At 34.6% G+C, this 115,343-nt stretch carries 100 protein-coding genes and 10 pseudogenes (2 of these 110 cut by a window edge); 68 read left to right on the forward strand and 42 right to left on the reverse strand.

Annotated features, from left to right (window positions below):
• Window positions 1-1,425: the 3' portion of a hypothetical protein gene (locus tag OOK97_RS05485; protein ID WP_264705122.1), read on the forward strand. 396 nt of this gene lie to the left of the window's left edge; only the last 1,425 of its 1,821 coding nucleotides appear in the window; the start codon falls outside the window, past its left edge; it ends in the stop codon at window positions 1,423-1,425.
• Here OOK97_RS05485 and plsY read toward each other — a convergent pair.
• From plsY to recA, 6 genes are all read right to left on the reverse strand, one after another.
• Complete coding sequence (plsY, locus tag OOK97_RS05490; RefSeq protein ID WP_007548744.1) at window positions 1,420-1,992, reverse strand: glycerol-3-phosphate 1-O-acyltransferase PlsY; 573 nt, start codon at window positions 1,990-1,992, stop codon at window positions 1,420-1,422. The genes OOK97_RS05485 and plsY overlap by 6 nt on opposite strands.
• 147 nt (window positions 1,993-2,139) lie before the next feature.
• The gene (locus tag OOK97_RS05495) at window positions 2,140-3,606 is read right to left on the reverse strand and encodes an alanine/glycine:cation symporter family protein (protein WP_077188354.1); all 1,467 of its coding nucleotides are present in this window, start codon (window positions 3,604-3,606) and stop codon (window positions 2,140-2,142) included.
• A 1-nt stretch (window position 3,607) separates the two neighbouring features.
• Window positions 3,608-4,951, reverse strand: a complete 1,344-nt coding sequence (locus OOK97_RS05500) for an alanine/glycine:cation symporter family protein (RefSeq protein ID WP_264705123.1) — start codon at window positions 4,949-4,951, stop codon at window positions 3,608-3,610.
• Window positions 4,952-4,973: 22 nt separating this feature from the next.
• Window positions 4,974-5,744 (reverse strand): CDP-alcohol phosphatidyltransferase family protein, encoded by a 771-nt coding sequence (locus OOK97_RS05505; protein WP_015589351.1) that lies wholly within the window; start codon window positions 5,742-5,744, stop codon window positions 4,974-4,976.
• Window positions 5,741-6,433 (reverse strand): phosphatidylserine decarboxylase, encoded by a 693-nt coding sequence (locus OOK97_RS05510; RefSeq protein ID WP_007548750.1) that lies wholly within the window; start codon window positions 6,431-6,433, stop codon window positions 5,741-5,743. Before OOK97_RS05510 ends, OOK97_RS05505 begins: the two co-directional genes overlap by 4 nt.
• A gap of 187 nt (window positions 6,434-6,620) precedes the next feature.
• A complete protein-coding gene (gene recA, locus OOK97_RS05515) occupies window positions 6,621-7,688 on the reverse strand; it encodes a recombinase RecA (protein ID WP_010963008.1) in 1,068 nt (355 codons plus the stop codon).
• A 624-nt stretch (window positions 7,689-8,312) separates the two neighbouring features.
• On the opposite strand from recA, the pseudogene OOK97_RS05520 reads away from it, so the two are divergent.
• A pseudogene (locus tag OOK97_RS05520) lies at window positions 8,313-8,441 on the forward strand (DnaJ domain-containing protein); the annotation flags it as partial.
• A gap of 511 nt (window positions 8,442-8,952) precedes the next feature.
• Here OOK97_RS05520 and OOK97_RS05525 read toward each other — a convergent pair.
• Window positions 8,953-9,897 carry an IS110 family RNA-guided transposase gene (locus tag OOK97_RS05525; RefSeq protein ID WP_264336326.1) on the reverse strand — a complete coding sequence of 315 codons (945 nt, stop codon included), beginning with the start codon at window positions 9,895-9,897 and terminating at the stop codon, window positions 8,953-8,955.
• Between the two features lie 221 nt (window positions 9,898-10,118).
• Here OOK97_RS05525 and OOK97_RS05530 point away from each other — a divergent pair.
• The 10 genes and pseudogenes from OOK97_RS05530 to OOK97_RS05575 all read left to right on the forward strand — a co-directional run.
• A pseudogene (locus tag OOK97_RS05530) lies at window positions 10,119-10,634 on the forward strand (phage portal protein); the annotation flags it as partial.
• Window positions 10,631-11,731 carry a S49 family peptidase gene (locus OOK97_RS05535; protein WP_264705124.1) on the forward strand — a complete coding sequence of 367 codons (1,101 nt, stop codon included), beginning with the start codon at window positions 10,631-10,633 and terminating at the stop codon, window positions 11,729-11,731. The pseudogene OOK97_RS05530 and the gene OOK97_RS05535, both read left to right, overlap by 4 nt.
• Window positions 11,706-12,077 carry a head decoration protein gene (locus OOK97_RS05540; protein ID WP_264705125.1) on the forward strand — a complete coding sequence of 124 codons (372 nt, stop codon included), beginning with the start codon at window positions 11,706-11,708 and terminating at the stop codon, window positions 12,075-12,077. Before OOK97_RS05535 ends, OOK97_RS05540 begins: the two co-directional genes overlap by 26 nt.
• A 24-nt stretch (window positions 12,078-12,101) precedes the next feature.
• Entirely contained in the window at window positions 12,102-13,106 is a 1,005-nt protein-coding gene (locus OOK97_RS05545) for a major capsid protein (protein ID WP_264376316.1), read from the forward strand.
• 83 nt (window positions 13,107-13,189) lie between these two features.
• Window positions 13,190-13,510 carry a head-tail joining protein gene (locus OOK97_RS05550; RefSeq protein WP_174516711.1) on the forward strand — a complete coding sequence of 107 codons (321 nt, stop codon included), beginning with the start codon at window positions 13,190-13,192 and terminating at the stop codon, window positions 13,508-13,510.
• Window positions 13,503-13,991: a phage tail protein gene (locus OOK97_RS05555; protein ID WP_164224822.1), complete on the forward strand. Its 489-nt coding sequence runs from the start codon at window positions 13,503-13,505 to the stop codon at window positions 13,989-13,991. The genes OOK97_RS05550 and OOK97_RS05555 overlap by 8 nt, the downstream gene beginning before the upstream one ends.
• On the forward strand, window positions 13,972-14,499 hold the full coding sequence (locus OOK97_RS05560; RefSeq protein WP_224721422.1) for a hypothetical protein: 528 nt from the start codon (window positions 13,972-13,974) through the stop codon (window positions 14,497-14,499). The genes OOK97_RS05555 and OOK97_RS05560 overlap by 20 nt, the downstream gene beginning before the upstream one ends.
• Window positions 14,489-15,058 (forward strand): phage baseplate assembly protein V, encoded by a 570-nt coding sequence (locus OOK97_RS05565; RefSeq protein WP_205517798.1) that lies wholly within the window; start codon window positions 14,489-14,491, stop codon window positions 15,056-15,058. Before OOK97_RS05560 ends, OOK97_RS05565 begins: the two co-directional genes overlap by 11 nt.
• 39 nt (window positions 15,059-15,097) lie before the next feature.
• Complete coding sequence (locus OOK97_RS07310; protein ID WP_319803566.1) at window positions 15,098-15,550, forward strand: PAAR domain-containing protein; 453 nt, start codon at window positions 15,098-15,100, stop codon at window positions 15,548-15,550.
• 5 nt (window positions 15,551-15,555) lie between these two features.
• Window positions 15,556-15,639, forward strand: a pseudogene (locus OOK97_RS05575) (GPW/gp25 family protein); the annotation flags it as partial.
• Here the strand turns inward: OOK97_RS05575 and OOK97_RS05580 are convergent.
• A complete protein-coding gene (locus OOK97_RS05580; protein WP_264705126.1) occupies window positions 15,616-16,098 on the reverse strand; it encodes a hypothetical protein in 483 nt (160 codons plus the stop codon). The pseudogene OOK97_RS05575 and the gene OOK97_RS05580 overlap by 24 nt on opposite strands.
• 527 nt (window positions 16,099-16,625) lie before the next feature.
• Here OOK97_RS05580 and ltrA (OOK97_RS05585) point away from each other — a divergent pair.
• From ltrA (OOK97_RS05585) to OOK97_RS05610, 6 genes are all read left to right on the forward strand, one after another.
• A complete protein-coding gene (ltrA, locus tag OOK97_RS05585; RefSeq protein WP_264705127.1) occupies window positions 16,626-17,402 on the forward strand; it encodes a group II intron reverse transcriptase/maturase in 777 nt (258 codons plus the stop codon).
• Between the two features lie 32 nt (window positions 17,403-17,434).
• The gene (locus OOK97_RS05590) at window positions 17,435-18,001 is read left to right on the forward strand and encodes a group II intron maturase-specific domain-containing protein (RefSeq protein WP_264705128.1); all 567 of its coding nucleotides are present in this window, start codon (window positions 17,435-17,437) and stop codon (window positions 17,999-18,001) included.
• A 108-nt stretch (window positions 18,002-18,109) separates the two neighbouring features.
• Window positions 18,110-19,012 carry a WO male-killing family protein Wmk gene (gene wmk / locus OOK97_RS05595; protein ID WP_264705129.1) on the forward strand — a complete coding sequence of 301 codons (903 nt, stop codon included), beginning with the start codon at window positions 18,110-18,112 and terminating at the stop codon, window positions 19,010-19,012.
• A 47-nt stretch (window positions 19,013-19,059) separates the two neighbouring features.
• Window positions 19,060-20,043, forward strand: a complete 984-nt coding sequence (wmk, locus tag OOK97_RS05600; protein WP_264705130.1) for a WO male-killing family protein Wmk — start codon at window positions 19,060-19,062, stop codon at window positions 20,041-20,043.
• A gap of 548 nt (window positions 20,044-20,591) precedes the next feature.
• Complete coding sequence (locus OOK97_RS05605; RefSeq protein WP_264705131.1) at window positions 20,592-21,491, forward strand: DMT family transporter; 900 nt, start codon at window positions 20,592-20,594, stop codon at window positions 21,489-21,491.
• Between the two features lie 47 nt (window positions 21,492-21,538).
• Window positions 21,539-22,846: a UDP-glucose dehydrogenase family protein gene (locus OOK97_RS05610; RefSeq protein ID WP_264705132.1), complete on the forward strand. Its 1,308-nt coding sequence runs from the start codon at window positions 21,539-21,541 to the stop codon at window positions 22,844-22,846.
• 17 nt (window positions 22,847-22,863) lie between these two features.
• Here the strand turns inward: OOK97_RS05610 and OOK97_RS05615 are convergent, their stop codons facing one another.
• From OOK97_RS05615 to OOK97_RS05675, 13 genes are all read right to left on the reverse strand, one after another.
• Window positions 22,864-24,009 (reverse strand): MFS transporter, encoded by a 1,146-nt coding sequence (locus OOK97_RS05615; protein WP_264705134.1) that lies wholly within the window; start codon window positions 24,007-24,009, stop codon window positions 22,864-22,866.
• Between the two features lie 140 nt (window positions 24,010-24,149).
• Window positions 24,150-25,193 carry a threonine aldolase family protein gene (locus OOK97_RS05620; RefSeq protein ID WP_264705136.1) on the reverse strand — a complete coding sequence of 348 codons (1,044 nt, stop codon included), beginning with the start codon at window positions 25,191-25,193 and terminating at the stop codon, window positions 24,150-24,152.
• A complete protein-coding gene (locus tag OOK97_RS05625; RefSeq protein WP_264705669.1) occupies window positions 25,190-26,239 on the reverse strand; it encodes a threonine aldolase family protein in 1,050 nt (349 codons plus the stop codon). The genes OOK97_RS05620 and OOK97_RS05625 overlap by 4 nt, the downstream gene beginning before the upstream one ends.
• Before the next feature lies 1 nt (window position 26,240).
• Window positions 26,241-28,016, reverse strand: coding sequence for an ABC transporter ATP-binding protein (locus OOK97_RS05630; RefSeq protein WP_264705137.1), 1,776 nt, complete (start codon window positions 28,014-28,016; stop codon window positions 26,241-26,243).
• Window positions 28,017-29,006 (reverse strand): phytanoyl-CoA dioxygenase family protein, encoded by a 990-nt coding sequence (locus tag OOK97_RS05635; protein WP_264705138.1) that lies wholly within the window; start codon window positions 29,004-29,006, stop codon window positions 28,017-28,019. It abuts the gene before it with no gap.
• Window positions 29,007-29,010: 4 nt separating this feature from the next.
• On the reverse strand, window positions 29,011-30,687 hold the full coding sequence (locus OOK97_RS05640) for a WG repeat-containing protein (protein ID WP_264705139.1): 1,677 nt from the start codon (window positions 30,685-30,687) through the stop codon (window positions 29,011-29,013).
• Window positions 30,648-32,975 carry a glycosyltransferase gene (locus OOK97_RS05645; protein WP_264705140.1) on the reverse strand — a complete coding sequence of 776 codons (2,328 nt, stop codon included), beginning with the start codon at window positions 32,973-32,975 and terminating at the stop codon, window positions 30,648-30,650. Before OOK97_RS05645 ends, OOK97_RS05640 begins: the two co-directional genes overlap by 40 nt.
• Entirely contained in the window at window positions 32,932-33,885 is a 954-nt protein-coding gene (locus tag OOK97_RS05650; protein ID WP_264705141.1) for an NAD-dependent epimerase/dehydratase family protein, read from the reverse strand. Before OOK97_RS05650 ends, OOK97_RS05645 begins: the two co-directional genes overlap by 44 nt.
• Before the next feature lie 125 nt (window positions 33,886-34,010).
• On the reverse strand, window positions 34,011-34,760 hold the full coding sequence (locus OOK97_RS05655) for an NTP transferase domain-containing protein (protein ID WP_264705142.1): 750 nt from the start codon (window positions 34,758-34,760) through the stop codon (window positions 34,011-34,013).
• A 229-nt stretch (window positions 34,761-34,989) separates the two neighbouring features.
• Window positions 34,990-35,773, reverse strand: a protein-coding gene (locus OOK97_RS05660) for an IS5 family transposase (protein ID WP_406719900.1) whose coding sequence is annotated in 2 segments (ribosomal slippage) — window positions 34,990-35,485 and window positions 35,484-35,773 — 786 coding nt in all. Because the reading frame shifts where the segments join, the coding sequence is not laid out codon by codon here.
• A 408-nt stretch (window positions 35,774-36,181) separates the two neighbouring features.
• The gene (locus OOK97_RS05665) at window positions 36,182-38,296 is read right to left on the reverse strand and encodes an AAA family ATPase (RefSeq protein WP_264705144.1); all 2,115 of its coding nucleotides are present in this window, start codon (window positions 38,294-38,296) and stop codon (window positions 36,182-36,184) included.
• Between the two features lie 271 nt (window positions 38,297-38,567).
• Window positions 38,568-38,729, reverse strand: a complete 162-nt coding sequence (locus tag OOK97_RS05670) for a hypothetical protein (RefSeq protein ID WP_264705145.1) — start codon at window positions 38,727-38,729, stop codon at window positions 38,568-38,570.
• A gap of 2,126 nt (window positions 38,730-40,855) precedes the next feature.
• A complete protein-coding gene (locus OOK97_RS05675) occupies window positions 40,856-41,872 on the reverse strand; it encodes a virulence RhuM family protein (protein WP_264705146.1) in 1,017 nt (338 codons plus the stop codon).
• Between the two features lie 658 nt (window positions 41,873-42,530).
• On the opposite strand from OOK97_RS05675, the gene OOK97_RS05680 reads away from it, so the two are divergent.
• The 21 genes and pseudogenes from OOK97_RS05680 to OOK97_RS05780 all read left to right on the forward strand — a co-directional run bounded on the left by OOK97_RS05680 (window position 42,531) and on the right by OOK97_RS05780 (window position 59,393).
• Complete coding sequence (locus tag OOK97_RS05680) at window positions 42,531-42,995, forward strand: crossover junction endodeoxyribonuclease RuvC (protein WP_264705147.1); 465 nt, start codon at window positions 42,531-42,533, stop codon at window positions 42,993-42,995.
• A 102-nt stretch (window positions 42,996-43,097) separates the two neighbouring features.
• The gene (locus tag OOK97_RS05685; protein WP_264704936.1) at window positions 43,098-44,321 is read left to right on the forward strand and encodes a DNA modification methylase; all 1,224 of its coding nucleotides are present in this window, start codon (window positions 43,098-43,100) and stop codon (window positions 44,319-44,321) included.
• Window positions 44,322-44,454: 133 nt separating this feature from the next.
• The gene (locus OOK97_RS05690; RefSeq protein WP_264704937.1) at window positions 44,455-46,338 is read left to right on the forward strand and encodes a hypothetical protein; all 1,884 of its coding nucleotides are present in this window, start codon (window positions 44,455-44,457) and stop codon (window positions 46,336-46,338) included.
• 180 nt (window positions 46,339-46,518) lie between these two features.
• Complete coding sequence (locus tag OOK97_RS05695; protein ID WP_262986455.1) at window positions 46,519-46,998, forward strand: hypothetical protein; 480 nt, start codon at window positions 46,519-46,521, stop codon at window positions 46,996-46,998.
• Window positions 46,998-48,479, forward strand: a complete 1,482-nt coding sequence (locus OOK97_RS05700) for an ankyrin repeat domain-containing protein (protein WP_264705148.1) — start codon at window positions 46,998-47,000, stop codon at window positions 48,477-48,479. The genes OOK97_RS05695 and OOK97_RS05700 overlap by 1 nt, the downstream gene beginning before the upstream one ends.
• Window positions 48,476-50,305 (forward strand): annotated as a pseudogene (locus OOK97_RS05705) (phage terminase large subunit family protein). The gene OOK97_RS05700 and the pseudogene OOK97_RS05705 overlap by 4 nt, the downstream one beginning before the upstream one ends.
• A 1-nt stretch (window position 50,306) precedes the next feature.
• Window positions 50,307-50,531, forward strand: coding sequence for a gpW family head-tail joining protein (locus OOK97_RS05710; RefSeq protein WP_143688727.1), 225 nt, complete (start codon window positions 50,307-50,309; stop codon window positions 50,529-50,531).
• Entirely contained in the window at window positions 50,528-51,232 is a 705-nt protein-coding gene (locus OOK97_RS05715) for a glycoside hydrolase family 25 protein (protein ID WP_264705149.1), read from the forward strand. The genes OOK97_RS05710 and OOK97_RS05715 overlap by 4 nt, the downstream gene beginning before the upstream one ends.
• Window positions 51,229-51,789 (forward strand): annotated as a pseudogene (locus OOK97_RS05720) (phage portal protein); the annotation flags it as partial. The gene OOK97_RS05715 and the pseudogene OOK97_RS05720, both read left to right, overlap by 4 nt.
• 104 nt (window positions 51,790-51,893) lie before the next feature.
• Window positions 51,894-52,739: pseudogene (locus OOK97_RS05725) on the forward strand (phage portal protein); the annotation flags it as partial.
• A 23-nt stretch (window positions 52,740-52,762) separates the two neighbouring features.
• Complete coding sequence (locus OOK97_RS05730) at window positions 52,763-53,803, forward strand: S49 family peptidase (RefSeq protein ID WP_264705150.1); 1,041 nt, start codon at window positions 52,763-52,765, stop codon at window positions 53,801-53,803.
• A gap of 74 nt (window positions 53,804-53,877) precedes the next feature.
• A complete protein-coding gene (locus OOK97_RS05735; RefSeq protein ID WP_038536951.1) occupies window positions 53,878-54,249 on the forward strand; it encodes a head decoration protein in 372 nt (123 codons plus the stop codon).
• Window positions 54,250-54,278: 29 nt separating this feature from the next.
• Window positions 54,279-55,283, forward strand: a complete 1,005-nt coding sequence (locus tag OOK97_RS05740) for a major capsid protein (RefSeq protein WP_172758517.1) — start codon at window positions 54,279-54,281, stop codon at window positions 55,281-55,283.
• Window positions 55,280-55,594 carry a head-tail joining protein gene (locus OOK97_RS05745; RefSeq protein WP_017531704.1) on the forward strand — a complete coding sequence of 105 codons (315 nt, stop codon included), beginning with the start codon at window positions 55,280-55,282 and terminating at the stop codon, window positions 55,592-55,594. Before OOK97_RS05740 ends, OOK97_RS05745 begins: the two co-directional genes overlap by 4 nt.
• A gap of 19 nt (window positions 55,595-55,613) precedes the next feature.
• Window positions 55,614-56,099, forward strand: a complete 486-nt coding sequence (locus OOK97_RS05750; protein WP_406719940.1) for a phage tail protein — start codon at window positions 55,614-55,616, stop codon at window positions 56,097-56,099.
• A complete protein-coding gene (locus tag OOK97_RS05755) occupies window positions 56,096-56,572 on the forward strand; it encodes a hypothetical protein (RefSeq protein ID WP_264705151.1) in 477 nt (158 codons plus the stop codon). The genes OOK97_RS05750 and OOK97_RS05755 overlap by 4 nt, the downstream gene beginning before the upstream one ends.
• Window positions 56,559-57,023, forward strand: a complete 465-nt coding sequence (locus tag OOK97_RS05760) for a phage baseplate assembly protein V (RefSeq protein ID WP_262986466.1) — start codon at window positions 56,559-56,561, stop codon at window positions 57,021-57,023. Before OOK97_RS05755 ends, OOK97_RS05760 begins: the two co-directional genes overlap by 14 nt.
• Window position 57,024: 1 nt before the next feature.
• The gene (locus OOK97_RS05765; RefSeq protein ID WP_262986467.1) at window positions 57,025-57,279 is read left to right on the forward strand and encodes a PAAR domain-containing protein; all 255 of its coding nucleotides are present in this window, start codon (window positions 57,025-57,027) and stop codon (window positions 57,277-57,279) included.
• Window positions 57,280-57,301: 22 nt separating this feature from the next.
• Window positions 57,302-57,637, forward strand: a complete 336-nt coding sequence (locus tag OOK97_RS05770) for a GPW/gp25 family protein (protein WP_264705152.1) — start codon at window positions 57,302-57,304, stop codon at window positions 57,635-57,637.
• A gap of 2 nt (window positions 57,638-57,639) precedes the next feature.
• Window positions 57,640-58,440: a baseplate assembly protein gene (locus OOK97_RS05775; RefSeq protein WP_264705153.1), complete on the forward strand. Its 801-nt coding sequence runs from the start codon at window positions 57,640-57,642 to the stop codon at window positions 58,438-58,440.
• Window positions 58,440-59,393, forward strand: coding sequence for a phage tail protein (locus OOK97_RS05780; RefSeq protein ID WP_264705154.1), 954 nt, complete (start codon window positions 58,440-58,442; stop codon window positions 59,391-59,393). Before OOK97_RS05775 ends, OOK97_RS05780 begins: the two co-directional genes overlap by 1 nt.
• 65 nt (window positions 59,394-59,458) lie before the next feature.
• On the opposite strand, the gene OOK97_RS05785 is transcribed toward OOK97_RS05780, so the two are convergent.
• Window positions 59,459-60,403: an IS110 family RNA-guided transposase gene (locus OOK97_RS05785; protein ID WP_264336326.1), complete on the reverse strand. Its 945-nt coding sequence runs from the start codon at window positions 60,401-60,403 to the stop codon at window positions 59,459-59,461.
• Between the two features lie 224 nt (window positions 60,404-60,627).
• Between OOK97_RS05785 and OOK97_RS05790 the strand changes: the two are divergent.
• The 5 genes and pseudogenes from OOK97_RS05790 to OOK97_RS05810 form a co-directional block, all read left to right on the forward strand.
• A pseudogene (locus tag OOK97_RS05790) lies at window positions 60,628-60,999 on the forward strand (phage tail protein); the annotation flags it as partial.
• 168 nt (window positions 61,000-61,167) lie between these two features.
• Complete coding sequence (locus tag OOK97_RS05795; RefSeq protein WP_264705155.1) at window positions 61,168-61,878, forward strand: ankyrin repeat domain-containing protein; 711 nt, start codon at window positions 61,168-61,170, stop codon at window positions 61,876-61,878.
• A gap of 38 nt (window positions 61,879-61,916) precedes the next feature.
• The gene (locus tag OOK97_RS05800; protein WP_264705156.1) at window positions 61,917-62,381 is read left to right on the forward strand and encodes an ankyrin repeat domain-containing protein; all 465 of its coding nucleotides are present in this window, start codon (window positions 61,917-61,919) and stop codon (window positions 62,379-62,381) included.
• Between the two features lie 4 nt (window positions 62,382-62,385).
• Window positions 62,386-62,820 (forward strand): DUF2924 domain-containing protein, encoded by a 435-nt coding sequence (locus OOK97_RS05805; protein ID WP_264704947.1) that lies wholly within the window; start codon window positions 62,386-62,388, stop codon window positions 62,818-62,820.
• Complete coding sequence (locus tag OOK97_RS05810) at window positions 62,814-64,295, forward strand: recombinase family protein (RefSeq protein WP_264704948.1); 1,482 nt, start codon at window positions 62,814-62,816, stop codon at window positions 64,293-64,295. The genes OOK97_RS05805 and OOK97_RS05810 overlap by 7 nt, the downstream gene beginning before the upstream one ends.
• 433 nt (window positions 64,296-64,728) lie before the next feature.
• Here OOK97_RS05810 and OOK97_RS05815 read toward each other — a convergent pair whose 3' ends face one another.
• The 6 genes from OOK97_RS05815 to OOK97_RS05840 form a co-directional block, all read right to left on the reverse strand.
• Window positions 64,729-66,039 (reverse strand): hypothetical protein, encoded by a 1,311-nt coding sequence (locus tag OOK97_RS05815; RefSeq protein WP_264705157.1) that lies wholly within the window; start codon window positions 66,037-66,039, stop codon window positions 64,729-64,731.
• Window positions 66,040-67,205: 1,166 nt separating this feature from the next.
• Entirely contained in the window at window positions 67,206-67,712 is a 507-nt protein-coding gene (locus tag OOK97_RS05820; RefSeq protein ID WP_264705158.1) for a hypothetical protein, read from the reverse strand.
• Between the two features lie 39 nt (window positions 67,713-67,751).
• Window positions 67,752-68,780: a hypothetical protein gene (locus OOK97_RS05825; protein ID WP_264705159.1), complete on the reverse strand. Its 1,029-nt coding sequence runs from the start codon at window positions 68,778-68,780 to the stop codon at window positions 67,752-67,754.
• Between the two features lie 208 nt (window positions 68,781-68,988).
• Entirely contained in the window at window positions 68,989-69,327 is a 339-nt protein-coding gene (locus OOK97_RS05830) for a hypothetical protein (RefSeq protein WP_264705160.1), read from the reverse strand.
• Between the two features lie 8 nt (window positions 69,328-69,335).
• A complete protein-coding gene (locus tag OOK97_RS05835; RefSeq protein ID WP_264705163.1) occupies window positions 69,336-70,727 on the reverse strand; it encodes a hypothetical protein in 1,392 nt (463 codons plus the stop codon).
• A gap of 272 nt (window positions 70,728-70,999) precedes the next feature.
• Entirely contained in the window at window positions 71,000-71,965 is a 966-nt protein-coding gene (locus OOK97_RS05840) for an Rpn family recombination-promoting nuclease/putative transposase (protein ID WP_264705164.1), read from the reverse strand.
• Between the two features lie 113 nt (window positions 71,966-72,078).
• Between OOK97_RS05840 and wmk (OOK97_RS05845) the strand changes: the two genes are divergently transcribed.
• From wmk (OOK97_RS05845) to wmk (OOK97_RS05865), 5 genes are all read left to right on the forward strand, one after another.
• Window positions 72,079-72,993 carry a WO male-killing family protein Wmk gene (wmk, locus tag OOK97_RS05845; protein WP_264705165.1) on the forward strand — a complete coding sequence of 305 codons (915 nt, stop codon included), beginning with the start codon at window positions 72,079-72,081 and terminating at the stop codon, window positions 72,991-72,993.
• A 164-nt stretch (window positions 72,994-73,157) separates the two neighbouring features.
• Complete coding sequence (locus tag OOK97_RS05850) at window positions 73,158-73,814, forward strand: JAB domain-containing protein (protein WP_264705166.1); 657 nt, start codon at window positions 73,158-73,160, stop codon at window positions 73,812-73,814.
• 107 nt (window positions 73,815-73,921) lie between these two features.
• Window positions 73,922-75,115: a hypothetical protein gene (locus tag OOK97_RS05855; RefSeq protein WP_264705167.1), complete on the forward strand. Its 1,194-nt coding sequence runs from the start codon at window positions 73,922-73,924 to the stop codon at window positions 75,113-75,115.
• 77 nt (window positions 75,116-75,192) lie between these two features.
• Window positions 75,193-76,107 carry a WO male-killing family protein Wmk gene (gene wmk, locus OOK97_RS05860; RefSeq protein WP_264705168.1) on the forward strand — a complete coding sequence of 305 codons (915 nt, stop codon included), beginning with the start codon at window positions 75,193-75,195 and terminating at the stop codon, window positions 76,105-76,107.
• 38 nt (window positions 76,108-76,145) lie between these two features.
• On the forward strand, window positions 76,146-77,051 hold the full coding sequence (gene wmk / locus OOK97_RS05865; RefSeq protein WP_406719904.1) for a WO male-killing family protein Wmk: 906 nt from the start codon (window positions 76,146-76,148) through the stop codon (window positions 77,049-77,051).
• Window positions 77,052-77,090: 39 nt separating this feature from the next.
• Here wmk (OOK97_RS05865) and OOK97_RS05870 read toward each other — a convergent pair whose 3' ends face one another.
• The gene (locus tag OOK97_RS05870) at window positions 77,091-78,017 is read right to left on the reverse strand and encodes a patatin-like phospholipase family protein (protein WP_264705170.1); all 927 of its coding nucleotides are present in this window, start codon (window positions 78,015-78,017) and stop codon (window positions 77,091-77,093) included.
• Window positions 78,018-78,528: 511 nt separating this feature from the next.
• On the opposite strand from OOK97_RS05870, the gene ltrA (OOK97_RS05875) reads away from it, so the two are divergent.
• Window positions 78,529-79,869, forward strand: a complete 1,341-nt coding sequence (gene ltrA, locus OOK97_RS05875) for a group II intron reverse transcriptase/maturase (protein ID WP_264705171.1) — start codon at window positions 78,529-78,531, stop codon at window positions 79,867-79,869.
• Between the two features lie 106 nt (window positions 79,870-79,975).
• Here ltrA (OOK97_RS05875) and OOK97_RS05880 read toward each other — a convergent pair whose 3' ends face one another.
• Together OOK97_RS05880 and ltrA (OOK97_RS05885) are read right to left on the reverse strand one after the other, a co-directional pair.
• Complete coding sequence (locus OOK97_RS05880) at window positions 79,976-80,467, reverse strand: phage tail protein (RefSeq protein WP_406719941.1); 492 nt, start codon at window positions 80,465-80,467, stop codon at window positions 79,976-79,978.
• 129 nt (window positions 80,468-80,596) lie between these two features.
• Window positions 80,597-81,667, reverse strand: a complete 1,071-nt coding sequence (gene ltrA, locus OOK97_RS05885; RefSeq protein WP_264705173.1) for a group II intron reverse transcriptase/maturase — start codon at window positions 81,665-81,667, stop codon at window positions 80,597-80,599.
• Window positions 81,668-81,761: 94 nt separating this feature from the next.
• Here ltrA (OOK97_RS05885) and OOK97_RS05890 point away from each other — a divergent pair.
• Window positions 81,762-82,554 (forward strand): IS5 family transposase gene (locus tag OOK97_RS05890; RefSeq protein WP_264705175.1). Its coding sequence is split into 2 segments (ribosomal slippage): window positions 81,762-82,025 and window positions 82,027-82,554, totalling 792 coding nucleotides; the frame shifts between segments, so codons are not numbered across the junction.
• A gap of 30 nt (window positions 82,555-82,584) precedes the next feature.
• On the opposite strand, the gene OOK97_RS05895 is transcribed toward OOK97_RS05890, so the two are convergent.
• The 4 genes from OOK97_RS05895 to OOK97_RS05910 all read right to left on the reverse strand — a co-directional run bounded on the left by OOK97_RS05895 (window position 82,585) and on the right by OOK97_RS05910 (window position 86,414).
• Window positions 82,585-82,956, reverse strand: a complete 372-nt coding sequence (locus OOK97_RS05895; RefSeq protein WP_264705176.1) for a hypothetical protein — start codon at window positions 82,954-82,956, stop codon at window positions 82,585-82,587.
• A 26-nt stretch (window positions 82,957-82,982) separates the two neighbouring features.
• Complete coding sequence (locus OOK97_RS05900) at window positions 82,983-84,329, reverse strand: IS110 family RNA-guided transposase (RefSeq protein ID WP_264705004.1); 1,347 nt, start codon at window positions 84,327-84,329, stop codon at window positions 82,983-82,985.
• Between the two features lie 213 nt (window positions 84,330-84,542).
• Complete coding sequence (locus tag OOK97_RS05905) at window positions 84,543-85,046, reverse strand: hypothetical protein (RefSeq protein ID WP_264705177.1); 504 nt, start codon at window positions 85,044-85,046, stop codon at window positions 84,543-84,545.
• Between the two features lie 9 nt (window positions 85,047-85,055).
• Entirely contained in the window at window positions 85,056-86,414 is a 1,359-nt protein-coding gene (locus tag OOK97_RS05910) for a hypothetical protein (RefSeq protein ID WP_264704953.1), read from the reverse strand.
• Window positions 86,415-87,269: 855 nt separating this feature from the next.
• Here OOK97_RS05910 and OOK97_RS05915 point away from each other — a divergent pair.
• From OOK97_RS05915 to OOK97_RS05930, 4 genes are all read left to right on the forward strand, one after another.
• Window positions 87,270-88,517, forward strand: a complete 1,248-nt coding sequence (locus OOK97_RS05915; protein ID WP_264705178.1) for a hypothetical protein — start codon at window positions 87,270-87,272, stop codon at window positions 88,515-88,517.
• Between the two features lie 206 nt (window positions 88,518-88,723).
• Window positions 88,724-91,030, forward strand: a complete 2,307-nt coding sequence (locus tag OOK97_RS05920) for an OTU domain-containing protein (RefSeq protein ID WP_264705179.1) — start codon at window positions 88,724-88,726, stop codon at window positions 91,028-91,030.
• A gap of 215 nt (window positions 91,031-91,245) precedes the next feature.
• Window positions 91,246-96,918: an ankyrin repeat domain-containing protein gene (locus tag OOK97_RS05925; protein ID WP_264705180.1), complete on the forward strand. Its 5,673-nt coding sequence runs from the start codon at window positions 91,246-91,248 to the stop codon at window positions 96,916-96,918.
• 244 nt (window positions 96,919-97,162) lie between these two features.
• A complete protein-coding gene (locus tag OOK97_RS05930; protein WP_264705181.1) occupies window positions 97,163-97,291 on the forward strand; it encodes a hypothetical protein in 129 nt (42 codons plus the stop codon).
• A gap of 70 nt (window positions 97,292-97,361) precedes the next feature.
• Here the strand turns inward: OOK97_RS05930 and OOK97_RS05935 are convergent, their stop codons facing one another.
• A complete protein-coding gene (locus tag OOK97_RS05935; RefSeq protein WP_264705182.1) occupies window positions 97,362-98,267 on the reverse strand; it encodes an Rpn family recombination-promoting nuclease/putative transposase in 906 nt (301 codons plus the stop codon).
• A 121-nt stretch (window positions 98,268-98,388) separates the two neighbouring features.
• On the opposite strand from OOK97_RS05935, the gene wmk (OOK97_RS05940) reads away from it, so the two are divergent.
• From wmk (OOK97_RS05940) to OOK97_RS05970, 7 genes and pseudogenes are all read left to right on the forward strand, one after another.
• Complete coding sequence (gene wmk / locus OOK97_RS05940) at window positions 98,389-99,300, forward strand: WO male-killing family protein Wmk (RefSeq protein WP_264705183.1); 912 nt, start codon at window positions 98,389-98,391, stop codon at window positions 99,298-99,300.
• 171 nt (window positions 99,301-99,471) lie between these two features.
• Window positions 99,472-100,137, forward strand: a complete 666-nt coding sequence (locus OOK97_RS05945; RefSeq protein ID WP_143688756.1) for a JAB domain-containing protein — start codon at window positions 99,472-99,474, stop codon at window positions 100,135-100,137.
• Between the two features lie 170 nt (window positions 100,138-100,307).
• Window positions 100,308-101,066 (forward strand): annotated as a pseudogene (locus tag OOK97_RS05950) (hypothetical protein); the annotation flags it as partial.
• Window positions 101,067-101,317: 251 nt separating this feature from the next.
• Complete coding sequence (locus tag OOK97_RS05955; RefSeq protein ID WP_172758466.1) at window positions 101,318-102,643, forward strand: IS110 family RNA-guided transposase; 1,326 nt, start codon at window positions 101,318-101,320, stop codon at window positions 102,641-102,643.
• 20 nt (window positions 102,644-102,663) lie between these two features.
• Window positions 102,664-103,113 (forward strand): annotated as a pseudogene (locus OOK97_RS05960) (hypothetical protein); the annotation flags it as partial.
• Window positions 103,114-103,685: 572 nt separating this feature from the next.
• Window positions 103,686-104,462, forward strand: coding sequence for a group II intron reverse transcriptase/maturase (ltrA, locus tag OOK97_RS05965; protein WP_264705127.1), 777 nt, complete (start codon window positions 103,686-103,688; stop codon window positions 104,460-104,462).
• A 302-nt stretch (window positions 104,463-104,764) separates the two neighbouring features.
• A pseudogene (locus OOK97_RS05970) lies at window positions 104,765-104,902 on the forward strand (group II intron maturase-specific domain-containing protein); the annotation flags it as partial.
• Window positions 104,903-104,933: 31 nt separating this feature from the next.
• On the opposite strand, the gene OOK97_RS05975 reads toward OOK97_RS05970, so the two are convergent.
• Both OOK97_RS05975 and OOK97_RS05980 read right to left on the reverse strand, forming a co-directional pair.
• Window positions 104,934-105,788 (reverse strand): recombinase family protein, encoded by an 855-nt coding sequence (locus OOK97_RS05975; protein WP_264705184.1) that lies wholly within the window; start codon window positions 105,786-105,788, stop codon window positions 104,934-104,936.
• 8 nt (window positions 105,789-105,796) lie between these two features.
• Window positions 105,797-106,075 carry a recombinase family protein gene (locus OOK97_RS05980; RefSeq protein ID WP_264705185.1) on the reverse strand — a complete coding sequence of 93 codons (279 nt, stop codon included), beginning with the start codon at window positions 106,073-106,075 and terminating at the stop codon, window positions 105,797-105,799.
• A gap of 362 nt (window positions 106,076-106,437) precedes the next feature.
• Here OOK97_RS05980 and OOK97_RS05985 point away from each other — a divergent pair, with 362 nt between their 5' ends.
• The 5 genes from OOK97_RS05985 to OOK97_RS06005 all read left to right on the forward strand — a co-directional run bounded on the left by OOK97_RS05985 (window position 106,438) and on the right by OOK97_RS06005 (window position 109,534).
• Window positions 106,438-106,662, forward strand: a complete 225-nt coding sequence (locus OOK97_RS05985; protein WP_065094365.1) for a hypothetical protein — start codon at window positions 106,438-106,440, stop codon at window positions 106,660-106,662.
• 4 nt (window positions 106,663-106,666) lie between these two features.
• Complete coding sequence (locus OOK97_RS05990) at window positions 106,667-107,581, forward strand: patatin-like phospholipase family protein (protein WP_264705671.1); 915 nt, start codon at window positions 106,667-106,669, stop codon at window positions 107,579-107,581.
• A gap of 3 nt (window positions 107,582-107,584) precedes the next feature.
• On the forward strand, window positions 107,585-108,187 hold the full coding sequence (locus OOK97_RS05995; protein ID WP_264705186.1) for a hypothetical protein: 603 nt from the start codon (window positions 107,585-107,587) through the stop codon (window positions 108,185-108,187).
• A gap of 175 nt (window positions 108,188-108,362) precedes the next feature.
• Entirely contained in the window at window positions 108,363-109,172 is an 810-nt protein-coding gene (locus OOK97_RS06000; RefSeq protein ID WP_264705187.1) for an ankyrin repeat domain-containing protein, read from the forward strand.
• Complete coding sequence (locus OOK97_RS06005; protein WP_264705188.1) at window positions 109,163-109,534, forward strand: hypothetical protein; 372 nt, start codon at window positions 109,163-109,165, stop codon at window positions 109,532-109,534. Before OOK97_RS06000 ends, OOK97_RS06005 begins: the two co-directional genes overlap by 10 nt.
• A 7-nt stretch (window positions 109,535-109,541) precedes the next feature.
• Here OOK97_RS06005 and OOK97_RS06010 read toward each other — a convergent pair whose 3' ends face one another.
• Entirely contained in the window at window positions 109,542-110,300 is a 759-nt protein-coding gene (locus OOK97_RS06010) for a helix-turn-helix transcriptional regulator (RefSeq protein ID WP_264705189.1), read from the reverse strand.
• 259 nt (window positions 110,301-110,559) lie between these two features.
• Between OOK97_RS06010 and ligA the strand changes: the two genes are divergently transcribed.
• Window positions 110,560-112,506, forward strand: coding sequence for an NAD-dependent DNA ligase LigA (gene ligA / locus OOK97_RS06015; RefSeq protein ID WP_264705190.1), 1,947 nt, complete (start codon window positions 110,560-110,562; stop codon window positions 112,504-112,506).
• A gap of 254 nt (window positions 112,507-112,760) precedes the next feature.
• Here ligA and wmk (OOK97_RS06020) read toward each other — a convergent pair whose 3' ends face one another.
• The 3 genes from wmk (OOK97_RS06020) to OOK97_RS06030 all read right to left on the reverse strand — a co-directional run.
• The gene (wmk, locus tag OOK97_RS06020; protein ID WP_264705192.1) at window positions 112,761-113,750 is read right to left on the reverse strand and encodes a WO male-killing family protein Wmk; all 990 of its coding nucleotides are present in this window, start codon (window positions 113,748-113,750) and stop codon (window positions 112,761-112,763) included.
• Window positions 113,751-113,885: 135 nt separating this feature from the next.
• Complete coding sequence (wmk, locus tag OOK97_RS06025) at window positions 113,886-114,830, reverse strand: WO male-killing family protein Wmk (protein ID WP_264705193.1); 945 nt, start codon at window positions 114,828-114,830, stop codon at window positions 113,886-113,888.
• Window positions 114,831-114,919: 89 nt separating this feature from the next.
• Window positions 114,920-115,343, reverse strand: the end of a protein-coding gene (locus OOK97_RS06030; protein WP_264705194.1) for a hypothetical protein. Its footprint extends 509 nt past the window's final position; only the last 424 of its 933 coding nucleotides appear in the window; the start codon falls outside the window, past its right edge; it ends in the stop codon at window positions 114,920-114,922.

The following is a 115,343-nucleotide window of genomic DNA, read 5'->3' on the forward strand; positions in this document are numbered from 1 at the left end:
CCATTTACGCTGCTTAAAGCTTCTATAAATTTCTTTTTGGAAGGTATAAAAGAGAATTTACGTGGTATGGTTAATAGTTTTGATGTTAAGCTTGAACATTTACTGCCCCATCAATTAAATGATGATATCATTAAAAATATTGATAAATTAAAAGATAAGTATGGTGAAAAAGTATCCGAAGACGTTATTAATGATAGAGAATTTAAGCAATTTATTGAATATATAAATGATTTAAATGAACTTAATTATCGTCAATTTAGTGATGAGGATAAAGGAAGGGTAATTACATTTTTAAATGACTTTTGCAAAGATGATCAAAAGTATAGCTCCCGCTTTACAGGTGGACGGATTTTACTTTTAGTTCTGAAAGCCTGCAATGATGGAGACAGAGAAGCTGTAAAAAATAAAAAAGACGCGTTAATTACAAATTTGCTTGATAGCCAAACTTTCTCTAGAAAAGAGCGAATTCCTAACACTTGCTTCACCGGTATTATCTATAGAATGTTAAGCACGCTAGAGGGTATTCATCCTGATCCAGAAATTAGATTTACTCCTCCTAGGCAAATATTACTTCCAGGAGCACAAAATGAAGCACGTAAGTTCATGTTAGACAGGTTAAAAAACAAGAAAAACAATAAAGAAATTTTTAAGGCTTGGTATAACGTTCAAAATGGTTATGAAGATGATGAAAGTCAAAAAATAGTTGATGATTTTATTTCAGAAGTAAGTATTCCTTTAATGAGAAAATTATTGAGTATTACTTCTCAATATAGTGAACAAATTGTGCTGACGTTAATGAAAAATATTAGCTCTATAAAGTTAAATAAATTACAATGTTGTGAGCTGGTTCAGCACATGAGAAATAAACTGCAGGAGCATGGTTTAGGTGACCAAGAAAGTTTACTCGAAAACATCGGAAAAAAAGTATTCTTAGAGCTATTAAATCGAGATCTACTCGAGACAGATTTTTCTCTCAAGGATTCATCTTTGGATGGAGCTAAAAGAATAGCTAACAAAATAATAATAGGAGAAGTTGAGAAATTTAGGTCAGAAGCTGCTGAAAAGGCTAGGGAAGTTAACTCTATAGAAGTTCAAGTGGATGTTACATTGCGGGGTCTGTCAACCTTGCCGCGAGAAAAGAAGTGTTGCATTGCATATAGCAGACTAAGTGGCCAGTATGAAGGTGATGAGAGAGAGATAATGGAGAACATCTTACTAAAAAAATTAGAGATAACTAAAAAAGAAATGAATAAGATGCTAGAAGAGAATGATATACGTAAACTAAAATTAGCACTTGATGATGCATGTAAGAAAAGTGGAAAAAACATGGAAGAAATGATAAAAGAAGTAGAAGAAGTAGTCTCAAGTCGTTTCTCGCATGAAGTATCTGTTAGTAATATAGCAACAGAGTCAGCACACTTATAAAAATTTATTTTCCTTACCTTGCAGAAGATTCACAATATTTCTATGGTGTTTTAGGAAGACCAGTGCTCCTATAATTAGTAATGTTAAGAACAAATTCCTCTGAAAAAAAAAGGACCATGCTACAGCCGTTGAAGTAGCACTGAGTGAAGCAAGGGAAGAGTATCTAAAGGCAAGAAAGACTATTATCCAAATTATTACGAATACTAAAGTAATATCAATGTTAAATGCTATCAGTATCCCTAGAGTGGTTGCAACGCCCTTTCCTCCACTGAATTTTAGCCAAATAGGAAACATGTGTCCTAAAACTGCTAAAATTGCAGATACATATATATAAAAATCGTTATTATCACAAAATTGTTGTGCTATATAAACGGCAATAAATCCCTTAAAGGAATCCAGAAATAATGCCAAAGCAGCAAGAAATTTATTTCCCGTCCTTGCAACGTTTGTAGCACCAATGTTTCCTGAACCTACTTCTCTTAAGTTTATCCCTTTTATTCTTGTAATAATTAAGCTAAACGGTATTGAACCGAGTATGTAGGATAGTGTAAGGACTATAACTAACACAGGTAAAATTTACTGATTAATAATCGCAAAATTTCGTCATCCCGCTGCTTGTTAGCGGGATCTATGCTGAGATACCGCGAATAAATCGCGGTATGACGTAGGGAAATCTTACTTATTATAGCTATACCTCTCCGCATATGCCAAAATTTAATTGATTTTATTATTCCTCAGCCTTTTTAGGTAGCACTGAACTTCCTCGTTAATCTGATTACTAAACAGTATAAGCGCTGTCATGTTGATAAGAGCTAAACAAGAGAATAAAGTTCCGCCAATATTAGCAATAGCCATTATGTCTTTAGAAAGGCCAGAGAAAAACGCCACAATTATTACCGCTATGCGATATATCACTATACTTTTTGCACCAAACAAATATAACCACCCCATTTCACAACAATATACAAATGAAATTACCGAAGAAAATGCAAACAAAGGTGCAGCTATGGTTAAAAGTATAGGAAACCATGGAGAAACTGTCTCAAATGCCTTTTGAGTAATTAATATCCCTTCACCAACACTAGTCTGGTATGCACCTGTTATTACTATTGTTATTCCTGTTAAACAGCAAATTAACATTGTGTCAAAGCATGGTTCTATCATAGCAACAAGCCCAGTTCTTACTGGTTCTTCATCTTTAGTTGTTGCATGAGTAATTGAAGCAGAACCAACACCCGCTTCGCTGGCAAAGATTGCCCTTTGAATTCCAGCAACAAATGCTCCTACCATCCCTCCACCAACAGCATTGAAATCTATCATAGTGGAAAATAATATTTTTAACGTATAACCAAGGTTATGAATATTAAATGCAATAATAATAATACAACTAAAGATATATATAAGTGACATAATAGGCACTAGTGCAGAAGATACTCTAGCTATCCTTTTAATTCCGCCAATAATCACTAGAGCAAGCAGCGCAGAGATTATGGAAGAAAGAAACCAAGAGTGACCATCTACCCAACTTGAATAGCCAGATAATATTGAAACCATTTGATTGGTTTGAAACGCTACACTTCCACCAAGACCTGATAATACAAAGAATACTGCATACATGGCAGCCAGCACAATACCAAGTTTTTTAAATCCAAATTCCTCCAGACCATTCCTTATATACTGAAAGGGACCACTAAACAATTGGTCCTGATCTTCTGTTCTATGTCTAAACGCCAACGTTACCTCAGCAAATTTTGCTGACATACCAAAAAAACCTGTAATCATCATCCAAGGCACCGCTCCTGGCCCTCCCATTGAAACTGCAATTGCGACTCCAGCAACAGTTCCAAGACCTACTGTGCTTGAAAGTGCAGTCATAAATGCCTGAAAATGCGTAATATGACCATCATGGTGATTCGTGTCATATTTTCCACATAAAATAGCAAATGCATGCTTAAACATTCTTATGTTGAGAAATCCAAACCGTAATGTTAGAAACACATAACCAAAAACTAGTAGAAGGATTATAAATGGCACGTAAAGGATCTTGAAAAACAGTACTTCATTCATGAAATTATTTATTCCGTTCAACACAGCGTCATAACTTTCGTAAAAACCTGAAGCAGCGTACACATCATTAAACAATAGGCAAAATAACACCATACAAAGCAATCTATAAATCATGTTAATACCCTTTAGAATTGTAATAAGAATCTATTGTATTCAAAACTTCCCTTCTTAGTAGATATATTGCAACAGCATTTGGAATCATAAGGCACATAAACAAACTGTCACCTAGATAAGATATAAATTCTATATTCTTTGACATACAGCTGATATACACTGAAACCACTATAAGAATTTGGAACGGTATCAGTATTTTTTTACTACCAAATAAATACAGCAAAGCAACTTCACAGTAGTAACAATAAGCTATTATTGTGGAAAATGCAAAGGAAAACATCATTAGCGGAAAAACTAACTTGCTGAACAAGGGCAAAGCTGTTGAAAATATCGAACTAATTAGTGTAATATCACCCACGTTATCAGTGCTATGCATACCAGTGATAATTATCACAATACCAGTCAAAAATGAGATTAATATTGTGTCTATAAGTGGTGCAATCATTGCAACGCACCCAACTTTAATTGGATCTTCTTCTTTTACAGCTGAATGTGCTATAGCTGCTGTTCCGGTACCTGCTTCGTTAGCAAACACTGATCTTCTCACTCCGGCTATTAATCCGCTCAATACTCCGCTTCCTATAGCTGATTTATTGAAGATATCTTGGAATATTATGGATAGAGCATTCAGCAAATTACTTCCGTTTACATAAATTAAATATATACACATACCCACATATAGCACTATCATAATTGGTGCTAAGCTCGTTGAAACGAAAGCAATGCGCTTTATTCCTCCCAATATTACAATAAAGACAAGCAGGGATATAATAATGGATGCGTTGTATTCTAGGAGGTTATTTGATAGTGCTGCTATTTGATTTGCTTGAAATGGTATACCGCCCAAAATCATTGCAATAAGTAGCATAATCGCATAAGTGAAGGCAAGAAATCTACCAGTTTTTGCAAATCCAATTTTTGCAAGCCCGTACTTCATGTAATAAAAAGCCCCGCCAGTTGTATTTTCAGAGCGATAAGTAAATGCAAGCACCACCTCGGCAAACTTTATCGACATACCAAGTATTCCGGTAATTACCATCCAAAAAACTGCACTTGGGCCCCCTATTGTGATAGCTATTGCAACTCCTGATATTGTTCCAAGACCAACTGTTCCTGAAATTACTGTTGCAAACGCTTGAATATGAGTGATTATGCCATTGTTGCTGTTATTACACTTTAGATTGAATAGCGTCTGTATTCCATATTTAAGTAACCTAAAGTTAATGAATTTGAACTGGGCAGTACAAAAGATTCCAGTTGCAATTACCCAAATAATTATAAATGGAATGTTGAATATCTTTATATACAGAAATGAATTTGATAGTTCACTTATCTTCAAAATCATGCAGTTTTCTATTTTTTGTTAGCTAACGAGTTTTATATGTAAAATATATGTAAAACCCGATGCTTATTGGAATAGTAAGTGTATACACTATACCTAAAATTGGTAGAGTCATCCAGGGCTTACTGATGAAAAATACAATAAGTACTCCAAAAAATGACACAAATATATAGGATAGGCTTTTGGGAATATAAATATATTTTGCAGAGAAAGTTGGAATGTGACTTATCGAAAAAAATGAAATGGCCAGAAAGTAACAAGCTACGTTTCTTGTGTTAAAAAATCGCTCTATGAGAAGTAAGTATTCACTCTCATGAGATTGAAAGGTAATAATTATTGGTAACAAAGAAAGTAAAGCACACACTGGAGCTGGAACACCAGAAAAGAAAAATTTTTCCCAGTATGGTTGTTCTGAGTGTAGCGAAACATTAAATCTTGCAAGTCTTATTGATATGCAGATTACGTATATCATTACTAAAATCCAACCTATGACTTTGATTTCGTTTAGCTTCCAAAAATACAAAAGAAATGCAGGCGCTGCACCAAAATTTAGAAAATCTGCAAAAGAATCAAGCTGGGCTCCAAAATCGCTAGTTGATTTTAGAATTCTAGCTATTCTGCCATCCATTCCATCTATTATTGCTGCAATGATGATAAAAATTACTGAGAATTCCCATTGTTCATTAAATGTAAATTTAAGTGAAGTGAGACCAGAACATAAACCCAATAAAGTTATAAAGTTTGGGAATAATTTAGTAATAGGTAAGAATCTACTGTTACTTCCATCGTTATTCATATAACGTCAAAAGTAAGCTTCTCTTGAACGTTTTCCTTATTTAAGTTTGCTATAATTGTTTCACCACCAATAACAGTTTGCCCTTCTGAAACTCTGACTTCTGTATCAGCAGGAACATAGATATTCACTCTACTGCCAAACCTTATAATTCCAAACCTTTCACCTGCTTTTACGTTCTGGGATATTCCTAAATTACAAACGATACGACGTGCAATTAATCCAGCTATTTGCTCCACAATAATTTCTTTCCCCTTTTCGTATTCAATTACAATAACCTGCTTTTCATTTTCATTACTAGACCTATTGCTCATTGCGGATACAAACTTGCCTTTTTTATAACTCATTTCCTTTATCGTACCAGATATTGGTATACGGTTCACATGGACGTTCAAAACACTTAAAAATATGCTAACAAGCGTAAACTTCTTCTCCTCTCCGTTTTCTGCTGATAAAGGATAATTAACTTCTTCAATTTTTGAAATCACACCATCAGCAGGACTTAATATAAGATTCTTATTGTTTGGCACAGCTCTTGCTGGATCACGAAAGAAATAAGTACACAATAATGTCGGAAACAAGCACGTAACGCCAAACCCCCAAGATATAGAGAATGCTATACACGTTACTATAAAGGAAACTACTATAAATGAATAACCTTCCCTGTTTATATTAGGTAAACCAAAACACATAATCTTATTAACAATAACCTATTGTTAACAATTTATCATTTATAATTTCTCATGAAAAGCTTTTTTTAACTGCTTCAGCAAAGTCTTTTTGATACAAGGTAACATTACAGATTGTTATATTAGCACATAGAATTACCGTCATACTGTAACAACCCGTCCAACACAAAATCTAATGCCTAAGTTTAGATCAGAAAACTGATTCTTCTAAAAGTTGCTCACTATCCTCGTCTATTATGATAGAATTATCATGATTTCTGAGTAAATCTCTGATTTTCGTTTCTATTTCATTTGCGACTTCTTTGTTTGTTTTTAGGTAAGTTTTTACATTCTCTCTTCCTTGCCCAAGACGTGTGTTGTTATATGAATAGTAAGCGCCTGCTTTTTCAAGCACACCAAGCTTTGCTCCCATATCTATTATTTCTCCGAGTTTTGATATACCTTCATTGTACATTATATCAAATTTCGCTTCTCTAAATGGAGGAGCAACTTTATTTTTTACAACTTTAACTCTTGTTTCATTACCTGTAATATTTTCTTTGTCTTTTATTACACCAACTTTTCTTATATCAAGCCTTACAGAAGTATAGAATTTTAATGCATTTCCACCCGTGGTAGTTTCAGGATTTCCATACACTACTCCTATTTTCATACGAATTTGATTAATAAATATCAATATACAGTTCGCTTTTGAAACGGCAGAGGTTAGTTTCCGTAGCCCATGACTTAGAAGCCTTGCTTGCAGCCCCATATGTTGATCACCCATATCACCTTCAATTTCAGCTCTTGGAGTTAATGCTGCGACAGAGTCAATAACTATCACATCAACCGCACCAGAACACACTAAATACTCAACAATATGCAACGCCTGCTCTCCAGTGTCTGGTTGTGAAATCACTAAATCATCAGTGCTTACCCCAAGTTTACGAGCATATAAGACATCCAATGCATGTTCTGCATCGATAAATGCGCATGATCCTCCTTTTTTTTGTGCTTCAGCAATCACGTGCAAGGCAAGAGTGGTTTTACCAGAACTCTCGGGGCCAAATATTTCAATTATACGCCCTTTTGGCAGACCTCCAACACCTAGAGCCGAATCAAGCGCAATTGATCCTGTGGATATTGTGTCTATTTTTTCTACAGGGTTTTGCTTCAACTTCATTATTGCACCTTTACCGAATGCTTTTTCAATCTGGCTTATTGCGTTATCTAGCGCTTTTTGTTTATCACTATTTCTTTCTTCTGGGTTACTTGCCATAGATCATTTATTAATTTATATAATTCTCTATGATAATCAAACGCGAATAACCTGCCAAGGTTTTTCTAGTATTTATGTATTATTTCAATGAAAAATATTAACGTTTTCATAAAGCAGATATTTGTTTGCCTTCGTTAGTAACACACTATACTTTAGTGTACGAACGTTGCAATTTGCAGCATAGCAGGTGGTGTCATCCAAGTAGCCAACACTGAAATGACTAAATTCGAAATGGCTACATGAATTTATTGTAAATTACTACCGTATAAGGTGCGATGCAACAAAGCCATTCCAGTGTCAGCTACTTGAATGACACCTCTTAGATGGGTCAGCTACTCAGATCTGCCATGAAAACTGCAACCCTAAATGTTGGAGCACTGTCGTACACTAAGCGCTGTAATGACAATTTTAGTCGCTTCATACACTTATCATGCTAGTCATAACAGAAATAATTTTTACCAAAGATATTTATGAAATAATTGACATAGTTTGGAAATATGTATATTATAGAACATTAATAGTTAGTTAATTTGTAGGTGTAATGTGGCTAGAAATGTTTTGAATGAAAATGAGTACCACGCTTTAAAGCAGTTGTTTTTAACATTTAATATTCAAAAGGAGGATGTGGTAAATTCTGACATTAAGAATATTAAGAAAAAGCTTAGTCAACAATACCGTAAATTATCGTTAAAATATCACTCAGATAAAAACCCAAACAATAAAGAAGCGGAGGAGAAATTTAAGGTTATTGCATTAAATAAGCCATTTTTTGAAGAATTTATAATAGAGCCATTGGAGAAAGGTCTCAATAAAAGAAATAATTTAATAAAAGAATTACGCGGTAAGTTGTGGAGTCGCAGTTATGAAGAATTGCAAAAATACTTAGATGATAAGTGCAGAAATAAACTCTATAATAAGCAGCAGTCAATTAACAATAATGTAACTGCGTATGTAAAATATTCTTCTTATTCAAATCTCTTAGGAGTTCTTTTAGTATCCTTCACATCAATTGCATTTTTAATAATTAATGGTATCAACTATGTTTTTTAAAATTTTTTGAATTTAGTTTCATTACAACTTTTGTTTGTAATTTTGTTTTTTATTCGAGTAAAAAGTGCATTTTTGACAATAAAAACCCTAACTTAATCATAGAAAAATTTTGTATCAAACAACAGTTACTGCTTAGATCTTATGGTTAACGAATATGTGCTTTAAATGTGTGTAGACGCACATATTCGTTAACCTATTTTCTATGCAGATTTTTTTAATTCACATTGACTGCTTCTTTAAGCCTCGCATTGGCAATTACTATGATTTTACGCATTAGAGCTGTCATAGCCACCATCTTCTTTTTACCTTTACCAACAAGCCTTGAATAGAAGGCACCAAGCGCAGACTTAGACCTTGAAGCAGACATCGCAGCTGTAAAAAGCTTTTCACGAACGTTGCTTCTGCCACCACTTATTCTGCGATAACCAATAGTTTTACCACTTTCTTTCGGATGAGGTGCAACTCCAGCAAGACTTGCAATTTCTCCCCTACTTACATAACCAAGTTCTGGCATTAGACACAGAAAATCTTGAGATAATTTTGCACCTATTCCTGGAACTGTTTTAAGGATTTTTTGGCGCTTTTGTAACTCTGGATTCTCATCAATAATTTTTTGTATGGTATTGTTGAGCTCATCTATCTGGCTATTAAAGAATTCAATAGTTTTCTGACAGCTTTCTTTTATATGGTCGTTTTCAGGTGCTGCAAGCCTAGATTTCTCTTGAGCTCTCATTTTTGTAATGTCATCACGACGTTGACAAAGTGCAACTAAGGTTGTTTGTTCTTTTGACATAGGTGCAAATAGAGATAGAGTACTATAGCGTTCAAACCCATACTGAGCAAGGGCTCTTGCATCTGATTGATCAGACTTTGCTAAAGTTCCATGAGATAGAACAAAGCTTTTTACTTTGCGAGTATTAGCTCGATGTACAGCAATATCTTTATCAACAAGAAAATGTGCTAAGCCAAGCTCATATTTTCCAGTGTTTTCCAGAGTTACTAAAGAATTAGGTAAGATATTTGAAAAATCTTGAAACAATTGTTGCCAGCCAGCAGTATCATTGTCGAATTCGACAGCGTTCTTCTGTTTGTGAACTGCAACAACATTTTTAAATTTTCCGATATCAATGCCAATAAAATTTTGATAAGATGTAATCATAATAACCTCGATTAGTTTTAATTAATTTAAGATTGTAAACGGGTGCATACATATGTCCCATGCAACTATTCAAACGTATCGAGAGATGGGCTAGTGTACCTTGATCCGAACGGTTATAATACCAACAGTTGGTCGGTCGCACACGCCCGTGATAACTCTATTCCTATAGTGAGTAGGGTTATCTTCCCTCTTATCTCCTTTATATCATATTTTTAATTTACAATGTTGGAGGAAGTTATGAAGCATTCATGAGACAGCAATTGAGGGCAATAGCAATAGGCACAGGAATAACATATGAGCAACTAACAGGAGATTTAACCGGTGTTAATTATTCATCCATTAGAGCAGGACTGATAGAGTTTCGCAGGAGGTGCACAATGTTACAGCATAACATTATGGTATTTCAGTTTTGCCGTCCTGTATGGGATAGGTGGTTAGAGTTAGCACTACTTTCTGGAGAGTTAAACATAGATGAAGAATGGACAAAGGGAAAAGAAGGAGCAAAAAAAGAAGTAAAATGGATACCACAGGGATTTGATTGGGTCGATCCGCTAAAAGATCAGCAAGCACAGCAAATGGCAGTAAGAAATGGATTTAAGAGTCGATCAGAAGTAGTATCAGAAATGGGTTACGATGTTGAAGAAATTGACCAAGAAATAGCAGAAGATCAAAGACGTGCAAGTGAACTGGGCTTAAGTTTTGATTCTGAGGTTACTGCAAATCAAGAGGTGATATGAAACAACAATGGCTAAACAGATGTGTAATGGTAGAACCAAGGAGTTTTGAGTTACTGTCACTACAAACAGGAAAGCAGCCTATCTTTAAAAATATAAAACATGCAGTAAGAAATAGTGAAAGAGGAATAATACCGATACATGGAATCTTGACAAAAAAGTCAGAAACTTTTGATGGTTTACTGGGTATGACATCATATGAAAAAATTCATGAAGAGATAGAGAGCGCTTTAGAAGATAAAAGCATAGAGACGATTCTACTTGATATAGATAGCCCAGGAGGAGAAGTAAATGGAGTGTTTGACCTTGCTGATTTTATTTATGAATCAAGAGCAAAAAAGAGAATTATTGCAATAGCAAATGACGATGCGTATTCTGCTGCGTATGCAATTGCTTCTAGTGCTGAAAAGATTTTTCTCACCCGCACTTCAGGAGTTGGGAGTATAGGGGTAATCGCAAGTCATATAGATCAAAGTGGGTTTGATGAAAAACAGGGGGTAAAATATACTACAGTATTTGCTGGAAGTAGAAAAAATGATTTAAATCCACATGAGCCAATAACTTCTGAGAGTTTAGAAAATCTAAAAAGCGAAGTGAATCGTTTATATGGAATGCTGGTTGAGCTAATAGCGCGGAATAGAAGCCTCTCTGTAGAGGCAATAAAAAATACTGAAGCAGGGCTATATTTTGGCGAGAAAGCAATAGAGATGGGTCTTGCAGATGGAATGACAATTCTTTCGGGGTTTAAATTTATTAATAAAAACAGGAGTATTACTATGAATGAACAAACTAGAACTGACCTAGAAACTGATAATTTAACTAAGTATCGTAATGAAGTTCTTGAATTAATGCGTTTATGTAACTTATCACGAATGCCAGAGAAAATAGGAGAATTTATTGAGCAGGGCGTAAGTGTTGAGCAAGCAAGGGAAGTTTTAATGGAATTACTTGCAGAGCAAACGAAAAAGACAGAGATACTGAGTGCAATACCACAGAATTCAGGAGAAGAGTTGATGATGCAGGTAGCGAAAAGTCGTAGGCATTTAAAATATATAACAAAAGGAGAAAAGCAAAATGAGTACTATAACCGAACAAAATAATCTAGGTGACTTATTAAAGTATGAGGCATCAAGCCTGTATTCAAGAGACTCAATAGCAGTAGCTAAAGGTCAAAATCTTAAACTTGGTACAGTTGTTGGTCGTGATAAAGACAACATGATTAAGGTAATAAATCCAACTGCCACAGATGGCACACAAACAGCGATAGGTGTAATAACAAGCGATGTAAATAGCAAAGATGGAGATACTAAAGCAATAATAATTACTCGTATTGCTCTTCTTGCCGATCATGCAGTTGTGTGGCCAGCAAATATTACTGAAGAGCAGAAAAATGCAGCAGTAAAGCAACTTGAAGCACGAGGGATCATTATCCGCAAGGGAGTTTAACTAAAATTAATAAGGAGAAAAAAAATGCAAAATCCATTTACAAATACAGCATTTAGTATGACGGCACTAACAAATGCGATGAATATATTGCCGATAAATTATGGACGAGTTGAAAATTTAAATTTATTTCCAAGTAGGTCAGTAAGATTTAGACATATTACCATAGAAGAGCAAAATGGAGTATTAAGTTTACTACCAACGCAAGTACCCGGAGCACCAGCAACAGTAGGAAAAAGAGGAAAAAGAAAGGTAAGAACATTTACGATTCCACATATTCCACATGATGATGTAGTGTTACCAGAAGAAGTACAGGGAATAAGAGCATTTGGATCAGAAAGTGAACTTAAAGCGCTGGCAGATGTAATAACTGACCATTTACAGCTAATGAGAAACAAACATGCAATAACATTAGAGCATTTGCGAATGGGAGCGCTGAAGGGAATTATTCTTGATGCTGATGGGTCAGAATTATTAAATCTGTACAACGAATTTGAAATAACACCAAAAGTAGTAAATTTTGCCCTAGGAACTGCAACAACAGATGTCAAGCGTAAGTGTCTGGAAGTACTCCGGCACATAGAAGATAATCTAAGTGGTGAATATATGACAGGAATTCATGCTTTAGTAAGCCCTGAGTTTTTTGATGCACTTACTTCTCATACTAAAGTGAAAGAAGCATATGAGAGATGGCAAGAAGGAGCAGCGCTAAGAAATGATATGAGGTCAGGATTTGCGTTCTGTGGAATAACGTTTGAGGAATATAGAGGACAAGCAACTGATCCTGAAGGAACCGTGAGAAGATTTATTGACAAAGATACAGGGCACTGTTTTCCACTAGGAACAGCAAGCACATTTACAACATATTTTGCACCAGCAGACTTTAATGAGACAGTAAATACTCTTGGACAGCCACTCTATGCAAAACAAGAGCCAAGAAGATTTGATAGAGGGACTGATTTGCATACGCAGTCAAACCCTCTGCCAATGTGCCACCGTCCAGCAATACTAGTCAAGATCGTTGCAACATAGGTAGAACAAATATAAAGCGGTGTGAGGCAGAAGAATGCTTTACCTCTTCTTAGCATATAAATGTTAGTATATAGCGGAGAAATGTGCAAGAGAATATTAAGAGATTATTTAAAGATTGTTTTGCTCATTTAGGAAAAGTAGCTTTGTATGAATCAAAGGATAAGTCATATATGGTACAAGTACTAAAGCAACAGCCAGATAAATTATACGAGATTGGTGAAGGACAATTTGTGGGAGAGATGCTTTTTCTTGAGGTAAGCGTTTTTGATGTACTCAGGCCAATGGTGGGAGATATTTTTGTTATTGATGGTTGTAAATATAAAGTATATTCTCCGCCACTGCGAGGTAATTCAGGAATAGTTTGGAATATAAACTGTACAGTACTTGGAGAGAAAGATGTTTAAAATTGAAGTTAATGAAAACATTGAGAGAATTACTCACGACATTGATGCTAACAAAGCTAAAGTAGAGTTGGCAGCGGTAAGAGCGCTAAACAAAACGGCACTATGGTTAAAATCTCAGGCTGTCCGAGAAATCAGTGAAGAAAAGCAAATTAGGCTGAAAGTAATTAGAAAAAGACTAAGAATCATCAAGTCAAGAAAAAGCACTTTGAAAGTTTTAATTAGAGCATATCTGTATGATATAAATATAAAACAAGCAAAAATAAGAACAGCATTTAATGATGAATTTATGGCAACAATGCCAAGAGGCTATCGTGGTATTTTTAAACGTGTAGGAAGAACAGCACTACCGATACAGGAGGTTAAACTACCACTTGAACCTGAGGCTTCAAGGATAATAGAAAATCTTGTTAATTATGAAGTTGAAAGGATATTTGAAAAATATTTTACACATGAGTTATTTTATGACGGCATTTTGGACTAATTTACATGAGGCAATTTGTAATACGCTAAAGGCAGAGATACCAGCAATTCAAACTTGTGAGGTTTATCCAGCAATCAGGAAAGAATTGATAGCACCAGCAGTATTTATAGAACTTAGTGGCTTTGAAAAAGGACATGATCCAGGAACAGAAGAATTAGCGCTGAGAGCAAAATTTGAAGCACGAATTGTGATTGATAGCACAATAGAAAATGCACCTATTATTGTCAGAGCATTGGCGGCAGAAGTAGCAAGAGTGGTAAATAAAAACACTTGGAAAGTGGAGAAAATTTCACCAGGAGAATTTATCTCAGGAGGAGGAGATGATTTTAGGCCAGAGCTCGATGCATATTTAGTGTGGATGGTAGAGTGGGTGCATGAAGTACATCTTGGTGATTCAGTATGGGCAGAGAGTAGTATTCCGCCGAGTACTGTTTACATTGGGTTTACGCCTGATATTGGAGTTGCTAATAAGCATAAATATGTAAAGGTTGGCAAAAATGATGAATAGTTTTGAAGATGCGAACTTACTAATAAAACTTAATAACTTGATTAGAGTTGGCACAGTCGAAGAAGTAGGCTGTGGAACGGCTAAGGTACGTGTAAAAATGATAGGTAATATATTAACAGACTGGTTGCCATGGGTAACAGCAAGAGCTGGAGAAGACAGAAGTTGGTCTGCACCAAGTATTGGAGAACAGGTGATAGTACTTTCGCCATCTGGTGAAATTGCCAAAGGGATTGTCTTACCTGCAATTTATTATAAAAAATATCCTATTCCAGAAGGAAGTAAGGAAGAAGTAAGCGGTTTTGTTTTTAAAGATGGAACAGTTATTTACTATGACCGAAATGGTCATAAGTTTACAATTTCTGTCAAAGAAGAAGGAGCTCTTGTTTTTGCAGTGAAAGAAACGCAAATGGAAGTAACTAGTAAGGAAGTTATTTTAAAAACGGGAAAATCAAGTTCAAATATAACTGATGAAAAGATTGTCTTACAGGTTGGGAACTCAAGTCTAGAGATTACTGAGAGTGGCATTAAGTTAAATGCGAAAAAAATAGATTTAAACTAGCCGGAGAAAAATGTTAGAGCTAATAATGATAAGGGTATTATGATTGGTGATATTGAGTATACCTCTCAAACATCAGAATTAAGTGGATATGAATCAGGATGTGAAGATGAGTCAAGAAGAGAGGAGGAAACAAGAGGTTCATTGTTAGGGCAAAAACGACTTTCAGAATCAGACAAAGATTTAAGTTTGGCAAAACAGGGAAAAGTTGTTCGTTTTGGTGATATGTGTAACCAACATGGAGATTATTTACAAAGCCCTGGCATAGGAGGAAGCAGTAATGTGTTTGTAAATGGTAGGCCTGTGCATCGTCAAGGAGATGAATGGTCACAACATGCATCAACAGACCCTTATAAACCACCACATACTAGTCAATCCCTTCTTGAGGGGTCAGATTCAGTGTTTGCAAATAGCAAAGCGATTGCTCGTACTGGTGACCTAATTTCCTGTGGAGCAGTGGCAGAACAAGGAAGCAATGATGTCTTTGCAGGGTAAGTGATATGCGTGGTATGAATTCTGAAACTGGTAAAACAATAAGTGGTATAGAGCATTTAAAACAATCAATAGTTGATATTTTGACTACTACGACAATGTTGTAAATTTTGACCTTTTTGATTGTTATGTTCTGTAGAATGAGGTATATCTTTTACTCGAAACACTATATTTACTTCTTCAATATCAACTTCAATTCGCTTAACTAATATTCTGATAACATTACGTTTAGTTAGCCAATCTAAATCATCAAGCTTTGATTTAATATTGGAAAAAAACTCTTCTAAATTGGTTACAACGAGAGTTAATTCTTGTTGTAGATTTTTTCGATTGAATATTTTTTTCTTTTCCTCTTCAACTATTTTTAAGCTCTGTTTTGCTGCTTTAATTCGTGGTTCAAATTCTTCTTTGCTAATATACCCTTGAGTATAGCTATCAATAAGTCTTGAAATGCCTTGTTTCAGCTTATCATCTTGTTTTTTAAGTGAATCAGTTATTTGATCACATGGTGATTTTTGAAGTTCTGAGAGCCTAGTGTGCCGTAGAGACACAAGGAATGTTCAAGTAAGAGCAAACTAAGTGCAAAAGCTACGCAATAGATGGGGGTGGGCCCCTCGGAGCCGGCTTACAAGAGCAGGCTTCAAACAACCATAAGCTGCTTTGGTAAAAAGCTAAGGTAGTGAGCGTTATGGAAAAGGCGCAAATATGCGTCATGTGTAAAATAGAGAGATGAATGAAAATGAACCACTGATAAAGTGTCGAAAGGAATTGGATGATGTCAAAACCAGGGGTTAGACTTAACCTGGGATAAATCTATCGGGAGCTTGTTTACTGGATAGATGGCGTCCGGCATAGAGGTGGCATGAATCTATTTTGGGCTATTGCGTGGAACTGCGGGAACCTGTCGTTTCGATGATAAGGGAGAAATCCAAGGAGCTGATCTCTGAGGATGAGAGTACCGATGCGGAAAACAGGGGCGGATCAGCTCGTAGTAGTGAAGAAGTTTCTGTAATGGAAATGGAGCGAAGGAGCTGAGTTATTTAGTTTTAGTTATTTATCAACCGAAAGGGAGGAGTTAATGAATAAAACAAAGTCTTTTGATATACCAAAGCAACTTATTTGGAGAGCTTATAAACAAGTATCGAAAAATAGAGGTGCTGCTGGTGTAGATGGGGTTTCGATAACAAAGTTTGAGGAAAATCTAAAAGATAATCTATACAAACTATGGAATCGTATGTCATCCGGAAGTTATTTTCCAGAGCCTGTAAAAGCTGTAGCAATACCGAAAGATATGGGAGGAGGACAAAGAATTTTATGTGTTCCTTCAGTATCAGATAGGATAGCGCAAACAGCAGTAACAATGTATCTCGAACCGTTAGTGGAGCCAAAATTCCATGAGGATTCATATGGTTATAGATCGAATAAATCAGCATTGGATGCGGTAGATACAGCGCGTAAGAGATGCTGGAAGTACGATTGGGTGGTAGACCTTGATATATCAGGGTTCTTCGACAATCTGGATCACGACTTAGCACTTCAGGCTATCAAGAAACACACAGACTGCAAATGGGTCATACTATATGTTGAAAGGTGGATGAAATCCCCTATACAACTTGCAGATGGCAGTAAAGTAGTTAGGGATAAAGGAGTTCCGCAAGGAGGTTCAGTTAGCCCAATCATCTCTAATATATTCATGCATCATGTGTTTGATATATGGATGAAAAAGAACTATCCGACGGTACCATTTGAGAGATATGTGGACGATGCGATAGTGCACTGCAGAACAGAGAAACAGACAAGATTTGTGAAAGTAATGATCGAAGAAAGATTGGCTGAGTATAGGTTGAAAGTATAGCTTTTTTTACAATAATCCGAACAGACCGTAATATGCTACTGGCCTGCTATAGCCATAAACACATATCTTATCGCATTCGGACTATTATAAGAAAGGCTATACATCCTAAAAAGACACAGATAGTGTACTGTAAGGATGACAATAGGAGAGATGAATTTCCTAAACAAAGTTTTGATTTTCTGGGTTACACATTCAGACCCAGGTTAGCAAGAAATAAAATAGGGAAGCATTTTGTTTCATTTCTCCCAGCAATTAGCAACAAGGCCAAGAAAAAGATTACTACAACCATAAGATCATGGAAAATGCTACGAAATACGCATATAACATTAGAGGAGATATCAGGAAAAGTAAATCCAATAGTCAGAGGCTGGTATCAGTACTATGGCAAATTTTACAGAACTGAGGTCTACAAATCTCTAAAGAATGTAGAGCGGCATCTAGAAAAGTGGGTCAAAAGGAAATATAAGAGACTCAGGAGTCACGGAAGACTAGCAAGACAATTTCTAGGAAAGGTGAGAGATAGGTCTCCAAATATTTTCTATCATTGGACACTAGGTTTAGGGTCAAAAAGGCTAAATAATGGGAGCTGTATAAGCTGAGAGGTTTATGTACAGTTCTGCGAGAGACTGGTAGGGGAAGTTCCACTGGTCTACTCTCCCTGGAGCCTTTGAGCTATAGTAGAAAATATTATATGTATGGTTCTTTGTATGGAAAAAAGTCTAGATTATGAAGTAGGACAAAAAGTAAAAAGTTGGAGGTTAGAGCGAGGTTATACTCAGAAGGGTTTAGCAGAGAAAATTGGTGTAAAGTACTGGGTAATACTGCAATATGAGAAAGGGAACCGTAAAATTCCAATTAAGAAGTTATATGCTATAGCAGAAGCATTATCAGTAAATGTTAAAGGTCTAGTTTGTGGAGAGACGCTACCAAATGAAAAAAGATATTTTGAAGATAAAGAAATATTAAATTTAGTAAAGGGGTATAAGGATAAAGAATTAAGCGAGGTATTTTATTTATTAACCAAATTTATTCGTTTGAGTGAGGAAAGAAGCAGAAAAGCGGTAAAAATGGAAGTAGCAAGGGGTTTGATGAAAGTAGGAGTTTCTGCTCATGTTATCTCTCGAACAACTAACCTATCTATTGGTGAGTATGAGGAGAACAAAATTCCGGTTCCATACAAAGTAGGGCAAAGGATAAAAGAGTGGAGATTGATACGAGGATATACACAAAAAGATTTAGCGAATAAAGTTGGCATAACAAATCAAGGAATATACGAGTATGAACAAGGGCGAGCTGCTGTCTCACTTGAAATGTTAGATGAAATAGCAAAGGTATTATCAATCAGTATCATAGATCTACTTCCCGAATCAGATGAAGAAGCGGAAGAAAAGCTATCAAATTTGATAGAAGAATACAAAAAGATTGAGAGTCGGGAATTACGCGATATGCTAATCAAGTCTTTATTTGAAGGTATACATGTTTGTAGAGAAAAGGTCAGAGAGGAAAAGAAGATTGAAGTTGCAAGGAATTTAGTTAAAGAAGGAATTTCTGTTGATATTATCTTGCAAACGACAGGCTTATCAAATTATATGATTGAGAAATTTTTGTGATTTCATAAAAACTTAGCCAATAGTGGATTTTTTTTGTGATAGAATATATGTTTGCTTCTGTAGGAAAAACAGCTTTTAGAGGATTTATCTATGATAATTCAGAGCATATTGGCTCAGTAAACTACGAGCTAGGGAAAAAAATAGAAGGTTATAGGATAGTACAAGGGTATACTCAGGCAAAATTAGCAAGCAAAATTGGTTTAACACATAAGGAAATACATAACTTTGAACTAGGGTGCAAGGCTATTACAATCAAAGAATCGTATATAATAGCAAGAGCATTGTCAGTCAATGTTATAGATCTACTTCCAGGACCAACAGTACTAAGAGAAAACGGTTGGTACGAAGATGAGGATAAAGAAATAGTCTATCTAACAAAAATACATGGAGAAATTAAGGATCAGGAATTACGAAAGAAACTGTATCCATTAGTAAGGTTTGTATATATTAGCGAAAAAATTAGTCAAGAAGAAGCGAAAATAGAAGTAGCAAAGAATCTAGTGAAAGAAGGAGTTTCAGTTGATATTATTTTCCAAGTGACTCGCTTATCTACTTACGAATATGATGATATAGAGAAAGAAATTTGTACTGATTCTATACTCTACAAAGTGGGGAAAAGGATAAAAGAGCAGAGATTAATACGGGAATACACTCAGGAGGACTTGGCAAATAAAATCGGTTCAACACCTAAAGAAATACACGACTATGAACGAGGATATACAGACATTCCAATTGAAATATTATATAAGATAGCAAAGACATTATCAGTTAACATTAAAGCTCTTGGACTAACAGAATATGAAAATGAGCCAGTTTTGCGGTTTGTAGGTAAATGCGAAAAAATTGAGGATCAAGAATTACTGGATACGGTAGCTAGATCTTTATCTGAAGGAATGCAAACTGGTAAAGAAAAGGTTAAAAAAGCAGAGAAAATCAAGATTGCAAAAGATCTAGTTAAGGAAGGTGTTGCTATTGATATTATTGTGCGAGCAAGTGGCCTAACTGCTAGTGAGTGTCCAAAAATTAATTGACTTGAATTCTGGGTTAAAAACAGGGATACTTAGAAATATTCTATTAAGATATAAGTGAAAGTAGTTAATATATCTGTTCTAAACCCTTGTTTAGCTGACTCAACTGAAGCATTTTCATAAAGTTTTGCTGCTAATTTGCGTTGTTTGATAAACTTCAAATTTATTGATGCTAAAACGCATATAGCTAATGCTATCAGAGGAGCTAGTTAGTAAAATTGCCACCGAGCTATCAGTAGAAGTGCTTACTCCCTATTATTTTATTTTTCTTAGGCTTCTTGCTGCAGGCACTTGATGTTTTTAGTTATGGTATTATCCACATAATGTGATGATTATGATTACATTCGCAAATATTATCATATATTACAAAAAAGTCAGGTAGCATTTCTGTTTATTAAAACTATACAATTAAGCCAAATTTTATATAATACTTCTCATGCCACTTTTACTAAATATTCATGAATATGGTTAAACAGTAGGTGGAAGAAAGCCTGTATGTTGTTAATCTTTTTAAAGTAAAGTTATATTATGGAAATTTATGTAAGAGCTTTATGAATCACAAATTAAGGGCTTATTTACTTGGAGTTGGCTGGTTTGTACTTAGTTTATTTAGTAGTGTAGCTAATGATACTATATCAAAATATCTAAGTTTACATCTTCAGAGTTTTGAAATAATTTTTTTCCGCTTTCTGTTTACCACTATTACCCTTGTACCTTTTATGTTTTACTATGGAATAGAAACTTTTAAAACAAGTCAAATATCTACTCAAATAACCAGGGGTGGGTTGTTGTTTTGTGGAATGACCTTATGGACTTACGGGTTGACTGTTTTCCCCATAGTAACTGCAACGATTATAAGTTTTTCTATACCATTATTTGTTATACTTCTTGCAATCCCTTTGCTAAACGAAAATATAATTTGGCAAAGATGGATAGTAACTGTTATTGGCTTTGTTGGTATTGCTATTACTACCAAAGCTCATAGTGAAGATTTTAATCCTAAAATTCTTATTTTTATTGTATCTGCATTGATCTTTGCTATATTGGATATACTTAATAAGAAACTTGTAATAAAAGAGTCAGTAATAAGTATGTTATTTTATTCAGCTCTAACGACAACTATTTTTTCTACTCCACCTTTGTTATTTTATTGGCATATGCCTTCCTTGTTGGAGTTAGTATTACTGCTGATTTTAGGAATAAGTTCAAACCTAATTCTGTTCTTCATGTTAAAAGCTTTTGCTCTTACTGATGCTACTGCACTTGCACCGTATAGATACATAGAGCTAATAATTTCTGCAATAGTAACATACGTTATATTTAATGAATTACCTGATAAAAGTGCTTTATATGGTACTTTGATATTAATACCGTCAACCTTATTTATAGTTTATTCGGAAGGTAAGGCAATTAAGAAAAATAATCTAACAACAAAAGTTTATAATTGTTAATGGTATTTATTTTAGATGCTAAGCTATATTTTTAAGGTGATAATAAAATGCACATAACTATTATAGGAGTAGGGTATGTAGGATTAGTATCTGGTACAATGTTATCGGAGCAGGGCCATAAAGTTGATTGCATTGACATAAATACTGAGAAGATTGAACTTTTGAAATCAGGGAAAATTCCTCTATATGAACCTGGATTAGCAGATTATTTAGAGAATAATATAAAGTCACAAAGGATAAGATTTTTCGATTCGTATTTTCAAATAAATCCCAATACAGAAGTAGTATTTATAACTGTAGATACTCCATCAGACTCCCTAGGAAATGCAAATTTACAGAATGTATATAATGCAGTAAGTGAAGTTTCTGAGAGAGTTAATCAAGATTGCTTAATAGTGATAAAGTCAACTGTTCCTCCTGGTACTGCAGAAAATATACATAATTATTTATCTAATAAGGGCTATAACTTTGATTTGGGAGTTAATCCAGAGTTTCTCAAGCAAGGCTCTGCAGTATCAGATTTTTTATACCCAGATAGGATAATAATAGGAGTAAAAACTAAGCTAGCTAGAGCAAAACTAGAAGTTATATATAGATCATTTATAGATAAGAATATTCCGTTAATAGTCACTGATACAGTTACTGCTGAAATGATTAAGTATGCTTCTAATGCTTTTCTAGCAACAAAGGTTGCTTTTATCAATGAGATGGCAGGTTTATGTGAGCTATTAGGAGCAGACATTGACCTTTTAGCTAACAGTATGGGAATGGACCATAGAATAGGTAAGGAATTTCTCAAAGCTGGTCCAGGATTTGGAGGATCATGTTTTCCTAAAGATTTGTCAGCTTTAATAAGGCTTGCTGAAGATCACAATGTCAAGCTACAAATTTTAAATTCAGTTAAGGAATCTAACTATAATCATATAACAAACATTGCTAAAAAGGTAGAATATGTATTAAATGGAGTCCAAAATAAAAAAATAGCAATATGGGGGCTAACTTTTAAGTCTGGTACTGATGATGTAAGAAATAGCCCAGCTATAGATATTGCACAATTGTTAGTGAATAACAAGGCTAAAATTACTGCATATGACCCAATGGGGATAGATAATGCTAGGCAAGTTCTAAAGGATATAGAATACGCGGACAATGCTATAGGGGCTGCAAGGGACGCGGAAGCCTTGTTATTGTTAACGGAGTGGAAAGAATTTAAAAATCAAGATTTTGCAAGTTTAAAGAGTATTATGGCTGCACCTAATGTTTTTGATTTCCGTAATTTATTAGATAGCGAGCTATTACTAAGATATGGTTACCATGTTTATTCCTTGGGTAAAAAATCTATCTACAAAGTTTAACTGTTGAGAAATTTTTTTTACACCGCTTTACTTAGTTTTTTTAGATCTTTGCTTGATAGTATGGAAAAGCAAACGAGTGCAACAACAGAGCAAATGGAAAAAAATGAAAACATAATACTGTTACCGCAGTGCTTAACAAGTACTCCTAAGAGCACGCATGAAAATATTGAACTTGCAATATACCCAAATAATCCTGTTAAGCTTACAATTGCACATACATTATTTTGTGGAGCAATTTCTACAGCTATAACACCTGTCAGTACTTGCACTCCAAATATAAAGAATCCTGATAAGATTGCACCAAGGTTCATAAGAATTATATTTTGACCAAAATTCATTGCAATAAAAGTGAGTGCTATACCCAACATGTAAAGTAATGCCAGCAAGCTTCTATTTTGAAAGAAGTACATATCACTAATTCTTCCTGTGATTAAAGTTCCTAGGATTCCACCTAAATCATATACGCCTGTTATTAGTGAGGATTGTACAAGAGAAATTTGTAATTTATCCCTTAAAATTATAGGAAACCAAAAGAAAATTCCCATTTTTATAATATAAGCACAAAAAGTAGCACAACATAGAAACCATATGGAACTTGTTACCTTGATACCTATTTGAGATTTCTGCACCTTATAATAGGTAGTAAAGTTGGCACTTTCTTTGTAATATGCCTTTAATATTATATAAATTCCAAAAAGTAAGCATAAGAAACCAGAGTACAAAAATGCACTTTTTGCATCATATATTCTAATTATACTTGGTAATACAATTAAAGTAATACAAGAACCAAGTTGCTGAGATGCGCTCATAACTCCCCATGATGATGCAATTGAAGAGATGCTAGAGTTTGTAACCATAAACTTGGTAATAGCTGGCCAACCTAACCCTTGTGTCCAAGCTAATAATATTAATGTTAACAGTAATAAAGTTAGATTATTATATGATAAAGTTATACCAATGGTTAATAATCCAGTTGCAATATTGCATAGCCCAAACATAAATAATGGATTATTTTTGGAGTCCATTATTATTCCATTAACAAATTTTGATACTCCATAAAAAAAAGAAAAGCAGGCAAAAAAATAGCTTAATTTTACATGGTCAGTATCTATTAACAGTGGCAGAGCAATTGGTATACTTTGTCTTGATAAATAAAGCAGCATATATCCACAGAAGAATAGTAAATATTGAAAGAAGACAAAGTTCACACCTATTCCCAAATAGCTCTATGCAGATGCTAGCATAATACTATATTGGTATAATATTGTTTGACAAGAAGTTTGCAAACAATTAGTGCAGAAAATTACTTACTTAGTATCTTTCTTATAGCAGATACAGTAGCATTAATATCTTCATAGCTTATATCTCTATGTGTTATAGCTCTGATTTTACCTCTTATGTTAGCCATTCTAATCCCATAATTTGTCATTAGTACGTTTATTAATTCTTGAGTAGATATACAATTAGTACGTAATGAAAAATACGCTATATTAGTTTTATATAGGTCGATATCAATTATAACTTGATCTATGGAGTCTAGGCCTTCTATAAGGTGCTGCATTTTTTTATGATCTTCTTCTAAAGAATTTACATTATTATGTAGAGCATATAAACATGCAGCTGAAATAATGCCAGCTTGGTGCATACCTCCGCCAATTTGAAACTTATAGTACCAAGCTTTTTCAATAAACTCTTCACTTCCAAGCAATATTGCGCCTATTGGAGCACCTAATCCTTTACTAAAATCAATGAATACCGAATCAAAATAACTTGCATACTCCTTTGGAGATATTTTAGTATGAGCACAAGCGTTGAACAGTCTTGCTCCATCTAAATGAGTGAATACGTCATTCTCTTTGCAGAGACTTGAGATCTCTTGAATATATTCTAAAGGCCACACAGCTCCACCACCAAAATTTGTCGTTTGTTCGATAGAAACAAGCCCAACTCTCGGAATATTTCTTAAACTAGGACGAGTAATAAACTCAACAATTTGTTCTCCAGTAAATATTCCTCTCGTACCTTTGATGGGCAAAGGAGTGGCATGTGCCTGGGCTGCGATCAAGCCAGATTGTACTATGAGCGGATGTGAAGTTTCATCAAGCAGCAAGTAATCACCAGGTCTTTGAATGTGTACTTTATAAGCAATTACATTGGACATCGTTCCTGAAATCAAAAAGATTCCTGCAGGTTTACCTAATATTTTACATGCGGTTGCCACTAATTCGTTCACAGTTGGATCTTCACATGCAGCTTCGTTTCCAACTTTTGCTTTAGCCATCGCTTCCCTCATTTTAGCTGAAGGGTCAGTGTTTGAATCGCTAAAGAAATCTATTTTTATTCTCATATTAAATTTAACACAACCTCCTTTATAATTTCAGCAGCTTTCATGATGTCTGTTTCTTTTGTGCCAAGATGGGTAACTGCTCTTATATGAGACTCGAGCCAAGGAAAAAGCAATAAACCATAAGCTTGGCACTTACTCAAGAAAACCTCATTAGTTACATTTAGTGCTTTTATACTAAAGCTTACTATGTTAGTTTCTGGATAAGGTAGTATCAGCTTTACATGTGGAATTTCTTTAATCTTATCTGCAAATAATTTAGCAAGCTTATTATCTTCTTTAAGCCTAGAGATATTATTCTGTAGTACATATTTTGCTGCATTAGCACAATACCCTATCTGATGATAACCACTACCTAGCCAAACCTGTAGCTTTTTAGCCCTTTCAATTATCTCTCTTTTACCCATAAGCATTGAACCAAAAGGAGCGCAAAGTCCTTTAGTAAAAGAAAAGCTCATTGTATCCACATATTTAGCATAATCTGCTAAAGCAATATTTGTTTCGATATGAGCATTAAATATTCTTGCACCGTCCAAATGAAGATTTACATTGTGAGCTTTTAAAAAGTGATATAACTCGACTTGTTTTTCAAAAGGATAAATTTTACCATTAAACCCATTTATACTATTTTCTATAGAAACAAGACTCACCTGAGCAAAAATTTTATACCTCGGCTTAGAATTAATAGCATATTCTACTTCAGCAATATCTAAGATTCCGCTATTATTTCTAATACAATTAAATACGATATTATTTACTTTTGCATTGCCTGCGCTATCGAAAAAATTAACGTGATAATTATAATGAGTTATTAGTTCATCACCAGGACTTGTTTGACTGGCAATGGCTAATCTATTTGCAAGCATACCGCTGGTTACAAATAATGCTTCTTCTACTTTGAATAATTGTTTGCAATATTCTGATAAGTCATTACAGCTTTTGTCTTCACCATAAGCAAAATCTCCAACAGTTGCATTACTTATTGCATGTATAACGTTGGAGCTCTGCAGAGTTGTAGTGTCACTTCTCAGATCAATAATTTTTTCCATCTTATTTTTTGCCATTCAAACAACCAATTTGAGCATTCCAAAGTTCCTTGTAAAGACCTTGCTTAGAAACTAGTTCAGTGTGTTTACCATCTTGGACAATTTTTCCTTTGTTAAATACTAGAATTCGGTCCATGTGTAAAAGTGTAGAAATACGGTGTGCTATAGTAATCGTAGTCTTATTTTTCATCAATTTGAATAAACTCATTTGAATTGTTTTTTCTGTTATAGAATCTAACTGACTAGTTGGTTCATCAAGAAATAATATTGGAGCGTTTTTTAAAAATGCCCTTGCTATTATTATTCTTTGTCTTTCTCCTCCAGATAGCTTGATGCCTTTTTCTCCAACTGTAGTTCCATATTGATCTGGTAGAGTCATAATAAAATCGTGAATACCAGCCAGCTTTGCAGCTCTCATTATTTCTTCGATAGTAGATTGAAGTCTACCATATATGATGTTTGCTAAAATAGTATCATGAAATAACAATGGGTCTTGAGGTATTACAGATATTTGTTGCCTCAAAGAACTCTGTGTAACTTCTGATATTATTTGATTATCAATCTGTATATTACCTTTTTTAACATCAAATAGCCTTAGGATTAAGTTTATAAAAGTAGATTTACCACCTCCAGAACAACCAACTAGACCTACTTTTTCGCAAGGATTAATGGTAACTGAGAAATCTTGAAATAATGACTCCTGACCTTCATAAGAAAAAGAAACATTATTAAACGTTATTTTTCCACTTAATAAATTTAATTCTTTAGCATTTTTCTTATCTTGAATTTCTGGTACGGTAGTTAAGATTGGCAATGCATCTGAAACTTTGCCGAAATGAGTAGAAAATTGCGTAAGATTCCTAGTTAGATGGTTAAGAAACTCTATAATCGATATATTAATTCCAAGTACAAGAGCTATATCTCCTATTGCGATCTTGTTCAATTGATAGTCATAAATTAAAAAGTACAAGTTTACTGCTTGGAGTATATCAAATGAATAGCCATATATAAACCAAAGACAAAAGTATGCCCATTGTAATTTTCTCTCTGCAATAGTTCTTTTCTTGCATATTTGAAAAAATTTGTGTCTCTCATGTGCTTGCTGAGAAAATAGCCTTACTGATATAACATTTAAAATACTATCTGCTATACTAGCTATTACTTGTGAATTTTGTTTAGAGTAATTATCAGCTAGTTCAGTAAGTACACGAAAGCTGAAAATCGATACTAAAATAAAAATGCTTACCCAAGTGAATGTAGCGATTGCAAATTTTATGTTTACTAATGATAAGGTATAAATAGCTAAGACTAATGCTATGCTGTAACCGAAAAAACAATCTATAAGCAATCTTATTAACTCTATCACACTATCCATTAAGTTACTGACCTTATGTACTAAGCTTCCAGATAAATTGTTCTGATAATAGGAATGGTCTTGCTGGAGTAGCCTACAAAAAGACATATCAGCTATCTTTTGACGCATTAAGGTAAACATTCGAATGTCAACAAAATAGCCATAGAATCTAAAAGCAGTAGTGATAAGTAATGCCATACCAAGATAAGCGCTTACAGGTAATAAAAGATTCTCAATTACATTACCTTCCTGATATTTTACAGCTGTATCTAGAATATTTTTTACTAAATACTTTCTAAAAGACAAATCAACAGCTACCACCAGGGCAACTAAAGACATTATAAGTACATTAAGTTTGAATTTAGATACTATATTCAAGATGAACATCAATACACATTTGAAGCTATCAACTCTACTTCTGTTCATTTATAATGCTAGCTCCACTACGTTGACTTTTTTATTGAGAAATACAAGTAGTGAAAACCATAAATTTTTGTATATTTTTCCTGAGATGTCTCCAGCATCATGTAGTGCTGATGCTCGATTCAGAATAAGTAGCTTATATAAATCTCGCTTAGCCTCAGTAGTGTCGATCTCAGAAATATTTGTAGTTGTGTCTGTAATAAAGGCTAACCAGCTCTTGATAAGTTCTTCCATGTTTTTTACTTTTATACTTTCCTGGTAGCAAAACAATGACAAGCATTCTCTCAGTACAGATTCTGTTAACTCACCACAATTGAGTATACCAAAAACTGAAGGCTGAGGTTTTGGCACATAGGGAAGATCTTGATCTTTTATAATCCACCTTGTTACATAAGCAAATCTATCTTTAGCATCTGTATTCTTATCACTACCATGCCATAACCGTGAATCAAAAACTATTGCATCTCCTGCTGAAATAGGTAATGACTTAATTTTGTAATTTTCCCGATTATTTGAGTACTGATCAAAAAAATATGGGTACCAAAAATCAACTAAAGGCTGTATTTCCCATTTATGACTGTTTTCTATAATTTGCAGTGCACCTGAAGTTTCACTTACATTATTCAAAGCTAACCAAACAGAAAAGTGGTAAGGATCATTGAAACTATAGGAGATGTCTTGGTGGAAGGGAACTGCATCTATTAAATCAGCAGTTTTACATATAACATTTGATTTTTTCTGCAGTATCTGACACTGAAGTGACTTTTCAAGGTAATTTTTAATAATTTCATCTAATGCTTGAGAGATAATTCTAGTTACTTGAGATGACGTGCCCCATCTGCCGGTACAGTTTAAGTAGTCAGAAGCTGAAACACTTAGTTCTTGGGATAGCTCTGATATCTTATTTGTTATATCACTTAAAGACTGAGTTATTAGCTTTAAAGGAACCAGATTTTTGATAATAAAAAAACCATTTTTTTGTAGTATTTCCATATGATTAATACCTGACATCAATGACTGATAAGTAATCTGTTAAAGGCACAACAGCAAAAATTTTGAATCCTTTTACTTGTTTTAATATTTTTTCCCAATCGCTTAATGTTCTTAGTTTACCTCCTGTTTCAACCATTACATTAATATCTACAGAGCCTCCAGTTGGAGAGCGGTAATCTAAAATAGTTTCTATCAATAAAATACGAGATATTCCTTTGACCAATTTTAAATAAGATAATACTTTATCATCATCATAATGCTGCAGAAAGCGGCAAAAGACACCTAATTCATAATTTGTAACTGATAGTTCTTCCTGAGTTATAAGTTTGACTTTTAAATTTTCTACTAACTGTCTTGGTACTTTATGTTCGTTATATAGGCCTATAGAACCTTTATTGTGTATATCAGAATAAGCAAGAAATAAAGAGTGTACACCAAATAGCAATATATTCTTAGCACCATCTATATTAATCCTAGAATTAAACTCTTTAGTATCAAATCTAGAATATCCTAGCAATGCTTGGTAAAACGCTATTTTCTTATCTTCTGATGCTTCTCTTTCCTTAAAAGATTCAAATGAAGAGATGGACTCCTGTTTTAGTATATCAGCAATCTTTAACCAATTCTTTTCAGCGGCAACTCTTGCCCACATCGTTGCTGCTTTTGGCAAAAATGGTATTTCCTTAAAACACTTACCTTTTGATGATAGTTGCCATAAGTCCTTGTCCTTATCGTAATCAATAAACCCTATTTCCCACAACGCCCTTAACAGCCTTTCTAGATTTGGTACGATAATGTTTAACTTTTTAGATAAAACTGGCATAGTTGCAGGTAAAATATTTAACAAATCAAGTTCAATAGCAACGCTTGTTAGGTAAGTTTTCCAAAAGGCTGAAAGTTCTGCAGAAATCCTATGCACTTGAGATTCTTTACCTAAATCAAAAATACTAAACTTTACATTTCCGGTAATATTGATTTGTCCTAACACACCTTCAAAAGTTTCAACCTTTGCCATGCCATTATAGAATGCTTCTACCATTTTAAATCTCTGCTGGTAAACAGGATCACCATTAATATCTATATGAAACCAACCATGTTGATCTTCTGCAATAGAATACCCTTTATGAAAAACATTAAGTTTTTTATACCATTTATTATGTACTAACTTTCCATGATGATTAATATGTGTAGCTTTGCCATCCTTATAGACTACAGAGATACCATCCTTAAAATCTCCAACATAATCATATTCCTCCTGATAAATTCTGTTGCCATTTAAATTAATATGAAAACATTTATCATGTCTTCTAACTACACAAGCATCTTCCTGATAATTTCCAATCCATTGATAAGACTGTTTGTATACTCTACATCCAGATGAATCAATATGGTAACACCCTGTATCATCTTCTACGGCTGCTCTATTAAAGTAGAATCCAAAAGTTTTCAGAAATCTATTATGATAAACTGCTTCTCCTCTTACATTGATATGATAAGCACCTGTCTGATCATAAACCGGTGCAAGACCAGGCTCATGAAATTTACCAACCTTTATAAACCTATTTTCATACAAAGGATTTCCTAGCAACTCGTGAAACCTCTCACACGGTGAAATTTTAATAGATTTAAGATTATCTTTGATTAATTGATCAAAGGTTTTCTCATGTTGCATGTTTTGCATAATTTGTAATTTAAATAATTCTTTTGTAAGCTTAGGTACTCACTACTCTGCCATATTTCCTCGAGTTTAACCTCATTAACATTACCAAAATTTCCTAATGTCTTACGGAGTTCATCTGGAGCACAGCAAGGACTAAACTTTCCTTCATTGTTTATCCATGCTTCTTTACCTAAAAATGGGCATTGACCACCTGGAGCCAAATCCTTAATACCTTCTTGAGAAAGAATTGTAAAATTTTCTAATTTTATCTTTTTACCATTTGGTAATAGCATATTATCTCTAAGCTCATATAACCTTCTCACCTCTGTATTCCATCTACTAATTGCTAACTCATCTCTTCTCATAGATAGATCCTTAATTTCCTCAAAATGTGCCCAAAGATGATGTCCTTTAACTCTATCTATGCCGTTTTTTATGGCCATCTTAACTATGTCATAGAGTTCATGTAAATTACTTTCCAAAAATGTTAATTGTAAAGTAACGGTACACCTTTCACCTGTATCGCTAAAGTATTTATCTCTAACTTCAAGGAAAGTTTTTAAATTTTCTGTCACTACTTCCCATTTTGAACCTTTCATGATTCTTTCATGAGTTTCTTTAGTTGCCCCATTCCAGGAAATCTTAACATCAGATAAAATTGGTACCAATAGTTCAGCCCATTTTCTAGCTCCTTTAATAGGAAAAGAACCATTGGTTGTGAGGTTAAGCTTAAGGTTGAACTCATGGCACAAATTGATTATTTCATCAAAGCTTTTATACATTAAAGGCTCACCCATAGTAGAAGGAATGATTTCCCTTAAAGGTGTTCCAGCTGCTTCCTTAATTACTTTTCTGATAGTTTCTATCGACAGTATCTTAGGTTTTATTCCTTTAGCTTTCTTTTCTTCTTTAACTTTGCTGTATGGTGAAAAACATTCGCACATTATACAAGCAAAATTGCAGTAATCTGGATTAGTATCAAAAGTAATTCTCCAAGGACCAGGTTTCAAAGCTACTGATTTGCCTTTCTTTTCAATAGCATTACGGTAAATCTTGTTAAGTTTTTCAGTATGCTCACTTATAGAAGGTATATTTCCATTTTCAGTATAAGGATAGCCTTTTTGGGTAAGTTTATTGTATAACTCCTGATTTGTAGATAGGACTTGCATTTTTTCTGATAAACTACTTGCATCTCTGTGCTTAAACAATAGTCCATCTCTTACATATTCTGCCATGCCACCATAATCGGCTGTTATAACTGGTATTCTAAGTTGCTGTGCTTCATGTATTACTAACGGTGAATTTTCACCCCAAATTGAAGGAACGACTATTGCATCGACTTTATTAAATACGTCAGTAACTATATTCTTATTATCATAACTTCCCATCCACTCTATTCTTTCTTTAACAACAGGTGAAAACTGATCGGCAATCACTTTTAAAGCTTTAGTTTCTTCTCTTGCTGCTCCCCAAATTCTAAGTTTTGCTTTAGATGATAAGTGAGAAAAAGCTTTCAATAATAGATTAACACCTTTTTCGGGAGTATGAGTACCAATATAACCGAAAATAAACTCTTTTTCTTGTGCTCTATTTCTATTCTTAAGACGATTGAGATCAAAACCATAATCAAGATAAGAAATTTTGTTTATCGGAACATTAAAATCCTGAGTAAATTTATCCATCAAGAATTTTGATGGGGAAATAAAGTAATCTATATAGTCTATTATTTTCCTTGTGTGCTTCATTCTAGTTGCAACCCATTGTTCCCAATAATTTATGTCTAAATTCAGGAATTCTTCATCTCCTGTAAAATATCCTTTGTAACATTGAGTTGCACATTTTTGATCCTTTTGTCCATCACAAAGCCGTAACAAATCTTCAGAATTGCGTTGAATAAACCTTCCTCTTGGACACATTAACCAAAAGTCATGTAGCGTAAAAATTGTAGGTATATTTTCTTTAAAAGCAATTTCTGGTAAAGTAATTGATAGATGATTAAGATGACCAAAATGTATAAGATCTGGCTGAAAGTTATCTATTACTCTTTTAAATTGTATATCTACTTCTTCATTGATAAATTTGTAACGATATTTAGCTGTGGGTATATTAATTAAATGCAGTAAGATTCGAGAGTCACTACTATCTAGGACTGTAGTGTAATAAAAATCAGGTAAAAAGCTATTTTCATACCTAGTAAATACTTGTACCTCATTGTTATTTGCTAGTTCATGAGCAAGAGTTTGGCTATAAACCTCTGAACCAGCACTATAATAAGGAGGGTAACCATGAATAACTTTTAATATTTTCATATATTACCATATCTATATTGTTAGGATATTCTTGTGTATTGTTTTGTAGACTTTTTATAAATTTACTTAATCCTACTTCTAATGAATGTTTCGGAGACCAACCAAGTAGCTCTTTAGCTCTAGTAAAATCACCATGAAACTTAGTTACATCAAAATTTCTTGGAGGATAAAAATCAATTCTAGAATCACTTTTCGTGACTTTTAATATTGTTTTTGCTAAGTTTTCTAAAGTACATGGGCTATTAGTAGTAAGATGAATAGCAGGAAGAGAAGATTTTTCGCTTTGTAAATATTTAACAGTTAAGCATATACCCTCTATAACATCATCCAAATAGGTAAAATCAAAAACACATTCTTTACCTTCTATTTTAATTGGATCACCTCTTAATGCGTTAATACAGAGTGCAGGAATTACTCTACTGTTATGATCTAGTAAACCACCGTATACATTTGAAAAGCGTAATATTGCTACATTAAAATCTTTTGAACTTGTTATTTGCTTCTCAATAAATGCTTTACCTTTTGCATAATTATTCATTGGATCGATACTAGCAGATTCTGTAACTGGCAGTTCCTTCTGCTCTCCATAGACTTCCCTACTACTTGCATATATAAACCATGGTTTATTTGAAAGTGACTTACATAACCCTAAAAACCGCATTGTACCATCAACATTAATTTTTTGACACAGTGTAGGATAAAGTTCACCATGTATAACTCTAGAAATTGCAGCCAGATGAATGATTCCTGTACACTGAGCAAGTAGTGGTACTATATCTGCTGAAAAAAAACTGAGTGGATTACCGTGAAACCTAATATCGCAGCTTATTACTTCATGACCTTGGTTTTCTAACTTTTTCACCAAGGTTGACCCTATCAAACCTGCAGCACCTGTTATTAATATCCCCATGTATACCCTCTCACTACAACTAGGAAAATTTGTCGTACCAATTATCTTACAAGTAAGAATCAAAAGGTATTATAAAACCAGTATAAAACAAATGTCAACTTAAATTAATGAATAAGAAAATGTAGTTATGAAAGAAAAGTTGGCCGCCTTTTTTTTTGAAAATAGTGTTCAGCTTTAATCAAATCCTCTTTATTATTTACTCCCATTGCTTCTCTTTCATCAGAAACTACATAACCTACACTCAAGTTATTGTTTGCTGCAATGGGTACTATATCATTAAGACAATATTCATTGGTCGAATTATTAAATTTTATTTCTTTTACTAAGGTAAAAAGATCTTTAGCATATGAAACTATTATTCCAGAGTTTGCAAGAAGCATTTTATCTCCATTTTTTAGGATTTTTTGAACATTTCCGTAATTATCAATTACTAATCTTCCATATTGTTCATCTTGACTATTGAATCCAAGAAGAACTAAATTATTATACTTTAAACAATCAATCATTTTCATAACTGTATCACTAGATATAAAGGGAGTATCTCCATACTGTATTAAAACTATGTCTTGATCAGATAACTCCTCCAGATTTTCTAGAGCAATTTTAACTGCAGTGCCAGTACCTGTAATATCTTCTTGCATTATTAGTTTTATATTGTATTGATCGATTATACTTTTTAGGGTATCAAACTTTTCTAAATCTTTTAGAAGGGAGTTGTTAACAACAATTGATAAGCTTTTTAGACTCAGCAATTTTGCATTAGAAATTATATGTTCTAAAAGAGTAAGATTTCCCACTTGGTGCAACGCTTTTGAATATTCAGAATTCATTCTACTGCTCTTTCCTGCTGCTAATATTATCAAAATGTTACTCATACATAACTCAGGAATTGATTAGGTAGTAAGTTAATTTATAATTAGTAAGATGTAAAGTCCACTTTGATTTTCTAGAGGAAGATAACTACCATCGGACAGACAAAATTCGTTAAATTAGCATCTGTAGCAATTCTTAAGTAAAATTTTAGAAAGAGACGCCCCATAGTTATAATTGAGTGTGTGCTACTTTCAAGTATGGTTTTTATTGATGAAACCTCTTAGAGCCTGTTCATAATCTTTTAAGGAGCAAAACAGTAAAAGCCAAAACGACCATTTGTAGGCTAGTATTGAGCTTTCGCTCACAATTTTTCCACAACCGTCTACACTTTTCCAACCAAGCAAAAGAACGCTCTACAACCCACCTTTTTGGCAATACAACAAAGGTATGTAATTCACTTCGTTTTATTACTTCAACAGTTGCACCAATAGTCGTTTTTATTTGAGCTGCAAAATTTTCTCCTGTATAACCTGCATCAACTAGTATATTTTGAACTTCGGAAAGATTTTTTCTTGCTTTACAAATCATTTCCACAGCAGCATTACGATCTCCGACATTAGCTGTAGTAATATAAATTGCGTGCGGCAAACCTTGCGTATCTACTGCAATGTGACGTTTTATTCCTGAAATTTTCTTGCCAGCATCATAACCTTTTTCTTCAGCAGTATCGGTATTTTTTACACTTTGGGCATCAATGATGCAGAAGCTTGTTTTGGTATTCCGACCACTGTTCTCTCCAACCAATTTTTTTTAATACAATTTCTAGAACACTTTCTCTATCTTCATTCGTTTTTTTACTCCATTTCTTGAAGTAATCGTAACAATTGCGCCATTTCGGAAACTCTTTTGGCAGCATTCGCCATTGACAGCCACTTTTTAGCACATAAAGCACACCGCAAAATAACTCATATAAATCTAGTCTTCTTGGCTTTGTTTTCTTTCGCACACTTTCTAAAATTAGTCTAATCTTTTCGAATTTTTCACAACTTATGTCACTTGGATATGTATTCCTCATAGTTTACCTCATATCAACTATACCTCATCTTACCATATTCAGAGATCACGTACAGGCTCTTAGACCACTCTGTTTTAAATAAGGTAACTACTGCTTAATTCACCAAAAAGCCTGTAATTAAGTTTTAAAGCTAGTGTGCCCCACATCGATTGTACCTCTTTAGCATCTGTAATGCCCTTTAAAATTTGAATAAAAGGTACTTTTACTAATTCTATTAGTATAGAATAAACGTGTGCATAACCCTATAGTCATTGTTATTTATTGTAAAGAAAATTTTGTATGAAGGTTTTTTAGAAAACTCACTTACCCCTCTTAAATGTTCTCAACATCCTGAAAATTTGAATAAATGAAAACATAGGCTGTTTGTAACAAAAAAGTAATTGCTATTTTCAGAAACTTTTTGAAAAATTACCACAAAATATCTAAATCTTTAATAGGCAAGACTGCACCATTTGCTTGTAGATAGTAATGTGTTGGCTTTATTAACTTGTGCTCTACTTTATCTCCTACTGAAACTTTAAGTTCCATATCCTGCACACAAAGAAATCCATATTTAGAATTGGTCCCATATCCTGCAGCATTACGAAAGAATTTAATCTGTCCAAGAGTTGCAAGATTATTTATTCTTTCTCTAATATTGCGCTCACTGCCAAGCCCTTCTTCTCCTTCAAAACGCTTTGCAAATTGTCCAGCAGTATAAATATTACCTTGATATGCGCTACTGCGAATTAAACTCAAGATAACCTCATGTTTTCTCATCCGTTCTAAATCCAACTTTTTGCTATATTGATCTCTGATTATTGGTTCTGAATTTAAAACTGAATTGTCATGTACAAATGCCCCATTTTTCCAGTAAAGTGTCATTTGCCCGTTATTGCACTGCGAATAGTTAGATTTTTTGCGCGATAAAATTCTCTCATCAGGAGAAGCATTAGCTTTATCTGGTCTAGTCAAATACCAACGAGACCTTACTGTATTATTCCATGCTGTTGAACCGCCTGTGCCAGTTTTACGTATTATTCCCGCATCAGAAGGGTGGGCAAGTAATAAAACAGCTCCTTTTATTGCTTGAGCTATTCGACCACAACAACCTTGAATAAATTGTCTCACATGAGAACGGTCGTTTTCATTTCCTCCAAATAGGTCTGCTGCTGTATCTAATATCACAAGCTTCGGCTGAAACGATTCAATATCCTCAAGTAACTCTTGAAAGTACGTAGTTAATTGACCAGTATCTTTGTTATTAAAAACCATAAGTTGATTATTGTGCCCTGCTCGTGACCATAAGCCAACATTATCCTGAAAATCAGAAGATTCCATACCTGATTGATAAAATTCATTTATTGCGCATTGCCGACGCCAAAGTTCTTCTTCATCATCTTCACAGAACACACCATATGTCTTTATTTTTTCCAGATCTATTCCAAGCCAAGGTTTACCAAAAGCAGCGGCTGTCATTAATTGTTGAGCAAGGAGAGATTTTCCAACACCACCATCACCATAAAGAGCTGTAACACTTCCTACAGGGAGCCAATCCTTAATAACCCACTTTCTTTCTGGAGGGATATTGGTCCAAACTGTAGTATCAATTCTTTTTGACTTTCTTGAAGAATAAGGGCTTTTGTTGTTAAGGATAAATTCTTCAACGTTCATTCCTTCTAGCACACTATCTGCAGCATCCCAAGATTTTGGCTTATCTTGAGGAATCTTGAGAATAGAAAGTGATGCAACTCCAAAACCAGAAAGCTTTTTTGCGGCTTCTTGAGCATAATCTTTTCCAGGATCATCGTTATCTGGCCATATAATAATGTGTTTACCTTTAAGTGGAGTCCAATCAGTTTTCTCAATAGGTGCTTTTGCTCCAAACATTGCTGTTGTTGCAGTGATCCCTTGTTCTATGAGTAGCTCAGCACATTTTTCCCCTTCTACCAATATCACTCTATCAGATTTAGTGATGCCTGGAATGTTATACAGAGGCCTGATCTCAGGTGCAGTAAAGGTAGATTTTTTAGCATCAAATGGTTGATAACTTTTTCCTGAAGCAGTATCATAACGATATTTGCTGGCAATCAACTGATTATCCTGATCGAGATAGTCCCATTGAGTTATTCTCTTTTGCTCTTTAGTAGGTCGCTTGTTACATCCTATCCATTCACTTATCGAAGAAATTACTTCAACAAATTCTATTTTAGCGTTTTTCCCATGTGCAGCTGCCCAAAGATCAATAATGTCGCCACCGTCCCCAGTTGCAAAATCAATCCATAATCCGACCTTGCCATACGCTAATTCAACTTTGAGGCTTTTGCCTTTATTACCTTGTACATCACCTATCTGAAATTTGTCACCATGAAAAGTTCCTCTTGGAAATAAATAAGAAAGGCATGATCTGATGTTTAATAATAGTTGTCTTTTTATTTCTTCTACATCAAATTGCTCTAATGGTTCTAAATGTGAGACAGCGTTGTTAAAATCATAATTTAAAGTATTTTTTTCTTTGACATCAGTTAAAAAATCTTGTACCATAGGTTGAAGCTCCTTTTAAAGTTAAGTGTTTGAAAGGTTTTTGAGCAAGGCTGTATTGGTTGCGGTCTCGTTCTCTTATCATGAAGTAAAAAATGCAGTAGGTGGTTCTCTTGGCAAAGCTTGAAAAATATATTAATAAGTGAAGGAAGTTAGTTCAGGTTTATAGTAAAGGTAAGATTGAAGGCTCTTAGGGTTTTCTTTCTTTTAAGACAAAATACTCTAATGTAATTCTACAATATTTTTCTCACTATGTCAACTTCCTATTAAATAATCATAATGCTTCTATTTTGTCACATTGATATATTACATATTTATAGTATGTAATATATATTATATATAAAGAAATTTGCCATTTAACATTTTGGCTAAACCTCCCCATATACGCAGCTTTGAGCCAATTGGTAATTTTGCCAAATGAAATCTTATTTGCCATTTGAAATTCTTTTAAGGTATTGATTTTCCTGTATTTCTCTTTGTAAGTTCATCTGGTTATTTGGTAGGTTTGCCAAATAATTTGCATTTTGAAGCTTACTTTAATAAATAAATATACTTATATGGTAGAAAATTTATAACAGTTGCTTACTGCATAAACTAAGTTCACTTATTAACATAACTCAAGAGATGCTTATATTTCTGTACCATTTACTATAGTATACCGGATCCCTTATCGATCTTTCCGGAAGTGAGGGAAATTTTTCCAAAACACTTTTACTCCTTATTATAAAAACATCTAACTTTAAACTTACACTGTTCCCTTACTATATATATTCACCAAAATTATAAAAACTGTTCACTTTTTAAAAAATTTTGCACAATTCCGCTTTCTATTAGCTTTCATACCCCACTAAATGACCTCTTTTCTAAACAATATATACTAGAAATGCAGTCCGAAATATGAATTGCTCTAAAATTTTTTTTATTACGATTTTTCTATTAAACTTTAATAGAGCTTAACGTGTTTACAGTATACCCATGGGAGAGATTTTCCGTCTATAAGAAGTATCCACAAAAATGCTGCATTAGTAAAGTTATTAATAATAATTATTTGTGAATTAAGCACTTTAGATTCGAGATTACATAGATTTTTGGCAGTTTAAGCCATTTTAGATTGGAAAATGAAATCTTCAAAAAGGAAAAAACCCGGCTATATTAAAGGGTTAAGAGTAATTTAAGTTCGAAATTCAAAAAAACTTCTTAATTGCTTTAAAAGCTAGGATTATAGCTGGTTTTTGAGTATAGCTCAGTTTCAGGTAAAACCTTATATATTATATATAATAATATATAATAATAGAACATATAGGATATGTACCTTTCATAATACCTACCTAAATATTATTAACGCGCTTAAGTGTTTAATTTATTACTTTTTTAATTTTTAAATAACAAGTTAAGCAAAAAAACATGAACTGTAATAAGTTTATTATAATATAAACCTTAAGAGAAGTTCCGCGGTGCTCAACTGAAATGGTTTTCAAAAAGGCTAATATACCGTCCATTTAAATTTTTAACCGAAATATAAAAGTCATTTAAAAAATAAACTCAAGTGGCAATTAACCGGTTTTTTAAAGTCGCCTATAACCTACTCTAACTACTTACGCATACAGGTGGACCAGCTGCATTTCATGATATTAGTAGACATAAACCTAGTTATTGTAAGATAATTAAAGGCATCACTCAAAGGAAGATAAATGTGTGGCCTATTCTTCAAAGTAAGGTTTTAAGGAATAATAAGCTGTTCTGAGTTTTGTGATTTCCAGTAAAATTGAAAAATTAGGAACAAAAACATACTATACTTAACTCACTGAATTTCTATGCTTTTAGCCACTTAGTGTATTACTTTTCCATTTCCAAAAGACTTAATAAATCAGATCGCCCTAAATAAAAATACAACACAGAGACAAAAATATGAAAAACCTGCTATTGCATTTTGGATAACCTAAAAAAAGATGAAAGACAAATACTTACAAAAAACAAGATGGCTAATAATATCGTTTTAAAAAGATTCTACGACTCCAGGGACAATTATACTACTAAGACCTAAGTTACTTATGTAAGGTAGCTTAAAATCCGATTATGAGGCACTTCTAAATTATCTTTTACCTTAAACTTTTACTTACTACAAAAAGCCTTGCTTTATTTTATCATGTTTTTTATTTGTTGTAAAATATTTTTTCAAAAAAGTGAACAGCTTTTGTAATTTCGGTGAAACAAGAGCTGGTTATTTTGGAGGTCTTATTGAAATATAACGACTTTTATCTAAAACTCTTAAGGAAATATTTTAAATAATCTCTATAAACAAATTGTAGGTGAAGATAAAGAAAAAAGTTTGAAATTGCTGCAAACATAAGCTACAAAACCCTCTCAATAGTTCAAGATGGAGACAAAGATCAAAATTTATTTATTTACGTCTCCAATTTTATCGCGTACAATGGAAACAAAGATTTATGTTTTCACTATTTATTGGCAGATAGGGCTTTCTAAAGGGTGGGGACAATTTTTCACCCCCCTTGAAATTAAAACAAAAGGTGGTAGACAAGATGTCAAACACAGATAACTCAACTATAAGCTGGTCTTTGTTGTAGTTATTTTCTCACCTGCTTTAATTAATTCATCAAAATCAGATTCATGTAATTTGTCCTGTACAACTCTGTACTTTTCGTATTCTCCTTCAGCTAGGGCTTTTGCAACTTCAGCACTAACTTTACCAGCATCTTTAAGCACTTCATAATCATTGAACAATAGAAATGCATCCAATTTTTCAACCCAATTCTGCATTTTCATTAGCCGATTCTTTCTTGCTTGAAGTTCTGCATAATCTAGATACATCGAAACAATGTGATTTAGTTCACTTAATTCTTTTTCAGTCAAGTAGTTTTTTGCAACACTTACATCACTCTTATGAATTTTATTACCTAGACCATCTTTCCAAGTAGTTAGTCCCATATGTGGTTTTTTATGATCAACTCGAGAATATATTAGCTCTGCTGCAGTCAAGCCGTAAATCGCCCAATATAATTTATTCTGTACTTTTGCATAAAATTGTTTTGTTATTTCTGAATTTGGATCATAGTCTGCAGAGCATTCAGCATAAATGTCGGTAATCTTCTGGTAAAACCTACGTTCGGATGCTCGTATTTCCCTGATTTTTTCAAGTAATTCATTGAAGTAGTCTTTGCCAAATTTTGGGCCGTTTTTTAGCCGTTCGCTATCTAATGCAAATCCTTTGATGATGAAATCTCTCAAAATTTTTGTAGCCCATACTCTGAAAGATGTAGCCTTTTTAGAATTAACTCGATAACCAATAGCTATAATTGCATCCAAATTATAAAATTGTGTAGGGTACTGTTTACCATCTTCAGCAGTATTCCGGAAAATCCGGATAACTGAATCTTTATCTAACTCTTGACTAGCAAATATGTTCTGTAAATGCTCACTAATTGTTCTAATATTAACATCAAACAACTCCGCCATTCTTTTTTGTGTAAGCCAAATGTTTTCATCTCGATACAAAACATCAATTCTCACGTCTCCATCTGGAGTTGTATATAATAAAATTTCGTTTTCATTTATTATCATATCTACTCTACCTTACTTCAAGTAGCATAGGGATTATTTGTAAAAAAGACAAGCAACTGCGAAACTCTAAAAATAGAGAATTATCTGCTTTATTCTTTAGCTGATAAGCAGTTTTAAAATTATTTTAACTTTTTTTGAGAAAATCCCGGAAAAAGTAGTGAGAAATCCGGTATTCTACATATAGAAGGGCATTGATCTAGTTTGTGGATGCGCTTCAAATACAAAAACTTTAAGTGTCAATCCTCACACTAGCAAACAAACCTTGAGTAGAAAGGAAATTTAGTGAATTTGAGAATTTGTATTTTTTTAGATAAGGTAAAAAACTTCATTTTAAAGCTAGGTGTGATTTCATAGATAATAAATAGCATTCCACTAAAGAACGCACATAGCACCCTTTAAAACTTAATTAAATAGCATCCCTGTTATTGGATAGCAAAGCTTCAAGCAAGAAGAACACGATTTTTATCTTTTGCAAAAAAAATTGAACAGTTTTCGTAATTTTGGTGAATATATATAACAAGAAAACAACTTTCTGCAGTAGCACATAATTCTCGAATTTCCGTTGTTGGCCAGCAAAAAACTATGAATTGCTAGTGTATTTTGAAGGAACCAAACGATATTTTGGAGTAAGTGCTACTTGTAATTTTAATAATAGCAAATGTCAACCCTAACACTTGACCTCGGCAAACAAACCGGCTGGGCAATTCTAACAGATGGAATAATTGAAAGTGGAAGCAAAAACTTTCATGGTAGTCGTTTCAGTGGAGGCGGTATGTGCTTCTTAAACTTTCGTAATTGGCTTAATTCTTTGAAGGACATTTCTGCAGTGTATTTTGAGGAAGTGAGAAGACATCTAGGAACTGATGCAGCCCATTGCTACGGTGGGTTTCTTGCAGTGCTGTCTGCTTGGTGTGAAGAACATCATGTGCCATACAAAGGTGTTAATGTTAAAACTATCAAACGCTTCATAGCAGGTAAAGGCAATGCAAGTAAGAGTGAAGTTATTGAAGCTGTAAAGAAAAAAGGTTTTTTGCCTAAAGATGATAATGAATCTGATGCTTTAGCATTAATGTTTTACGCTATGAATCTCAGTAAAGATTTTAACACATTAAAAATACCGTAAAAGCGGGTCCTTCCGGCCATGCTGGCGGGTTTGGTGGTGCTGACCTCAGGCCTTCTTTAGCGTCAGAGATATTTTGAATATTAACTTTTTAATTATTAAGATATGAATTTAGCAATCCACTACTATCCTGTTGAAAATCTAGTCGAATATGAGCGTAATCCACGTAAAAATGATGACGTAGTAAACAGAATGTGTGCTTCTATTCGAGAATTTGGCTTTCGTATACCAATAGTTGCAAAAAGCGATGGCACTGTGGTTGATGGTCATTTAAGACTTAAAGCAGCAAGAAAACTTGGTATGGAGAGTATTCCAGTTGTTTTGAGTGATAATTTAAATGAACCACAAACTAAAGCTTTTCGATTACTGGCAAATCAATCAGCTAATTGGGCAAAGTGGGATGATGATCTTTTGAAGGTGGAAATTCAAGAATTAGAAGATTTGCAGTTTGATCTTAAAATGACTGGATTTGAGCTAGAAAAAGTTCAACGGTTTCTCAATGATTTTGATGGAGACAATGGTGAAGATCTTTCTGACTTAGCTATTGATGACAAAAAGGTAGAAATAACAAAGCCAGGTGATCTATGGATTTTAGGTGATCATCGAATCTATTGTGGTGATAGCTCTGTAGTTGAATCATATAAAGCGGTATTAGACGATAAAATGGCAGATATTACCGTATGTGATCCTCCATATAACGTTGATTACGGTAGCAGTCAGGAAAGAGAAGATAAAAAGATATTAAACGATAATCAAGGTGAAAGGTACGAACTTTTTCTCTATGATATTTGCACTCATATTTTAGCATACACCAAAGGTGCAATTTATATCTGTACATCATCATCAGAATTTTCGACGTTACAAAAAGTATTTGAAGAAGCAGGTGGTCGTTGGTCAACATTCATCATTTGGGCAAAGAGTCACTTTACGCTAGGAAGGTCTGATTATCAAAGACAATACGAAGCAATGCTCTATGGATGGAAAAGCGGTAATAAACGTGAGTGGCATGGCGGTAGAAATCAAAGTGATCTGTGGTTTTATGACAAGCCAATACATAACTCACTGCACCCAACAATGAAGCCAGTAGAGCTAATGGAGAAAGCAATAGTTAATAGCAGCAGACCTGGGGATACTGTACTTGATCCATTTAGTGGGTCTGGTAGCACACTGATTGCATGTGAGAGAACAGGAAGAATTTGCAGGATAATAGAGCTAGATTCAAAATTTGTAGATGTAACCATAAAACGTTGGCAAGTGTACACAGGTAGGGAAGCAATTCTTTCTGGTACTGGTAAAACTTTTTCAGAGATTCAAGAAGAAAAACAGTAAGAAAAAAGTGGAAAAGATAACGCAAACAGAAATTTAGTAAGCCTTGGTAGTTGTAATATTAATTTACTGGTATATACCGTATTTTAATGAGTTTAGCGTAACAAATAACTTTGGATTAAATGTGGTGTACTCAATGAATCAAGAAAAGACGTTAGCTGGAGTAGTAACGTCGCAAACAAATAATGAAGCTTCGTTTTCTGAAGAAGTAGAAAATAATGTTTCAAATTCTACACTATCTGTTAAGGAGAGAATTGAATTGTTTGAAAAAGGTACGAAGCAAGAACCTGACCTGAACACTGAATGCAAACTAGCTTCTTTAAATGTGATTAGCAATAGTAGCGATAGCAGTATTACAGCAAAAATAGACGAAGCAGGTGCTGATTTTTCAGTGAGTTGTTCTTCTTTAGTATTGGATGATGGTAAAGACATAGAGGACGAATTTAATGCAGTTTGTGAGGCAAATGGAATAGAATATAACCGTCCGTATTCTCTTGATCAGTTTGAGGCAGCATCCAACACATCTTCCAACCCCAAAATAGACAATACAAAAGAAATGCAAAAAGAGGAAGAGGATAAAGAATTAGGAGATAAACCAAAGCCGTTACCTAGGAATGGAATGTTGGAGAAGGACAATATTAGAAATGTAGCTCCACCTTCACCTAGAACAGCAGAAAATCATCGGTTGAGTATTATTCAGGATATTGCACCACCAAAGCTACCACATTCTTCTTTCCAATTAAATGGAGAAAAATGTGATGAGCAAGAAGCTATAGGAGAACCTATGTATGCAACTATAGACAAAAATAAAAAATTCTCGAAAAGAGGTTTAGATGGTGAAATAAACGATCAAAGTCCGGAGATGGAAAAGTCAAATTCTGAAGAAACATCAATTAAGAAAGGATCAGAAGATATAATTGGTGAACCTGTAGATCTGAATACAAAATTTTTAAAAAAGAGTTTGGAAGGAAGTGATAGTGGAATAGACAATAGAAGTGCAGAGATGACAAGATCAAATTCTCAAGTAACAGAAATGAGTGAGTCTTGTGGCAATCAAGGATGGGAGAATATGTCATTAAATCATGATAGTCCAGTTACACTTTCAACTAGCTCATCAGAAAAAAGTGATAATGAAGAAACCCCGTTAATTAAAAAAGAAAAGAAAACAAATAGAATTTTGCCAAGAGTAAAATATGCAGTGCAGCAGAAGGAATTTATAATTTTCGGTATAGCTGCTGTTGCACTTAGCGTTTCTGCAGCTTTGGTATATTTACAGGATAAAGCACAATTTATTGCATTTTTTGCAAACAGTACCATCTATGTGACTATACCAATTCTAGCTGTTGCATTATTGGTTGCAATTAGTCCGATGTTTTGTGGAATAAAGCAATTTAGAGATACTGAAGAGTGTCAAGTAGGGAGAAAGAATGCGAATGAAACTTTGAATCAGGTGCGAGAGTATCAACCAAAAGATAAAGTAATAAAATCAGTCAGACTGGAATACAGCAATAGTACTCATTCACATTTTACACTTAATGCTTGGAAGAGTAAGAACGACTTCATTAATATTGACGACAAAGTCATTAGTAGAAGGAATAAAGTAGAATCAGTAATCAAAGATAGGCCATTATTTACAGCATTATTAAGCAGTTTGGTTGCTGCAAATATAGTATGGCCTTTATTACTGTATGTGGAAGGTGGTATTAGTAGTGTACAGAAGTTTTACCAGAACGCTTTCGTAGGGCTATCAGTACTTGTAGGCTCGAGTATACTTGCACTATCAGTGATATTCCTTGGAGTACATTACTACAGAAAAACAAATTGCACAAATCTTGTATATTGTGAGGAAAGAATTGAACCAGAAAAAGTTAATGGAAAGTTCATTGAGGAAATAAAGGAAGCAAGGACAAAAGTGCTTGAAGAAAACCATAGTAAAGATGCCAAATGCAGCAGTTTAACGCTAGAGCAAGTAGTGGTTGAATCTCATAACTACAAAGATGCAATTTATAGTATTAGTTGAAAATGGCCAAATTTCACTATGTAAAAAGAAAGCACCGGAGTACTTCGCTCTATATTAGTAAAATATCTCTAAGACGCCGGCAAGTATAAACAGGTAGGGAATTGCTGATACTGGCAAAACCTTTTCAGAGATTCAAGAAGAAAATTCGTAAAAAGGAGCAATAAAGAGAGGAGGAAAAGAGTGGAAAAAATCACACAAACAGAGTGGGCAAGAGAACAAGGATTTTCAAAGCAATACGTCTGTTATTTAGTAAAGAAAGGAATAGTTGAGCTGGAGAATGGACTCATTGACCGAGAACAAGCAAATAGGGCTATAGAAACAATCAGAGATCCAAGTCAACCGCTGAGAAGAAAAAACTATTCAGAAAACGGAGAAAAGCTTTCCACAATGTTGCTAAAAACGCGAATAAAAAATGAGATGGAACGTGGTAAATTGCTTGAGGCAAAAGCTAAGGCTGAAATAGGAGAACTTGTAGCAGTAGAGGAAGTAAAGCGCGATGCATTTAACGTAGCAAGAGTTGTCCGTAATAATTTGCTTAATATTCCAAATAGAGTTTCAGCACTGCTTGCATCACTGAGTGACACTGAAAAGATTCATATGGCGCTAACCGAAGAGATTACAAACTCATTACAAGAATTATCTAACGCTAAATTTGAATAATGTCTGCTAAGTTAAGTTTAGAATTAATAAAGTGCCTCATTAATCAACCTGGATTAGATGTTAATGTCAGAGGATCAAACGGAAAGACACCACTGCATTATGCAGTAGAAATTAACGAGCTTAGTATGGTTGCACTCTTACTGAACAGGAAAAATATTAATCCACTGATCGCTGATGATGATGGTAAAAGTGCGCTTTCTTGTGCAAGAGAAGAAATATTACAAGCACTAATCAATCATAAATATGGATCAGAGGGAGATAGCTTGCTTCACTTAGCTGCGATGTTGAATGAAGCAAATGCTGTAAGATTTTTACTTAACAAAGGAGTTAATGTTAATGAGCAGAATGCTTTACTACATACACCATTACACTTAGCGGCAGGAGCTGGACATGAAGAAATAGTAGAAATTTTAATTAGAGAAGGAAACGCGGATAAGGATGTTCTTGACGTGAGAAATCATGCAGCAATTCATTATGCAGTAAACAACAAGAAGCTAGAAGTAGTAAAATTACTTTCAAATCTTGGTGCGGATGTCAATATAGCTGGTAGCGGCAGAAATGCAATGAAATTATCTTCTTTGCACGTAGCTATAAGTAGTAGTAATTACGACGAAAGGGACTTATGTTTAGATATTGTAAGATGCTTAATAAATGTTCCTAATGCTGGGGTTAACTTACAAGATTATGAAAATAAAACGCCACTACATTATGCTGAAAGGCTGAAAACAATAGAAGTTTTACTAACGCGAGAAGATATAGACCCTTTAATTAAGGATGATAATGGCAAGACACCATTTTGTTATGCAAAAGAAGCAAATAGATTAGATATAGTAAAGATTTTAGCAAGTAATAGATACGGAGCTGATAAAAACAGTTTGCTTCATTTAGCTGCCAGAAAAGGATATGAAGACCTAATAGACGGTATTCTTGGTGAAGGAGTTGAAATAGATGCTGTAGATGAGAGTGGAAAAACGGGAATTTATGTTGCTGCAAAGCATGGTCACTTTAACGTAGTAAAGTTGTTGCTAAAGAGAGGAGCAGATGCCACGGATGTTTTTCAGTATGCAATAATAACGAACAACGCAAAATTAATAAAATTACTGAGCAAAGAGAAGGAAATAGTGCTATTTGGAAGACAGAAGAACTTTCCAACATTTCATTTATTGAGCAATAAATATTTTGAAGAAAGGAAAATAGCAGACAAAAAAATAAAGAAATATATCAATATCGTCTGTGTTTCTATAACAGTATGTGCAATAGTGATAGTGGGAATTTACCCTAACATTATAGCTGCGGTAATGGTGGGAATAGTTGCGTTCATAGCTGCAATAACAATGAGTAATTTAACTCAGAAGTACATAGAAGAAGCACTTGAAAAGAAAATGTTTATTGAACTTGAAAGTGAGAAAACAAGTGAGTGCAGTTCTATTTTAAGTGATGTTGAGGTATCATCTAATGATGGTGAAGAGCTAGCGATATGATATATGCTACATCTTTTTCTGAAGGTTTAAAACCAGATCCAGAGCTTAAAGTATCAGAGTGGGCAAATGAGTATCGAGTTTTAGCGCCAACTGCAGCATCAGAGCCAGGTAAATGGAGAACAGAAAGAACTCCTTATTTAAAAGAAATAATGGATTCACTTTCTCCGTCCTCACCAACAGAAAAAGTAGTATTCATGAAAGGAGCGCAGATTGGGGGAACAGAAGCTGGCAACAATTGGATAGGCTATATCATCGATCAAACACCAGGTCCAATGCTGGTAGTACAGCCAACAGTTGAAATGGGAAAACGTTGATCGAAGGGAAGATTTGCACCGTTAATAGAGAGTACACCATGTTTAAAAAGTAAAGTAAAAGACCCAAGGTCAAGAGATTCAGGGAATACTGTACAAAGTAAGGAGTTTCCAGGTGGAATAGTAGTAATAACTGGAGCGAATAGTAGTGTAGGACTGAGATCTATGCCAGTAAAATATCTCTTTCTTGATGAAATAGATGCCTACCCAGGAGATTCAGGAGGAGAAGGAGATCCAGTACTGCTCAGTATTGCTCGAACTAATACATTTGCAAGGCGAAAGATTTTTTTAGTATCGACACCAACGATTCATGGAATAAGCAGAATTGAGAAAGAATTTGAAGCAACAGATAAGAGATATTTTTTTGTTCCCTGTCCGTATTGTAATTACTATCAAATTCTAAAATGGTCACAAATAAAATGGGAAGATAAAAATCCAAGTACAGCACACTATATATGTATAGAATGTGGTGAAAAGATAGAAAATCATCAAAAGACAGAGATGCTTGAACGTGGAGAATGGAGAGCTACAAATCAAGTACACAATAGCAAAGTAATAGGATTTCACCTTTCAAGTCTTTATAGCCCAGTTGGGTGGTATAGTTGGCAACAAGCAGTAGAGGATTTTCTGCATGCAAAGGAAAGTGAACAATTACTGAAAGTTTGGATCAACACAACGCTTGGAGAAACCTGGGTAGATAAAGGAGAAGTACCTGATTGGAAGCAATTATTTAACAGGAGAGAATTTTTTCAGATTGGCACAGTACCAAGGAGAGAAGTGGTACTTACTGCAGGAGTAGATGTCCAAAAAGATCGTCTAGAGGTGGAAGTTGTAGCATGGGGAAAAAGTCGTGAAAGTTGGTCAATAGACTACCGAGTATTTGAAGGAGATACAGGAGGTGGAGAAGTATGGGGAAAGCTTTCGGAGCTCCTCAATCATCATTTTATCGGTGAAAATGGGCTTGAATATATGATAAGTATGATGGCAGTAGATGCTGGATATGCAACGCAAGAAGTATACAACTGGGTAAGAGGTCATCAAGGATCTAGAAGAGTAATGGCAGTTAAAGGTGTAAATAAAGCCCTAGTACCACTTAGCAGCCCAAGTAGAGTTGATATAACAGTTGGTGGTCAAAAGCTAAAAAGAGGAATAAAGCTCTGGCCAGTAGGAGTATCGATATTAAAGTCAGAGCTTTTTCAGCTACTTAATATTTTAAAAGAAGAAGAGAAAGTGCCAGCAGGATATTGTCATTTTCCTGAGTATGCACCCGAATATTTTAAGCAGTTAACGGCAGAGCAATTAGTCAGTAAGGTAGTAAAAGGATACACCAAACAGGAGTGGCAAAAGGTAAGAGAAAGAAATGAAGTGCTAGACTGCCGAATTTACGCAAGAGCAGCATCTATTGCGCTTGGAATCGATCGTTGGCCAGAGAGTAAATGGAATAGTTTAAGTGAAAAGCCAGAAAGCAAAAAACCTAAAAAAGTGAGACAAAGCAAATGGTTGAATGAGAAGTAAGATGTACAGCGAAGAGTATTTAATTCAAGTCGAAGAAGCGATAAAGAAACTACAAAACGGAGAGCGAGTAGTATCAATTGCATATGGTGACCATGTGGTGAGATATGCTGAAGTTCAGATAAATGACTTGCTGAATTTACGGCAACGTATTAAGGCTGAACTGAAAGTTGCAGGTATGAAGCCTAAACGAAAGATTATTTTTGCAACAAATAAAGGAGTTATATGAGGGAAAATTTTCTGAGAAAAGTTGTAAAAGAGGAATATTCTGAATTTTTAGAGCAATTAAAAACTTTCATAAAACTATGGGACAATAGAGAGAGTTCAGTAAATGGAATAATAGATTTGTCACATTGGCAAGAAAATGTGAATTTTAAGCTAGACAAAGAGAATGGTATAGTTGGAGTAATTCACAAGGCAACACAAGGACTAAAATATGTGGATTCAAAGTATGCGAAGAGAAGAAAGAAAGCTGAAGAAGAAGGATTACTCTGGGGAGCATATCATTTTGGCACAGAAGGAAACGGCAAAAATCAAGCTGATCATTTTCTAAAAACGGTAGGCGAAAGCAAAAATACCATACTTGCGCTGGATATTGAAGAAAACAAAAGTGGCAAAAATATTACAGTTAAGCAAGCTGAGGAATTTGTAAAGAGAGTTGAAGAAGTAACAGGAAGATTACCCCTAATTTATGGCAGTAGCTATTTTCTTAAGGATTTTGCCACGCCAACTTTGACAAAATGTCCATTATGGATAGCAAGCTGGAGAAAAGAGCTGACATTACCAAAAGGCTGGAATGATTGGATTTTATGGCAATATACTGACGGTAAAACAAGTCCAGAGCCACATGAAGTAGAAGGAATCGGAAAATGTGACAGAAATAAATTTAACGGAACTTTGAAAGAATTAAGAGAATTTTGGTTAGTATGATGCTGAAAAATTTCAAACAACTATTTAGTAAGCCAAAAATCAAAAGTTCAGCTTGGGATGCGTCAGGCTCAGGAAGAAGGGTAATATATTGGCAAGGAGAAGCGGGAAGCATAAATAATTTACTTTCTCAGAGCCTTGGGCACTTACGTAGCCGCTCTCGGGATATGGTAAGAAAAAATCCTTACGCTGCAAATATAATTGATACGATAGTAAGTAACTCTATTGGAACAGGAATAAAACCGCAATCAAAAGCAAGAGATGGAGAATTTCGAAAGAAGGTGCAAGAATTATGGCTAAAATGGACAGATGAAGCAGATAGTAACGGAGTAAGTGATTTTTATGGATTACAAGCTCTAGTATGCAGAAGTATGATAGAGGGAGGAGAATGTTTTGTACGTTTAAGAACGAGAAAGCTGGAAGATGGATTTTCTGTGCCATTACAACTGCAAGTACTAGAATCAGAGCATTTGGACAATAAGAGCAATAAAACACTAGCCAATGGTAATGTAATAAGAAACGGCATTGAGTTTAACAGGCTTGGACAAAGAGAGGCATATTATAGCCTTTCTTATAATAGTCCGAATGCGATAAGATATGTGTTTATGGCTATAGCAGGCCAGTAGCATATTACGGTCTGTTCGGATTATTGTAAAAAGAGCTATACTTATTTAGAGAACATCCAGGAGAAGGCTTATTTGGAGAATCAGTGAGAGTGCCAGCAAATGATGTTTTACATATTTATAGACCATTAAGACCTGGGCAAATCAGAGGGGAGCCTTGGCTTTCTAATATACTGCTGAAACTTTATGAGCTTGATCAATATGATGATGCAGAGCTGGTGAGAAAGAAAACTGCAGCAATGTTTGCTGGATTTATTACGAGACTCGATCCAGAAGCAAATATCATGGGAGAAGGTGAAAGTAATGAGCAAGGAGTAGCACTATCAGGTTTAGAGCCAGGAACAATGCAGCTTTTAGACCCAGGAGAGGACATAAAATTTTCAGAGCCATCTGATGTTGGAGGAAGTTATGAAGCATTCATGAGACAGCAACTGAGGGCAATAGCGATTGGTACAGGGATAACATATGAACAGCTAACAGGAGATTTAACAGGTGTTAATTATTCATCCATTCGAGCAGGGCTGATAGAGTTTCGTCGTCGATGCGCTATGCTGCAACATAACATTATGGTATTTCAGTTTTGCAGACCAGTATGGAGTAGATGGCTAGAATTAGCAGTGCTTTGTGGAGAACTGAGTATAGATGAAAAAGTAGTAAAAGCAGCGAAAGAAGAAGTAAAATGGATACCACAGGGATTTGATTGGGTGGATCCGCTAAAAGATCAGCAAGCACAGCAAATGGCGGTAAGAAATGGCTTTAAGAGTCGCTCAGAAGTTGTTTCAGAAATGGGTTATGATGTAGAAGAAATTGACCAAGAAATAGCAGAAGATCAAAAGCGTGCTAATTCTTTTGGACTTTGTTTCGATTGTGACGTTAATGTGCCATAAAATACAATAAGGGGAGGAAGGTGATGTGGATAAATAAACCAATAATGGTAGAGAGAAGAAGCTTTGAACTACTATCATTATATAACAGCAAACAACCTATCTTTAAGAACTTAAAGCATTTTCATATAAACCCAAAAGGAATAGCAATAATACGTATTTATGGAGTTTTGACAAAAAAAACAGAAGCTTTTGATCATATTTTAGATATGACTTCGTATGAAAATATTCATGAAGAGATAGAGAGTGCTTTAGAAGATAAAAGCATAGAGACGATTCTACTTGACATAGACAGTCCAGGAGGAGAAGTAAACGGTGTCTTTGACCTAGCTGATTTTATTTATGAATCAAGAGTAAAAAAGAGAATTATTGCAATAGCAAATGATGATGCATATTCTGCTGCGTACGCTATAGCCTCTAGCGCTGAAAAGGTATTTGTGAGTAGAACTTCAGGAGTAGGAAGTGTTGGAGTAATAGCAAGTCATATAGATCAAAGTGGATTTGACGAAAAACAGGGAATAAAATACACCACAATTTTTGCTGGTAGTCGGAAGAATGATTTAAATCCGCATGAGCCAATGACGTCTGAAAGTTTAGAAAGCTTACAAAAAGAAGTAGGAAGACTATATGAAATGTTTTTGCAGCTAATAGCAAGGAACAGAGGTCTTTCAATTGAAAAGATTCGATCAACAGAAGCAGGTCTATATTTTGGCGAGAAAGCAGTAGAAATAGGTCTTGCAGATGGAGTTACAACATTTTTTGAATTTATCAATAATCATAAAAGTAGGAGTGTTAGTATGACAACTAATGAGTTAACTGAGGAAGGCTACGAGAACTGTCGTAGAGAAATTTTAGAGATAATAAGATTATGTAATGTATCAAAGATGCCAGAAAAGATAGGAGAATTTATTGAGCAAGGCGTAAGTATTGAGCAAGCAAGGGAAGTTTTAATGGAATTACTTGCAGAGAGAACGAAGAAGACAGAGATAATAAGTGCAATACCACAGAATTCAGGAGAAGAATTGATGATGCAGGTAGCGAAAAGTCGTGGGCAATCAAACATTTAAAGTATGTGTATAACCGCCGTGTATAACAACCACAAATATGGCGGTAAAAAAATAAAAAAAGGAGAGAAAAAGACATGATAAGTATAACTGAAGGAAATAATTTAGGAGATCTTCTGAAATATGAAGTGTCCAACTTATATTCAAGAGATCAGATAACAGTAGCCAAGGGACAAAATCTAAAGCTGGGAACAGTAGTTGGTTATGATACTAAAGATGGTTTTATTAAAGCTTTAAATCCAACTGCCACAGATGGTACACAAACGGCGATAGGAGTGATAGCAAGCGATGTAAACGCAAAGGAAAATAGTAAAGGAGTAATTATTGCTCGTGGTGCCATGCTAGCTGATCATGCAGTTGTATGGCCAGCAAATATTACTGAAGAACAGAAAGCTACAGCAATAAAGCAACTTGAAGGACGAGGAATCATTATCCGTAAAGCGGCCTAAAGCTAAATAAAAAACACAAAGGGGGAAAAATGCAAAATCCATTTACAAATACAGCATTTAGCATGACGGCACTAACAAATGCGATGAATATATTGCCGATAAATTATGGACGGGTTGAAAATTTAAATTTATTTCCAAATAGGTCAGTAAGATTTAGACATATTACCATAGAAGAACACAACGGAGTTTTAAGTCTACTACCAACACAAGTGCCAGGAGCACCAGCAACAGTGGGAAAACGAGGAAAACGGAAAATAAGAACATTTACGATTCCGCATATTCCACATGATGATGTAGTGTTACCAGAGGAAGTACAGGGAATAAGGGCATTTGGATCAGAAAGTGAACTGAAAGCGCTGGCAGATGTAATAACTGATCATTTGCAGCTAATGAGAAACAAACATGCAATAACATTAGAGCATTTGCGAATGGGAGCGCTGAAAGGGATTATTCTGGACGCAGATGGCAGTGAATTATTAAATCTGTACAACGAATTTGAAATTACGCCAAAAGTAGTAAATTTTGCACTGGGAACAGCGACAACTGATGTAAAGCGTAAGTGTATGGAAGTACTCCGGCATATAGAAGATAATCTAAGTGGTGAATATATGACAGGAGTTCATGCCTTGGTAAGCCCTGAGTTTTTTGATGCACTAACTTCTCATGCTAAAGTAAAAGAAGCATATGAGAGATGGCAAGAAGGAGCAGCGCTTCGAAATGATATGAGATCAGGATTTACGTTCTGTGGCATAACATTTGAGGAGTATAGAGGGCAAGCAACTGACCCTGAAGGAACGGTGAGAAGATTTATTGAGAAAGATACAGGGCACTGTTTTCCACTAGGAACAGCAAGCACATTTACGACATATTTTGCACCAGCAGACTTTAATGAGACAGTAAATACACTAGGAAAATCACTTTATGCAAAACAAGAACCAAGGAGATTTGATAGAGGAAGTGATTTGCATACGCAGTCAAATCCTCTGCCAATGTGCCACAGACCTGGAGTATTAATCAAAATTACTGCAAGTTGACGATTATAGAGAGGTTATTGAAGGATTGTTTTGATCATCTAGGAGTGGAAGCCATATATTGTAATAAAAATAAGGAGGCGATTCGAAAAATAAAAGTGCTAATTAAACGTCCTGAGACTACGTACTCTCTAGGTGCAGATGGAACATTAACTCAGCAAATTGCTTCTATAGAAATACGTGATCAGGACGTTACTTCCTTTAGCATAGGTGATTATATCAAGATTGAAAAAAGGTTCTACAAGATTTTTGAACCACCATTGAAAGATTCTTCAGGTAAAATATTGAAAATTGAGGCAATAGAAAGTGTTTGATATTAAAATTAGTAATAATATTAATGAAATAATCTCCAATATTGAAAGAAAAGAGCAGAAAATAAAACTAGTAGCTATAAAAGCACTAAATAGAACAGCACTATGGTTAAAAGCGCAAGCAGCTAAGGAAATCAGTAAGGAAAAGAAGATAAAATTAAGTTTGATAAGAAAGAGATTAAGAATTTTTAAGGCGAAAACTAGCAGATTAGAAGTGTTAATTAGAGCAAATCTCTATGACATTAGAGCATCGACAATTGGCAAAATACAAAAAACAAGAAGAGGATCGAAAGTAGGAAAGCATGAGTTTATAGGAGGATTTGCAGCAGTTATGCCAAAAGGAAATAGCGGTATGTTTAAACGTGAAGGAAGGGCAGCATTGCCAATAAAGGAAGTTAAGTTGCCACTAGAACCTGAGGCTTCAAGGATAATAGGAAATCTTGTTAATTATGAAGTTGAAAAAGTCTTTACAAAGTTTTTTGAACGTGAATTGAGCTATAAAGGATGAATTTGAAAGATTTACATGATAAAATTTGTACCACGCTGAAGAAAGAAATTTCTGCGATACAAACATGCGAAGTATATCCAGCAATAAGGAAAGAATTAGTAGCACCGGCAGTATTTATAGAATTATCAAGTCTAGAGCAAGGAAAAGATCCAGGAACAGAGGAATTAGCGCTGAAAGCAAGATTTGAAGCTAGAATAGTAGTTGATAGCACAATCGAAAATGCTCCTCTTATTGTCAGAACATTAGCTGCTGAGGTGGCAAAAGTTGTAAACAAAAATACATGGAATATAAAAAATGTTTCACCAGGAGAATTTATCTCTGCAGAAATTGACGGATTTAGGCCAGAATTAGATGCGTATCTTGTTTGGGTAGTTGATTGGGTTCATGAGATACATATTGGTGAGTCAGTGTGGTCAGAAACTGGAATTAAGCCGCACATTATAGGGATAGGTAACGTACATGTTGGATCATAGTTTTGCGATTTCAGAGCTGAATAGGAAGCTAGCAAACGTTATTCGTATAGGAATTGTAAAAGAAATAGATTATGAAAAAGCAAAAGTAAGAGTGAAAATAGGAGAATTTTTAACAGATTATTTACCGTGGATAACAAGTAAAGCAGGAAAAGATAGAGATTGGTGTCCGCCAGATATTGATGAGCAAGTAGTTATACTTTCCCCGCTGGGAGAATTATCTTTAGGAGTAGTACTTCCTGGAATATATCAACAAAAGTACTCTGCACCAGAAAATAAAAAAGAGGTGAGTAGCTTAACATTTCAAGATGGAACAAAGTTGTCATACGATAAAGATAAACATCATTTAGAGATTGAAGTAGTAGATAAAATAACACTGAAGGCTGGAGAATCGAGTATAGAAATGACAAAAAGTGGAATAAAACTGAAAGGAAGTATAATAGATTTAAATTGACATGAGAAGAGCTATAGTTTGTACAGGCGATAATTGTACTGGAGTACCTATTCATGTTTGCGTAAGCGGGAGTAAAGATGTGCGTATTAATGGTAGATCTGTCTGTCGTAGAAGTGATACCTTAACTATGGGAGAGACACTAACGCAAGGATCAAACAGCGTATTTGTAAATGGTATTGGTGTAGCGAGAACAGGTGATGTGGCGTCCTGTAGTTTTCAAGTAGTAAGTAAAAATCAAAGTGTGTTTTCAAAATAAAAAAAATTAAAGTAGTCGAAAAATGAGAGGAATGGATGCTAAAACAGGGAAAGAATTAGAGGGAATAGAACATCTGAAACAATCGATAATTGATATACTGACCACTCCAGTAAACAGTAGAATAATGAGGAGAGATTATGGCTCAAGATTATTTGAATTGGTGGATAAGCCAATAAATAGAGATTTAACACTTGAGATATATGCAGCAACAGGAGAAGCTTTGGAAAAATGGGAAAAGAGATTTAAGTTAGAAAAAGTAAAGATTGCTGAAGCTAAAGAAGGAAAAATGACTCTTGTACTTGAAGGTATGTATCTTTCAGAAGGCAAATTCATAGGTATTAGTGGAATAGTTGTTTAGAAATGCAGACATCTAATATTATTGAACCACTGAGCTTTGAGGAAATCTTTTCGAGAATGAAGGAAGAATTAATAAGTCGAGATAAAAGTTTTACAGCACTAATTGAAAGTGACCCAGCGATGAAGATTTTAGAAGTAGCAGCCTGGAGAGAGCTTTTGCTGAGACAAAGAATAAATGAAGCGGTAAAAAGCAATTTACTCAAGTTTGCAACGGGAGAAGAGCTTGATAATTTAGCTGAATTTTATGGAGCAGAGAGGCAAGATGGAGAAGAAGATGAACGCTTCAGAAAAAGAATCAAGGCAAGAATAGTTGGCTCAAGCACAGGAGGGAGTAAAGAGCATTATCGGTTTCAAGCACTCTCAGCAGATAGTAGAGTAAAGGATGCGCTGGTTGAATCAAAAGTGCCAGGAAGTGTGGAGATCTCGATTTTATCCACGGAGTTATCCACAAATGGCATAGCGTCTGAAGAGCTACTTGAAATTGTAAAAAAGCAGGTTACTAGAGATGATATAAGGGTGTTAACAGATACGATAACAGTAATTGGTTGCAATATTACGGAAATAGATATTCACAGCAGAATGAGCATAAGTCCTGTAATATCGAAGGAGGAAATCAAGAAGCAGTTCATCAAGAAGTTTGAAGCAAGTAGAAGGCTGGGATGGAATGTTACAAGATCATGGATAATAGCGAATTTATTTGTAGATGGTGTAGAAAATGTGGAATTAATCGAGCCAAAAGAGGATGTTGTGGTTCTGGGAAATGAATGTGCAAATTTGAGAAATTTAAAGATTGAGTTGAATTAATGTTATTGCCACCAAATGCAACAAAACAGGAAAAAGCGCTAGTAGATGCAACGGATTATAAAGTTGATCCAAGTTGCATCAGAGGGTTTAAGTTTAGTCTTAAAGAAGAAACATTGCCGTGGTTGATTGAGGAATATGAATTGGGGGAAATTCTACGCTGGGTAAAAGATAAAAGAAGGGCGATAGTAGAAGGAGTAAAATTTCAGCGTTTAAGAGGAACCCCAGAATCACTCAAAATAGCACTAAAGTGGGCAAATATAGAAGATATTACAATCATTGAGGAGCCACCTGGAAAACATTTTTTTGAACTGCAGATAGGGATAAGGGATGTTCCAAATAACTTTTTTGTGGATGCAGTAGTAGAACTTGCAAAACTATCGTTACCAGCAAGATCGCGGCTAATGAGGATTTTCAATGATCACTATAACGTTGATAGGTTTATTTTAGATGAAAGTTTATTTGGAAGTTTGTTATCAGACTACTCTGGTATAAAAGTTGAAAAAAATGGGCCAGTGTTATCGTTTGGAAGAATAAATTTTTTCAGTTCTAGAGGTCCGTTAGTAGAGATTGTAGACAACTATTTAAGAGAGCATTATGAACAAGCATTTAGTAATGACATATATCGGTTGAATGTAGCAGTGCTTGGGGAAACAGAGCCTCACACAAAGGATTACAAAGGCATTTATGAAAGAAGTTATCAGTGGTATAACTTAAAAGCCCTGTATCCTCTAACTCAAAGCTTATTACCATCGATTAAATTTGCTAAAGCGCAGATAGTATTATCGGATCAACTATGTTTTTTAAAATTTTTTGAATTTAGTTTCATTACAACTTTTGTTTGTAATTTTGTTTTTTATTCGAGTAAAAAGTGCATTTTTGACAATAAAAACCCTAACTTAATCATAGAAAAATTTTGTATCAAACAACAGTTACTGCTTAGATCTTATGGTTAACGAATATGTGCTTTAAATGTGTGTAGACGCACATATTCGTTAACCTATTTTCTATGCAGATTTTTTTAATTCACATTGACTGCTTCTTTAAGCCTCGCATTGGCAATTACTATGATTTTACGCATTAGAGCTGTCATAGCCACCATCTTCTTTTTACCTTTACCAACAAGCCTTGAATAGAAGGCACCAAGCGCAGACTTAGACCTTGAAGCAGACATCGCAGCTGTAAAAAGCTTTTCACGAACGTTGCTTCTGCCACCACTTATTCTGCGATAACCAATAGTTTTACCACTTTCTTTCGGATGAGGTGCAACTCCAGCAAGACTTGCAATTTCTCCCCTACTTACATAACCAAGTTCTGGCATTAGACACAGAAAATCTTGAGATAATTTTGCACCTATTCCTGGAACTGTTTTAAGGATTTTTTGGCGCTTTTGTAACTCTGGATTCTCATCAATAATTTTTTGTATGGTATTGTTGAGCTCATCTATCTGGCTATTAAAGAATTCAATAGTTTTCTGACAGCTTTCTTTTATATGGTCGTTTTCAGGTGCTGCAAGCCTAGATTTCTCTTGAGCTCTCATTTTTGTAATGTCATCACGACGTTGACAAAGTGCAACTAAGGTTGTTTGTTCTTTTGACATAGGTGCAAATAGAGATAGAGTACTATAGCGTTCAAACCCATACTGAGCAAGGGCTCTTGCATCTGATTGATCAGACTTTGCTAAAGTTCCATGAGATAGAACAAAGCTTTTTACTTTGCGAGTATTAGCTCGATGTACAGCAATATCTTTATCAACAAGAAAATGTGCTAAGCCAAGCTCATATTTTCCAGTGTTTTCCAGAGTTACTAAAGAATTAGGTAAGATATTTGAAAAATCTTGAAACAATTGTTGCCAGCCAGCAGTATCATTGTCGAATTCGACAGCGTTCTTCTGTTTGTGAACTGCAACAACATTTTTAAATTTTCCGATATCAATGCCAATAAAATTTTGATAAGATGTAATCATAATAACCTCGATTAGTTTTAATTAATTTAAGATTGTAAACGGGTGCATACATATGTCCCATGCAACTATTCAAACGTATCGAGAGATGGGCTAGTGTACCTTGATCCGAACGGTTATAATACCAACAGTTGGTCGGTCGCACACGCCCGTGATAACTCTATTCCTATAGTGAGTAGGGTTATCTTCCCTCTTATCTCCTTTATATCATATTTTTAATTTACAACAGTTGGGATTTAGGAGACATAAATACGTGCTTTCCAGTTAGTAGCGTAGAAGAAAGAGGAAATAAATTTGTATTGGGAAACGATAAACTTTCAGGGCAACGTTGGAATTTAAAACACAAGCCAATTTTAGAAAGGTTTAGCGTTACTCACCACTACAAAATAGAAAACTATACAGATCAGAAGATTACAAAATATGGTTTGGCAGAACACAACGTTTACTATAAAAATGATTTGGATTCAGAGCAAAAAGACTCAATACACGAATTAGAAAATTACATTTTAGTATTTTACCCAGGAGTACTGAAGTGGCACGAACATAGACATTTGCACAGAAGTTGGAAAAATAGTCAAGCAATATGTGTAATAAGTTAAATGCTTATATTTAGATCCTCATATATTATATTAATAATAGTTTAAAGTGTATGAAATAAAAAGAAAAAGACTTGCTTTCTCATGCTAAAAAGGACATGACTTGAATAGCAGCAGGTAAATATAAGAAATTTGTCTGGCGCTAGAAAAGCTAATTTTGTGAGGTATGAAATGAGTTTTAGCAAGAGTAAGTTTTTTAAAGAAGTATCAAGTAAAAACATTAATAAAAGAAATGAAGAAGGAGAGACGATCTTGCATCAAGCAGTAGAAATCTCTGATTACAAAACAGTGAGATTATTAATAAAAAAAGGAGCAGATGTTAATGCAAGAGATAAAAATGGTTATACACCACTACACTGTGCAGTATTTGCGAAAAGCTTAGAAAATGTAAAAGTGCTGCTAAGAGAAGGAGCAGAAGTAAATGCTACTCAATATGTCACTGGATGTACGCCACTGCACTCTGCGTGCAAAATAGGAGGAGCAGGAGTTGAAATAATAAAAGAGCTAGTAAAAGCAGGAGCTGAGGTTAATCAACTGAATAAATATGGTGCAACACCAATGTATTACATATGGGAAAGTGAAAAGTATCGTCTATGTGATAGCAAAGAGAGTGAAAAGGCAAGTAAATTTTTAAGAGAAAAAGGAGGAGTAACAAAAAGTAGGGAACTGACGTGCTATGGAATAGAGGGGCTAGTGGGAGAAATAGCAGACATGTTGAATGGAAGCTACATGCCGGAGCTAAAAATAATAGAGATAGGAGAAATAAGGAAGAGAGACAAATCGCTAATAAAGGAAAGATGTCAAAATTTAGCAAGCAAAATAATGAGCCAAGTGAATGAAATGATAGATGAGGTAGAAAATGTAGTGAGAGGGAAGGCTTAAAAGAGGGATTTAAATTTAAAGAAAAAGTGGGGTAAGTTATGGTAAAGCTGGGTAAAAAAGAGGAGTCACTATTAGAGAACTCGTTTAAAAATATTTATGAAAGAGACGAAAAAGGAAGAATAGCTCTGCATTATGCAATAGACGCAAAAACAGTGAGATTATTAGTTGAAAAAGGAGCGAATGTGAATGCAGCAGATGTAGGAGGATATACAGCACTGCACCTAGCGGTAACAGAGAAACGTCTAGAAACCGTGAGAGAATTGATAAAATCAGGAGGGAATGTAAATGCTGAAGAGTATGGCAATAAATGCACTCCATTGCACCTTGCATGTATGGTGGGGAAAGTGGAAATAGTAAAAGAGTTAGTGGAAGCAGGAGCAGAAATAGAGCAAGCAGATAAGTTCGGAATGACAGCAATGGATTATGCGAAAAATAACAAAGAAATAGCCGAGGTATTAAAGAAAGAAACAGACAGAATTGAAAAGCTATTTATGAAGGGCTAAAAATATGGAGAAAGAAATAGAAAAGAAAGTAATGAATTTAGAGAGAAAACCTTTGGGTGAGCTGAGAAAAACGTGGAAGAAGGTATTTGGGGAAGAGGCGCCTAGATACTCAAAGAAATATCTGATACCAAGATTAGCTTATAGAATGCAGGAAAAAGCGTATGGAGAAATGTCAAGAAAAGGGTTAAAAAGACTAGAATATCTGGCAGATCGACTAGAGAAGGGAAAAAGAATAAGTAGCGATAAATTACCAGTAGAAGGGACAGAATTAATACTAGAGAGAGGTGAAGAGACGCATGCGGTAATGGTAACAGATAAGGGTTTAATCTACAGAGAAGAATTTTATACATCATTGTCAGCAGTGGCGGGGAAAATAATGGGAATGAGCTACAATGGGCCGCTTCTATTTGGAATGAGAGATAAGGAGAAAGAATGCTGAAAGAGGTAAGATGTGCGATATATACTAGGAAGTCAAATGAAGATGGTCTGGAACAAAAGTTTAATAGTCTTGATGCGCAACGTGTAGCATGTGAAAAATATATAAAAAGCCGAGAAGGCTGGGTAGCATTGGCCAAAAGGTACGATGATGGAGGTTTCTCAGGAAAGAATTTAGAAAGACCAGCAATAAAGGAATTGTTTGAAGATGTAAAAAAAGGAGAGGTAGATTGTGTAGTAGTGTACACACTAGACAGACTATCAAGAGAAACAAAAGACAGCATCGAAGTAACGTCATTTTTTAGAAGGCACCGAGTAAATTTTATAGCAGTAACGCAGATATTTGACAATAATACGCCAATGGGAAAATTCGTACAGACAGTATTATCAGGAGCAGCACAACTAGAAAGAGAGATGATAGTAGAGAGAGTAAAAAATAAAATAGCAACATCAAAAGAACAAGGATTGTGGATGGGAGGAACTTTACCGCTTGGGTATAATGTAAAAGATAAGGAATTAATAATAAATGAAAAAGAAGCAAAAACAGTGAAGTATATATTTGAAAGATATTTGGAGCTGAGATCAATGGCAGAATTGGCAAGAGAGTTGAACAGAGAAGGATATCGAACAAAAGCAAAATCAGATATTTTTAAAAAAGCAACAGTGAGAAGGATAGTAACAAACCCAATATATGTGGGAAAGATAAGACATTATGATAAACAATATGAAGGAAAGCATGAGGCGATAATAGAAGAAGAAAAATGGCAAAAAGCACAAGAATTGATAAAGGATCAGCCATATAGAAAAGTAAAATATGAGGAAGCATTGCTAAAGGGAATAATAAAGTGCAAGAGCTGTGAAGTAAACATGACGCTGACGTACTCGAAAAAAGAGAATAAAAGGTATCGATATTATGTATGTAACAATCATCTAGGAGGGAAAAATTGTGAATCGGTAAATCGAACTATAGTTGCTGGAGAAATAGAAAAAGAAGTAATGAAAAAAGCAGAGCAATTATATGAAGAACGGGGAGAAAAAGGGGAAGAATGGAGTTTTGGAAAGCAGAAAGAAGTAGTGAAAAAGTTAATAAAGAAAGTAATGGTAAAAGAGGATGGAATAGAAGTGTGTTTAGAGGATAAGGTGGAATTTATACCAATGAAGAAAAAAGGAAAGAAATGCACAGTAGTAGAACCAGAAGGTAAAACAAACAATGTGCTACTGAAAGCAGTGGTAAGAGCACATCTGTGGAAACGTCAACTAGAGGAAGGGAAATATGCGAGTATAAAAGAACTGAGTGCCAAAGTTAATATAGGTACAAGACGTATACAGCAAATTTTGAGGTTGAACTATTTAGCACCAAAAATTAAAGAAGATATAGTAAATGGGAGGCAGCCAAGGGGTTTGAGGTTAGTGGATTTAAGAGAAATACCGATGCTGTGGAGTAAGCAAAGGGAGAAATTCTATGGTCTTAATTTGTAAAAGCAACAGGAGATCGATGTGCCAGAAAATACTTCAAAATTAAAAGCTTAATTATATGATGAAAATAGTGACAATCTTAAACTTATATGTGAAACGACCTCAGAGCTTCAAAATTATTGCATAAGAACCTAATAGCCCTTCTTTTGCTGAATCATGTGTTGGGTCTGATAAAGGAAATTCTGTAGGTATCACAAAAGTCAATTCAATCAAACACAAAATTCGAAAAAGTGTGGAGCAGTCAGTCTTCTTTGAATCAAATATAAAAGGCTATACCTATAAAAGAGTAAACACCAAGAAAGAAAAATGATTTCTTTATAATAATCTCTAAATTATTAACTTAATTTCTCTAAATCCTCATGCTATTTCTCCTTGCTTTGAGCGTATAGTTTATTGAATACCTCCAAGAATCTTGCTTTGAAAACATATCAACTTTTTACCTCTCCAAGACCTTTCTTTTGCAGCTATCTAAACTATCGATTGACTTCATAATGGTGGATGGAATACCTAACTCTTTCACCACAAAATCTGATTGTTTAATAGTTTCAGCTAACTCTATAAGTATTCCGCCGTTTCTTTCAAAACCTTTATCGTTTAAAGCTTGTAGAACACTTTTTCCTCCTAAAAAGCAACTTTCTCCTAAACTTGATTTATCTTTTAATTTGTCAAACTTCTCTTGGCTCTCTTCATCAAGATTTACTTTTATTATATTACTACCTTCATCACTAGGACATAGATGAATATTAATCTTACCTACTTCAGTGATAAAGGACATTTCAATGGCACCCCCTAAGACATCTGTATAATTTCTTTTTCTTCCTATGCTTTCAACTCTTATTATACTTTCTCCGATCTGTAAGATGCTACTTTCTATACTGAAATTTTCATTCACCTTACTATTCATAACCTTTGCAACTTCAACGATACTGTTTTGTGGCCACCTGAAAAGAGCAAGATTGTTATCTACTTCTACTTTCAGATCATCATCTTGAATCTGTTCATTCTTGTTTACTAAACCCTTATATGCGATACTTTTTAGTTCGTCCTTAATTTTTTTACACTCTGTAAAAATAGGCTCATCACTTCCCCACATAACTTCACCTATCATCCTATCATTGTAAAAATCAGACTCTATTTTTGCACCTGCTAATAATAGCTTATTGACAATATTGAATAAAGGTTCTAAAGCCTCTTCCCATTCATCTATTGCCTCTTCTCCATCATCTTTATACCGTGATCTAGTAGTAGGCGTTATACGCATAACACTGCTAGCATTAGCAATATCAATTATTTTTTTGAATACAAAATTTGACACAGTGCATTCATATTGATCACAGCGTAAATTTAGCTTTATTTTTCTTTTCAAATATTCATCTATTAAACGTTCCATCTTTTCTAGAGTGACCTTTGCAGAATTTTCGTATCTATTTTCATGAAACCGTTTCATTATACTTTCCATCTTTTCATGAAATTCATCAATCGAAACTTTTTCGCTCTCAGTTAACAGATTTGCTAAATTCATCAAAATTGAGTTTTCTGGAATAAAAGAACTTTCAACAACAGTATTTTTGTCTTCAATAACGGACTCATGCCAGTCATCATCACTTTGTTCTTGACTTAACGATGATGCATTACCTTCAATGGTGTACTGACCAAAACGTTCTGTATGCTGTTCTTCATCAGCTAACTGACCAAATGGCTTTTTTTTATAAACTTGCTTAGTATCTAAAATATATTCTAACACCATATTCCCTCAATCTATAAATACATTATGTACAATAACTAGCATGAATAAAGGCTGATGCAAGCATAATTTTTCTAATACAAATTTCCGTTAGTTATGAAACACATGAAAAAGAGCTGTTTTTGCCTATAATTGCGAAGTTAAATAAATTTATCATTTGTGTTCCCAATAACGAATGTTGGTATAAATATGGATTTCTTTGTGTGCAGGATATGGAACTTAAAGTTTCACTAAGAGATAAAGTAGAGCACAAAAGCCAACACATTACAAGCAATTTGATATCACTACTATAAGAGCATGATGGATTATGCTTTAAAGGAGTACGGAAACTGCTGAAGTTTTTTTACAACAAACTTGTAAGGAGCAACTTCAGCAAAATGAATAAACACATGCCAATATTAATAGAGAATTATTTATAAGTCAACTAACTTTTTCAAAAAATATTTTAGTGAAGATACCATGCTAGCTAAAGAATTGAATTATTTACTCTTCCTAAGATTGCAAAAAAGGTCGTATATTTGTGAGAACAAGCCGCGTAAAAATAAGGTTATAAAAATAGAAGATTTAAATTATTTCAATAAGCTTAGGCAAAACAGTTCGTATATAGATATGGATGAAATGGGCTAATATGGCTAGTTTTAGCGTATAATGAAATCACTATATTAAAAAGTTCGTATGTATCGTTTGGTAGACCATGCCATTCCAAGAAAAATAGTTCTCACGTTCCTTGATTTTAACCACTGGAAATAGTTATTTTATTTAAATTTTTAGTAAAATATATTACTGAGTTAACATTAATTCATTTGATATGAGAAAGAAAAATTGAGGTAAGTCTATAGTAAAAATAGATAGCTGTTCAATTTTTCAGCTTTTTGCATAAAGTACTAAAAACTAGATAAATTATATATTTAACCTATCTTAGCCTTACAACTTTGCCTATTTGACGACTTTCTAACACGCTGCTAATAGGTATTAAACTAGGCAAATCTTTCTGTCAGTAAATTTATTTGACTTGATAAGGCTGACTTTAGCTTAAGAAGATGTTAAAGTAAACCCTCTTCTTCAAGAATCTTATCTTTCTTCCTTCAACCTTACTTACACTCTCTGGACTAAATATGTATGTTTCACTACAAGTACAACCAAATCGTGAGCACTTCCATTGGTAAAGATTATCTATAAAACTGTCCTAAGTTATCTCGTACGTTAAGAACATCCTTAACCGATATTAGAGTATCTGGTTCTAGCGCACCGTTATTGAATACAGCATACGATAAAACCATTTGATCTCCATCAGTAATACGTTCGCATCCTCCACATTGTGTATATCGTTGTAATTGTCGATTCGCTTCTGCACTTCTTTGTCGTACCTGCCATGCAGTTCTGGCAAATTTTAGCTCTATCCCAATTGGATGAGTATCATCTCTTTCCACAAATCTTGACAACACTAGATCTATTCTTCCACCTCTTTCTAATTGAAACTCAATAATTACTCTAGCAGGATTGCCAAGAGTATAAAATAACCCATGTAATACAGCTTGAAATTCAGCTTCACTTGTTACCAATCCTTGCCTTAATGGTTGTATAGCATTTTGCTCTAACAATGGAAACAACACATTAGAAATTTCCTGAAATAATTGCTTATGCCTATTGACATCTTGCCAGCCGGTATTCATCATTACACTTGCGGTTCTGTGTACTTGTCCAACACCACCTATTCATAAAAGATCACCTTGGAAATGCCCAAGATAATTTCTTGAATAATCATCAGGTGACTGAAATTGTGTTAAAATAACGTTTACTTGAGGATTACCATCAACCATTTCACACAATACTTCACGCACTCTAGCACCTTGCCAATGTAGACGTGATAAATCTAAGGCCATTGCTGGAAACTGGTGACGCATCATTCGACGGATGTTAAGCACAACTAGTGAGTTAATACTTAATGCAAACAAAACCATTGTCAGAGCGCGTTCTCGAACATTTACTCCTGAGGCCCCTTGTCTTACTGGATATAACATTCTATCGTCATTATGGTAATTGAATAGGTATTTTGTTACTCTTACCAAATTTCCCCCTATCCGAGCAGTACCTTTTTCAAATGCAATATTTGCAAACGCAAACCTAGATGTGTAGGAAAATGGATTAGAACCAGGTACTGCACGTGTGCAAGAGGCTGGATATAATAAATAATTTTCTACATCTCTTACAACTTCTCCCTCAATAGGATTAAGTAATCTTCTTATCAAAGAAGGTTCTTGCTCTAGAAAGTGTTCTGTATCAAGCTGCAGACGTTGAGCATTATGGTTAAAGTTTAGCCCTACACAAACAGCATTTCTTGACGAGGTATGAACAGATACAGATGAAATGGGACAATTTCTAACATAACTCCTAGCTTGTTCCAACGCTTGTCCAGCGTGTTCTTGACCTGCTTTGAGCTCAATTATAATGGGAACTGAATTATTTAATTTTTCCTGACCACGTACAAGCAAACTAATATCTGCATATCCTCTTCCTATGAGTAATTCTAGGTAGATATCAGCCATAGCGCGGTACCTAAAATTTACTAAAAATCCGGATAAAAAACCATGATCGTCAGACTCATTATCAAAATTCAATTCTTGGCGATATTCATCGTATACATTGACGATGTATTGTAAAATTCTTCTAATGTTTCTTCTTACTTCTTGACTGTTATTATTTGCTAACCCATTTACTTGATCTAATAAGTTGCCTTGCTGCATGATTGGAGCAATTTCTCTAAAATTATCGATAGGAGATGCATGATTTCCATCAAAATCCCTTCCTTGATCAAAAAATTCACACTTTTCTCCTCGTTTAAATATTTTATACTCTTCCCAAGCCAGATCCTCCTGTAAGTGCTGTAACTGATTCTCTTCTACCCATAGCCTTTCTTCTTCACTGAATCTTGATCCAAGACTGTTCTGATTATCAGCAATAGTGTAGCATCTTATCTATTCTCATGCCATCTTCATCTACGTCATTAGTCAGAACAGCAATTTTTAGATTTCCTTTTCCATTATCATAATTATCAAAACGAAAGTAAATTCTTTCACCATTTGCAATATCAGGGTCAAAATTTATAATACCAGAGTCAAATGCAGTAGCAAACATACCAAAGAAGAATGCAGGAAAAAAACGACTCCTACCAACCGAGTGTAAAAAAGATGGACACTGATCTAAAAAAAGCCCAACTTTTCTCTTTAGTTCATCACAATCTCCATTTAACAAATCTTGAATTAATTCAGTATCTTCATCATTATTTCGCATAAACACTCCTAATTATAACTACGACTAGACACACCACTAACACCAGCACTTTCTAACACGGTCTGTGGATCACTAAAACCACTACCTTCAGGAGACAAATGCGCAGACTTCCCTAGCTGAGAAAATAACCCCTCTGCTACCTTGCTATAGTCGACACCATCTTTCATACCTGACACATAAACCGTTTTTAGATCGTTAGTGATACCATCTTTAAATAATTTAAAATCCTTGTCTGAACAAAAATCTTTGACAAATTGCAAAATTTCCAGTACTTCACGCTTCCTTACAATGTTATTACTGCTATTATCACGTTGCCAATCAACAATTAACCCTGCAAGCACATCTGTTATCGGATCTATGTTCTTGGAAAATTTAACCACAGCTTTTTTATGCTCATCAAAAAGATCGCATTTCCAAAGATTCACAACAATCATTCTTGCCTTAATTTGAATATCTATCTCAGGATCCTCTAACATCAAATTTGAAAGCGAGGAAAGGAGAAACGCGTAACCACAATGTGAAAGTATTTTCTTCTCCTCAGACACTAAAACTTTTTCCTGAGATAACTGCTTTATTACATCTTGAACTGTATCAACGAAACCACACTGTATTAATATGCTAAGAGGTTGATACATAACTCCTTTGCCTTTATCTGATAACTTAAGTAGTAATTTATGCTTTATTGGATCAGTGATTATTTCATGCAGAAGAAAATCTAAAACGGTAGCAACATTATGGTTAGCTTGAATAGCAGATAAATTAGCAACAGCTTTAACCATCAGGTTATCAATCTTTTTCTTTCCTTCCTGATTTATACGACGATAGAAATATTCTACTCCTTCACTCCATTTGAATTCCACAGCTTTATTAAAACCCTCTACTGCATTATCATGCTTTTTAAATCCTCCAGATTTTTTATCAATCCAGAAAGTAAACACAGGGTCTACACTTTTCATAGCATCCAATAATTCGTTTCTAACATATTTGTGGTTGTGAGTTGCAGGCCCACCATTATCATCTTCTTCTCCAGAAGAGAAGCCACTTTTGTAAGACTCAAGTTGTTCCTGAAAAAGCTGAGGAATCTTATCTGTCACACAATACCTGCATGCCATATTATATCTACAAAGTGGATTATTTATTTCACCTGCTTTTTCTTCAGTTAACATTCTTCCTAGAGTAGAAGTGTTTAACCTTGTACCTGACCAACAATTCTCATCACGAAATACGTTATATAAGAATTGTAGTTCATCATCTTTAAGATATTCTACTTCTCCAGTATAGGTTTTTACCCATTTTTCGATAGCTAAACGCCTTCCGGCAGCAATATTAGAATCTGGATGTTTAATGATATCCTGTAATTTCTTAAGTATTGTAGCATGACGATCTGTCCATCTTGGCATTGTACCCCCTATATGAAAATATTTACTGCATTATGTAAAAGTTAGAATCAAATAGCAACACTAAAATTATCAAGGATAAGAAATTTTTATGAAAAACATTTTTTATATTTAAATATCATCTATTTTGCGCTTAACTGATGCATAAAATTAGTGAGAAAATCAAATAAGCCATAGCGAGAATAGCGGAAGAGTTAGATGTAGGCTTTAATATATTAGACTAATAGATAAAGAAGCACAATAAGTTGAAAAGCGCTCTAGGGGATCTACAGTACTTAAGCTTTCTCCTTGAGCTGTGAAATATCAGCTTGAGAAAGGCCTGTAGATTCAGCTATTAAGTCAACAGACACGCCAGCCTTAAGTAGGTTTTTGGCCACATCTATTTTAGCTTGTTTTTCGCCCTCTTCCCTACCTTTTTGATGGCCGATTTGGATGCCTTCTTGTCTGCCTTCTTGTCTACCTTCTTGTCTACCTTCTTGTCTACCTTTTTCTTGACCTACTTTAAGACCCTCATCAAATTTTTGAGCTAAAGCAGCTACCTCATCCATTATGCGTTTTTTCATTTGTTCATATGCTAGTAACTCTTCTTCTGACCAATTAAACTTATTCATCTCTTCATAAGCTCGTTTTATTATTACGTCACTACCAACTATTTTATCTAGGTCCTCTTCGCTTGTTTCTGCTGCATATCGGAAAAAATAACACCATTTTTCTACTATATTTTCTAGTTGGTCTTCTTTTGTCTTTGTAAATTTTGGTAGTTCTATGAATACGAAGTAAAAATCCTTTAAGTCATGTTCAAAGCTATTTTGATCTAAAATGACATGATTAGATTTGTACTCAGTCTTGTCTGGAAAAATAATACAATCAGCAACAGCAATAAAGATAATTTCCTTGAGATTATGATAATCATCACCTTGATCAGCTTGACTTGAGTAGGCTTTAGCAGCATAATATTGAGCACGCTTTTCGAAGCCTTTGGTCTTAGTGAACTGCATTTCTATGATGTATCTTGAACCTTGAGAGTCCTTACAAAGAACATCAACAATACTCTGCTTTTTAGCGGCAATTTCAGGATCCAAAATGGTAGCTAAGAATTCAACATCGTGAATAGCAGCCAAGCCAGTAAAGCCTAAAATATCGTTTAAGAAATGAATTAGGATATCTTTATTCTTCTCGGTGCCAAATATTCTTTTAAAGGCATAATCATTGCGTGCATCAAGAAATTTAGAAAGAGCCATGACGAATCAACCTAGAAAGCATTAATAATTATACACAATTGTGAAGAAATATTCAACTAAAATGCAAACATTTTGTATATCTTTATTTGGTAGTATTAACCTATATAATATTTATGGCAAATATCTCGATAAGGTACAAAATAGCACAAAAAGTAAGGAGCTGGAGGTTAAAGCGAGGTTATACTCAAAAAGATTTAGCGGGAAAAATCGGCGTAACGTATCAAATAGTACTACAATATGAAAAAGGAACACGAAAAATTTCGATTGAAAAGTTGTACGCTATAGCAGAGATATTGTCGATTGGTATTGTAGACCTAATTCCTGTATCAAATGAAAAAATCTGTTTTGAAGATAAGGGAGAGGAAATATTAAATTTAGTAAGAGAATATAAAAAGATTAATGATCAAGAGTTACGTAAGATATTTTGTTTACTAACCAAGTTTGTTCAAATTAATGAGAAAAGTAGTAAAAAAACGGAGAGAATAAAAATTGCAAAAGGTATGGTTAAAGGAGGAGTTTCTGTTGATACTGTTTCAAAAACAATTGGTCTGTCTGCTGATGAATGTGTTGAAGAAAAAGGAGGTTCTATTTACTGCCAAATAGGAGAAAAGATAAAAGAATGGAGGCTAGTGAGAGAGTATACTCAAAAGGATTTGGCTGAGAAAATGGATACAACACGTGACAAAATAAGCAACTATGAGCAAGGGCGTGTAGCTATTCCACTGGAAAAATTGTATGCAATAGCGGAAACATTATCGATTAATATTACAGATCTACTAATAGAAGAAGATGAAGGTAGTAAAGTGGAAAATGAGCTACCTGATTTGATTAAAGAATACAAAGAAATTGAGAGCCAAGAACTACGTAATGTACTAATAAAATCTATGTTTGAAAGCATACAAATTTGCGAAGAGAAAGTGAAAAGAGCAGAAAAGATGAAAATTGCAAAGAACTTAGTTAAAAAAGGAATTTCTACCGATATTATTTTGCAAATAACAGGCCTCTCTTTAGGCGAAATTCAACAATAAAAAATCATCATATATTAATATCTTCACTTTTTGATGAAAAAATAAGTAAAAAAGATTGAAAAATTGATTTGACTTCACTCGAAAGCTATGGCTCTATGCCAATGCTGATAAAAAACAGCAGTAAATATCTAAAAAAAGTTTGTTGTTAGTGAAAGGTAAATTATATGAATAAAAGTAAAGAAGAAATCGAATTCAGAATATTAGAAAGCAAAGGCAAAGCACTACTTGATCGTGAAATAATGGAAACATTTTTAAGTGCAGTACATGAAAGGCCGCAAGCTCAAGAAATTGCTAAAAATCTGGTGAACACTTATACGGGAGTAGGAAGGATTTTAGGTAGAGAAATGGATGACCTGAAAGTTATAGAAGGAGTGACTGATTCTGCAGTAGCAATGATTATGTGTGTTAAGGAAACGCTAGAAAGGGTAATGAGAGAAAAACTCAAGAGTGAGCCAATAATGGACTTACAAGGGCTAGTAGAGTACTTAAACGTAAGTATAGGCCATTCAGAAAGGGAATGTGTAAAAATACTGTATTTGAATAAGAGGCGCCAATTAATCGGAGAAGAATCCTATATTGGTGAAATGGAAAAAGCACCAGTATACATAAAGGAAATTACAAGAAAAGCATTAATAAAAAATGCAACATCAATAATAATGTCACATAACCATCCTGGAGGAAGCTTAGAACCTTCAGAAGAAGATCAAGCAGTAACAAAGAGCTTGGCAGCAGCATGTAGTACTGTAAGCATAAAATTGTTTGACCATATTATCATCACAAGTGGAGGCTATTTCAGCTTTCGAGAAAATGGATTGTTATAGCAGAAAGTATTTGCAAATCTGCTCACTATAATTTATAATGAGTAATAGAATGTATAATAATAAAGTTTATTGTACGCTTAAAAAGTATTTTTAATAGTGAGGATAATATGGGTAAGAAAATAATTGTACCTTTTGATGATCAAGAAGGAGGTACTTACGAGTTAAACATTGATCTTGATAGATTATCGAAGGGTGAAATATCAAATGCTATTAGAGGTATTGGTCGTACTAAGGAGCAATCCACCTTTGTAAGCAAAACTAATAAGGCTAAAAAGCTTGGAGATGTACCTTTCCCTGGTAGAGAAGTTCGCGAAAACCAAATCAACTATGGGAAAGGACTTGACTACATATATGGTACAAAACCTTTGAGTAATCAAGCAGAAGATTTAAATCCATTTACTTCAGCATTAAAAAAAATAAAGCCAAGTGCAAGCGAAAGCAAAGAATTGAGCTGGTTTAAAAGTGCTGTAGTAGAGGCAAAAAACGTAAATGAATTGCACAAAGTTATAGACAAAGTAATAACTTCTGGAGTAAGGCTAAATGCATGTAATGATGGGGAATGGAGTTTTGCAGAATATCTAGTATTAGGTACACATTTTCATAAATTTGATAAGGCTGATCGTAAAAAGCTAATACGTAAATTAATGCTAAGCGGTGCAGAGTTTCATGATACTTTATTGGAGAATAAACTGATAGGTGAAATCTATAATGAGCTACAGCCAGAAGTTCAGCCACAGATAGATAGGCAACTAGAAGAACTGGAAAAAGCTGGTGAAAGTGCTGTTCAAGAAGGGGAATTAATAGATATCGAGATAGACAATGCAACATTATATATAGAATTTTCTGAGGACAGTAAAGTAGAGGTTGCCAAAATACTGAGAGAGTTAGGAAGTAATATTTTAAAAATTGGTAATGATGCAGTTGAGGTTAAAAGTGAGAAAGGAGGTGTAAGAAACTATACTGATATGTCAAATGGCAGCTCTGTCATGTTAGAGTTTCCTACGAGCATTGGTAAGCTAAATGTTATATTGTACCACGATGTAAAAAAATATGATCAAGTACAAGTCAGAGTAGAAAACAAGGAAATGTGGGCTGAGTTACAAAAAAGAGGCGAAGAGATAGGAAAGAATTGTCTTTTTGCTGGAGTAAAGCTTAAAGAAGCGGTAGAAAGAGGTAGTTTCACTAGATGTGGCATATGGAGTGAAAAGTATGCTATAAAAGAGATTAGCAATGATGAAGTATTGTCTCCGTGGGTAAATAGGGTATGTGGAGGTAGTAAAGAAACCTTTAGGGAACTTTAATGCGTCTACAGGCAATTTAAGGTTCCAGAGGTTTTTTTTACCGTTATATCTGAGCTATAGTAGAAAATATTATATATATGGTTTTTTGCGTGGAAAAAAGTCTAGACTGTGAAGTAGGGGAAAAAGTGAAAAATTGGAGGTTAGAGAGAGGTTATACTCAGAAGGGTTTAGCTGAGAAAATTGGTGTAAAGTACTGGGTAATACTGCAATATGAGAAAGGGAATCGTAGAGTTCCAATTGAAAGGTTATATGCTATAGCGGAAGCATTGTCAGTAAGTATTGTGGATCTTATTCCTGTATCAAAAAGCTGTCTTGAAGATGAGGGAGAAGAAATACTGAACCTAATAAGAAAATATAAAACAATTAATGATCAAGAGTTGCGTAGAATGTTTTTTTTACTAACCAAATTTGTCCAAGTTAGTGAGAAAAGTAGTAGAAAATCGGAAAAAATAAAAATTGCAAAGGGTCTGGTTAAAGCAGGAATTTCTGTTGATGTTGTTGCAAAAACAATTGGTCTCTCTGCTGATGAATGTGTTGAAGAAAAAACGGGTTCTATCTACTACAAAATAGGGAAAAAGATAAAAGAATGGAGAGTGGTAAGAGAGTACACTCAAAAGGATTTAGCAGAGAAAATGAATACAACACGTGACGAAATAAGCAACTATGAGCAAGGGAGGACTGCTGTTCCACTTGATAAACTATATGAAATAGCAAAAGCGTTATCGATTAATATTACGGATCTACTAATAGAGGAAGGGAGTAAAGTGAAAAATGAGCTACCTGATTTGATTAAAGAATACAAAGAAATTGAGAGCCAAGAACTACGTAACGCATTAAGAGAGTCTCTGTTTGAAGGTATAAGGATTTGTGAAGAAAAAGTAAGAAAAGCGGAAAGAATCAAAGTTGCAAAGAATTTAGTAAAAGGGGGAGTTTCTATTGATATTATTTTGCAAGCGGTAGGTTTACCTGTTGATATAGTTTTAGATGGGTAGCTCATGAAAAAATTATAGCAATAAAGTTTTTTTCTTAAATGGAGGTATATGTGTTTGTTTCTGCAAGCAATGTTAGTTATGGAATAGGGCAAAAAATAGAAAATAGTAGGTTAATGCGAGGTCATACTCAAATAGGATTAGCAAGTGAAATAGGTTTAACATACCAAAAAGTAAACAGTTATGAAAATGGATATAGCCCTATTCCAATTGAAGTACTATATGTAATAGCAAGAGTATTATCAGTTGATGTTGTAGATTTATTACCTGAATCAGTAATAGTAAGGGAAGACAGCTATGAAGACGAGGAAATACTCTATCTAACAAAAATATACGAGAATCAAAAGTTAGGCAAAATAGTACCTTCATTAGTCAGGTTTGTTCATATTAGCGAAAAAATTAATCAAGAAGAGGCAAGATTAGAGGTAGCAAAAAATCTAGTAAAAGAAGGAGTTTCTACTGATGTTATTTCCCAGGCAACGGGTTTATCTATTTACGAGTATGATAATACAGAGAAAGAAGTCTGCACTGATTCTATATATTACAGAATAGGGCAAAGAATAAGAGAATGGAGGTTGATAAGAAGATATACTCAAAAAGATTTGGCAGATAAAGTTGATTTAACGCTCAAGGAAATACACGAATATGAAAAAGGATATACTGCCATCTCATTTGATAAATTATATGAAATAGCAAGAGCATTATCAGTGAATATTAAAGTTCTACTGCCTAAAACAAGAGAAAGCAAAAAGCTATTGAGTTTAATGGATGAGTACGGAGAACAAGAATCATTAGTCAAATCTCTATCTGAAAATATGAAAAGTGGCAAGGAAAAAGTTAAAAAAACAGAAAGGATCAAGGTTGCAAAAAATCTAGCAAAGGCAGGTGTTGCTATTGATATTATTGTGCGAGCAAGTGGCCTAACTGCTGATGAGTGTGAAAATTGAATTGTGTTAAACAATATATTAAGATGTAGGTAAAAATAGTTATATATTTAATATTTCTATACAGAATTTTTCTATCACTTTCTGATTGTCCTCTATCATTGCCTTTGCCTCCTGTTGAAGAAATTTGATATTTTTTGATGTAATGTTATCCATGTCAGCCGACGCTAGCTTCAATTGCGATTGTATTCTTACGTATCTATTGCCTATTACTTGATTCATCTGATAATTTACGCAGTCCAATCCAGAGGCAAACATCACATTTAACAAAGGTTTTATCCAGCCTATTTTTCCAAATCTCTTTGAATTGGCATACTCTATGCTTCTATCTGTTCTTCCAGTACCTATCGATAACAGTAGAATATCATCATTTGGAAATAACCTCTTACCACTTGCATATGCACAAGCCGCTGGATTATTGGCAAACACCCCTCCATCCACTAATACCATTTCCTTGTGGTTGACTTTTAAATATTTAGGTGCAAAGTAAGTAGGTGCTGCAGTTGCTGCTCTTAATACATCCCTTAATTTAATAAAATTTCTATCCTCTTTCCAGCTTTTGAAAAAAAATGGGTAGTTATTGTGAATATCGTAACTCGTAATCAACACATTACTTAAAGTGTTTTTAAAGACATCATCGCCAAAATATTTATGAAGTACATACTCAATATTTTTATGTGGGTATTGTGTGCAATTAAACCAAGATAATATTGATCGCCTAAAGAATGAAGACTTAAAAATATATGGTCCATATTCCCGATAGAACTCGACTAAATCATTAGCAGAATATTGAGGTTTATCTTTTTTACATAATCCAGCAATAACAATTCCACCAGTTGAGGTTCCTGCCATTAAGTGAAAGATTTCAGCTACCCTCTTTCTTGTTCTTTTTTCTATTTCTGCTAGAATAATGGCTGGTATTATGCCCCTTATGCCTCCGCCGTCAACTGAAAGGATGTATTTTGCCACTGGTGTGTCCAGGAAAGGTGAATATGTTCAGTGGGAAAAAGCCCACCAGGATAAAAGTCGGAGTCCTGTAACTGGGGTAGCAGTATTACGGGAAACCAAGATACTGAAGCCTACCGACAACATTATTGTAAGAATAATGGTGAATCATCAGGCTGTAACGAGAGTAAACACATAGGTGACCTCGAAAAGTACAGAACCGAAGGCTGAACCTACCATGGCTTGGTGAAGGCAACATGGGCAGTTGAAACCCGAATGATACAACTGAACCACTTTGGCGGGGTGATAGTGACAGCATGATGATAAGGACATATGAGCAACTGGAGAAGCCCTCCTCGTCCCAAGGAGAAATACCTTGGAGTGGTAGGTTCTATAACTAGATAAACTAGGAAAAGAAACCGAAGATGAGAGGGTGGCGGATGGGTGCGTAGTAGCGAAGAAGTGAGGTAACTCTCACGGAGCAAAGGCACCCTACTAGTAGGAATCTTTTGACAAAAGGAAGGTAAAGGTAAAAATGATAAAAATACCAATAAAATTACAAGACCTGAGAAGAAAGATATATACCAAAGCGAAGGCAGAACCGGAATGGCGATTCTGGGGAATCTACGTTCATGTCTGCAAAATGGAGACACTGGAGGAAGCTTACAAGCTAACGAAGAGGAGTAATGGGGCACCAGGAATTGACAGGGTGACATTCGAATCGATAGAGGCAGAAGGCATAAGAAAGTATCTTCAACAAATAAGACAGGAACTAATAACCAAGACCTATAGCCCAAATAGGAACAGGAGGAAGGAAATACCAAAAGTTGGGGGAAAACTCAGAACGTTGAACATACCCTGCATCCGGGACAGAATAGTGCAAACAGCACTGAAGCTAATACTTGAACCAATATTCGAATCTGACTTTCAGGACGGATCATATGGATATAGACCAAAAAGAAAAGCGTGTGAAGCAATAAGCAGAGTAGCAAAAACAGCAATCGAAGGCAACACAAAATGTATTGACCTAGATCTGAAATCCTACTTTGATAACGTACGACATCATATTCTTATGGAGAAAATTGCAAAAAGAATAAACGATAAAGAAGTCATGCGCTTAATTAAGCTAATCCTCAAGGTAGGAGGAAAACGAGGAATAGCACAGGGATCACCAATTTCGCCATTACTGAGTAATATATACCTAAATGAGGTAGACAAAATGCTAGAGAAAGCAAAAGAGGTGACTAAAGAGGGAAAATATCAACATATAGAATACGCCAGATGGGCTGATGATTTAGTGATACTGATAAGTGGACACCCAAAATGGGAATGGCTAGAAAAATCAGTTTACAAAAGGGTACAAGAAGAATTAGCAAAACTAAAAGTAGAAGTAAATGAAGAAAAGACAAAAGTAATCAATCTAAAAGAAGGAAGAATATTCAGCTACTTAGGATTTGATTTTCGAAGGAAAATTACAAGACAAGGAAAGTGGAGCATACAAACAACACCACAGATGAAAGCACGGACAAACCTAATACGCAAGTTGAAGGAAATATTTCGCTGCTATAAGTCGCAACCAATAGGAAGAGTGATTCATATCATTAATCCAATATTGAGAGGGTGGGTAAACTACTTTAGGATTGGACACTCAAGTCGAACCTTCAGGTACGTGAAACAGTGGGTAATGAAGAAAGTAAGACGCAACTTAATGCGAGCCAGAAAAGCAAAAGGATTTGGCTGGAAGAAGTGGAGTAACGAATGGATATACCGAACGCTAGGTTTATATGAAGACTACAGAATAAGGTATTACGTTCCGAAAGCATTACCAGCACAATATGCTATAAACTTTGGTAAAGAAACTACTAGGAAAGCGTAGTGCGGGAAAACTGCATGCTGCGTTTGATGAGGCGGGAGCTGGAAACGTAAATATGGGAATTTGGATTGAGGCCCATGATGAAAAATAATGGATCAGCCACCAAACCCTAAAGAGGCGCGCCAGTTCCCGACCCTACCTTAAAGTATTTCTCAAACACTCTCTCACTCTCATAATTAACAAGGTCTTTTATTATTCTTGAGCCTTCTGGTTCCAGCGGTAGTTTTACTTCCTTTATTGGCAATGCTGCTCTTCCTTCACGTTTAAACATACCGCTATTTCCTTTTGGCATAACTGCTGCAAATCCTCCTATAAACTCATACTTTCCTACTTTCGATCCTCTTCTTGTTTTTTGTATTTTGCCAATTGCCGATGCTCTAATGTCATAGAGATTTGCTCTAATTAACACTTCTAATCTGCTAGTTTTCGCCTTAAAAATTCTTAATCTCTTTCTTATCAAACTTAATTTTATCTTCTTTTCCTCACTGATTTCCTTAGCTGCTTTTGCTTTTAACCATAGTGCTGTTCTATTTAGTGCTTTTATAGCTGCCAGTTTTACTTTCTGCTCTTTTCCGTCAATATTGGAGATTATTTCATTAATATTGTTACTAGTTTTAATATTAAACACTTTCTATTGGTCGAGTAGACCAGTGGAACTTCCCCCCCAGCCCCTCACAGAACTGTGCATGAACCTCTCGATTCACACAGCTCCCATTATTCAGTACTTTGATTACCATACCAACCTCCAGTGGTAAAAAGTATTCGGATTTTCTGTTCTCATTTTTCCTAGAAGTTTCCTTGCTAGTCTTTTTCCAATCAGATATTTCTTACTTACCCACTTTTCTAGATGCCGCTCTACATTATTAAGAAGTTTATACATCTCCGTTTGGTAAAACCTGCCATAATACTGACACCAGCCTCTGACTATTGGATTTACTTCCTTTGATATTTCCTCCAACTTCTTTCCTGTAAATCTATGTATTTTCCATGACCTTATGGTTTGAGTGATCTTTTTCTTGGCCTTATTGCTAATTGCAGGTAGAAATCCAACAAAATATTCTCCTATTTTGCTCTTTGCTCCTCTAGGTCTAAAGGTATATCCTAGAAAATCAAAGCTTTGTATAGGAAATGTATTCTTCCTGTTGCTATTCTTACAGTACACTATCCGTGTCTTTTCGGGATGCAACTTTAGCTTATACTCAGCCAATCTTTCTTCAATCTTTACTCTCATAAAGTCTGCCTGTCTCTTAGTTTTGCAGTGCACTATTGCATCATCAACATACCTTTCAAATGGTATTGTGGGGTAGTTTTGCCTCATCCACATATCAATCGCATGATGCATAAATATGTTAGAAATGATTGGGCTTACAGAACCTCCTTGCGGAACTCCCTTATTCCTCACTTCCCTAGTGCCATCTGCTTGTTGAATAGGGGCTTTCATCCACCTCTCAACATACAGTATGACCCATTTGCAGTTTGTATATTTCTTGATAGCTTGCAAAACTAATTCGTGATCCAGATTGTCGAAAAATCCAGATATATCAAGATCTATCGTCCAATCGTACCTCCAGCATCTCTTGCGTGCTGTATTTACCGCATCCAGTGCAGATTTATTCGGTCTATAACCATATGAATCCTCGTGGAATTTTGGCTCTACTAGCGGCTCAAGATACATAGAAGCTGCCGTTTGCCCTATCCTGTCGAATACTGAAGGAACACCTAAAATTCTTTGTCCTTCTCCCGTATCCTTCGGTATTGCTACAGCTTTTACTGGCTCTGGAAAATAACTTCCGGATGACATCCGATTCCATAGTTTGTATAGATTATCTTTTAGAACCTGTACATGATCTCAAGAAAGGGATAAACTAAGAGATAATGTATATAAGTTAGGATATATGAGGAGTTTATACCCAAGTAATATAAGTCGGGAAAGATTTGAGATTATATTACCAGATCTAGAATCCTGTAGAAAAAAAACAAAACCAAGAAAACTTGATTTGTATGATGTATTTTGTGGAGTGTTATACGTTCTGAAAAGCGGTTGTCAGTGGAGAATGCTACCAAAAGAGTTTCCAAAATGGCGCAATTGTTACGACTATTTTAAGAAGTGGAGTGAAAAACCAGATGCAAATAAAGAAAGTGTTCTGGAGCTGGTGTTAAAAAAAAATAGTTGGCGTAGTCCGACAAAACAATGGTCGGAAAGAAAAAACCAGCTTCTGCATAATTGATGCACAGAGTGTAAAAAATGCAGATACTGCTGAAGAAAAAGGCTACGATGCAGGCAAAAAGATTTCAGGAATAAAACGCCATATTGCAGTAGATACGCAAGGTTTGCCACATGCAATTTATGTAACAACAGCAGAGATAACTGACCGTAGCAGTGCTGTGAGAATGGTAGAAAATGCAAAAGAAAACCTCTCGGGAGTTAAAAATGTACTGGTTGATGCAGGCTATACGGGAGAGAATTTTGCAACACAAATAAAAGCAACTATTGGTGCAACTGTTGAGGTAATAAAACGCAGTGAATTACATACCTTTGCTGTATTGCCAAAAAGATGGGTTGTAGAGCGTTCTTTTGCTTGGTTGGAAAAATGTAGACGGTTATGGAAAAATTGCGAGCGTAAACTCAACACCAGCTTGCAAATGGTAGTTCTTGCTTTCACTGCTTTGTTCCTCAAAAGATTATGAACAGGTTCTTAGTTTATCCCTTTCTTGAGATCATGTACAGGTTCTTATAGTATTTTTTAACTTCATATATAAATCTTGTACATCGTATACTTCCTTGTTTTTGCACTCGATTACCAACAAATTCCCAGTATTTTCTGCTTGAAAAGCACTTAATACCTTGTCTTGTAGTCTTAGTATGTTAGCTAGCGACATCAGAATAAAGCTATCTTCACTATCATATAGGCTATATAAAATTTGATTGACTTTAATAGCACTTAATCTGGTTCCCTGTTGAGCTACAAGATTCAAAACCTGTTTTTTACCATTACTTAAGAAGTTTTTAATTTTTGCTAAGTTACTACTCTTAAAAAAAATATTAAATTGTCTTAATTTTCTACTATATCTTAATGTTGGTCCTACCATTTCTATCTTATGTATTTTTTCTTCTCCTAAGAAACTCCCTCAATTAGCTCTTCCTGTTGCACCAAGATATAACCAAAAACCCGTGCCTTTTTGATCAAATTTTTCACGACTCTCTCTTTGTAACGTGTTTCGTAATAGTTCATTCCTTTTTCCACATACTCTTGTCCGTATCTCAACATTTGATAGAAGATACACGCTAATTTCCTTGCTGTAGCAGTAATTGCTTTTGGGGATCCCAGTTGCTTTTTTAATCTTCTATAATATGCACCCAATGCACTCTTACTTTTTCCCACGGCATAAGCAGCCATTCGAAATGCATTCGCAGCACGATTGATAACCTCACGAGTTCTTGTCCTAAATACTTTTTCCCCTGTAATCTTATTAGCAGGACTTAGCCCCAACCATGAAGTAAAATGCTTTTCTGATTGCCATTTACTGTAGTTAATACCAACTTCCGAAATAATAGCTTGTACAGTTAGTACATCAAATCCAGGAATTTTAGTAAAATCTATACCGGTTACTCGATACAATTCTTCACGCAAGGCAAAGTTTAGCTTATCTTTTCGATACTTACTTCTTTCCTTGCTTAACTCTCTACTCTCGTCAGATTTTGCTTCAAATGTCTTATAGTGGTTTTCAATATTTTTGTCACACTCTGCTATTTTTTCCTGATAAACATTGTATAGTTCAAATTCCTGCTGTAATGCAAATAAATGTTCCTCTCTGTAGTCACCTGTTAGTGCTTTGGCAATAGCCGATTTATCACTCTTTATTCGCACATCCCTTAATTCAGCTAATTTATTAGGATTTCTTTCACCTTCGATTATAGCCTTAATAATTTGCATTCCAGTGACACCTGTTATATGGCTTATTACTTTATGTAACTGAATATTCATTTGTACTAACGCCTTTTGCATCCTATTAATGTGTGTAGTCGCACTTTCTGTAAGATTTTTACGTTGCCGAACATAACTACGCAATATGCACATTTGATCATCTGGCCTAAACGATCCTTGGATTAACCCATAACTGTGTAGTTGTTGTAGCCATTGGCAATCCTGGACGTCTGATTTTCTCCCAGGTACATTTTTTACATGCCTTGCATTTGCCAGTTTTACTTCGAATCCATACGATTCAAGTACTTGGAACAAAGGAATCCAATATACTCCTGTTGACTCCATAGCTACTGTAGTAACTTTACACTTCTTTAACCACTTTGCTATATTGTGAAGATCTTCTGTGAAGCAGCTAAACTTTTGTACACGTTGTTCATCTCTTTCTTCAGGTATACATACATAATGCACAGATGAACCGATATCTATTCCTGCTGCGTTAGGATTCATTATCTCTAATTTACTTTTTGCTTTTTTCATGGTAGCTCCTATAATTTATAATAACGAAGCGCTTCAGCTTGGGAATGGTTAAGATTATACAATCTCCTAAACGAGGTAGTCATAAAATATGGCTCCATCAATGGTTCGAACGTTCCTCCCAAAACCATGCTATAAAACGGGCACTTATGGCACCAGTGAAACATTCGGTTATAACTGCAAAAGCACCTCCTGTACAATTGTACTTAAAAACTACTAAAACTTAAATTGGAGAGTTTCTTCCTGGTTTGACAGATTTTTCTGTTCGGTGCTATAAACAGTTTCTTTGCGATTTTCATATCTTGGATCTTGACCTCGATTAGGAAAGACATGGAGATATATGTTTCTCAATTCTTCTGAATCAAATTTTGGTTTATGATTCTCTTTATCAGATACTGCAATATAGATTATTTTTTCACTTTTTGTCTTAGAATCTTCAGTTAGTACAGCTAACTTCAAAGCACCATAACGATCAAAACGAAAGTAAATTTCCTTAACCTTAACATCTCCAAAATCAGCAAGATCTGAATCCAATAAAGTAGCAAAAGCACCAAAAAAGAAACTAGGAAAAAATCCTTCTTTCCCAACCGAGTGCAAGAAAGAAGGAGACTGATCAATGAATGACTGAAACCTTTTTTGAAAATCTAAAAACTCGTCCCCTGATGTATTTTCCATCAATAGAAGTTGTACCAATTCAAGTGGCCCTGTAGTATTTAGCATATAATCCTCCTATTTGCTATGGCTTGAAGATTCTACATGACATGGGGCATCAGTTAGGCTAAACCTTGATTGTGGCAAACCGGCTGGCTCACCAGCCCCATCATCACCTTGAGCAGCTAGATCCCCTTTTTTGCACTTAAAGGACTTATCTAAATCAGAAAAAAGCTGCTCTATCAGTTTCTTATCCTCAGTGAATCGCTCTTCACCAATTCCATGCACCGCACTCATTCTATGTATTAAAGAATTTTGAATCTCTTCAATTTGTGTATGCTTAACACACTCCAATATTCCTAATATTTCCTTCTTTCTATTTTCATTATCTGAACTTTCCTTTCTTAATTCTACTATTAAATTCGTTACCATTACAATAAAAGAGTAGTCTTTAAATACAGATTTTCTGCATTCCTCAAAATTCTCATGTTTCCAAACGTACATGATAGTTTCCTTAGTTTGTTCAGCTAAGTCTGAACTTAAAAGCATCCTTCTTGATAGTGATGATAAAATAACCCCATACTGCTCGAACGAAAGATCATTGGATTCAAGTAGGTCAAATAAATTCTTAAAAGAGTCAAAGCAGTATTCATCAATCAGTTCACTTAACACTGCATAATATGTATTTTCTTTAAAGTCTCTTTTCAATAACTCCTTTTTCTGCTTATCACTCATATTGGGTAGACAAAACTCTATAATATCTGAATCTCTGTACCCCTTGACTGCAGATAAAGCTGCGTTGATTAATAAATCTCCTTTACTGTAAATACTTGGATCATTTTGTAACTTATTATAGAAGAACTCTATACCCTCTTCCCAATTTTTACGTGAGTTTACTCGTATGGCTTCTTTTAAACCTTCAACTGCTGTATATTCATTTAGTTTTCCAGTCTGTTTATCAATAAGGGAAGACCAAAAAGCCTTTATAGGGCTACTCTCTTTATGGTGATCCAAAAGTTCATCTTTTAGCTTGTCATCAGAAATATCTTCTTCAAATGCACTATTTTTAAACTTTATAAATACTTGCTCAAATAATCTAGGTATCTTACCTTCTAAGCAGTATTTACATGCTAAGTAATATCTTTTAGAAACGTTTAACGGATTCTCTTTTCCATTTTTATTTATTTCTTCAGTTAGCCTTTCACCAACAACTTCATTTTTTAACCCCGCTCCTTTCCAACAAGAATCATCAGAGAATATATCAGAGAAAAATTCTAGCTCTACTCCGCTAAAATTTTCAATCAACTGAATGTTAACTTTTAACCACCTTTCTATTCTTAAACGTTTTCTTGCTTCGGTCTGTTTGTCACTGTCCTTGACAGCACTTGTTAACCTATTGAGTATTGCATTGTAATTACAATCTAAACCAGATTCCATACTTACTACCCCACTATATATTTTAATGTAGTTTCTAGTATACTAAGTCACCATTGTCAACAACTATTTTTCTAAATTTTAAGTAAATTTTTTGTTGATACCTAATTATAAACATGAAAACTTTGAGCAATGTATGAAAAAATTCCACACTGTACTTTGCTTTTCCATGCTTAAGAGAAGGAGCTAAGTGTGGTACTCTCATTTGATTATTTGTTCTTCTTTTTCTTAATCTAACGGTTAATTATAAAACATTTTTACCATATGAGAAATGGACCTCTTTGTCCTCATTGTAAATAAAAACACATCTATTTTAGCGTCACAGAAAATTTGTTTATTTACTTCTTAAAAACGTAAGATAAAGATCGTATATTCGTGAGAACAAACTGCGTAAAAATGGGATTGTAAAAATAAAAGTTTGAAACCTTTGCAACAAAGTCAGGCAATTTGATTCATATATAAATGTGGTAAGAATAGGCTAATATAGCTAGTTTTACGATATGGTGAAATCACCATATAAAAAAGTTCGTATGGTACACATGGTAGACCATCCCATCCCAAAACAAACTCTTCTCTCATGAGTTGATTTTTGCTACTGAAAGTGTATATATTGTTTTGGTTTTTAATAAGATATATTGCTAAATTAACATCAGTTTATTTTAGAATAATAATTAAGGTAGACTTATAAAAAACAGAATTTAAAGGTAAACAAAAATCCCATATCTAGCTTCTTAAGAGACTTTTGCCGAAAACTAATTTGGGTTAGAAAATTTTTCTTAAAATAGTGATTGACAAGTTTTAAAGGTAGAATACTACACTTAAAATATAATTACTAGTCTAATTAATAAGGTGGTTGCTATGTTGCGTTCAGATATTCCAAAAGTTTTATTTTCGTCTATTAAAGAGGATGATCCCTATAGAGCGTCTAAGCTTTTTCAAATTGAACGCTGGTGCTATGCAAATTGGCGTTTACACCAGAAAAGTGGCCAGAAAGGACGTAATTTTCTTGCACAAGTGCTATCTAGTGAGGATTGTTGGAAAAAAATAGACAATTTACATGGAGTTAAGCTTGATAGGCAAGTGGTAGGCAAAAAGTTAATTGCGCCAGATTCAGGTAATCTCTTTGATAAGTATGCTATTGCCTGTCAGTACTGTCTAGAAGAAGATATTATTGCTTTATTTGAGGAGAGAAAAAAAAGCCTATCAGCTCAAGGTAAGAGTAGTCTATTGGAGTATGAGCACTTAGTTAGGTGTTGCGGATCTGGTCTTTTAGCACAGTTTTGGTCACATTTTATCAGCGGTTATATTTCTAAATTAAGTTTAGATGGCTGTCATCCATATGAGTACGGGCTTAAATGTGCTATGCGTTTTAAGCAAGAGCAGGCAGTGGAATTCTTCTGGAACAAGATAAAGTCATTACCTGAAAGTGAGATTGGTGCACAGAAAAAGGATGAGATCTTTATGAAAACAGCAGTGTATGCAGCAGGTAGTCGTTGTAATAGTTATCCTGAAATATTTGAATTTTGTTTCAGCAAAATAAGTCCTGATAAGTATCCAGAACTTCTAAAAAGAGATTTAGCTGAAAATGGTTATTACGGTAGTTTAGATACTCTACAAAGTGCACTTCGCTTTGATCAATTTCAAGTATTGTTTGACTGCTTAGGGCCAAGTGATGTCTCAGAAGACAATTATAATATCTGGTTAGACATGGAAATCAAAAAACATTCAGAGCCTTATGCAAGCGAAAGTGTAAAGCTTTTTATGCATATGTGGATAAAGGAAGGATTTGATAGTCATCGTGCTTTAGTGATAAGAGAGGAACTAGAGGATAAATCCCCTCTTTTCTGTACAAATTTATTAACACCTTTAGTAGAAAAGGGCTATATGGAGCCAATATGGGCAATATTAGATAGAGCTAATCCTGATCAAATCAAAGAATTTATGGATTCTAGACAAGCAGAGTATATACGATCTGTGTTAGAGAAAAGAGACATTGATTCATTAAATAAATTTTTATCATACGGTAAGTCTACAGCTGAAGAGCTTACTAGCTTAACTGAGGTTAAATTAAGCAAAGCATGTGAGCAATTAGGTTTGGGTAATTGAGAAGTATTATAAGGCAATTCTATAAAGCAGGTGGTGGTTTCTTGTTACTACTTTAGCTTCTGTCAAAAAGATGTTGCATTATAATACAAATGTTATATACATAAGCCAGCATATGGGTAAAAATAGCTTTTATTATTGATATCTCTGATTGTTATATAATAAGCTTGGTATAGTGGGTTTAGTATAATATAATGAAGGGAGGTTTTATGTTAAAAACACAATATCCAACAGATCATCTAGGCGTTAATTCAAAGATTACCGAATCATCGGGTAAAATACAATATATAGAGCAAGCTAAAGAATTTTCTCAATTCAAGCGTTATCGGAGGTCTGACGCTAATTCCGAAAGTGAAAGTAGATTTAAAAGAATTGATGTTCCAGGAGATGGTAGTTGCTTATTTTGGTCTGTTACTATGGCTTACTTAATACCTGTGGGAAACAACGAAGCTTTATTTCGAAGGAGGTATAAAGCTTTATTTGGAAATGAAGAAGCTGTAATCCAAAATTTAGATCGTGTTAGAGTTTTGGTTCAGAATTTAGATACTGCGAATTATGATGATACATTTGCAAACTTAGTAAGAAATGTATTTCGCAATCGAGTAGTTGATCATATAAGTTCTCATAGAAACGAGTTTAGAGGTTTTATTGAGGGCAATTTTGAGAGTTACTTAGAGAACATGCGGAAACCTAATGCTTGGGGAGGTGAACCTGAAATAAAAGCAATGAGTGGAATGCTCAGAACAACGATTAGTGTTTCTGGTGCAACTGAAAGTCGATATGAAAATGGAAATATTCAAATACAGTTATTTCATGTTGGTGCACCAGGTAAACGAAACCATTATAATTTTGGTCTTGAAAGGAAAATTATCTCTAATAATAAAGAGCTTGCGAAAGGTTTAAAAAAAGTCATGGGTAAGGGAAGGCCACAAGATTTTGAGTTGATACAGTTATTGATAGAAGAAGCAGGTACAGAAATTGAAACAAGTAAGCAAGAAGATGATTTTAGATCTTTTGAACCGAGATTTCAGTCATTTGTGGATCAAATTCCATCTTATTTACACTCTGTAAAAAAAGCAGGATTTTTTACGCACTTCTTCCTAGGTAGTTTTTCTACTTTGCTGGATACAAAGATTGCAGAAAAGTTAAATATTAAAAAGATTTATTTTAGTTTTGATACTTCGAAAACTTTAAAAGTAGCTATTGTTAAAAATGGTCAAATTGGAAATGCTGAAGACGCTATTAATAATATAGATTTATTTTCCATTTCAGAAGGTAAGCGTGGCCATCAGTTTACTGTTAATGAGTTGGAGAACATATTAAGAAATAATATAGATAGAGGTAGGATTAGAAATCGAAACGTTGAGAATGAGATCCTAAATATTAAGAATGAAATTCAAGATAGAATAAAATCCAGATTAGTACAGATCTACAAAGGAAAGGATGGTATTTTTGTTGATATGGAAACTAAAGGGATACTTGATTCTGCTACTAGCAAAGAATTTCATGAAGTAGAAAAAGGAATATGGAGTAATCCAGAAGGTAATATAGAAAAACTGGTTAGTTCCCGTGCACGGGCAGTTAGTAGGTCTTTGAAGGAAATTGTCAAAAAAATTAGTAATGTTCACTCTAAATATACAGGATCAGTAGTCTATGATAATAGTGCACGTGAAGCAGCACATCATGGATTTATGGTAGGCGTTTTCATGAATTTCCACTATAGGTATAATCTTAGAGTTTATCCAGAGCAATTTGCAGGTAGGGGTTATGCAGATATTATCCTGCTAGCTCGTGGTCCTGATCGTGCATTAGACTCTATTCCTATCATTATTGAGCTAAAAGCAGGAGGACGTCCTAATGCTACTCCAGATAAGGCTTTGCAACAAGCAGAAAGGTATGCACAAGGTTTCCAACCAAATGTTCAGCGAGTTTTAACTACTGCAGATAACATTTTGTGTGTTGGTGTCAACCTTGATAATCCGTCTCCTATCTCTGATATTAAAGTATCAAATCGTGGAGAAGAAATAATCCCTCTTTTTCAAGATATGCTAAAATCTGCTGATGACTGGGATACGCAAAGGGTTGGAACAATAGAATTAAAAGGACAGGTGAAAGATAATTTAGAGCGTATTTATCATACGTTTCCTGGTACACCGGAGAAGGGAGATAATCATTATTTTAGCAGGTTTTTACTGGGACAATCACTACTGTTAAATAGAATTGAAGATTTAAAAACTGGTTTCAAAAAATACATTTTTATCTATGGAGACAATATACCTACCGAAGTACATCCTAATCTTCGTAGGCTTAGACGTCCAGCAGCTGAAAGAGCCAGAGAAAGACTATCGGCTAATCTTGATGCAAGCCATGCAGTTGTAACAATGGTGCTCATTCCAGAGGATATAGAGAAGTTGGTTTATGTGATAAATATTGTTGAAGCTAACAGAAAAGGTGTTCTGAACGGGCTGGATGAAGTGCTCCCTCTTGATAGATTAAATAGAGAAATAGGGAAATAGTCGAATTAAATCTTAATTTTGATACTAGATACAAGTCAAATTTTAAAAGATATCTTACTATTTGGACTGAAAAATACAATTCTTTACAAGAGTACAACAACGGAGCTGAGAGATTTCAAGGTACTTTCAAAGAAGTTCCTTATTCTAGTGAGTTAAAAGAAACATTTGATCAAGCATTAGATGCTCAGTCTTCATCAATAGACGAATATAATAAATTGTTAGAAAAAATTGGAGAAGGAATCTTTCCTTTTAAGAGCCTCGTTAATAAAGAAGCTCATTTCCAGGGAATATTGAATGGGGTGTTTAGTTATTATAGTGACTTAAAATTACAGGAATTACCAGAAACTAGAGCATTAGTTTTAACTGAGTTTCAAACTGGTAGAGGGGAACGTATTGATATGCTAGTTCATGGTATTAAGTTTGTGGCTCAAGATGGAAATGCTGAGGAGTATACTCCAATAGGATTAGAACTTAAGACATCAAGGCAGGGCAAAGGAGCTCAAGCTTTATTGAGGGAAGCAAATGATCAAATAAATGAAGAATACAAAGAAGGTGTTACCTATAAAACACTAACAGATGGTGACGAAGTAAAATTTATCGGTGTTGTTTTTGATAAAGGATCTAATGATCCGCGTAAACTTATTTTAACAAGTAGGACGAGTAAGGAAGGGTTTATTCCTGTTAGAGTATCTCATAGCTCCTCTGGTAGCTCTTCTCCTGAGAAGTGTTCTAAAAGAGAATCTTCATCATCAGAGTATTCATCAAGTAAAAAACCAAGAAGAGAAAGAAGTGTAAATATGGCCTGCATGGATTCATTTGATGAAGAAAAGATTACAGAGGAGGAAAAAGAACAGCGTATCAAAGAGTTATTCAATGCTGACAAGGTAGCAGAAAGAGTAAAGAATATTGAGTTTTATGATCAGCTTTTCAAGGTTTCTCAGAAGATATCTGAAGGTGAAATTATAGATAAAAATGTTGAAGAAGCATTTGTAGCAAAGATTAAAGATATAGATCTAGGTTCAATAGACCCAGAGATTATGGATATTGTGAAAGAAATGAAGGATAATATAGAGAACAAAGAAGAAGTGAAAAATACTCTGAGAAGATCCGGAGTAGCAGAAAAAATAGGAAAAGTAGCAGAAGGTGCAGGTCTTGCCTTTACAGCATTTTTAGTTGGTAAGCATATAGCAAATGGAGACATAGAGGGATTAGGTTACGATGCATTAAATCTCTGGGTAATGCCAAAAATTGGTGAAAAAATCTCTGGAAAGATATTAGAGTTGGGAACAAAGCTTGATTCTCAGATGTTGAAGGGGTTTGCTCCAGTTATGGGGCGTGCTATAAGTAATTTTGCGGCATTTTTAGGGTTAGCGGAATCAATAAAAGCTCGTCAGAGTGCGACAGATCCTATAGATATGAAGATTGCTGACCTAAACATCGCAACTAATTCCATTTTTATAGCTGCAGATGTACCTGCAATTGTTACAGAAACAATGTCAGTAGCAGGTCTAGAAACTGGAATAGTAGGAGAATTTGCCGGTCCGGTTGGCGCTGCTATTTCAGTTGCTGTAATCATTATAGCACAATTTGTAGAAGCAGGACTTGAAGTAGAAAAATTAGAAGAACATATAAAACTTACAGATCAAGAGAAACATGACTTTTATTGGGATTTCTTTCTTAGTAAAAAATTGCCAGATTATATAGGAAACGATCTGCAAGCAGAAGAAATATATAAACAGTATATATCAAAGATCTTAGATCAATTTAAGGGTAGTTATGATAAAATAGCCATATCATTACCTTCTATACTTCTTACAGAAGAAAAATACCTTGATGGTTCTATTTTCAGGAGGAAAAGAGAGGTGATGCAATCAGATGATGCTTCTACGTATTTGGGAATAACTCCTTGTTTCCGTCATACAAGAATAGTTGATAATAAATTTGATTTTGAATTGATAACGCGTATTTCAGATATCTCTCTCAATGTAAAGAATGGTAACAACCATATTAGCAGGCTTCTTCCAAGTACAATGAAAAATTATAGTGCTATTTGTGGTCCTAAAGGGGATGATACTGATCTAACAGTGATAAGTGAAAAAACCTTACAAAGAGTAGAAGGTGTGACACAATGCGGTTACAGATCAGAGTATGAGAATATGGTATTGTCTACAACAGTGAAAAAAGTTTCTTTAAAAGAGTATCTGCCTGGTTGCCAGAATGCAATTCTGTATAGTAAAAGCAGTTCTTCTAGGCTGCCTGCAAATATGTTGTTTTACATACCTAATAATGATGCTTTTATAAATGTGACTTCTAATTATACTATTGATGTTATTTTTAATGGTAAGAATATACTACTTAATAGTTATGGAATCAATAATCATGGGTCTAGTGTACAGAACAGGTATTATTTTACAGATCAGTTAAGTAATTGTGATATTCATAAACAAGGAACAAATTTCTTCTACATAGCAAAGGATAATTTTGTATGTAATTTAGGGAGATCTTCTACTGGACAAAATAATATAGTTGTAACACGAGGTAATTTTGCAGATTCAGAGAATATACACTCTCTCATTGGCAGTAGCAAAGCTAATCATATAGAAGTTTCTCATGCAGGTTATGTAGACGGTAAAGGTGGAAATGATGTAATAACAGCAAAAAACTTTACTGCAATAAAGGGTTATTTTGGTGATTCTATTTATGGGAAAGGCTTAGTATTATTGCCGATAAATTTTAGTGATATAGGTAGTATGACTCATGCTAATAATATAACAAATATCTACAATAAAAGTGGAGCTTTTATAAGTGTAGATAAACAAACATCAGTAAAAACAGCAGATGGTTTATTTGTAACACCAACAAAAATAGATGATAAGACTGGCGTAGTAACAAACTTGCATGTGACAAAAAGCTTGAGTAATGATGATGAATTAGATAATTTACGAAAGATAGACAATTCAAACTTTAATATTACAAAGCAATTATCAAGTGCTAATTATCATAGTACTATAGGTAGTTCCAGTAATCATATTTTTTATCCTGATAAAGAACATCATAATTTTTACTGGGAAGCTCCAAGTAATATAAGTCATCTTTATCTTTTCGATAACAGAAACGTTAATATTACGATTGCTCAAGCAAATGGTATATTAGATTTTAGCCAATTAAATTGTACATTAAATGATATACCATTTATAGAAAATAAAAAAGGAGAAATAAAGATTAATAAAAATGGCCTAAATGTAACCTTGCTACCAGATTATAAAGATGTCACAGTTACATTTGATGGGCAAGAATATTACAAACTTCAGGATGGAGAATTAGAGCGAGATTATTGCTCTCATAGCTTGAAAGTAGATGGAAGATTTAGTGTTAATGGCACTGACCTTTTAAATCATCATAATTGTTTTACATTTGATTCAGACAAGGTGCTTTTTTTGAAGCTAAATAATGATTTGCTATTGTTATCAGATAGAGGAGCATTATCAATATCGAATTATTATTCTTCTATTCAGAAAAATTGGGATTTATCTATAGAGCTAAATGATAGAATTATCGAACCAGAAGAATTTGGAGAAAGAGCTGATGATTTTAGTTCTTTGAGGTATTACAAGCCAGATGAACAAGGATTACAGATTTATCATAATCAACCTATTAATAAGAATGATATTGGTCTGATTGATTTGCAAGGTAAATCTATATTAGATTTCGGTATGAGAGTTATGAATGATACCTTATTGCTATCACATAAAAATAACACTTTTGTAAAAGTAGAAAACTGGAATACTTATCAACCAGCAAGGGAAATGATGTTCGATTTTAATGATGCAATAGTTTCTAACTCAAAGTGTATAGCTTCTATTTGTAACTCAGAAGATGTTATAGTGGAATTTAATAAAGAAAAATTAGTTTTATCAACTGAGCAGCTGTTTGATGCTGTAAAGCAAAATAATCTTGGTAAAGTTAAAGAGCTTATTGATCAAGGTGCTAGCATTAATGCTCAAAATGAGAACGGTGAATCAATTTTGCATTTCGCTGTGATGGAAGGGAATCTTGATATTGTCAGAATTCTCATTCGCAATGGTGCAAATACTGAAGCTCAAGACAAGTATGGTTGGAGAGCTTTACATTTTGCTGCTTCTTACAATAAGCTGGATATAGGTGAGTTTCTTTTTGATAACGGTGCTAGTATTAGAGCTAAAGATATTTACGGTAGTATTCCGTTACATGTAGCTGCCCAGTTTAGTCGTAAGCTTGAAGTAGTTGAGTTTTTTTTGGATAAAGATCCAAGTGCTATTAATGATAGAGACAATGATGGTCGTTCACCTTTATACAGAGCTATACTAGAGAATAGGTTAAGTACAGTTAAACTTCTTCTTAATAGAGGTGCTGACACTGAGGTTAAGGATACTCATAATCAGGCACCTTTAGACTTGGCTATTCGTGGTAATTACACAGACATAGTAGAATTTTTAAAACAAACACAATTAGACAAAAAATTATTGACTGCTACAGAAAATGGAGATCTCTCTGAGGTCAGAAAATTTGTTAGTCAGGGCGCTAATGTTAATGCTATAGATGTGGGCATTTTAGATAGAAAACCTATACATATTGCTGCTGAAAAAAATCACAAGGATATTATAGAGTTTCTTCTCAGCAAGGAAGTGAGTGTTAACGATACTGATAAATATGATTGGGCACCTTTACACTATGCTGCCAGGTTTGGTCACCTACAGGCTGCAGAGTTTTTAGTAAAAGAAGGTGCTAGTATCAATGCTAAAAACGTTTATGGCAGAGAGCCTATCCACATTGCTGCTGAGCACGATAATAAAAACATTATAGAACTTCTTCTCAGTAAAGGGGTAAGTATTAATGAGATTGACAAGGACGGTTGGACACCATTACACTGGGCTTCTGATGGTGGTTACCTGGATGTGGTAAAGTACCTTATAAACGAAGGGGCCAATATAAATGCTAAAGATAAAGATGATAAAACACCACTGGATCTTGCTAGAGATAAAGGGCATAATAATGTTGTCAATTATTTAGAGAAAGAGCTCAATAAAGAAAAAGATAGACCTGCACAACGCAAACGCCGTCATCACCATGGAGATCATGCTCGTCATCATATGTCAAGAAAACCACTTGCTATAGATTCAAGTAATCAACCTGAAATAGCAACAAGCAGTGCAATAAAACTATCTTCCTGGATAAATGGTTTATTTGATTGGGTAAAAGGCTCTGTAGGTGGATTACTAAATTCTAAACCTACATTATCTAAGGAAACATCAAGCACTTCAAGTCCAATCTCACAAGTAGATGCAAAAATGGATGTAAATGGTACGATAATGTTACTTGATTTATTGGTTAGAAAAGTTACAGGTCAAAAGTATATTTCTACAGCAGATCAGTCTATATCTCCACGAGAGGCACAGGGATATGCACTCAATATTACAAAGGGATTTGAGAAAGTAGTAGAGCAAGCTGGATTAAAAAGTGGTGTGTCAATGCATCGATTAAATATTGATTTTGTGGGAATACAGAAAGAAGTTACAGGAAAAATCATGAGTGGTAAATTTAATGAGATTTCAGGGATTTTAAAATCGTATGTAGAGAAAGCATGTCCTGACGGAGAAGCTGGTAAATTAAGTCCGAAGAAATTTGACAAGTTTATAGCTCAATTTAATAAGGGTCTGCTAAATCAATCAATAGAGCAGATATTACACAACAGAGATGGTAGATTAGAAGTTGATGGTACAAAAAAACAGCAGATAAGTTTAGAGCCTCAAAGTTATTTAAGTAATGCTTCAGTTCACAGCCATTCAGAAGTATCAACTTATCTTTCTGAGATAGGAGTAACCAAGCTTGGAGGTAATCTTAATAGGTAGGTTATAATGTAAGGGGTAATAGCCAAGTAGTGGAAAATTTAAAGTGAGGGTAGCCAAAATAATTAGGGAAACAACCAGTAGCAAGTTTGATGGTTCTAATACTAACATGGATGAAGTAGACATTAAATGCTAAATGGTTGATGTGTTTTCCATATTGAGCTTACAGTACGTAGCTTTGATATAGAAGTTTGGGTAACGTTATAATAGTATAGCTCTTTTTACAATAATCCGAACAGACCGTAATATGCTACTGGCCTGCTATAGCCATAAACACATATCTTATCGCATTCGGACTATTATAAGAAAGGCTATAATTTATATAATTCTATGTGCAATCTTTATAGCTGTTTTAGACAGTTCATTAGACTCTTAATTATGTGGTATGTCTAACTTAGGAAAGATTTTCATAAATGTTGAAAAGTAAAATGAATAAGTTGTAGTATTTATGTTTTTTCCCTGAGTTGTAAAATTTCAGAATGAGAGAGACCGGTAATTTGAGCTATAACATCTATGGAGACACCGGCCTTGAGTGAATTTTTTGCAACTTCAATTTTACCTTCAATTTTACCTTTTTCATGGCCGATTTGGATGCCTTCTAGTCTACCTTTTTGAGTAGCATCATCGAGTTTTTGAGCAAGTACAGCCTGTTCATCACGAATACGCTTGATCTCCTGTTCATAGGCAATAAATTCTTTTTCTGACCAGTTGAATCTATTTAGTTCTTCATATGCTCTTTTAATTATTAGATCACTTCCTATTATTCTCTCTAGCTCGTCTTCACTAGTTTCGTCTGCATATCTAAAGAAGTAGACCCATTTTTCAACTATACTTGAAAGCTGATCTTCTTTGGTTTTTGGAAATTTAGGCAACTCAATAAATATAAAGTAAAAATCTTTTAGATCATGCTCATTAGTATCTTCATCGCGAATAGTATGCTTTGATTTGTACTCAGACTTATCAGGAAATAAAATACAATCTGCTATAGCAATAAAGATAATTTCCTTAAGGTCATGATATTGATCACCCTTACTAGCTTGTCTTGAGTAAGCTTTAGCTGCGTAATATTGGGCACGTTTTTCAAAGCCTTTGGTTTTAGCGACCTGCATTTCGACTATGACTTGCAGCCCATTTTCATCTCTACAAAGAACATCAACAATGCTTTGTTTTTTAGAAGCAATATCAGGGTCTTGAATAGTACTTAAGAACTCTATATCCTTTATTGTGCTTTTCCCAGTAAAGCCAAGAATATCATTAAGAAAGTGAATAAGGATATCTTTATTTTTTTCAGTACCAAAGATGCGCTTGAACGATATATCATTTTTTGGATCGAGAAATTTCGAAAGAGCCATAGCAAGAGTACGTAAAAAGCATTGGTAATTATACACAATTGTGAAGAAATATTCAACTAAAATTGAAACATAGAAGTTTTTGTATATCTTTTGTTTGGTAGTATTAACCTATATAATATTTATGGCAAATATTTCGATAAGGTACCAAATAGCACAAAATGTAAAAAGCTGGAGGTTAAAGCGAGGTTATACTCAAAAAGATTTAGCGGGAAAAATTGGCGTAACGTATCAAGTAGTACTACAATATGAAAAAGGAACGCGCAGAATTTCAATTAAGAAGTTATATGAATTAGCAGAAGCATTATCAACAACTGCTAGAGATCTAGCTTGCGGACAAGAAGTATCAAATGAGGAAAGGTATGAGGAAGAAGAGATATTAAATCTAGTAAGAAGACATAAAGAGATTAAGGACCAAGAATTACGTGAAACGTTTTATTTATTAACTAAATTCATCCGTATTAGTGAGGAAGAAAGTGGAAAGGCAGTAAAAGTAGAGGTGGCAAAGGGTTTAGTTAAGGAAGGAGTTTCTATCTCTCAAACGACCAGTTTATCTATTGATGAATATGATAATGATGAGAAAAAAATTTCTATTCCGTATAAAGTAGGTCAAAGAATAAAAGAATGGAGGTTGAGAAGAGGATACACTCAAGAAGATTTAGCAAGTAAAGTGGGCATAATAAATCAAAGAATATATGAATATGAACAAGGACGAGCTGCTGTTTCACTTGAAATGTTAGATGAAATAGCAAAGGTACTATCAATTAGTGTTACAGATCTACTTCCAGAAACGACAGAAAATGAGAATAGTGAAGCAGAGCTATCAAAGTTAATAGAAGAATACAAAAAGATCAAAAGCAAAGAACTACGTCATGTACTAATAAAATCTCTGTTTGAAAGCATACAAATTTGCAAAGAGAAAGTGAAGAAAGTAGAAAAGATGAGAATTGCAAAGAATTTAGTTAAGGAAGGAATTTCTATCAATATTATTTTAAAAACAGTAGGCATCTCTTTAGACGAAATTCAACAAATTTAAAATAAAAAAATCAGTATCTATTAATATCTTTGCTTTTTAATGAAAAAATAAGTAAAAAAGATTGAAAAATTGATTTGACTTCACTCAAAAGCTATGGCTTTATGCCAATGCTGACAAAAAAACAGCAGTAAATATATAAAAACATTTTGTTATTAGTGAAGGGTAATTTTTATGAATAATAAGAAAGATCGTAGAGAAGAAATAGAATTCAGAGCATTAGAAAGCAACGGTAAAGCTCTACTTGATCGTGAAGTAATAGAAACGTTTCTAAGTGCAGTGCATGACAGGGAAGAAGCTCGAATTATTGCTAGAAAGCTAATAGATAATTTTGGAATAGGAGGAGTTTTAGGCCAGGAAATAGATGACTTGAAAACTATAGAAGGGATAACTGACTCTACAGTAGCAGTAATTTTATGCCTAAAGGAAGCTGCAAAGAGAGTACCAAGAGAAGAGTTAAAGAAAGGACCTGTAATGGATAACTTGGAAACCATCGTAAAATATTTAAGGGTGAGTATTGGTTATTCAGAGGAGGAAAAGATGAAAATAATATATTTTGATCAAAAGTGCCGTTTAAAGGGGGAAGAAGTGTTCACTGGTACAGTGGATAAGGTACCTTTTTACATAAGAGAAGTAACAAGAAAGGCATTAATAAGAAAAGCGACGTCAATAATAATATCGCATAACCACCCAGAAGGAAGGTTAAAGCCATCTGATGAGGATGAAGCTGTAACTAAAGACTTGGCTAAAGCTTGTCAGACTATAGGGATTAGGTTACTGGATCACATTATCATCACAAGTGTTGGGTATTTTAGCTTTAAAGAGCAAGGACTGTTATAAAGCAGATGTTTGAAGATTTTCATGAGTTGTTTAACTACTTGAATGAAGAAAGTATTTGCAAGTGCATTAATTATTACTTATAATTAATGAGAAAGTATATATTAAGTTAATAATAAAGTAATAAAGTCGGTTGTAGACTTAGTAAAGTATATTTAATAGCGGAGGCTAATATGGTTAATAAAATAATTGTACCTTTTGATGATCAAGAAGGAAGTACTTACGAGTTAAACATTGATCTTGATAGATTATCAAAAGGTGAGGTGTTAAATGCTATTGTAGGAATAGGTCGTACTAACACCTTTGTAAGCAAAATTAATAAGGCTAAAAAGCCTGAGGAAATAGCACCTTTCCCTGGTAGAGAAGTTCGCGAAAACAAAATCAACTGTGGGAAAGGATTTGACTATGTTTATGGCACAAAACCTGCAAGTGATCAAGAAGATAAAAATCCATTTACCTCCGCCTTGCAAAAAATAAAGCCAAGTATAAGCGAAAGTGAAAAGTTGAGCTGGTTTAAGAGTGGAGTGGTAAAAGCAAAAACCCCAAAAGAGATGAACAAAGTTATAGATGAAGTAATAGGTGATGGAACAAGGCTAAATGCATGTAATGATGGGGAATGGAGTTTCTCAGAGTATGTAGTATTAGGTACACATTTTCATAAATTTGATAAGGTTGATCGTAAAAAGGTAATACGTAAATTAATGTTAAGCGGTGCAGAGTTTCATGATACTCTACTACAGAATAAACTGATAGGTGAAATCTATGATGAGCTACAACCAGAAGTTCAGCTACAGATAGATAAGCAACTAGAAGAACTAGAAAAAGCTGGCGAAAGTGCTGTTCAAGAAGGATCCTTAATAGATCTCGAGATAGACAATACAACATCATATATAGAATTTTCTGATAATAGCGCCGGACAGATAAAACCTGTCAAACCAAAAAGAAACTTCCTAGCTGAGTGTGTGGCAAATTTTATATATAATTTTGTAGAGAAGAGCTTTTTGCAGTTATAGCCGAACTGTGCAATGGTGCCTTAAGTGCCCGTAGAATAGCGTGGCTTTGGAGGAACGGTCAAACCACTGATGGAGCCTTTTGGGCTACCTCGATTAGAAGAATGTATAACTCAACCGTCCCAAGCTTAAGCACTTCTCAACTATGGATTATTATATAATGGAGATTAAAAATGGCAAAGGTCAAAAGTAAATTAGAGATAACGAATCCTAATGCAGCAGGAATCGATGTTGGCTCGGCTGTACATTATGTATGTGTACCCGAAGGAAGCGATGAACAACGTATACAAAAATTTAGCTGCTTTACGGAAGATCTCTACAACATAGCAAAATGGTTGAAAAAATGTAAAGTTAATACAGTAGCCATGGAGTCAACAGGAGTGTACTGGATTCCTTTGTTTCAAGTACTTGAATCACACGGATTTGAAGTAAAACTGGTAAACGCAAAACATGTTAAAAATGTACCTGGGAGAAAATCAGATGTGCAAGATTGTCAATGGATTCAACAACTACACAGTTACGGGTTACTCCAAGGGTCATTTAGGCCAGATGATCAAATGTGTGTATTGCGTAGTTATGTTCGGCAACGTAAAAATTTAATTGAAAATGCTTCTACACATACTTTGCGTATGCAAAAAGCGCTAACACAAATGAATATTCAACTACATAGAGTTATAAGCGATACAACTGGTGTAACTGGAATGCAAATTATTAAAGCAATAATAGATGGTGAGAGTAATCCTGAAAAATTGGCTGAACTAAGAGATGGACGAATAAAAAGTGATAAATCTGTTATTGCAAAAGCATTAGCAGGAAACTATAGAAAAGAACACCTATTTACATTAAAGCAAGAATTTGAGCTATATAATATTTATCAGGAAAAAGTAGCAGAATGTGACAGGAGCATTGAAGAATATTATAAAACATTTGAGACAAAGTCTGATGAGAGTAAAAAGTTAGGTGAAGAGAAAAATAAGCATAGAAAAAGTAAACCAAACTTTGCTTTGCATGAAGAATTATATCGAGTAACTGGTATAGATTTTACCAAAATTCCTGGATTGGATATACTAACTGTACAAACTATCATTTCGGAAGTTGGTGTTAACTATAATAAATGGCGATCAGAGAAGCATTTTACTTCGTGGTTGGGGCTAAGCCCTGCTAATAAAATTACAGGGGAAAAAGTGTTTAGCACAAGAACACGTAAAGTCATTAATCGTGCCGCGAATGCATTTCGAATGGCTGCTCACTGTGTATCAAGAAGCAATAGCGGAATAGGTGCATATTGTAGAAGGTTAAAAAAAAGACTAGGTGCACCAAAAGCGATTACTGCTACGGCAAGGAAATTAGCATGTATCTTTTATAGTATGTTGAAGTATGGACAAGAATATGTAGAAAGAGGTATGGACTATTATGAAACACGTTACAAAGAGAGGGTTGTAAAAAATTTAATCAAAAAGGCACAGGAATTCGGTTATATCTTAGTTCAACAGGAATAACTAATGGGAAGTTTCTTAGAAGCAAGGTAGAGGTAGCCAAAATACTGAGAAAGTTAGGAAGTAATATTTTAAAAATTGGTAATGATGCAGTTGAGGTTAAAAGCGAGAAGGGAGGTATAAGAAACTATATCGATATGTCAGATGAAAGCTCTATTATATTACAATTTCCTACAAGCATTGGTCAGCTAAATATTATATTGTACCACGATGTAAAAAAATATGATCAAGTACAAGTCAGAGTAGAAAACAAGGAAATGTGGGCTGAGTTACAAAAAAGAGGCGAAGAAATAGGAAAAAACTGCCTTTTTGGGGGAGTGAAACTTCAAGAAGCAGTAGAGAAAGGTAATTTCACTAGATGTGGCATATGGAATGAAAAGTATGCTATAAAAGAGATTAGCAATGATGAAGTATTGTCTTCATGGGTAAATAGGGTATGTGGAGGTAGTAAAGAAACCTTTAGGGAACTTTAATTCATTTATTTTAAGGTTCCAGAGTTTAGTGTGCCGTAGAGACACAAGGAATGTTCAAGTAAGAGCAAACTAAGTGCAAAAGCTACGCAATAGATGGGGGTGGGCCCCTCGGAGCCGGCTTACAAGAGCAGGCTTCAAACAACCATAAGCTGCTTTGGTAAAAAGCTAAGGTAGTGAGCGTTATGGAAAAGGCGCAAATATGCGTCATGTGTAAAATAGAGAGATGAATGAAAATGAACCACTGATAAAGTGTCGAAAGGAATTGGATGATGTCAAAACCAGGGGTTAGACTTAACCTGGGATAAATCTATCGGGAGCTTGTTTACTGGATAGATGGCGTCCGGCATAGAGGTGGCATGAATCTATTTTGGGCTATTGCGTGGAACTGCGGGAACCTGTCGTTTCGATGATAAGGGAGAAATCCAAGGAGCTGATCTCTGAGGATGAGAGTACCGATGCGGAAAACAGGGGCGGATCAGCTCGTAGTAGTGAAGAAGTTTCTGTAATGGAAATGGAGCGAAGGAGCTGAGTTATTTAGTTTTAGTTATTTATCAACCGAAAGGGAGGAGTTAATGAATAAAACAAAGTCTTTTGATATACCAAAGCAACTTATTTGGAGAGCTTATAAACAAGTATCGAAAAATAGAGGTGCTGCTGGTGTAGATGGGGTTTCGATAACAAAGTTTGAGGAAAATCTAAAAGATAATCTATACAAACTATGGAATCGTATGTCATCCGGAAGTTATTTTCCAGAGCCTGTAAAAGCTGTAGCAATACCGAAAGATATGGGAGGAGGACAAAGAATTTTATGTGTTCCTTCAGTATCAGATAGGATAGCGCAAACAGCAGTAACAATGTATCTCGAACCGTTAGTGGAGCCAAAATTCCATGAGGATTCATATGGTTATAGATCGAATAAATCAGCATTGGATGCGGTAGATACAGCGCGTAAGAGATGCTGGAAGTACGATTGGGTGGTAGACCTTGATATATCAGGGTTCTTCGACAATCTGGATCACGACTTAGCACTTCAGGCTATCAAGAAACACACAGACTGCAAATGGGTCATACTATATGTTGAAAGGTGGATGAAATCCCCTATACAACTTGCAGATGGCAGTAAAGTAGTTAGGGATAAAGGAGTTCCGCAAGGAGGTTCAGTTAGCCCAATCATCTCTAATATATTCATGCATCATGTGTTTGATATATGGATGAAAAAGAACTATCCGACGGTACCATTTGAGAGATATGTGGACGATGCGATAGTGCACTGCAGAACAGAGAAACAGACAAGATTTGTGAAAGTAATGATCGAAGAAAGATTGGCTGAGTATAGGTTGAAAGTATAGCTTTTTTTACAATAATCCGAACAGACCGTAATATGCTACTGGCCTGCTATAGCCATAAACACATATCTTATCGCATTCGGACTATTATAAGAAAGGCTATACATCCTAAAAAGACACAGATAGTGTACTGTAAGGATGACAATAGGAGAGATGAATTTCCTAAACAAAGTTTTGATTTTCTGGGTTACACATTCAGACCCAGGTTAGCAAGAAATAAAATAGGGAAGCATTTTGTTTCATTTCTCCCAGCAATTAGCAACAAGGCCAAGAAAAAGATTACTACAACCATAAGATCATGGAAAATGCTACGAAATACGCATATAACATTAGAGGAGATATCAGGAAAAGTAAATCCAATAGTCAGAGGCTGGTATCAGTACTATGGCAAATTTTACAGAACTGAGGTCTACAAATCTCTAAAGAATGTAGAGCGGCATCTAGAAAAGTGGGTCAAAAGGAAATATAAGAGACTCAGGAGTCACGGAAGACTAGCAAGACAATTTCTAGGAAAGGTGAGAGATAGGTCTCCAAATATTTTCTATCATTGGACACTAGGTTTAGGGTCAAAAAGGCTAAATAATGGGAGCTGTATAAGCTGAGAGGTTTATGTACAGTTCTGCGAGAGACTGGTAGGGGAAGTTCCACTGGTCTACTCTCCCGCTGATATTCCTTTAAAATTCTGTTTGGATTTTTTAATAGGCTTTTAACTTCTTCCCACACAGCTGTCTCTAATGTAGAAGCACGAATTGTTTTACTATTACAAATCTTATTACCAGCAAAACGGTAAGCATCTGCGCCAATACAACGATAACATTTTTTTTGAGACTTGCCATATCTTTTAGCATAATAAGAATACTGGCAACGCTTGCATACCAATAAGCCTTGCAATAGATTAGTTGTTCCTATTTGTCTTGCTCTTTGCCTTTTTGCGTTCTCAGCTAATTGCTTTTGAACTATATCAAACAAATCTTCATCAACTATTTTAGGTACTGGAATGTAAATCCAATGTTCCCTTCCAACACGATAGGTAGAACTATTCTTTTTAGGTTGTTCACAGGAATGTTTGTATGGTCTTATTTGCGGCAGCTTTGCACCTACCTTTGTTTTACCAAAAGCTGCTTGTCCTTTATAGACAGGATTTTTTAGTGTACCACAAAGCGTGCCTTTATTCCAGCATTTTCCCTTCGCTGACATGATAGACATGGTATTTAGCTGTCGACATACTTCTCCAGCACTCATTCTTTCTCTGCCTATCCAAGAAAATAGCTTACGAACCACTTCCGCTTCTTCTTCATAAACTTCAAACCGAGCTTGTCCTCCTTCCATCTGTTTATTTATATAACGGTAGCCGTATAGATTATGTCAATTTTACCTTCTGCTACTTTATTACGTAATTTTTCTAAGGCAGGACGAACTAAATTAGATCCACTATAGCCATTATCAACGAATTTATGTTCATCTAGCAATTCATGCCCATCTGCTTTAATTTTATTTTCTAAAGCTGAAAGTTGACTTGCAATCGTATTCTCTTGTACTTGTTTTTCTGAAGAAACTCTTGCATATAAGCTTACTGTTAACATTTGATCCTCCTTGAAGTTCTTTTTTATTTGCATTTACTGAATACTTTAGCACTGGCATTAATTTTGTGTAGGCGTCTAATAAATATACCTCTGCCAACCTATCAGGTTCATAACTAACTCGTATGGCAAATCTTTCTTTACTGTTCATAACATTCCATTTAAATAATATGCTCATTATTAATCCACTACATTAAAGCTGATAATTAGTTCGTCATTAGCGTCATAAATAAATGGAGCTCTTACTTTTGGACATAAAAGTTTTCTGGAAATACTTTTTTCAAGTTTTAAATTATTGGCAACATTGTCGTAGGTGTATTAGAAAAGATTTTTTGGACGTAATTTTGATGAATCTTGTATATATCAATACGCAGCTATTTGTGCAAGAGAACTTTAAGATGAAAAACCAAAGTACAGGAAAGATCCCTGTAGCAGTAATTGCTACTATGGTGATACAAACAATAGCATTTATCTGGTGGCTGGCAAAACTCGATTTAAGAGTGCATATGCATGATAAATTTATAGAGCAAAATCAAAGGACTACAGAAATCATCTATCGCCTTGAAGAAAGGGTCAAAAACCTTGCTGAGGAAGTTAATGAACTTGAGCAGAGACAAAAATAAAAAAGTGGCAAAGTATATTTTATCTGTTGATGGAGGTGGAATCAGAGGAATAATTCCTGCCATTATTCTAGCAGAAATTGAATCTAGAACAAAAAAGCCAATTTCTCAAATTTTTGACTTAATGGCAGGAACCTCAACCGGTGGGATTATTGTTGCTGGACTTTGTAAAAGCAATAAACCTCAATACTCTGCCAATGATTTAGTTGGACTTTACCAAGAGTATGGAGCTTATATCTTTCAATCATCATTTTGGAGAAAATCAATTGCTTCTTGGCTGAGTGGTTCTCAGTACTCGTATAGAAATATGGAATTTATTCTCAACAAATACTTTGGTGAAAGTACTATGGCCGATGTTGCGAGTAATCTACTGCTCACCAGTTATGACATTCACAATAACTGCCCATTTTTCTTCAAAAGCTGGAGAGAAGATAGAAACTTTATCAAACTAAAAGAAGCACTCAGAGCTACAACAGCAGCACCTACCTATTTCACACCAAAACGTCTAAAAATTGACCAGACAGATAAATTATTAGTAGATGGCGGGGTGTTTGCCAATAATCCAGCGGCTTGTGCTTATGCTAGTGGTAAAAGGTTATTTCCAAATGACGATATTGTGCTGTTATCGATAGGTACTGGTAGAACAGATAGAAGCATAGCTAATTCAAGAAGATTAGGAAAAATAAGCTGGATAAAACCACTACTACATGTGATGTTTTCTTCAAGTTTAGATGCAGTCAACTACCAACTTGATCAAGTTATAGCTGATAAATATATACGCATACAATCGCAATTAAAAATAGCATCACCTGACATGGATAATATTACATCAAAAAATATCAAATCTCTTCAGCAAGAGGCAAATGCAATGATAGAGGACAACCAGGAAGCAATAGATAGATTTTGCAATATTGAACTATAAACGATGCCAAGCAAGATAAAGAACTTATATAAAAAAGCAAAGAAACGTTTAAAAAACATAGTTTCATCCAAAAAACATAAAGCCGTAACTAAAAATCAAGAAGCTAAAACTTCAAACGATAAGCCAAAACCGCTCTCTGAAATTGTGGTGAAACCTAACCTATACTCGAAAGTAACCTCTAAAGCAAAAAAAGATAAAAAAGGAATAAAAGAAAAAATAAAAAGCTTAAAAACAAAATCTGTAGAGAAGGAATTGGGAAAAGGGAATATGTTTAAAAATGGCTTCAAAAAGCTAAAAGGTAAGCTAAAAAGCCTGAATCCCATAAAAGCTAAGAAAAACAAGATCATAGGAAGCAAAAAGTTAGCGTTTCTTCTATCTGCTGGAACGATTATAGCGATTTTGCCAATGTTCAATTTGCCCACTTTTCCAGCACTTGCAATAACTTCCGCATGCGTTTTCAGTATCAATTTTATCGCAGTCAAAACATTAAAGAAAGTCATTAAACAACACAAAGCAAAAGCTGTAGCTGAGCCAGAAAAGCTGGATAACGTAGCAATTGAGCCAGCAAAAAAAGATCCCAAACAAATTTCCAGAGATCTCGATTAACAAGTCTATTAAATACTTCACTATTTCTACTTAAATATTATCTTTTTAATAAAGCGCACTTGTAACATAAATGTTTTACCCCCAAAAATACGGCGGTAGCGAGTGCATGAGTTAATAATTTAAAAATATTTGTCACTACATACTTATACGTAAGCACATTTTGTGTGGGGTATGTATGATAATTGAGAAAATCTTACAAGATGCTTCCAAAAAGGTCGAGAAGCTTAACAACCCTAGTTTGCTCTTTTTATTGGTTCATGCAGTCTTCGCATGGATCATAAATAGCAGATTGGGTATTTGGTTCTTACATTTTTGTGCAGCAAAGAACTTGCATAGAACTATTGAATCCCTTGTCCAACATGGTGCTAATGTTGATGCTACAGGCAAAGAAGGAAATACAATACTGCATATTGCTTCTATATTTGGCTATACGGAAATAGTAGACATTATTGTAATAAGGAGTAAAAATATCAGTGTCCGTAATATTTACGGTAATACTCCCCTACATCTTGCAGTAAAGTATCAGCGTATAGAAGTTATGCAAACTTTGTTGCGATTTGGTGCCAATAATAACTGCTTAAATTGTCTAGGTCAATCTCCACTACATTTGGCTGTACAATATGCTGACAACGTAATGTTGGGATTGCTGATAAAAGCAGGTGCTTCTCTTGAGGTGAAAGACAAAAAAGGTAGTACTCCTCTGCTCATAGCAGTTTCATTGAATAAAGAAGATCACGTAGAGCTTCTATTACGCAGTAGAGCCAATATCAACACAACCGGGAGAGATGGTTGCACACCGTTACACTTAGCTGTGATGAATGGCAACAAAGAAATTGTGGAATTGTTGCTGCGTAGAAAAGCAGATGTTGATCTGAAATGTTTTTATAACTCTGAAGAAGGTTACACAGCACTAAAAAACGCTATGGCTGATAAAAATAAGGAAATTATGAAAATATTTTTGCGTCATGGAATAATATGGGAGTAGAAGCGATGTTCTACGAGCAAATTTGTATATGTGGCATAATAATAATTGTTGCTATTAAAATATTTTCCCTTCTGAGCAGAAGAGTGTATAAAAGTCCTGCCAGAAAGGTGATAGTAGTAGAAGAGAGTGGAGAGGAAATTGAACATAATCCAGATGATATCCGAGTTTATAAAGAAGATCTAAAAATAGTAGGAATTGCAAAACCGGTGGGTAAATGGACAAAGAAGTCAATACTCGAGAGGGAATTGATGTGGCGTTTAGCACATCTGATAAACGAAGAAGGGAGTGAAAAAGGGTATTGGGAGCTATTTGTCAAGGCACAGGCCTCAATCCGAGGTAAATATAAGGGAAGAGGCAGATAAATTTCCTTCAGCTTTCCTCTTCCTTTTCACAAATTTTTATTAACTTGGTTAAAAATGAGCTCCATAAATCTTTTATCTTTGTATTTTCAATTTTTTTGTATTCTTTCATTATATGGAATATCTTGTTTTCTCCTTGACCATTATCATCTTTACAATAACTTTCTGCTTTTGATGTAGGCAGTAGAACTACAAAACTTATTGATAGCCCTTTTGCTAATTCAGGTATATGCTTGAATGATGACAATATTTCTCTTTCGTATGTATTGACTTGAGTCCGTGATAACCCAGCTTTATCCGCAAGCTCCACCTGTGTATAACCTCTAATAAACCGCCAGTCTTTTGCCTTTTGTGCCATTTGGGATTTTATAGGCCTTACTTCTGTTATAGCCTTGTTAACTTTAATTCCCTCTGACAAAAATCTAGTTAGTGTACACACTGCTTCATGAACTTTCAGGTCCTTAATTCTTTTTAGGGATTGCAATAAACAAAATGCCTGCTTATTTTCGCGACTAATATATAGTCCTTCTGGTGGCTCAGGAAAGAAAACGTCAATGTCATAATATAATTTATTTGCCATCCTCTCGAGAGTTGTAGGTTCAATACTGTATACTCCTAGCTCATAATTTATAACCGTTGACTTTGCTACACCAGCTCTTTTTGCGAACTCAATCTGAGAGCACCCCATCTTTAACCTAATATCTTTTGCCTTTTGAGTTATTTGATAGCATAAAGAATCAGGATCTATTTTATTTTTGGTAGTAGTCATTGTTGCACAAATCTTGAGAATTTATATAGTGTTATCAAAGTGTATTAAAGCTTTATTACTCGGACGTAGAAATCTGTAAAGACCAAGATCTCTAATAATTAAATATCTCACTATTTCTATTTAAATATTATACTTTTAATAAGGCCCACTCGCAGTACAAACATTCTACCCAAAAAACACGGCGGTAGCGAGTGCATGAGTCAATAATTTATTTACGATTGACGCTGTATACTGGAATAGTCACAAAAAGAGGTACTTTATGAGTAAAAATGCAATAAAACTACAAAAAGAAATAGAACATCACAATGAGTTGTACTATCAGAAAAATACTTCAGAAATAACTGATGCACAATACGATGATCTGAAAGCCAAAGCACAACTTCTAGGAATTGATGTAACAGTTGGAGCTGCACCTGATGAAAGGTTTGCGGAAGTACAGCATATTGTGCCTATGCTCTCTTTGAATAACTCCTATAAACAAGAAGACCTTGAAGAATTCCTTGCTAGGGTCAGAAAACTTCTAAATGTGCATGAGTTAGAAATCATATGTGAGCCAAAGATCGATGGGTTGTCTTTTTCTGCAATCTATGAAGATGGTGTGTTCATTAAGGGTTTGACTCGTGGAAACGGCCAATATGGTGAGGATGTGACAAAAAATGTGGCGACTATAGAAGGATTGCCTAAAGTGTTACCTGACATAAAGGGTAGATTGGAAATCAGAGGAGAAGTCTATATCAGAAATGATGACTTTTTAAAATTAAATAAAAACAATGAATTCTCCACCCCACGTAACTTAGCCTCAGGCTCATTAAGGCAGCTAAATCCAGAAGTTACTGCTCGCAGGCCATTGAAATATTTTGCATACTCTTTGATCGGCGGAACAGAAAAAACCCAATCTGAAGTATTAAATAAGCTGAAAAAGCTTGGATTCTGTGTAAATGAGCATCAATGTTTAGCAAAAAACTTGGACGAAATGCTGAAGTTTTATCATAGAATACATGATAATTGCCATGAATTGGGTTATGATGTTGATGGAATAGTCTGTAAAATCAATAACTTACAGTTGCAAGAACGTCTAGGTAATACAAATAAAGCTCCTAGATGGGCAATAGCTCACAAATTTCCTGCAGCTCATGGAAAAACTAAAATAGAGAAGATATTAGTACAAGTCGGCAGAACGAGCCAATTAACACCAGTTGCTCAATTAGCTCCAATAAATATAGGAGGGGTTATCGTTACAAGAGCAACTCTATATAATAAAGATGAAATTGAGCGCAAGGACATAAGAGAAGGCGACGTAGTGGTAGTAGCTCGATCTGGCGATGTAATTCCTAAAATTATCGATGTTGATAAAAGTGCTCGTTCTCGAAATGCACCAAAGTTTGTTTTTCCCGACACCTGCCCTGAATGCGGGAGCGATATTGATGACTGGGAAAGATGTACCGGAGAAAACATCTGCCCAGCACAGCAAATAGGAAAGCTAAAATATTTTGTCTCTGAGAAAGGTCTTGATATTACTGGTTTTGGTGGTAAGCAAATGGAGTCCCTTCATGACCTTGGTTTGGTAAGGAAAATATCCGACATTTTTGCTCTGGAAGAAAAGCTCAAAAAATTCAGCTTAAGTGGGCTAGAGGGATGGGGTAAAAAATCTGTATCTAATTTGCTGGATTCTATCAATAGTAGAAGAACTGTAACGCTTGAAAAGTTTATATCTTCCCTAGCAATAAGATATGTTGGACCTGGTGTAGCAAAAGTCCTAGCCAACCATTATAAGTCCTACGAAAATTGGTATGAAGTAATGGTTAAATTATCTTCTGATGACAAAGCTCTCTACCAACTAATGAGAATAATTGGGGTAGGAGAAAAAACAGCAGATTCCTTGGAAGAGTTTTTCTCCAATGAAGATAATATTGAAATGGTAAATGAGCTTGCTAATCAATTAACCATTCTGCCTGTTAGTACTAATACCAGTAATTCCCCTTTCAGCGGTAAAACAATAGTTTTCACTGGAACTCTATCAACTATGGAAAGAAAAGAAGCGCAAGCAAAAGCCGAATCTTTAGGTGCCAACGTAAGCTCAAGTGTGTCAAATAAAACGGACATTGTGGTGGTCGGTGAAAAACCTGGGTCAAAGTATCAAAAAGCTTTGGAGTTAGGGATTAAAATTTTAACTGAAGAAGAATGGGTCGCTGCTTTGCCTTTATAGTTTACTTGGGGAAACCCTAAAAATAGGTGTTTTTGGGGCATAATTGCGCGAAAAATTACCATATCTCATTTAAAAGGCTTTAGAGCCATATTACAGAGGCAATTGCAAAAAGATGACCTTAAAGGACGTCCAACACCTCAAATGCCTCTGTAAGCTCTTCTGTGGAGGTCGTTTTTTTCAACATATTCAAAATTTGAAAAATAAGAGTTATATCAGATAGCTCTATATAAAATTTCTGCTACGATACCTTCAAATTACGCAAATTCCTTAGCAGATAAGCCAGTTGTTCGTGAGATAACATCGATAGAAACGCCTAACTTAAGTAGATTTTTTGCAACCTTAATTTTCTCTGCTTTTTTAACCTTTCCTTTGCCAGTCTTCATGTCTTCAGATAAAGACTTTACTAATCCGTCTAATATATCCACTGATTCTTGATCCTCAGTTTTTCTGTACTCACTTATGAAACCCAATAATTCATTTTCTTCTTTACTATCCTTATTTTTTCTTGTTTTAGGTAGCAGAGCCTTAACATTGACCGATAATGCTTCTGCTATTTCATGTAATTTGTCATATGGAACTGCTGTGTATCCTCTCTCATAGTTGTGTATTTTCCTAGGTGTTAAACCAACTTTATCCGCTAAATCTTTCTGATTATATCTTCTTATCAACCTCCATTTTTTTATTCTTTGTCCTATTTTATAGTGTATAGAATCAGTATGAACTTCTTCTTCTGCACTATCATATTCGTAAGTAGATAAGCCAGTTACCTGAAAGATAACATCAACACAAACCCCTTCCTTAACTAGATTCTTTGCTACTTCTATTCTCGCTTCTTCTTGATTAAATTTTTCACTAACATAGACAGATCTGATCAATGGACGCACTACCTTGCGTAACTTTTGATCCTGAATTTTTCCATATATTTTTGAGAGATAGAGTATTTCTTCATCCTCATCTTCACAATAACTGTCTTTCCTTACTACTACTGGTTCAGGTAGTAGATCTGTAACACTAATTGATAATTCCTCTGCTATTGTATATGGTATCTCAATCGGAATAAGAATATATCCTAGTTCATAGCTGTTTATTTCTTGATATGTTAACCCGATCTTACTTGCTAACTCTGCCTGCGTATATCCTTGCATTAACCTGCAATTTTCTATTTTTTGTCCTATCTTGTAGCTCATAGAACCAACTAGGTTAACGTAGCTAAAGTCGCTAACTTCTCTTACAGGAATAAACATATATTTATAGAAACAAGAAAACTTATGTACTTTACCATAGGACTTTATTAAAGCCTAATATTTGCTATGATTTTTTCATACACTGTGGCAATACTTCTGCTGCGATGCCTTTCATCAACTATAAAAACTTTCAAATCATGCAATTTGATCAGCAGATAAACCAATTGTTTGCAAAATAATATCAATAGAAATTCCTCCTTTTACTAAATCCTTTGCAACTTTAATCTTCTCTGCTTTTCTAATTTTTTCCTCACAAATTCGTATGCCTTCAAACAAAGACTTGATTAGCGCATTGCGTAACTCTTGATTCTCAATTTTCTTGTATTCTTCAATTACATTCGGTAATTCATTTTCTACTTTGTCATCCTCATCTTCTGCTGATTCAGGTAGTAGATCTATGATACTAATCGATAATGCTTCTGCTATGTCGTATAATTTATCAAGCGGAATAGTAGTTCGTCCTTGCTCATATTTGCTTATTTTTTGACGTGTTATACCGATTTTTTTCGCTAATTCTAACTGAGTATACTTCCGTGCCAGCCTCCACCCTTTTATCTTTTTCCCTATTTTTTGGAATATAGAATCAGTTTTTTTCTTAATATATTTATCAACAGATAAGCCGATTATTTTTGAGACAATATCAACAGAAACTCCCGCTTTAACTAGATTTCTTGCTATTTCCATTCTCTCTGCTTTTCTACTATTTTTTTCACTGAGCTGAGCAGATTTGGTTAATAAATAAAATACCTTGCATAATTCTTGATCATTAATCGTTTTATATTTTCTTACTAAATTTAATATTTCTTCTTCTTCGTTTTCAAGATAACTTTTTCCATTTGACACAGGAACAAGATCTTTAATACTTACTGATAATGCATCTGCTATAGCATATAACCTTTCGATTGGAATTCTACGTTTCCCTTTTTCGTAATGAAGTATTAGCCAATATGATACACCGATTTTCTTCGCTAACTCCTTCTGGGTATACCCTCGTTCTAATCTCCAATATTTTACTCTTTGTCCTACTTTGTAGTCTAAAGAATCAGTTGCGTTATCGTAACTACCGTTGCCAGTGGTCACTCTTTTTCACATGAATTTCAAAATAAATATATTCTAAGATTTTATTAAAGTTTCCACATAAAACCAACACCCCACAAATTGCTTGCTCACTAATGTCTTCTATTTGCATTGTTGCTAAATCTTGATAATAATTTCTCCCTTTCGTTTATTACTTGGTTGCTTTTATTTCCAATCTCCCCCATTTCCCTTTCTCGCTCTTCAATACTAAACTTGATAATCTCATTTGAATATTTGCTCTTTCCACTTGCTAGTTCCGATTTTAACCTTCTTACCTTATATTCCAATTCTACAAACCTTTCATGTTCCCTTAGTTTCTCTATCATCTGATTTACTTGTGATAGCAATTCCACTTCTTCTAAGCCTTCTGCTATTTTCATCAGTAATAACTCATCTATTTTATAATTTACTCCAGATTGAACTATAAATAGGTTAATCATTGCTTGTATATCAACAGGCTTTGCTATTAATACATCAACATTACTATACATAAACCGTTTTAGACTTATATTTTTT

The sequence above is a fragment of the Wolbachia endosymbiont (group A) of Gymnosoma rotundatum genome (assembly GCF_947250765.1).
In the GTDB taxonomy this organism is placed as follows: Bacteria; Pseudomonadota; Alphaproteobacteria; order Rickettsiales; family Anaplasmataceae; genus Wolbachia; species Wolbachia pipientis.

Bases quoted from the DNA above. Each gene is read 5' to 3' on its own strand.
- OOK97_RS06000 (WP_264705187.1), top strand. From the start codon at position 108,363: ATGATAATTGAGAAAATCTTACAAGATGCTTCCAAAAAGGTCGAGAAG.
- OOK97_RS05895 (WP_264705176.1), bottom strand. From the start codon at position 82,956: ATGGTAGGACCAACATTAAGATATAGTAGAAAATTAAGACAATTTAAT.
- OOK97_RS05910 (WP_264704953.1), bottom strand. From the start codon at position 86,414: ATGGAATCTGGTTTAGATTGTAATTACAATGCAATACTCAATAGGTTA.
- OOK97_RS05505 (WP_015589351.1), bottom strand. From the start codon at position 5,744: ATGAATAACGATGGAAGTAACAGTAGATTCTTACCTATTACTAAATTA.
- OOK97_RS05565 (WP_205517798.1), top strand. From the start codon at position 14,489: ATGATGAATAGTTTTGAAGATGCGAACTTACTAATAAAACTTAATAAC.
- OOK97_RS05590 (WP_264705128.1), top strand. From the start codon at position 17,435: ATGCTACTGGCCTGCTATAGCCATAAACACATATCTTATCGCATTCGG.
- OOK97_RS05855 (WP_264705167.1), top strand. From the start codon at position 73,922: ATGGGTAAGAAAATAATTGTACCTTTTGATGATCAAGAAGGAGGTACT.
- ltrA (WP_264705127.1), top strand. From the start codon at position 103,686: ATGAATAAAACAAAGTCTTTTGATATACCAAAGCAACTTATTTGGAGA.
- OOK97_RS05670 (WP_264705145.1), bottom strand. From the start codon at position 38,729: ATGGCAAATAAGATTTCATTTGGCAAAATTACCAATTGGCTCAAAGCT.
- ltrA (WP_264705173.1), bottom strand. From the start codon at position 81,667: ATGTCATCCGGAAGTTATTTTCCAGAGCCAGTAAAAGCTGTAGCAATA.
- OOK97_RS05625 (WP_264705669.1), bottom strand. From the start codon at position 26,239: ATGGAAAAAATTATTGATCTGAGAAGTGACACTACAACTCTGCAGAGC.
- OOK97_RS05980 (WP_264705185.1), bottom strand. From the start codon at position 106,075: ATGCAAATAAAAAAGAACTTCAAGGAGGATCAAATGTTAACAGTAAGC.
- OOK97_RS05680 (WP_264705147.1), top strand. From the start codon at position 42,531: ATGTCAACCCTAACACTTGACCTCGGCAAACAAACCGGCTGGGCAATT.
- OOK97_RS05765 (WP_262986467.1), top strand. From the start codon at position 57,025: ATGAGAAGAGCTATAGTTTGTACAGGCGATAATTGTACTGGAGTACCT.
- OOK97_RS05850 (WP_264705166.1), top strand. From the start codon at position 73,158: ATGAATAAAAGTAAAGAAGAAATCGAATTCAGAATATTAGAAAGCAAA.
- OOK97_RS05825 (WP_264705159.1), bottom strand. From the start codon at position 68,780: ATGCAGCAAGGCAACTTATTAGATCAAGTAAATGGGTTAGCAAATAAT.
- OOK97_RS05605 (WP_264705131.1), top strand. From the start codon at position 20,592: ATGAATCACAAATTAAGGGCTTATTTACTTGGAGTTGGCTGGTTTGTA.
- OOK97_RS07310 (WP_319803566.1), top strand. From the start codon at position 15,098: ATGATTGGTGATATTGAGTATACCTCTCAAACATCAGAATTAAGTGGA.
- ltrA (WP_264705127.1), top strand. From the start codon at position 16,626: ATGAATAAAACAAAGTCTTTTGATATACCAAAGCAACTTATTTGGAGA.
- OOK97_RS05495 (WP_077188354.1), bottom strand. From the start codon at position 3,606: ATGATTTATAGATTGCTTTGTATGGTGTTATTTTGCCTATTGTTTAAT.
- OOK97_RS05775 (WP_264705153.1), top strand. From the start codon at position 57,640: ATGCAGACATCTAATATTATTGAACCACTGAGCTTTGAGGAAATCTTT.
- OOK97_RS05955 (WP_172758466.1), top strand. From the start codon at position 101,318: ATGGCAAAGGTCAAAAGTAAATTAGAGATAACGAATCCTAATGCAGCA.
- OOK97_RS05995 (WP_264705186.1), top strand. From the start codon at position 107,585: ATGCCAAGCAAGATAAAGAACTTATATAAAAAAGCAAAGAAACGTTTA.
- OOK97_RS05760 (WP_262986466.1), top strand. From the start codon at position 56,559: ATGTTGGATCATAGTTTTGCGATTTCAGAGCTGAATAGGAAGCTAGCA.
- wmk (WP_264705165.1), top strand. From the start codon at position 72,079: ATGGCAAATATCTCGATAAGGTACAAAATAGCACAAAAAGTAAGGAGC.
- wmk (WP_264705168.1), top strand. From the start codon at position 75,193: ATGGTTTTTTGCGTGGAAAAAAGTCTAGACTGTGAAGTAGGGGAAAAA.
- ltrA (WP_264705171.1), top strand. From the start codon at position 78,529: ATGATAAAAATACCAATAAAATTACAAGACCTGAGAAGAAAGATATAT.
- OOK97_RS05810 (WP_264704948.1), top strand. From the start codon at position 62,814: ATGCTGAAAGAGGTAAGATGTGCGATATATACTAGGAAGTCAAATGAA.
- OOK97_RS05555 (WP_164224822.1), top strand. From the start codon at position 13,503: ATGTTTAAAATTGAAGTTAATGAAAACATTGAGAGAATTACTCACGAC.
- OOK97_RS05795 (WP_264705155.1), top strand. From the start codon at position 61,168: ATGAGTTTTAGCAAGAGTAAGTTTTTTAAAGAAGTATCAAGTAAAAAC.
- OOK97_RS05685 (WP_264704936.1), top strand. From the start codon at position 43,098: ATGAATTTAGCAATCCACTACTATCCTGTTGAAAATCTAGTCGAATAT.
- OOK97_RS05535 (WP_264705124.1), top strand. From the start codon at position 10,631: ATGAAACAACAATGGCTAAACAGATGTGTAATGGTAGAACCAAGGAGT.
- OOK97_RS05690 (WP_264704937.1), top strand. From the start codon at position 44,455: ATGAATCAAGAAAAGACGTTAGCTGGAGTAGTAACGTCGCAAACAAAT.
- OOK97_RS05915 (WP_264705178.1), top strand. From the start codon at position 87,270: ATGTTGCGTTCAGATATTCCAAAAGTTTTATTTTCGTCTATTAAAGAG.
- OOK97_RS05665 (WP_264705144.1), bottom strand. From the start codon at position 38,296: ATGGTACAAGATTTTTTAACTGATGTCAAAGAAAAAAATACTTTAAAT.
- OOK97_RS05635 (WP_264705138.1), bottom strand. From the start codon at position 29,006: ATGGAAATACTACAAAAAAATGGTTTTTTTATTATCAAAAATCTGGTT.
- OOK97_RS05920 (WP_264705179.1), top strand. From the start codon at position 88,724: ATGTTAAAAACACAATATCCAACAGATCATCTAGGCGTTAATTCAAAG.
- OOK97_RS05500 (WP_264705123.1), bottom strand. From the start codon at position 4,951: ATGATTTTGAAGATAAGTGAACTATCAAATTCATTTCTGTATATAAAG.
- OOK97_RS05905 (WP_264705177.1), bottom strand. From the start codon at position 85,046: ATGCTAAATACTACAGGGCCACTTGAATTGGTACAACTTCTATTGATG.
- OOK97_RS05675 (WP_264705146.1), bottom strand. From the start codon at position 41,872: ATGATAATAAATGAAAACGAAATTTTATTATATACAACTCCAGATGGA.
- OOK97_RS05645 (WP_264705140.1), bottom strand. From the start codon at position 32,975: ATGAAAATATTAAAAGTTATTCATGGTTACCCTCCTTATTATAGTGCT.
- OOK97_RS05730 (WP_264705150.1), top strand. From the start codon at position 52,763: ATGTGGATAAATAAACCAATAATGGTAGAGAGAAGAAGCTTTGAACTA.
- OOK97_RS05715 (WP_264705149.1), top strand. From the start codon at position 50,528: ATGAGGGAAAATTTTCTGAGAAAAGTTGTAAAAGAGGAATATTCTGAA.
- OOK97_RS05975 (WP_264705184.1), bottom strand. From the start codon at position 105,788: ATGGAAGGAGGACAAGCTCGGTTTGAAGTTTATGAAGAAGAAGCGGAA.
- OOK97_RS06010 (WP_264705189.1), bottom strand. From the start codon at position 110,300: ATGACTACTACCAAAAATAAAATAGATCCTGATTCTTTATGCTATCAA.
- OOK97_RS05710 (WP_143688727.1), top strand. From the start codon at position 50,307: ATGTACAGCGAAGAGTATTTAATTCAAGTCGAAGAAGCGATAAAGAAA.
- wmk (WP_264705130.1), top strand. From the start codon at position 19,060: ATGTTTGCTTCTGTAGGAAAAACAGCTTTTAGAGGATTTATCTATGAT.
- OOK97_RS05840 (WP_264705164.1), bottom strand. From the start codon at position 71,965: ATGGCTCTTTCTAAATTTCTTGATGCACGCAATGATTATGCCTTTAAA.
- OOK97_RS05545 (WP_264376316.1), top strand. From the start codon at position 12,102: ATGCAAAATCCATTTACAAATACAGCATTTAGTATGACGGCACTAACA.
- ligA (WP_264705190.1), top strand. From the start codon at position 110,560: ATGAGTAAAAATGCAATAAAACTACAAAAAGAAATAGAACATCACAAT.
- OOK97_RS05835 (WP_264705163.1), bottom strand. From the start codon at position 70,727: ATGCCAAGATGGACAGATCGTCATGCTACAATACTTAAGAAATTACAG.
- OOK97_RS05830 (WP_264705160.1), bottom strand. From the start codon at position 69,327: ATGCGAAATAATGATGAAGATACTGAATTAATTCAAGATTTGTTAAAT.
- wmk (WP_406719904.1), top strand. From the start codon at position 76,146: ATGGAGGTATATGTGTTTGTTTCTGCAAGCAATGTTAGTTATGGAATA.
- OOK97_RS05610 (WP_264705132.1), top strand. From the start codon at position 21,539: ATGCACATAACTATTATAGGAGTAGGGTATGTAGGATTAGTATCTGGT.
- OOK97_RS05935 (WP_264705182.1), bottom strand. From the start codon at position 98,267: ATGGCTCTTTCGAAATTTCTCGATCCAAAAAATGATATATCGTTCAAG.
- OOK97_RS05650 (WP_264705141.1), bottom strand. From the start codon at position 33,885: ATGGGGATATTAATAACAGGTGCTGCAGGTTTGATAGGGTCAACCTTG.
- OOK97_RS05630 (WP_264705137.1), bottom strand. From the start codon at position 28,016: ATGAACAGAAGTAGAGTTGATAGCTTCAAATGTGTATTGATGTTCATC.
- OOK97_RS05785 (WP_264336326.1), bottom strand. From the start codon at position 60,403: ATGATTACATCTTATCAAAATTTTATTGGCATTGATATCGGAAAATTT.
- wmk (WP_264705192.1), bottom strand. From the start codon at position 113,750: ATGTTTATTCCTGTAAGAGAAGTTAGCGACTTTAGCTACGTTAACCTA.
- OOK97_RS05985 (WP_065094365.1), top strand. From the start codon at position 106,438: ATGAAAAACCAAAGTACAGGAAAGATCCCTGTAGCAGTAATTGCTACT.
- OOK97_RS05900 (WP_264705004.1), bottom strand. From the start codon at position 84,329: ATGAAAAAAGCAAAAAGTAAATTAGAGATAATGAATCCTAACGCAGCA.
- OOK97_RS05740 (WP_172758517.1), top strand. From the start codon at position 54,279: ATGCAAAATCCATTTACAAATACAGCATTTAGCATGACGGCACTAACA.
- OOK97_RS05700 (WP_264705148.1), top strand. From the start codon at position 46,998: ATGTCTGCTAAGTTAAGTTTAGAATTAATAAAGTGCCTCATTAATCAA.
- OOK97_RS05820 (WP_264705158.1), bottom strand. From the start codon at position 67,712: ATGATGAATACCGGCTGGCAAGATGTCAATAGGCATAAGCAATTATTT.
- OOK97_RS05525 (WP_264336326.1), bottom strand. From the start codon at position 9,897: ATGATTACATCTTATCAAAATTTTATTGGCATTGATATCGGAAAATTT.
- OOK97_RS05735 (WP_038536951.1), top strand. From the start codon at position 53,878: ATGATAAGTATAACTGAAGGAAATAATTTAGGAGATCTTCTGAAATAT.
- wmk (WP_264705129.1), top strand. From the start codon at position 18,110: ATGGAAAAAAGTCTAGATTATGAAGTAGGACAAAAAGTAAAAAGTTGG.
- OOK97_RS05620 (WP_264705136.1), bottom strand. From the start codon at position 25,193: ATGAGAATAAAAATAGATTTCTTTAGCGATTCAAACACTGACCCTTCA.
- OOK97_RS05800 (WP_264705156.1), top strand. From the start codon at position 61,917: ATGGTAAAGCTGGGTAAAAAAGAGGAGTCACTATTAGAGAACTCGTTT.
- OOK97_RS05510 (WP_007548750.1), bottom strand. From the start codon at position 6,433: ATGTGTTTTGGTTTACCTAATATAAACAGGGAAGGTTATTCATTTATA.
- OOK97_RS05755 (WP_264705151.1), top strand. From the start codon at position 56,096: ATGAATTTGAAAGATTTACATGATAAAATTTGTACCACGCTGAAGAAA.
- OOK97_RS05560 (WP_224721422.1), top strand. From the start codon at position 13,972: ATGACGGCATTTTGGACTAATTTACATGAGGCAATTTGTAATACGCTA.
- OOK97_RS05930 (WP_264705181.1), top strand. From the start codon at position 97,163: ATGCTACTGGCCTGCTATAGCCATAAACACATATCTTATCGCATTCGG.
- OOK97_RS05805 (WP_264704947.1), top strand. From the start codon at position 62,386: ATGGAGAAAGAAATAGAAAAGAAAGTAATGAATTTAGAGAGAAAACCT.
- OOK97_RS05540 (WP_264705125.1), top strand. From the start codon at position 11,706: ATGAGTACTATAACCGAACAAAATAATCTAGGTGACTTATTAAAGTAT.
- OOK97_RS05655 (WP_264705142.1), bottom strand. From the start codon at position 34,760: ATGAGTAACATTTTGATAATATTAGCAGCAGGAAAGAGCAGTAGAATG.
- OOK97_RS05780 (WP_264705154.1), top strand. From the start codon at position 58,440: ATGTTATTGCCACCAAATGCAACAAAACAGGAAAAAGCGCTAGTAGAT.
- OOK97_RS05945 (WP_143688756.1), top strand. From the start codon at position 99,472: ATGAATAATAAGAAAGATCGTAGAGAAGAAATAGAATTCAGAGCATTA.
- OOK97_RS05815 (WP_264705157.1), bottom strand. From the start codon at position 66,039: ATGGTGTTAGAATATATTTTAGATACTAAGCAAGTTTATAAAAAAAAG.
- OOK97_RS05615 (WP_264705134.1), bottom strand. From the start codon at position 24,009: ATGCTGCTTTATTTATCAAGACAAAGTATACCAATTGCTCTGCCACTG.
- wmk (WP_264705183.1), top strand. From the start codon at position 98,389: ATGGCAAATATTTCGATAAGGTACCAAATAGCACAAAATGTAAAAAGC.
- OOK97_RS05640 (WP_264705139.1), bottom strand. From the start codon at position 30,687: ATGCAAAACATGCAACATGAGAAAACCTTTGATCAATTAATCAAAGAT.
- OOK97_RS05770 (WP_264705152.1), top strand. From the start codon at position 57,302: ATGAGAGGAATGGATGCTAAAACAGGGAAAGAATTAGAGGGAATAGAA.
- OOK97_RS06005 (WP_264705188.1), top strand. From the start codon at position 109,163: ATGGGAGTAGAAGCGATGTTCTACGAGCAAATTTGTATATGTGGCATA.
- recA (WP_010963008.1), bottom strand. From the start codon at position 7,688: ATGGCAAGTAACCCAGAAGAAAGAAATAGTGATAAACAAAAAGCGCTA.